Source organism: Salipiger pallidus (assembly GCF_014643635.1).
Lineage (GTDB): Bacteria > Pseudomonadota > Alphaproteobacteria > Rhodobacterales > Rhodobacteraceae > Salipiger > Salipiger pallidus.
In genome coordinates this window covers 1-111,530 of record NZ_BMJV01000007.1, presented here as the reverse complement: position 1 = coordinate 111,530, position 111,530 = coordinate 1, and the positions used below count along the sequence as shown (strand labels likewise).

The window sequence follows — 111,530 nt, the reverse complement described above, 5'->3', positions numbered from 1 at the left end:
GATCAACGCCTTCCGCAACGTGCATGGCGCCCCCGAGACCGAGCTGCTGCCCGGCGAGCCGCTGATCTGCGACGGGCTCGAGCTGCCGCTCAAGCACCGCAAGAAGCGCCTGGATCTCGAGGCACGGGGCCTCATCAAGGGCGCGCAGGTGATCTATCTCGGGCCGGGGCGCAAGCCGGGCTTTTCGCGCCTGCATGTCATGGGCGCACCAGACCCGCAGCTGTCCGCCGCCTCGATCGTCAAGATCGAGAAGCCCGACGAGGAAGAGCCCTTCATCCCCTATGCCGCCCGCATGGGGGCCACCTTCCTGCACGGGGCGGCGGTGACCATTCACAAGGCGCAGGGCTCGCAATGGCCCGACGTGCAGGTGTTCGCTCCCGATCTCTTCGTGGCCGCCCGCATGAACCGTCTCGAGGCGGGGCAGCCGCTGTGGAAGCGGCTCGCCTACGTGGCCATCACCCGCGCTTCGAACCGGCTGCACTGGGTGGTCCGCAACCGGCTGGCGCGCCCGTCGGGGCCGTTGTCCGTGGATGACCTCGTCGTGCCCGCGGTGCCGCTGGAACTCGAGGCCGAAACCGGGGATCTTCTGTGACCGAATTCAATGAGCCGACCAGCGCCTTCGGGCTGCACCTGGGGTACGACCTGACCGCCTGGGACGAGGGCTTTGCCCGCTACGAGATGCCCGTCGCCGCGTTCATCGGCAACCGGCAGGGGCTGCCCCATGGCGGGGCGATTGCATCGCTGCTGGATGCGGCCATGGGCCTGTGCGGCTGCTGGCCCGGCGAGGACGGCGGGCGCATCCATGCGCTGACACTGTCCCTCAACGTGCAGTATATCGGGCAGGCCAAGGGCGCCCGACTGATCGCCGAGGCCCGCAAGACCGGCGGCGGGCGCAGCACCTTCTTTGCCGAGGGTGCGGTGCACGACGAAACCGGGATGCTGGTGGCAAAGGGCACCGGGGTGTTCCGCTACCGCCGGAGCTGAGACGCTTCGGCTTGCCATCAACCGGGGACTGCCTCGATGTGGGCCGCACCCCAGCCGACACCGGGCAAAGCCCGCACCCCGCCCCAATCCAGGCCCGTGTCGCACCAGTTACGAGATCAAGCCTGTGCCGCCGGGCACGGAATGAGGCCCGCGCCGCGTCAGGGGGGCATGCCGAGGGCGGATGGCAGGGGAGGGGGCGCTGCCCCCGTCTCCTGCGGAGACCCCCGGCGTATTTTTCAAGAGAAGAAGATCTCAGTACCCTGCGTCGCGGTCGACCAGATGCTCGAACGGCTCGCCTGCTTCGCCCCGGCGCACGTTGCCTGCGATCACGCGGGCGGCGGTTTCGGCGCGGGTGAAAGCGGCGATGTGGGGCGTGGGGGTTACCTTGGGGTGGCTGCGGAAGGGGTGATCCTCGGGCAGCGGTTCGGTGCGGAAAACGTCCAGCGTGGCATGCGACAGTTGGCCGGAGTCCAGTGCCGCCAGCAAAGCGTCATCATCGATGAGCTGGCCGCGGCCGGGGTTCACGATGGCAGCACCCTTCGGCAGCTTCGCGATTGCCGCGGCGTCCATGAGGTTGCGCGTGGCAGGGGTGTGCGGCAGCAGAAGCACGAGGATCTCGGCGCTGCGCAGGGCGGTGTCGAGGCCGTCGGCGCCGTGCAGGCAGGTGATGCCGGGCACATCTCGCGGCGTGCGCGACCAGCCCGTCACCGGGAAGCCGAGCGCGGCGATGGCGGCGGCGCAGGCGCTGCCCAGCGTGCCGAGCCCGAGGATGGTCACCGGGCGATCCGCTGACAGCGGCGGTGCCTCCTGGCCCCAGCCCTCGAGGGGCTGGTTGATGAAGCGATCCATCCCGAGATGATGGCGCAGCACGTGGCCGGTGACATATTCCACCATGCCCTGGGTCAGCCCTTCGGTGTCGACCATACGGGCCAGCGGCACCTTGAGGGTGTCGTTGCCCGTGACGTTTTCCACCCCCGCCCAGAGGTTCAGAACCGCCTTGAGCCGGGTGAAGGGAGTAAAATCCTGCACCTCGGAGCCGGGGGCGTAGACGATGTAATCAACTTCTTCCGGAGGCAGATCGCAGGCGATGGTGGCATCGGGCAGTTCCGCGCGCAGCAGCGGCTCGTAGGTGGTCCAGCGCTGGGCACCGGCGGCGAAGAGGATATTGGTCATGAGTCTTCCGGTTGGTGGGGAAAGGTCTGTCAGCGGGGGCGGTGAACATGGGCGCTCTGCACGAGGCCGAAGGCGATCATCAGCACCAGCATGGCCGAGCCGCCGTAGCTGACCAGCGGCAGCGGCACGCCGACGACCGGGGCGAGGCCCATGACCATCGACATGTTCACCGCGAAGAACAGGAAGAAGGTCAGCCCTACGCCCAGGATCAGCAGCGATGAATAGCGGTCACGGTTCTGAAGCGCCGCGATGATGCAGAACACCAGCACCAGCACGTAGAGGACCAACAGGGACATCCCCCCGACAAAGCCGAATTCCTCGGCCAGCGTGTTGAAGATGAAGTCAGTGTGCTTTTCCGGCAGGAAGTTCAGCCGCGATTGCGTGCCTTGCATGAAGCCGCGCCCGGTCCACCCTCCCGAACCCATGGCGATCTTGGCCTGGGTGATGTGGTAGCCCGCGCCAAGCGGGTCGGTGGAGGGATCGAGGAACGTGTCGATGCGGCGGAACTGGTAATCCTTGAGCAGTTGCCAGTCGGTCCCTCGCGACAGGAACACCGAGTAGACCGCGCCGACGCCTCCAGCGGCCACCACTGCGAAATAGAGCCAGTGCACCCCGGCGAGGAACATCATCAGCGCGCCCGAGATCAGCAGCAGCAGTGCGGTGCCGAGGTCGGGCTGGATCAGCGTCAGCGCGGTGGGCGCGAGGATCAGCACGATGGGCGCCAGCACCCAGATCGGGTTCGATACCCTTTTCATGGGCAGCCAGTCGTAATAGGCGGCAAGCACCATCACGAGAGCGACCTTCATGATCTCGGACGGCTGCAGGCGGATCACCCCGAGGTCGATCCAGCGCTGCGCGCCCATGCCGACGGTGCCGAAAAGCTCAACCCCCACCAGCAGCGCAAGCGCCGCGAGGTAGATCACCACCGACAGGTTGCGCCACAGCCAGATTGGCACCAGCGCCACAAGGAACATGGCGGCAAGGCCAAGCGCATATCGCTTCATCTGCGGCTCGGCCCAGGTGCCAAGCTCGCCGCCCGCGACGGAGTACAGCATCAGGAAACCTACGCTGGCCACCGCCGTCAGCAGCAGCACCAGCGGCCAGTTGATGTAGAAGATCTTGCGCCAGCCACTGGGCGTCGTCTTGACTGCGTATTCGAGATAGCTCATGCGCGGCGCCCCTCGGCCCGGGCGCGGGCGGTGCGTTCGGCCTCGATGCGTTCCTGCAGTTGTCGCGCGCCCTCGCGTTCCGAAGCCGGGTAGGCCTCGAGCGGGGGCGTGCCATTGTAGAGCGCCTGAAGCATGATGTCCCGAGCGACGGGCGCCGCAGCGGACGAGCCGCCGCCGCCGTGCTCGATCACCACCGCCACTGCGATGCGCGGATTCACTACCGGCGCGTAGGAGATGAAGAGCGCGTGGTCGCGTTCCTCCCACGGCACGTCCGAGTTGCGAACCACGCGGTTGCGCACCTGGCTGGTGCCGGTTTTTCCAGCCATCTGCATGCCGTCCGCGACGATACGCGACCGGCGGGCGGTGCCTCGGCTGGAGTTCACCACGCTGTCCATGCCCTTGCGGACATAGCGCAGGTGCAGCGGGTCGATGTCCAGCGGCTCGCCCCCGGTGATCGGGGTGTCCTGCCCACCGATGCTGCGCACGAGGCGCGGCTCGATCTTGCGCCCCGTTGCAAGGCGTGCGGTCATGATCGCCTGCTGCAGCGGCGAGGTCAGCACGAAGCCCTGGCCGATTGAGGCGTTCACGGTATCGCCCACCAGCCACTCGGCGCCACGTTCGCGCCGCTTCCAGTCCTTGTCGGGCATCAGCCCGGAGGTCACCGCCGACATCGGCACATCCGGCGCCGAACCAAGACCCATCTTGCGACCCATGGCGGCGATGTTCTCGATCCCGACCTTCATGGCCAGCTCGTAGTAATAGACATCGCAGCTGTCGCGCAGGCTTTGTTCAAGGTTCACCCGACCATGGCCCGACCGCTTCCAGCAGTGGAACCGGCGCGAGCCCAGTTCGAGGTGGCCCGGGCAATAGGCCGTGTCGTCCGGGCCGATCACACCGGCCTCGAGCCCCGCGAGCGCGGTGATGATCTTGAAGGTCGAGCCGGGAGGATAGGCGTCCTGCACGGTCTTCGAGGCCAGCGGGCGGTGGTTGTTCTCGCGAAGTACGGAATAATCCGCGACCGAGATTCCCCGCACGAATTTGTTGGGGTCGTAGGACGGCGACGAGGCGATGGCGAGGATGTCGCCGCTCTCCACGTCCATCACCACGGCGCTGGCGCTTTCATGGCCCAGCCGCGCCTTGATGTAATCCTGCAGCTCACTGTCGAGTGTGAGTTGCAGGTCGTCCCCCGCCGTGCCTTCGCGGCGGTCGAGCTCGCGCATGACGCGGCCCACGGCGTTGACCTCGACGCGCTTGGCCCCGGCACCGCCGCGCAGCTGTTCCTCGAACTTGGTCTCGATCCCGACCTTGCCGATCTGGAAGCGCGGGATGCGCAGAACCGGTTCGGGGTCTTCGTATTTCTCGAGATCGCGTTCGGACACCGGGCCGACGTAGCCCACCACGTGGGCGAAGGTCTCGTGCTGCGGGTAGAAGCGCGACAGCCCCACCTCCGGCGTGACGCCGGGCAGGGCAGGGGCGTTGACGGCCACGCGGGAGATCTCCTCCCAGCTGACGCGGTCGGCCACCGTCACCTGCAGGAAGGGCGGCGAGGTGCGCATTTCCTCGAGCGCGCGTGCCACCGATGCCTCGTCAAGGTCCACCAGCTGCGCAAGGCGCGCCACCGTATCCTCGAGATCGCCGGCATCCTCGCGCCGCATGGTGATGCGGTAGGTGGGTTCGTTCTCGGCGATGGTCTGGCCGTTGCGGTCGAAGATCCGTCCGCGCGAGGGCGGGATGAGGTGGATGTTGATGCGGTTCTCTTCCGCCAGCAGGCGGAATTCGTCGGCCTGATCCACCTGCATGTAGCGCATGCGCAGCCCCAGAGCCCCGGCAAAGGCCAGCTGCGCGGTGCCCAGAAGCAGCCCGCGGCGGGTGATGCGGCGGGCGCTGTCGGCGGTGTCCTTGGGGGTGCGTCTCATGGGCTCGGTCCTCAGAGGCGTTTGCCGGAGTGGTCGAAATCGCCTGGCGCGAGGCGTCTCACGCCAAGCAGGTATTGCGATACGATGACCACCAGAGGATAGCAGATCACAGTCATGGCGTATCGCATCAACGACAGGAAAGACGAACCTGTCGGCACGATCAAGAGGGCAAGCGCCAGCCGGTACAGGATCGTGATCGTGGCCAGCGTGGTGGCCACCGCGATCCATTCCAGCACGAAGGTGCTTTCCCGGTCCCGCCGGTCGCGCGATTTCAGGAACTCGGTCGCGAGCAGGACCAGTGCCGACCATAGGCCCGGCGGCCGCTGGAACAGGATGTCCGCCAGCAGCATCACGGCGGCCACAAGAAGCGCTGGCACGTAGTCGGGGCGGCGCAGCACCCAGGCAAAGCACATGGCGGTCAGCAGGTCCGGACCGGCATAGAGCGGCGGCATCATGTCCAGCGGCAGCAGGTGGTAGAACATCACCAGCACAGCAAGACCGCAGAAGGCCGCGCGCATGGCCCAGACCCGGGCGGGACGACGGTCAGCCATCAGGCTGATCTGCGCTGTCTGTGTCGAGGGTGGGCAGCGCCTCGATGGCCGTATCCTCGGTGCCGGGGGGCACCTCGGGCAGCACGAGGGCGGAGGGGGCATTCACCCGCCGCGCGCCGTGGTCTCGCAGCACCCGCAGGAATTCCAGCCGTTCGTAATCGGCGGCAAGGCGCACCCGAAGGCGCCCGCCCGGATCCTCGGCCACCTGCCCGATGAGCAGCCCCGGGGGGAACACGTCGCCGTCGCCGGTGGTCACGATGCGATCGCCGGGCCGCACCTGGTCGTCATCCTCTAGGAAGTCGATGGGCGGGGCGGCGGAATTGTCGCCGGTGATGAGCGCGCGTTGCCCCGAGGGCTGGATCACCGCCGGGATGCGGCTGGTGGCATCGGTCAGCAGGATCACGCGGGAAGTGTTCGGCCCCACGCCCGACACCCGCCCCACGAGGCCGATGCCGTCCATGGTGGCCCAGCCATCGACGATGCCGTCGCGGCTGCCCACGTTGATCAGCACCGATTGCCGGAAGGGCGAGCCGCTGTCGGCCAGCACCACGCCGGTGATGTAGGTCAGCCGCGCATCGAGCCGCACGTTGTTGAGATCGCGCAGCCGGGCGTTCTCCTGCTCCAGCTGCAGGGCGGCCTCTTTCCAGGCGGTCATCTGGCGCAGCTCGCGGCGCAGCTCTTGGTTTTGCTCGTGGATGCGCTGGTAGCTCTGGAAATCGCGCAGGATGCGCACGGTGCCGGTGACCGGGGCCATGGCCCAGTCGAAGCCGGGCAGCACCCGGTCGATGACCTGCGCACGAAACCGCTCCATCCGCGGGCTGTCGATCCGCCAGAAGATGAAGAGGCCCACGAGGCACAGCACGAGAACCGCCAGAAGCAGACGCTTCAGCGGCCCCGCGTAATCGTCAGAGCTTGATCCGTTCCTGGCCATTCACCCATGTCCCGTGGGCAGACGCCGCCGTCGATCAGGAATCGTAGTCGATGGCGTGACGCAGCTGCTTTTCGTATTCCAGCGCCTTGCCGGTGCCCAGTGCAACGCAGTTGAGGCTTTCGTCCGCGATGGAGACCGCAAGCCCCGTCTGCTCGCGCAGCGCAAGGTCAAGGTCGCCCAGCAGCGCGCCGCCACCGGTCAGCATGACACCCCGGTCGACGATGTCGGCAGCGAGGTCCGGTGGGGTGGCCTCGAGCGCGGTCATCACCGCCTCGCAGATTTGCTGTACCGGTTCGGCCAGCGCCTCGGCCACTTGCGCCTGGGAGATCTCGGTCTCTTTCGGCACGCCGTTGAGCAGGTCGCGGCCACGGATCTGCATCGAGGAGCCGCGCCCGTCGTCGGGCATGCGGGCGGTGCCGATGGAGGTCTTGATGCGCTCGGCGGTGGATTCGCCCACGAGCAGGTTCTGCTGGCGGCGCAGGTAGTTGACGATGGCCTCGTCCATGCGGTCGCCCCCGACGCGGATGGACCGGGCGTAAACGATGTCGCCCAGCGACAGAACGGCAACCTCGGTGGTGCCGCCGCCGATGTCCACGACCATGTTGCCGGTGGGATCGGTGATGGGCATGCCCGCGCCAATGGCCGCCGCGATGGGTTCGGCGATAAGCCCGGCCTTACGGGCGCCCGCGCTCAGGACCGACTGGCGGATGGCGCGCTTTTCCACCGGGGTCGCGCCGTGGGGCACGCAGACGATGATCTTGGGCTTCGAGAAGGTCGAGCGCTTGTGCACCTTGCGGATGAAGTGCTTGATCATCTCCTCGGCTGTGTCGAAGTCGGCGATGACGCCTTCGCGCATGGGGCGGATGGCCTCGATGCTGCCGGGCGTCCGGCCAAGCATCAGCTTGGCGTCCTCGCCCACGGCCAGCACCTTCTTGACGCCGTCCTTGATGTGATAGGCAACGACCGAAGGCTCGGACAGGACGACCCCGCGTCCCTTGACGTAGACCAGCGTGTTCGCGGTCCCGAGGTCGATTGCCATGTCCGCCGAGAAGGCGCCCATGAGTCTGTCCAGTCCAAACATGCCGTTCCCTGTCCCAAGATATGTGTTTCGGGTCCGCGACTCTTCCCCAAGGGCGGACCGCGGCTCTTATAGGACTGCATAGGGAAGGGGGAAAGAGGCGCGCAAGCGCAATTCGGCGTGAACCCGCCGCCGACAGGGGCCTTGAGGTGATTCCGGGCAGCGGATGCGGACACGGCGCGCATATCGGTAGGGCGCTGGCAGGCCCGGTTCGCCCGGCGATTGGGCATTGTGAAAATGCGACGCATGTCGCGATCTGACGACGCGTCGTTTTCAAGATATGACTGGTCGGGCGCAAGCCGCAGTCACGCCGGCTCTGCGTTATCCAGACGGACAGAAACGCGCTCGGAGTCCCGATTCATGAAGACTGAAGTCAAAGCACTGGTTGTCGGCGGCGGTGCCGTCGGAACCTCGATTGCCTACCACCTTGCCCGCGCAGGCTGGTCCGATGTGATGCTGCTCGAACGGGACGAGCTCACCTCGGGGTCGACCTGGCATGCCGCCGGTCTGCTGCCCTACTTCAACATGTCGTATGCCACGACCCACATCCACGACTACTCGATCAAGTTCTACAAGACGCTCGAGGAGGAAACCGGCCTCGACGCGGGCTTCTTCGTGGTGGGCAACCTGCGCATGGCCCAGACCAAGGAGCGGATGGACGAATACCGTCTCTACTCCACCACCGCGCACACCTGCGACATCCCGCACGAGTTCATGACCCCCGCGCAGATCAAGGAGCGCTGGCCGCTGGTCAACGTGGACGGGCTGGAAGGCGCGCTTTACCACCCCACCGACGGCTACATCAACCCGGCGGACGTCACCATGGCGATGGCCAAGGGGGCCCGTCAGCGCGGCGTCATCATCGAGCGCAAGTGGCAGGTCGACGGCTACGAGTGGAAGGATGATCACTGGGAAGTGACCGTCACCCGCACCGCCGAGAAGGGCGGCAACCTCGTGCCCACCGAGGAAACCGTCGTCATCAAAGCCGAGCACGTCGTGACCGCCACCGGCAACCACGCACAGCGCACCGCCAAGCTCTTGGGCATCAAGACCCCGGCGATCCCGGTCGAGCACCAGTTCATCGTGACCGAACCCGACCCCGCGCTCGTGGAATGGCGCAAGACCAACGAACAGCACCCTGTGCTGCGCGATGCGGACGCCAAGTGGTACGTCCGCGAAGAGCGCGGTGGCTGGATCCTTGGCCCTTACGAGCTCAATGCTCCGGCGCGGTTCGAATACGGCGTGCCCGACAGCTTCCGTGCCGACCTCTTCCCGCTCGACCTCGAGCGGATCGAGGAAGAGTACATGTCGATGATCAACCGCATCCCGTCCTCCGAGACCGTTGGCCTCAAGGACGATTTTAACGGCCCGATCTGCTACACCCCCGACGGCAACCCGCTGGTCGGCCCGGCGCCGGGTCTGCGCAACATGTGGCTGGCTGAAGGCTTCAGCTTCGGCATCACCGCCGCGGGTGGCACTGGCTACTACCTTGCCCAGCTAATGACCGAAGGCGAGGCCGAGATCGACATGGGTTCGCTCGATCCCAAGCGCTATGGTCAGGACTGGATGACCACCGAGTACGCGGCGCGCAAGAACGAGGAAGCCTACGAGCACGTCTACATCCTGCACCATCCGGACGAAGAGCGTCCGAACTGCCGCCCCCTGCGCACCGGACCCGCCTACGAGCGCCAGAAAAAGCTTGGCGCCCAGTTCGGCGTGGTCAACGGGTTCGAGCGTCCGAACTACTATGGCCCGCTCGATGCGCCGGACAGCTTCGACCATGACGCCCGCAGCTTCCGTCGCGGCGGCTGGTGGCAATACGCCGAGGCCGAGGCCAAGGCCGTGCGCGAAACCGTCGGCCTTGTCGATGCGACTGCCTTTGCCAAGCATGTGGTCAAGGGCCCCGGCGCGACCGCGTTCCTCGATCACCTGACCTGCAACAAGCTGCCCAAGGTGGGCCGCATCAACCTGACCTACGCGCTGTCGGCAAAGGGCACCACCCGCACGGAATACACCATCGTGCGCATCGCCGAGGACGAATACTACCTCGTCTCCGCCGGTGGCCTGCATGCCTACGACCAGGATTACCTGATGAAATCCGCCGAGGATTTCGGCTTCGATCACGGGTATTTCCACATTCAGGACGTGACCACCCAATGGGGCGTCTTCGCCCTTGCCGGTCCCAACGCCCGCGCGTTGCTCAATGAGCTGGTCAAGGATGCCTCGCCGGACACCGTGCTGTCCAACAAGCGCTTCCCGTGGCTCTCCATGCGCGACATCGAACTGGGCATGTGCCCGATCCGTGCCATCCGCGTGGCCTACACCGGCGAGCTTGGCTGGGAACTGCACCACCCGATCGAGATGCAGAACTACCTGTGGGATCTGCTGATGTCGGTGGGCGAAAAGCATGGGCTGAAGCCGGTGGGCGCCCGTGCCCAGAACTGGCTGCGCATGGAAAAGAGCTACCGTGCCTACGGTCACGAACTTGGCCGCGACGCGACCCCGCTCGAGGCGGACCTGCCGCGCTTCGTTGACCTGTCGAAGGACTTCTTCGGCAAGGCCGAGATGGAAGCCACCGGCATCCGTTCCAAGTGCATCACCGTGCTTATCGACGGACCGGAAGATGCCGATCCGTGGGGCCGCGAGGCGCTGTACCTGGGCGACACCAAGGTGGGGCGTCTCACTTCGGGCGGCTATTCGGTGGCCTTCGGCAAGGCCATCGGCATGGGCTACGTCAAACCTGAGCATGCCGTGCCGGGGACCAAGCTCAAGGTGCTGATCATGGACGAGATGTGGGATGCGGAAGTGACCGAGGACAGCCCCTTCGATCCCTCCAACGCCCGGATCCGTATCGACGGCTGATTGCCGGTCGACGTGGCGAACAGGAGGGGCGTGGCCAGCGGTGGCCGCGCCCCTTTTCCATGCCGTCTACATGCCGTCCCGGGTTGGTCCCGGCGGACATCCGTCCTATCACTTGGAGCAACACGCAGTTCACCGGAAAGGACGCCGCAATGGCCCTCAACATCTACCTCTCGGGCGAGATCCACACCGACTGGCGCGAGAAAATCATCTCCGGCGCGCGCGGGCTCGACCTTTACTTCACCTCGCCGGTGACCGACCATGACGCCAGCGACGATTGCGGCGTGGCGATCCTCGGGGCCGAGGCGGACAAGTTCTGGCATGACCGCAAGGGCGCGCAGATCAACGCCATCCGCACCCGCAAGGCCATCGCCGACGCGGACGTGATCGTCGTGCGCTTCGGTGAGAAATACAAGCAGTGGAACGCCGCCTTCGATGCGGGCATGGCCGCGGCGCTGGGCAAGTCGCTCATCATCCTGCAGCCGCCGGAACACGATCACGCCCTCAAGGAAGTGGACGCCGCCGCCCTCGCGGTGACCCGCACCCCCGAAGAGGTGGTGTCGATCCTGCGCTACGTGGAAACCGGCGTGCTTCCGGGCTGACCGATCCTCCGGGCGGGGCAGGCGGGCGCATTGCCTGTTTTCAACGTCCCGCCCCCGTGCCATCACCGACGCAAGGTCAACCAAAAGTACCGGCAAAGGGCCGGGCCATTCTCCGGGGACAGACAGCATGATAAATGAATTCAAGGCGTTCATTGCCAAGGGCAACGTCATGGACATGGCCGTCGGCATCATCATCGGTGCCGCCTTCACTGCCATCGTGCAATCGCTTGTGGGCGACATCATCAACCCGATCATCGCGCTGTTCACCGGCGGTATTGATTTCTCGGGCTGGTTCTACGTGCTCGACGGGGAAACCTACGTCTCGCGCGAGGCGGCGATGGAAGCGGGTGCGCCGGTCTTTGCCGCGGGCAAGTTCGTTATGGCAGTGATCAACTTCTTCATCATCGCCTTCGTGGTTTTCATGCTGGTGAAGATGGTCAACCGCATCAAGGCCGCCGCCGAAAAGCCCGCCGAGGTGGTGCCGCAGGTGCCTGCCGGCCCCTCGGAGATCGACATCTTGATCGAGATTCGCGACGCCCTCAAAAAGTGAGGCAGGTCCAGTGAAAATGGCCTCCCCCCAGCGGGAGGCCGCCATGCGCCGGGGCGTTGTTGCGCGCCCTGCCGCACCTGATTATCAGGCCCGCAAGACGCGGAGAGGCCGATGACCCAAGCCATGAAAATCGCCGCCGGCAGCGTGGCTGTCGGAATCGTGGTCCTCGGGATCAAGACGCTGTCGTGGTGGCTGACCGGGTCGGTCGCGCTGCTGTCGGATGCGCTGGAAAGCATCGTCAACGTGGCCACCGCTCTGGCCGCCCTGCTGGCGTTGAACATCGCCCAGCAGCCCCCGGACGCGGACCACCCCTTCGGCCATCACAAGGCCGAGTATTTCAGCGCCGTGCTCGAAGGCGTGCTGATCGTGGTCGCCGCCATCCTCATCCTGCGCGAGGCATGGCATGCGTGGAACGACCCGCGCATCATCGAGGCACCTTGGCTTGGTCTTGCCATCAACATCGTGGCCAGCGTCATCAACGCGATCTGGTGCACGGTGCTCATCCGCAATGGTCGGCGGCTCAACTCCCCGGCGCTCGAAGCGGATGGCAAGCACCTGCTGACCGACGTGGTGTCATCGGTGGGCGTCACCGTGGGCGTGACGGCGGCAGTGCTTACGGGGTGGGCGTGGCTCGATCCGCTGCTGGCGGCGCTGGTCGCGGTGAACATCATCTGGTCCGGCTGGCAGGTGATGCGCCATTCCGTCGGTGGCCTCATGGACGAGGCCGCGCCCGAGGGCGAGGTTGAGCAGATCCGCTCCCTGATCTCCGCCAATGCCGACGGCGCGGTCGAGGCGCATGATTTGCGCTCGCGCCGCGCCGGGTCTGCCCTGTTCGTGGAATTCCACCTCGTGGTGCCGGGCGAGATGACTGTGGATGCCGCCCATGACATCTGCGACAGGATCGAAACCGCGCTGCATGCCGCCTTCGAGAAGAGCCGCGTGACCATCCACGTTGAGCCCGAGCACAAGGCCAAGCACGACGGCATCGTCGTGCTCTGACCCGCCGTTCCCTGATCGTCCGTTTTCTGGCCCGTTGTTCTGCGAGCCCTGACGTCCCGACATGAAACGGCCCGGCCACCTCGCGGAGTGCCGGGCCGCCTTAGTTCAGAGCGCCAGCGCCTCGGCCGGGCTGATCGCCTCAAGCCCCAGCGCCGCGCCAACGGCAGCGTTGGTCAGCCGCCCGTCATGGACGTTGAGCCCTTCGGCAAGGTGCGGATCGGCAGCGCAGGCCGCCTTCCAGCCCTTGTCCGCCAGCGCCAGCACGAAGGGCAGGGTGGCGTTCCCAAGCGCGATGGTCGAACTGCGCGGCACTGCGCCGGGCATGTTCGCCACGCAATAGTGCTGGATGCCGTCCACTTCGTAGACCGGATCATCATGGGTGGTGGGTTTCGAGGTCTCGAAACAGCCGCCCTGATCGATGGCGACATCCACGAGAACCGAGCCGGGCTTCAGGTCTGCCAGCATCTCCCGCGTCACCAGCTTGGGCGCGGCAGCCCCGGGGATCAGCACCGCGCCGATCACCATGTCCGCCTCGGCCAGCAGTTCGGCCACGGCACCTTCGGTGGAATAGCGGTTGCGGAACTGGCTTGCGAAGACGTCGTCAAGGTAGCGCAGCCGCGGCAGCGACCGGTCGAGCACGGTGACCTCCGCGCCCATTCCCGCGGCGATCCGCGCGGCGTGGGTGCCGACATTGCCGCCGCCCAGCACCACGACCTTGGCCGGGCCGACCCCGGGCACGCCGCCCAGGAGTACGCCGCGACCGCCGTTCGCCTTCTGCAGCGCCCAGGCGCCCATCTGCGGCGCAAGCCGCCCCGCAACCTCGGACATCGGCGCCAACAGCGGCAGCCCGCCCATGCGGTCGCTCACCGTCTCATAGGCGATGCAGGTCGCCCCCGAGCGCAGCAGATCCTGCGTCTGTTCGGGATCCGGGGCAAGGTGCAGGTAGGTGAACAGCAGCTGGCCGGGGCGCAGCATGGCGCGCTCGGCGGGCTGGGGTTCCTTGACCTTAACCACCATCTCGGCCTCGGCAAAGATCTCGGCTGCGGTGTCGACGATGCGCGCGCCGGCGGCGATGTAATCGGCATCCTCGAACCCGGCGCCGATCCCGGCGCCCGACTGGATGAGCACCTCGTGCCCGTGGGCCACCGCCTCGCGGGCGGCGTTGGGCGTCAGGCCCACCCGATATTCCTGCGGCTTGATCTCGGTGGGGCATCCAAGCTTCATTTTCGTCCTCTTCCATGTTGTGAGGGCAAGTTATGGAATAATCCTGCCGCGCTTCGCTTGCATTTTCTTTGCGGATTTGGTGCGGTGTTTGCGCACAATGTCGCAGAACCTTCGAAGAATGCCGCACTCCTTGAAAGAAATCTCCCCCAGTCTCGATGACACCGACCTGCGCATCCTGCGCGTGCTCCAAAAGCAGGGGCGCATGTCGAATGCCGATCTGTCGGAGCAGGTGAACCTCTCGGCCTCCGCCTGTCACCGCCGGGTTCAGCGGCTCGAGGCGGATGGCTTCATCAGGGGGTATGTGGCCCTGCTGGATGCGCGGCGCATGAACATGCCCACCACGGTCTTCGTCGAGATCACCCTCAGCACGCAAGCCGATGAGGTGCTGGATGCCTTCGAAAAGGCCGTGTCACGCATTCCGGACGTGCTGGAATGCCACCTGATGGCGGGCAGCGCGGATTACATCCTCAAGATAATTGCGCAGGACACTGAGGACTACGCCCGCATCCACCGCCAGCATCTCGCCCGCCTGCCCGGGGTGGCGCAGATGCAATCGAGTTTCGCGCTCAAGACTGTCTTCAAGACAACTGCCCTGCCGGTCTGAGCCCTGTTGCACCCCGCCGGTCCTCGGTCTATCAATTGTCAGACAATTGCGAGGGGAGGCGCCAATGTCCTGGGATCATGTCATCATCGGAGCGGGCAGCGCGGGCTGCGTGCTGGCCAAACGGCTGTCCGAGGCGGGCCGCCGGGTGCTTCTGCTCGAGGCGGGGGGGCGCGACACCTACCACTGGATCCATATCCCGATGGGGTATCTCTACTGCATCGACAACCCGCGCACGGACTGGTGCTACGGTACCGCGCCGGATGCGGGGCTGAACGGCCGGTCGCTGATCTATCCGCGCGGCAAGGTGCTGGGCGGCTGCTCGTCAATCAACGGGATGCTCTACCTGCGGGGACAGGCGGCGGATTACGACGGCTGGCAGCAGATGGGACTTGCGGGCTGGGGCTGGGATGACGTGCTGCCTTATTTCAAGCGCTCCGAGGATTTCGTCGAAGGCGCCAGCGATCATCACGGGGCAGGGGGCGAATGGCGGGTCGAGAACCAGCGTCTGCACTGGGCCGTGCTCGATGACTGGATGGAGGCCGCCGCCGAGGCGGGCATCCCCAAGGTCAGCGACTTCAACACCGGCGACAACGAAGGCGTCGGATATTTCCGCGTCAATCAGCGCAATGGCTGGCGGATGAACACCGCCAAGGCCTTCCTGCGGACCACGGACACCGACAACCTGCGCGTCGAAACCCATGCCCATGTGCTGGGCCTCATCTTCGAGGGTCGCAAGGTGGTCGGCGTGCGCTACGAACAGGGCGGCAAGCGCCACGAGGCGCGCTGCGGCGGCGACGTCATCCTGTCGGCGGGGGCGGTGAATTCGCCGCAGATCCTGCAGCTCTCGGGCATCGGCCCCGGGGCGCTGCTGCGCGAGCACGGGATCGAGGTCGCCCAAGACGCGCCCGGCGTCGGCGCCAACCTGCAGGACCATCTGCAACTGCGCTGCGCGTGGCGTCTCACCGGAGCGAAGACCCTGAACCAGATGGCCAATTCACTGATGGGCAAGCTGGCCATCGGACTCGAATACGTCGCCCGCCGCACCGGGCCGATGTCCATGGCCCCCTCGCAGCTCGGGGCCTTCGCGAAATCCCGCGAGGGCTTGGCAACCGCCGACGTGGAGTTCCATGTTCAGCCTCTCTCGCTCGACGCATTCGGCTCGCCCCTGCACAGCTATCCTGCGATCACCGCGAGCGTGTGCAACCTGCGCCCTGAAAGCCGTGGCACGGTCACCATCGCTTCAAACGATGCCACAACGCCCCCGGTCATCGCCCCGAACTACCTTTCGACCGAAGGCGACCGCCGCACCGCCATTGACAGCATCCGCCTGTCGCGCCGGGTCATGGCGCAAGGACCGATGGCCAAATACGCCCCCGAAGAGGTCAAGCCGGGTAATGCCTACCAGACCGACGAAGACCTCGCCCGCGCCGCCGGAGACGTTGGCACCACGATCTTCCACCCTGTGGGCACGGTCCGGATGGGGATGGATGAAACAGCCCCCCTCGACGCACAATGCCGAATGAAGGGTATCGCCGGCCTGCGCGTTGTAGACGCCAGCGTCATGCCCCGCATCGTCAGTGGCAACACCAACTCCCCCACCATCATGATCGCCGAAAAAGCCGCCGACATGATACTTTCGGCCTGAACACCCCCAGGACCGGGATCATCCATGCAGCAGGGCACAGGCAACCTCTCCCGGATTTCCTTTGACCTCAAATATCCCGGGGGGTGAGGCGCCCTGCGCCGAGGGGGGCAGCGCCCCCCTGTCCGCCGCCGCCCCTAGGCACAGCCTCAGTCCTGCTTCGGCGCGTCATCGTACTGGCCCGACAGGATACGCGCGGCATTGCCCTCGGGGTCGTCGTATTGCTTCGTCCGGATGGTGATGACGAAGAACAAAAGTCCCAACCCGCCAAGCACCAGTGAAATCGGGATGAGGTAGAGCAGGATATTCATGGCGTCCCTTCCGGTGGCCTATTTCAGCCGCAGCGCATTGAGCGACACGGTAATCGACGACGCCGACATGGCAAGCGCGGCGATGAGCGGCGAACAGAGGCCCGCGATGGCCAGCGGCACGGCGATGACATTGTACCATGTGGCGATGCCGAAATTCTGCCGGATGCGCCTTGTCGCCCGCTCCGCCAGCCCCAGTGCGCCGGGGATCGGCTCCAGCGACTTGCCCAGCAGCACGATGTCCGACGCCACCCGCGCCGCATCCAGCGCCGATGCCGGGGAGATAGACACATGCGCCTGTGCCAGCGCGGCGGTATCGTTCAGCCCGTCCCCCACCATCAGCACATGCGCGCCCTCGTTCGTCAGCGCCCGGATGCGGGCGGCCTTGTCCTCGGGCAGGGCCTCGGCGGTCCACTCCGGAATGCCCAGCCGCAGCGCCAGCGCCTCGACGCTGGGCGCGGTATCGCCCGAGATCAGGGTAACTCTCTTGCCCGATGCCAGCAGGCCCGACACCGCCTCTTCGGCGCCGTCCCGCAGGCTGTCCTCGAAGGTGAAGGCCCGCGCGGGCGCATCGCCGACCTGCAGCCAGCTCGAGGTCAACCCGCTCGCACCGCCCCCGGTCCAGGCCGCCCGGCCCAGCCGTACGCGCTGGTCGTCCAGCATCCCTTCGGTGCCATGCCCCGGCACCTCGGTCACGCCCGTGACCTTCGCGGGCAGGATGCCGCGCGCCCTCAGCGCCTCCGTCAGAGACACCGACAGCGGATGCGACGACCCCGCCGCCAGCGCCAGCGCCACGGCAAGCTCCCCATCCGGGAAATCGGACAGGTTCGTCACCCGGGGCGTCCCGGCGGTCAGCGTGCCGGTCTTGTCGAAGACCACCGTGTCGACCTCGGCTAGCCGCTCGAGCGCGGTTGCGTCCTTGATGAGCATCCCCTTGCGGAACAGCCGTCCCGAGGCCGCCGTGGTCACCGCCGGTACCGCCAGCCCAAGCGCACAGGGGCAGGTGATGATCAGCACCGCCGCCGCGATGTTGAGGGCGATGCGCAGATCGCCGCTCCAGACCAGCCAGCCCGCGAAGGCCAGCGCCGACAGGATATGCACCCCCGGCGCATAGAGCTTGGCCGCCCTGTCGGCGAGGGGCGTGTAGTTGGCCCGGCCCGACTCGGCCACCGCCACCAGATCCGCCATCCGCTGGAGCGAGCTGTCGCGCCCCACGGCGGTGGCTCGCACGGTCAGCGGCCCGGTAAGGTTCACCTCCCCCGCGCTCACCGCCCGTCCGGGGGCGGCATAGACCGGCAGCGTCTCGCCGGTGAGCAGCGAACGATCCAGCTCGGACTGGCCTTCGATGATCTCGCCATCCACCGGCATCCGCCCGCCGGGGCGCACATGCAGCAGATTGCCCACGCGCAGATCGGCAACGGAGACCTGCTCCTCGCCCTCTGCCGTGACGCGCCACGCGCGCGGCACCTCGAGCGCCGCCAGCTCCTCGGCGGCAGAGCGGGCGATGGACCGGGTGCGGTGGTCGAGGTAGCGCCCGGTAAGCAGGAAGAAGGTCAGTGCGATGGCCGCGTCGAAATAGGCGTGCTCACCCGACAGCGATGTCTCCCAAAGTGATGTCACCACCGCCAGCCCGATGGCCAGCGCAATGGGCACATCCATGTTGAGCCGCCCGGCTTTCAGCGCCGACCACGCGTTGCGAAAGAAGATCTGCCCGGAAAACGCGATGGCGGGCAGGGTGATCGCCGCCGACACCCAGTGGAACATGTCGCGGGTGGGGCCCTCGGCCCCGGACCAGACCGAGATCGACAGCAGCATGACATTCATCATGGCGAACCCCGCCACGGCCAGCCGCATCAGCAGATCGCGCCCCGCCCGGTCGGTGCGGGTGGCGGCCAGTGCGGTCGCGTCGAGTTCATGCGCCTCGAATCCCGCCGCCTCGACCACGGGGATGAGGTCTTGGGCACTCAGCGACGGATCGGCGTCGATGCTGACCCGCCGCAGGGTGAGGTTCACCCGCGAGGATCGTACCCCCGGCACCTTCGCCAGCGCCTCTTCGACGCCGCGGATGCAGTTCGCGCAGTGGATCGTCGGCAGGGACAGGGCCAGCCGCGCCTCGGTGGGCGCAGAGGCTGCCGCCAGCGCCTCGGCGGCGGGGGCGGCTGCGCAGGCCGGGCAGGCCGAGACGGGGGCGCGCATCGTGGCAGTCATGGCGTTAGCCTTTCACGTGCAGGTCCAGCCGCTGCTGGAACTCGGTGCCGTCATGGGCGCGGGCGGTCAGCCACACGGTCCAGTTTCCCGGCGCCAGTGGATCATCGGCGATCCACGCACGCCCGTCGAACCGGAACTCCGGCGTGCGGTCGTCGCGGGCGGTGGTGGTGCGGCCGATCTTGGCGCCAAGGCTCGCCGGCTGCACCGGGTAGCCCTTGGGGTCCGTGATGGCGAGGATCACCTCACCGTTGTCGTGGCTGGCCTCGACGGTCCAGCCAAGCGCCTCCTGCGCGGCGCGGCGATCGTCGAAGGTCTGGGAGGCGACGTAGGAGTTGGGCACCTCGAGGCCGGGGAAGGTCGAGACCGCGTTGAAGGCCAGCGTGAGGTTGACCCCGATGATGACGCCGAAGGCCGCCACGAACATCGCCAGCACATGCCAGCCGGTCAGCCTGAATTGCCGCTTGGTGGAGGTGGTCATCCGTTGTCCCTTCCGTTGAAGACGGTTTCGGTGGTGGCATCGTCGCCGGTTGTGGTGTCCTCGAGGCGCAGCTCGAACTCGGTCCGCTCGTCCTGCGCCTCGGCGCTGCCAGAGGGGGCGGTGACGTAGACGCGCTGCAGGTAGGTCTCGTTGGCGGGCACCATGGTGATCAGGCCGTCCTCACCTTCAAGGGCGATCTGCAGCGTGTCATTGCCGATGATTGACAGCGCATAGGGCCGGTCTTCGCCGTGCTTGTTGCGCAGGCGCACGTCGTAGGTATTGCGGATCGACCCGTCCGAGAGGACCACAAAGGTGGGGTTGCGCACCGGGGCGACGGTCATCTCCACGTCCGGGCGCAGCACCAGCGCCACCAGCAGGCCGACGCCCACCAGAGACCATAGCGCGGTATAGAGGATCACCCGGGGGCGGAACACGTGGCTCCAGACCGCGCGGGGGGCGTGGCCTTCGCGCTCGCGGGTCTCGTCCGACAGGGCAAGGTAGTCGATAAGGCCACGCGGCTTGCCGATCCTGTCCATCACGTCGTCGCAGGCGTCGATGCACAGGGCGCAGGTGATGCAGGCCATCTGCTGGCCGTCGCGGATGTCGATGCCCATGGGGCAGACGTTGACGCAGGCGTTGCAGTCGATGCAATCGCCCAGTTTGTCCGCCCCTTCGCCCTTGCGGTGCTTGCCGCGCGGCTCGCCCCGCCAGTCGCGGTAGCCCACGGTCAGCGTGTCCTCGTCCATCATGGCGGCCTGGATGCGCGGCCATGGGCAGGCGTAGATGCAGATCTGCTCGCGGGCGAAACCGCCGAAGACGAAGGTGGTCCCGGTGAGCACGGCGATGGTGGTATAGGCCACCGGGTGCGCCTGACCGGTCACGAGATCCACGAGCAGCGTCGGCGCATCGGTGAAGTAGAACACCCACGCCCCGCCGGTGAACAGCGCGATCAGTAGCCACGCCGCCCACTTGGTGACGCGCAGCCGGGCCTTGCGGACATCCCACTTTTTCTGCCGGTGCAGGCGCAGGCGGGCGTTGCGGTCACCCTCGATCCAGCGTTCCACAAGAATGAAGAGGTCGGTCCAGACGGTCTGCGGACAGGCGTAGCCACACCACACCCGCCCCAGCGCCGAGGTGAAGAGGAACAGACCAAGCCCCGCCATGACCAGCAAACCGGCGACGAAGTAGAACTCGTGCGGCCAGATCTCGATAAAGAAGAAAAAGAACCGCCGGTGCGCAAGATCAAGCAGCACCGCCTGATCGGGCAGCTCAGGCCCCCGATCCCAGCGCAGCCATGGCGTGATGTAATAGATGCCCAGCATCAGCCCCATCAGCCACCACTTGAGCGTGCGGAAGTTGCCCTTCACCCGGCGTGGAAAGATCGGCTCGCGCGATTCGTAGAGGGATGGGGCGGAATTGTTGGTATCGGCCACGGGAAAGGCTCCGGCTTGCGTGCTTGGCTTCGGCCCTTTTGGCCCTGTCGCCGCCTGCCGGCTTTGACCTGCATCAATTCTCACATCTGTGATGAAGCTTTCGCGGCTTCTCGTCGCAGCCAAGCGGTGATTTGGCGCAGCGGCGGCCGGGCGATGCCGGGGCGGGTGACCATCCAGTAGCCTTTCTTTCGGTCGTCCTCGAACAGCAGGCGAAGGCGTCCGGCGCGGATGTCCGCCTCGACGAAAAGCCGTGCGGTGACGATGACGCCTTGCCCCAGCCGCGCGGCCTCGACCATGAGGTTGCCGGGCAGGGCGGTAAGACCGATAGCGCGGTTCTGTTCGATGCCGTGCTCGGCGAACCAGTCGGTGGCCTCGTTGGTGCCCAGCTCCTGCAGCCATGGCAGGCTGCGCAGGTCGGCAGGGCTGACGGTCTGACGCTCGCCCACCAGCGCGGGCGCTGCGACCACCACGATGGGCGACAGGAACAGCCGTTCGGCTTCGAGCCCGTGCCAGTTGCCGTCCCCGTAGCGGATCGCCACGTCGAGCCCGCCCGGCTCGAGCCTGCGCACCTGGCTCGAGGGGTCGATCATCAGGTTGAGCTCGGGGTGGCGGGCGCGGAAATCGGGCAGGCGGGGCATCAGCCAAGTGGAGGCAAAGCCAGGCGTGGCTGAAATTTCCAAGGGTCGGTCGGCGTCGCGGCCCGTCAGCTCGTCTGCGGTGCGGGAGATGAGGCCGAAGCCATCGATCAGCGCCTCGGCCAGCCGTTCGCCATCGGCGGTGAGTGTCATGCGCCGCCCCTGCCGGTCGAGGAGGGCAAGGCCCATGTGCGCCTCGAGATTGCGCATCTGCTGGCTGATGGCGGCATGGCTGACATTGAGCGCCGCGCCCGCCTCTTCGACCGAGCGGTGCTGCGCGTAGGCGGCAAAGGCCCGAAGGGCCGAGAGGGGCGGTAGCGTAGACCAGTTCATGAAAGTCTCACTTACATGGTGTCAGGGTTCCTGACTGGCCCGAAATCGCCTTTGGCGCAATATGTGAGACAGATCAAAGAGCGAAAGGAGAACGCGATGCTTGGGATCTTTGCGAAATCTTTCATGACCGCCAGCAGGGTAGACCGCGCCCGGGATCGCTGGACGCCGCCTGCGCCGTCTCGGGAGGCGCTGCGCGAAGAGCGCCTGCGCCGGGACGAGAGGCTGCGCTCGGGGCCGTTCAGCCGGGAAGCGTGATGATGATTGCGCCGCTGTCGGTGGCCACCACCGTGTGTTCATACTGGACGACCGGCGCGCAGGGATCGCTGTAGAGCGTCCAAGGATCGTCACCGTTCTCGGCCCAGACCGCGCCGGTCGACAGGAACGGCTCGACCGTCAGGACAAGCCCCTTGGTGATGCGGCGGCGGTCGCCCTTCGTGGCCCAGGTGGCGACCTCTTCGGGATACTCGTGCAGCGAATGGCCGACCCCGTGGCTGGCGAGGTTCCGGATCAAGGTATAGCCGCGCTGCGTGGCAAACTTCTCAATCGCGTTGCCGATGCCGGCGATGGGTTTGTCGGTGGCCACTTGGTCGATCCCGACCTGCATGGCGCGCTTGCCGTCCTTGCACAGCTTTTCCAGGATCCGAGGGACATCAGCCACCCGGAAGCTGGCGCCCGTGTCGGCAAAATATCCATCCCTGGAGGCAGACACGTCGATGTTCACGAGGTCTCCGGCCTTGATGATGCGATCGCCTGGGATGCCGTGGGCGACCTCCTCGTTGACGCTGATGCAGGTGGCGCCCGGGAAAGCGTAGACGCTTTCAGGCGCCGAGACCGCGCCCTCGGCCTCGAGCAGGCGGCGACCGATGTCGTCAAGCTCGCGCGTGGTCATGCCGGGCACGATGGCTGATGCCATGGCCTGCATGGTGTTGGCGCAGATCCGGCCGATGATTCTGAGTGCTGCGAGTTCGTCTTCATGGGTGATGGTCATGCAGGCCTCCTGTCGGGGGCCTCGTAGCATGCGCCGGTGGGGAAGTCCCGGGGGGATGCCGCCGGGTTGCCCGAAGCGGGGATGCCGGACGTCTCGGCCCCCGAGATGACCTCGGTTGCGTGGCGTGCAGGTGCCCTTCGTCGGGGTCGGACCGGGGCGCGCCGAAAAGATGCACAGCGGGTTCACCTTGTCATGCCTTCGCGTCACGATAGGTTGCATCAAAGCAACCGTTGCCGGGAGATATTCGCCAGAGTGAGACTTGAATTGACCCTCCCCGCGAGCCTTCGTGGCCAGACCGTGATGCTGGATGCGCTTGAGGCCGTGGAAGGAAGCCAGCAGACCAAGGCCCTGTTGCGCCCCATCCTGGAAATCGTGACGCGCGCAGTGTCGTCCGGTATCCAGCAGGAATTCTTTGACAACTTCGAGCGCTACGCGAACGAAGAGAACCTGCCCCGGCAGGGCATCGGCGCTGTCACCGTCGCGCTCGATCTGCCGGAGAGCGATCTTGATGCCGTTCGTGGGGATCTGCTCGATGTCGCGGTCGCGGGGTCTGAACGGATATGGCAGACCGTGTCTGATGGCGAGGCCGCCGCGACCTTCGAGGTGATCTGCGACATTCTCGACGAAGGGCTGACACCGATCGATCAGCAAGCGCTGCTTGATGCCAACCTGGCGGATCTGGCGGGCTGAGCTTGTCCGCAAAAAGCGTGGTGGCTTAGGCAGGGGAACAACCGCTCGCCGGAGACTGCCTGAGACGGTCTGCGGAGGCTTGTCGGGCTGGGGGCGCCACAGGCCCCGGTCCCGAAGGGCAGGTCGCCAACGCTTCACCGACCAATCTGCACCCGCAGTAAAATCCCGCACTTGCGTGCCGCGCTATACCCGTCGGTCGCACGTGTTCCAGCGGCTCCCGGATGCGCCTTGCTATTCGGGATGAGGGCGCTTTGGTTTGCCGGTCCGATGACGTCCTGCCCTTTGGCCCAAGGGAAAGGGGCGCCTCCTTTCGGAAGCGCCCCTTCTGGAAATTCTTGCGCCGGTGCCCGTTGGAAACGCGCTAACTGCTGCGGACACCGGCGCTGGCCTCCGGGCTCGGGAACCCGAAGGTGTTCCGTTACTCGGACGCCTCGCCGCCGCCCAGCCCGTGGACATAGGTGGCCACGGCGCGGATCTCGGCCTCGGACAGGTCGGCGCCGCCCATGGGGGGCATCACGCCGAAGCGGGCATTCCAGACGCTTTCGTGGATGGCGTCATAGCTGCCACCGTAAAGCCAGATCGCGTCCGTCAGATTCGGCGCGCCCTGGAAGCGGTCGCCGGTGCCGTCCTCACCGTGGCAGGAGGAACAGTTGATGTCGAAGACCTCGGCTCCGGCATCCACCATGTCCGGCGAGGGCGGGGTCTGGCCCGAAAGGTCCATGACGAAGTTGGCCACCTGCTCGATTTCTTCATCGGCCAGCAGATCGTCCCGCCCGAAAGAGGGCATCTGGCTGAAGCGGGCGTCATCGTCCTGTTCGTTCCGGATGCCATGGGTAACGGTGTAGTGGATGTCCTCCATCGTGCCGCCCCAGAGCCAGTCGTCGTCGAGCAGGTTGGGATAGCCCTTGGCCCCCGCAGCCCCCGATCCGTGACATTGCGCGCACCAGGTGCGGAAGATCGCACCACCCGCGTTCTGGGCATAGGTGCTCAGCTGTGGATCGTCCGAGATGGCCGTCAGCTCGACCGAGGCAAGCTGTTCGTTGATCGGCGCCAGCTCTGCGGCGTGATCCTCGATGGCTTGTTCCACGTCGCCGCGGGTCGACCAGCCCAGCAGACCTGCAGAGGCGGATTTGATGCCCGGCCATGCGGGGTAGGCGATGGAATAGCCGATCCCCCAGACGATGGAGAGGTAGAACACGATCAGCCACCAGCGGGGCAGGGGCTTGTTGTATTCCTCGATCCCATCCCAGGAGTGACCGGTCGTCTCGTAGTCGAGATCGTCTCTCTTTTGCTTGTTGTCGCTCATTGTCTTCGGTCCTCAGTCCTGCTCGCTCGGGGCGGGTTTGTCCTCGTTGCGGAACAGGATGGTGGCGGCGTTGTGATGTTCCTTGCGGCTGCCCGGGCGGAAGGCCCAGACGATGACCCCAAGGAAGAACACGAACATTGCCAGCAGTCCCCAGCTGTCCGCGAAGTGGCGAAGGGCGGAATAGTGATCCATGTCCGGACTCCTCAGCGGCTTGCGTCGGGTTCGAAGGTCGAGAAATCGACCAGCGTTCCGAGCATCTGCAGGTAGGCAATCAGGGCGTCGGCCTCGGAAACCCCGGGCTGCCCGTCGAAGTTGCGGATGTTGACCTCGCCGTAGCGGTCCACGAGGTCATCGTAGCCATCGCTGTCGGGATCGGCCTGGGCGAGGAAATCGCGCTGGCCGTTCTCGATCTGCTCGTCGGTGTAGGGCACACCGACGAACTGGTGGGTGGCCATCAGGTCCTCGATATGCTCGCCCTCGACATAGGCGGTCTCGAGGAAGCCGTACTTGGGCATCACCGATTCAGGCACCACGGACTGCGGGTTGCGCAGGTGATCCACGTGCCAGTCGTCGGAATAGCGGCCACCGACGCGGGCAAGGTCCGGCCCGGTGCGCTTCGACCCCCATTGGAACGGGTGATCGTACTGCGATTCCGCCGCCAGCGAGTAGTGGCCGTAGCGTTCCACCTCGTCGCGCATGGGCCGGATCATCTGGCTGTGGCAGACATAGCAGCCCTCGCGGATGTAGACCTCGCGCCCCGCCAGCTCGAGAGGCGTGTAGGGGCGCATGCCCTCCACGTCCTCAATGGTGTTCTCGAGGTAGAACAGCGGGACGATCTGCACGAGCCCCCCGATGGTCACCACGAGGAAGGCGAAGATGGCCAGAAGCGTGACGTTCTTCTCGAGGATGGCGTGACGATCGAGGAAGGAGCGCTTCTTCGGGCGATCGCCAAGTCCGGTGGCCGATGCCGGCATCGGAGGCTTCTTGTCGTTGGTTGCCATTGCTGCGGCCCTCCTTATTCGGCCGGCGTGGCATGGGCCGTGGCGGCGGCGGCTTCGAGAGCCGGTGCGCGTTTCACGGTCATCCACAGATTGTAGCACATGATGATCCCGCCAGCGACGTAGAGCAGACCGCCAAGGGCACGCACGACGTACATGGGGAACTTGGCGCTCACGGTGTCGGCGAAGCTGTTCACCAGGAAGCCGTTGGCATCCACTTCACGCCACATCAGGCCCTCCATGATGCCGGTCACCCACATGGACGCCGCGTAGAGAACGATGCCGATGGTGGCGAGCCAGAAGTGCCAGGAGACGAGGCTCAGGGAGTAGAGGTTCTGACGGTTCCACAGTTTCGGCACGAGGAAGTAAAGCGCGCCGAAGGTGATCATGCCGTTCCAGCCAAGCGCGCCGGAGTGGACGTGACCGATGGTCCAGTCGGTGTAGTGCGACAGCGAGTTCACTGCGCGGATCGACATCATCGGGCCTTCGAAGGTGGACATGCCGTAGAAGCCGACCGAGATCACCAGCATCCGCAGGATGGGGTCGGTGCGCAGCTTGTCCCAGGCGCCCGAAAGGGTCATCAGGCCGTTGATCATGCCGCCCCAGCTGGGCATCCACAGCACGATCGAGAACACCATCCCGAGGGTCGAGGCCCAGTCGGGCAGGGCGGTGTAATGCAGGTGGTGCGGACCCGCCCAGATGTAGATGAAGATCAGCGCCCAGAAGTGGATGATCGACAGCTTGTAGGAAAACACCGGACGGTCGGCCTGTTTAGGGATGAAGTAGTACATCATTCCCAGGAAGCCCGCTGTCAGGAAGAAGCCCACGGCGTTGTGGCCGTACCACCATTGCGTCATGGCATCCTGCACGCCCGAGAACACCTGCACGGACTTGGAGCCCCAGATGCTGACCGGAATGCTGAGGTTGTTGAACACGTGCAGCAAGGCGACGGTGATGATGAAGCTGAGGTAGAACCAGTTGGCCACGTAGATGTGCGGCTCTTTGCGTTTCACGATCGTGCCGACAAAGACCGCAAGGTAGACAAGCCAGACGATGGTGAGCCACAGGTCAACGTACCATTCGGGCTCGGCGTATTCCTTGGACTGGGTGCCGCCCAGTACGTAGCCGGTGGCAGCAAGGACGATGAAGAGGTTGTAGCCCCAGAACACGAACCAAGCTGCGTTGCCGCCCCAGAGCCGCGCCGCGCTGGTGCGTTGCACGACGTAGAACGAGGTCGCGATCAGCGCGTTGCCCCCGAAGGCGAAGATCACAGCCGAGGTGTGCAGCGGGCGCAGGCGGCCGAAGTTCATGTAGCCGTGGGCCCAGTCGAAGTTCAGCGCCGGGAAGGCAAGCTGCGCCGCGATGAAAGTCCCTGCGAGGAAGCCGACCACGCCCCAGCCTGCGGTGGCGATGACGCCCGCGCGCACCGGGCCGTCCATGTAGGAGGTCTGCAGCACCTTTACGGGCACCGTCTCGTCGGTCTGGCGCAGCACCCACAGGAAGAGTCCCGACGCCACCACGAAGATGAGTATGGCGTGGACCATGTAAGCCACGTCCCGTGCGTAGTTTGCGGCGATCAGCGCGAAGACGGCGATCACGGCAAGCACGAGGAGCTTGATATAATTTATCATATTTCGTCCCTTCGTCTGACTCGCGCGATTCGTCGCGCACGAGCGCTTTTCTGACTGACCGCTTAATGATGGTTCACGGCAGTGCGATCCTTGATCTGCATCAAGGCTTTCACACCCCGACTGCCTCATGGTCATTGCAGACGCATTGCCGGGCCCTATGGGCCGGCGGCGCAGACCAACCCGAGGAGGCCATGCCATGGGCTACAAGACGATACTCACGGTCGTGACTGACGAGGCGCAGGCCCGCGGCACGATCCTTCGCGCGGCCGAGGTGGCCAAGGCCTGGGACGCGCACCTTGATGTGCTCTGTTTCGGGGTCGATCGCACCCAGACCGGCTATTACTACGCCGGCGCCGACGCGATGATCCTGCAGGAAACGATCGCCCGCGCCACCAGCGAAGCCGCCGGGCTGGCCGCTGTCTCACGCAAGATCCTGGCCGAAACCGACGTGCGCTGGGCGCTTGAGGAAGGCGTGGCGCAGCTTGCGGACGTGGGCCGTCACGTGGCCGCGCGGGCGCGCTTTACGGACATGGTGGTGCTGCCACGCCCCTATGGCCCCGAACACTGCGTTGAGCTTGAGCCTGTGACTGAAGGCGCGCTCTTCGAGGGGCAGTGCCCGGTGCTGATCGCCCCCGAAGCGGTCAATCCCCGCCCGTCGCGGGTGGTCATCGGCTGGAACGAAAGCAACGAGGCGCTGCGGTCCGTCCGCGCGGCGATGCCCCTGCTCATGGGCGCGGATTATGTCCACGTGGCGGTGATCGACCCGCCGCAGCACGGGCCAACCCGGTCCGACCCGGGCGGCGCGCTGTCGCAGTTCCTTGCCCGCCACGGGGTGAAGCCCGAGGTGGACGTGCTGACCAAGACGCTGCCCCAGGTTTCGGACGTGCTGCGCCGCCACGTGCAGGATGTGGATGCCGACATGGTGGTGATGGGGGCCTACGGGCATTCGCGCTTCCGTGAGGCGATCCTCGGGGGCGCGACGCGGAACATGTTGGAACAGGCCGAGGTGCCGGTGTTCCTCGCCCACTAGGGCAGGGCGCCGAAAGGAGAGACGGCCAGTCAGGGGCGGTGCCGATGGTGCCGCCCCTTTGTCATGTCAGCCGCTGCTGCCGATGATCGCCAGCGCCGCGCGCACCGCCGCCGGATCGATCTGCGCCAGCTCCGCATCCAGCCTGTCATGCTCGGCCCGCCACAGCGGCACCGCGCGCACCAGCAGGGCGCGCCCCTCATCGCTGAGCACAAGCCGACGGTTGCGGCCATCGTCGGGGTCTGGGGCGGCAATCACGAGGCCGCGCCGCTGCAATACCTTGAAAGCGGCGGTCAGCGTGGTGCGGTCCATGGCCAGGAAGGGCGCAAGATCCGAGATCCGTGGCGGCTCGGGCCGGTTCAGTGACATCAGGATTGAGAACTGCCCGTTTGTCAGCCCCAGTGGTTTCAGAACCGCATCAAACCGCCGCGCCAGCGCCCGGGCCGAGCGCTGCGCCTGCAGGCAGAGGCATCGGTCCCTCACCTCGAGCGTGGTCGCGAAAGAAAGGTCTGGATCGGTTTCCGGATTCATGTTGATATCAACTTATCATTCCCGCTGATACGGAACAATCCTTAGAAAGGACTCGAGATGAGCTATGTTTTCGGTTTCCTGACGCCGGTGCCCGTGGCCAACAAGCAGGCCTATATCGACAGCGCCAATGCTGCTTGGCCGCTCTTCAAGGATTACGGAGCCCTTGGCATGACCGAAGGCTGGCAGGCCGACGTGCCCGATGGCGAGGTCACCTCTTTCCCCATGGCGGTGAAGCGCGAAGAGGGCGAGGTGGTGGTGTTTTCCTCGGTGATGTGGCCGGATAAGGCGACTGCCGACACCTGCATGGCCTCAATGGAAACCGACGAGCGCTGGCAGCAAATGACCATGCCCTTCGATGGCAAGCGGATGATCTATGGCGGGTTTGAAACGGTGTTCGAGGTCTGATCTGAGGGGCAATTCACCGCCCCGACCTCGGCCTGCCTGACGACCCGAGCCTTTGGGTCACGGAATCGGCCAAGATCAAAGATCGTGGGCGGAGACAGCCGGGCGTGGCCAAGCGACCAGGTCGATCAAAAGCCATGGACGGAAAAGGCCCGGCGGTCAGAGCCGCAGCCGATCACGTCACCTGATCCTCAGGCGAACACGCCGCCATCCGCATCATCCCCAGCTTCCTCGAGAAGCCGGGTCATGTCGGGGACGGTCACATGACGCTTGCCCTCGAGCGCGATCACCCCGTCCTTGCGCAAGGCCGAGATCTGCCGGCTTACGGTTTCCAGCGTCAGCCCGAGGTAGTCGGCCATGGCCTCACGGGTCAGCGGCAGGTCGAAAACGATCTCGCTCTTGTCAGGACGGGCGTTCACCGATGCGTCGCGGCGGGCGATGATCGACAGCAGCGACGCGATCTTCTCGCGCGCGGTTTTGCGGCCCAACACCAGCATCCATTCGCGGGCGGCATCAAGCTCGTCCAGCGTCATCTCGAGCAGGCGCTGAGCGATATGCGGCGTGCGCACCATCATCTCCTCGAAGGGTGCCTTGCGGAAGCAGCACATGACAATGTCCGTGGTGGCCACCACGTCATAGGCGGCGGTGGCGCGACCCGGGCGTCCGACGAAATCCGATGGCAGCAGAAGGCCAACCATCTGGGTGCGCCCGTCTTCCATGGTCTGGGTCAGGGAGGCGATCCCCGACACCACCGAGCCGACGAAATCCATGCGGTCTCCCGACCAGATGACCGTCTGGCCGGCCTCGTACTTGCGATAATACTTGATTCCGTCGAGCTGTTCGAGCTCATCCGATTCGCACCGGGCACAGACGGCACGATGGCGAATGGGGCACTCTTCGCAATCATGGGGGGGGACGCCGGTGCGCTCGTTTAACATGACTTCACCATTTGTCGCTATGCTGCCGACAGGATCGGCCTTCCGGAAGTTCTCTTGATCTGGGTCAAGGTCGCGGTCCGATTACCTTTATAATTGTATGCGCATGAACACGCGAACACAACTCTCCCGCCTTGGTCTTTTCGATGCGAAGGTACCCAGATACACCAGCTATCCCACGGCGCCGCATTTCGGCGCGGCGGTGACTGGCGGTGATTTCGCAAGCTGGATAAGGGGTTTGCCCGAAAACGGGACGATCTCGCTCTACCTTCATGTGCCGTTTTGCCGCAAGCTCTGCTGGTTCTGTGCCTGCCGCACGCAGGGCACGGCAACCATGTCTCCAGTGGCAGCCTACGTCGAAACCCTGAAGGCCGAACTCGACATGCTGGCGACGCACCTGCCCGCCGGCACCCGGCTGTCGAGGCTGCACTGGGGCGGGGGCACCCCGACACTGCTGACGCCCGAACTGATGCAGGGCCTCATCGACAAGGTGCGGCAGGTCGCCCCCTTCGCCGAGGGCGCCGAGTTCTCGGTCGAGATCGACCCGAACGAAATCGACGAGGCGCGCCTCGATGTGCTGGCGGGGGGCGGCATGAACCGCGCTTCCATCGGCGTGCAGGATTTCGATGAACAGATCCAGGAGGCCATCGGCCGACCGCAGGGGTTCGAGATCACCCGCCGCGCGGTCGAGATGATCCGCGCCCGGGGCGTGGCGAGCCTGAACGCGGACATTCTTTACGGCCTGCCGCATCAGACCCGGGCCCGGATCACCGAGACAGTGCAGAAGCTGCTGTCCTTCGCTCCGGACCGCGTGGCGCTTTATGGGTACGCGCACGTGCCGTGGATGGCCAAGCGCCAGCAGCTGATCCCTTCGGACGCGCTGCCGACCCCGCCGGAGCGGCTCGAGCTTTTCGAAACGGCGCGCCGGCTCTTCGCCTGGGATGGCTATGCCGAGATCGGCATCGACCATTTCGCGGCCCCAGACGATGGCCTTGCCATCGCGCGCAAGACCGGGCGGCTGCGGCGTAACTTCCAAGGCTATACGGATGACGGCGCAGAGGTGCTGATCGGGCTTGGCGCGTCGTCGATCTCACGCTTCCCGCAGGGCTACGCACAGAACGCCCCCGCCACCAGCGCCTACACGGCGGCGATCCGCGAGGGCAGCTTTGCCACGACGCGCGGACATGCCTTCGCAGGGGACGACCTGCTGCGCGCCCGCATGATCGAGATGTTGATGTGCGATTTCCGCATCCACAGCGATGAGCTGGTGGCCGACTACGGTGCCGACCCGTCAGAGCTTGCGGCGTTGTACGCCCGGACCAATGCCCGCTTCGAAGGGCTGCTCGAGGTCACCGGGGAGGGGCTTTACATTCCGGCCTCGGCCCGGCCCCTGACGCGGATGATCGCGCGGGAGTTCGACGCTTACGATATGTCGAAGGCAAGGCACAGCTCGGCGGTCTGATCCGGGGCACCGGGCCTGGCGGCAGAACCATAATCCGGGGGACCCCCTGGAACGCTCCGACCCGCGAAACGGGGGGGGCCGGGCACAGCGCGGGGGCCCAAAAATCTTGGCAAGATTTTTGGCGCTGCGCCGGCCCGGAGGTCAGCCCGCCAGGTCGAATGCCGCGGCAAAGAGCTTTTGCGTGTACTCGGTCTTGGGCGCCGCAAAGATCTCGGACGCTTCGCCCATCTCGACCACGTCGCCCTGTTTCATCACGATCACCTTGTGCGACATGGCCCGCACCACCTTGAGGTCGTGACTGATGAACAGGAAGGCGAGGTCGTATTTGCGCTGAAGCTCGCGAAGAAGGTCGACGATCTGCACCTGCACCGTCATGTCCAGCGCCGAGGTCGGCTCGTCCAGAACCACCAGTTTCGGACGCAGTACCATGGCGCGCGCAATGGCGATGCGCTGGCGCTGACCGCCCGAGAATTCGTGCGGGTAGCGGTGCTTGGTAGCAGGGTCGAGCCCCACCTCGCGCATCACCTCGTCCACCGCCTGGTCCTTGGGCTTGCCGTCAGGCGATCCGTGCACCCCGAGCCCCTCCGCGATGATCTGCTCGCAGGTCATGCGCGGCGAGAGTGAACCGAACGGGTCCTGGAACACGATCTGGATCTCCGAGCGCAGCTTGCGCAGCCGCCGGGTGGACCAGCCGCGCACATCCTGCCCGCGATAGGTGATCCCGCCTTCCGAGCCGATGAGCCGCATCACCGCAAGCGCCAGCGTGGTCTTGCCTGACCCGGATTCGCCGACGATGCCCACGGTTTCGCCAGCGCGGACCGAGAAGCTGGCGTCGTTCACCGCCTTCACGTGCCCCACGGTCTTTTTCATGAAGCCCTTCTGGATCGGGAACCAGATGCGGAGCCCGTCGGCGCGAGCAATCTCCTCGGCGCCCGGCGCTACCGGATCGGGCAGACCGGTGCTTTCTGCCGACAGAAGCATTTGCGTGTAGGGATGCTGCGGGTCGGCAAAGATCTCGGACGTGCGGCCATGTTCGACGATCTCGCCGTTCTTCATCACGCAGACCTTGTCGGCGAATTTGCGCACGATGGTGAGGTCATGGGTGATGAACAGAAGGCTCATGCCTTCGGCCTCTTTCAGCTCGGCCAGCAGCTCGAGGATCTGGGCCTGGATCGTCACGTCGAGAGCGGTGGTCGGCTCGTCCGCGATGAGCAGCTCTGGCCCGTTGGCCAGCGCCATGGCGATCATGACCCGCTGGCGCTGCCCGCCGGACAGCTGGTGGGGGTAGGCCGAGAGGCGGCTTTCAGGGTCGCGGATGCCGACCTTGTGCAGCAGGTCCAGAATGCGCGCCCGCGCCGCATCGCCGGTCAGCCCCTGGTGCAGCGCGAGGCTTTCGCCCAGCTGCTTTTCCAGCGTGTGCAGCGGGTTGAGCGATGTCATCGGCTCCTGAAAGATGAAGCTGATGTCGTTGCCGCGCACCTTCCGCAGAAGCTTGTCCTGCGCGCCGATCATCTCCTGTCCCTTGTACCGAACCGACCCTTCGACCATCGCGGCATCCCCCAGTAGGGACACGGTTGACAGCGCGGTCACCGACTTGCCCGAACCGCTTTCGCCCACGAGGGCGACAGTCTCGCCCTCTTCGATGGAAAAGCTCACGCCCTTGACAGCCTGGCTGACCTGCCCGTCCTGGCGGAAGCTGACCTTGAGGCCGTTAACGTCGAGGATGGTCATGAGAACGTCTTTCTCGGGTCGAAGGCATCGCGCACGCCTTCGAAGATGAAGACCAGCAGCGACAGCATGAGGGCGAAGACGGTGAAGGCAGTGAAAGCCAGCCACGGCGCCTGAAGGTTCTGTTTCGCCTGCAGGGTTAGCTCGCCCAGCGACGGGGCCGAGGACGGTAGGCCGAAGCCGAGGAAATCGAGCCCCGCGAGGGTCGAGATCGTGCCGGTGACGATGAAGGGCAGCATGGTCAGTGTTGCCACCATGGCGTTGGGCAGCATGTGGCGGAACATGATGGTGATGTTGCCGACCCCAAGCGCCTTGGCTGCGCGCACGTATTCAAGATTGCGCGCGCGCAAGAATTCCGCCCGGACCACGCCCACGAGGGCCGTCCAGCCGAATGCAATGGTGAGGAAGACCAATAGCCAGAAACTTCGCCCCAAGATGGCGAAGAGGATAATGATGATGTAAAGCGACGGCGTCGCCGACCAGATCTCGATCACGCGCTGGAAGATGAGATCGAGCCAGCCTCCGAAATAGCCCTGAAGCGCGCCCGCGATGATGCCGATGACCGAGGCGCAGACCGTCACGATCAGCGTGAACAGGATCGACAGGCGGAAGCCATAGATCACCCGCGCCGCGACATCGCGTTTCGTGTCGTCGGTGCCCAGCCAGTTCTGGCCGTTCGGGGGAAGGGGGGCCGCGCCGGGGCGGTCCACCGGGGTCTGGTAGCTGTAGGGGATCGGCGGCCAGATCATCCAGCCTTCGGCGAAATCGCCATCTGGGGTGCCGCCCGCGTCCACGGTCTCGATCAGCCCCTCGGGGTCGTCGAAACAGGTGTCGAGCCCACCGGTGCGGATCAGGCAGCGGACCTCGGGGTCGCGATAGACGGCCTCGGTGCGGAAGTCTCCGCCAAACTCCGTCTCGGGGTAGAAGGTGAAGATCGGCATGCGGTATTCGCCGCGATAGTTCACGAGGATTGGCTTGTCGTTGGCGATGAACTCGGCGAACAGCGACAGGGTGAAGACCACCGTGAAGATGATCAGCGACCAGAAGGCACGGCCGTTCTTGCGGAAGTTCCGCCAGCGCCGCTTGTTCAGCGGCGACAGGGCAAAGCGGCCGGGTTTGGGCTGCGGCGCCACGGGGGCCGCCGGGGATGGTTCGGGGCGGACGCCCTGCGATGCAGGGGCCTGGGGATCGGGCTCGTAAGACATCTCAGCCCTCCCGTTTCTCGAAGTCGATGCGCGGATCGACAAGCACGTAGCACATGTCGGAGATGATGCCGACGACCAGACCGATCAGGCCGAAGATGAACAGCGTGCCAAAGATCACGGGGTAATCGCGGGCCACCGCCGCTTCAAAGCCAAGCCGCCCCAGCCCGTCGAGCGAGAAGATCGTCTCGATGATGAGGCTGCCGGAAAAGAACACCCCGATGAAGACCGCCGGGAAGCCCGCGATGACGATCAGCATGGCGTTGCGGAAGATGTGGCCATAAAGGACGCGGCCCTCCGTCAGGCCCTTTGCGCGGGCAGTCATGACGTAATGTTTCTTGATCTCGTCGAGGAAACTGTTCTTGGTCAGCAGCGTCAGGGTAGCGAAGGCCGAAATGGTCGAGGCGAAAACCGGCAGTGCGATGTGCCAGAAATAGTCGGCGATCTTGGCGGGCCAGCTCAGCTGCGCAAAGTTGTCCGAGGTGAGGCCCCGCAGCGGAAAGATCTGCCAGTAGGACCCGCCTGCGAACAGCACCAGCAGCAGGATCGCGAAGAGGAAGCCGGGGATGGCGTAGGCCACGATGATCGCGCCCGAGGTCCATGTATCGAAGGAGCTGCCGTCCTTGACCGCCTTGCGGATGCCCAGCGGGATCGAGATGATGTAGGCGATCAGCGTCGACCACAGGCCAAGCGAGATCGACACCGGCATCTTTTCCAGCACCAGATCGATGACTGAAATCGAACGGAAGTAGCTGTCGCCGAAATCTAGCCGCATGTAGTTCCACATCATGCTCAGGAACCGCTCAAGCGGGGGCTTGTCAAAGCCGAACTCGCGCTCGAGTTCCTCGATGAAATCGGGCGGCAGCCCGCGGGCGCCGGCGTATTCGTCCGAACCGCCACCGGCGACTTCACCGCCGCCCCCGGCGATGCCCTGGAACACGTCGCCCTGGCCCTGGACCTCGGCGATGATCTGCTCGATGGGGCCGCCGGGCACGAATTGGACGAGGGCAAAGTTGATGACCATGATCCCCAGAAGCGTGGGGATGATGAGCAGCAGTCGTCTTAGGATGTAGGCGCCCATATGGGGTTACAGCGCTCCTGCGGCGCGAAGTTCGGTCGCGCGGTCTTCGTTCCACCACCAGATTGACATCTCGCCAAGCCCGTAGGGCGGGGGCGTGTCTTCGTAGGGGCGTTCGTACACGTCGCGGTAGGCGACGCTGTGAACGCCCTTGTACCACTGCGGCACCCAGATGTGCATGGCCCGCAGCACCCGGTCGAGCGCATGCACGGCGGTCACCAGCTCATCACGGCTTTCGGCGTCGGCAATGGCGCGGATCAGCTGGTCGACGCCTTCGTTGGCAAGGCCCGCCACATTGGCAGACCCCGGGACCTCGGCAGTTTCCGAGCCGAAGACGGACCGCAGCTCGTCCCCGGGGGTCTGGCTCATGGCAAAGCGCTGGGTGACGATGTCGTACTCAAAGTTCTTCTCGCGCTCCTGCGCCTCGGCGGCGTCGACGCGGTTGGCGGTGGCCTCGATGCCAAGGCGCTTGAGGTTGTCGATGTAGGGATTGACGATGCGGTCAAAGGACGGGCTGTCGTTGAGTACCTCGATGGTCAGCCGCTGGCCGTCCTTGTAGCGGAAACCGTCATCGGCAACCTCCCAGCCTGCGTCGGTCAGAAGCCTGCCCGCTGCACGCAGGGCGCGGCGGTCTGCAAGGTCGTCGGGCGAGGATTGCGCCGGCGAGAACGCCTCTTCGGTGAAGACAGTTTCCGGGATGAACTCGCGGATCGGCTCGAGCAGCTCCAACTCGGCCTCAGAAGGCGTACCGGTGGCTTGCAGGGTGTCCGAATTTTCCCAGAAGCTGTCGGTGCGTTCGTAAAGACCGTAGAACAAGCTTTCGTTCGCCCATTCGAAGTTGAAGGCCATGCCGATGGCCTCGCGCACCCGGGCATCCTGGAACTTGTCGCGGCGCAGGTTGAAGAAGAACCCCTGCGTGCCCGCCGGGCGCCCGTCAGGCAGGGTTTCCACGACCACGTGCCCGTCTGCGATGGCCGGGAAGTTGTAGCCTGTGGCCCAAATGCGCGACTGGTATTCCTCACGGTAGGTGTAGGCGCCCGCCTTGAACGCCTCGAAGGCGGTGGTGTAGTCGGCGAAGTATTCCACCCGCAGCACGTCGAAGTTGTTCTCGCCCACGTTCACCGGGAGATCCTTGGCCCAGTAGTCATCGCGGCGCTTGTAGGCGACCGATCGGCCCGGATCCACGGACAAAAGCTCGAACGGGCCGGACCCCATGGGGGGCTCGAGCGAGCTTTCGGCGAAATCGCGGTTCTCGTAATAGGCCTTGGAAAAGATCGGCAGGCCGCCGGCGGTCATCAGCAGCTCGCGCAGGGGGCCTTCGGGATTGAAGGTGAACTTCACGGTGTGTTCGTCGATCGCCTCAGCGCTGGTGATGTCCTGAAACTGCACCCGGAAAGCGGGGCGGCCCTTGTCGCGCAGGGTCTCGAACGAGAATACGACGTCATCGGCGGTAACCGGCGTGCCATCGCGGAACATCGCCTCGGGACGCATGTGGAAGGTGATCCACTCGCGACTTTCGGGGTATTCGACGCTTTCGGCGACAAGGCCGTACATGGAGTCGGGCTCGTCGAGGTTGCCGGTCAACAGGCTGTCGTAGAAGACGGCGGACATGGCCGCCGCGTTGCCCTTGAGAATGAAGGGCGTCAGGCTGTCGAAGGTGCCGAAGGCCCAGGTCGACATCTCGCCGCCCTTGGGGGCGTCGGGATTGACGTACTCCCAATGCTCAAACCCCTCGGGGTATTTCAGCTCCCCGAAGGACGACACGCCGTGGGAGGTGATGATCTTCTCGTCATCCTGGGCATGGGCTGCGGGGGCCATTGCAATGCCCAGGGCAAGTAGCGCGGAACCGATGAAGCGGGCGGGTCGGGTGTTGGCGGCGCGCGGCGTCGTCCGGATCATGTGCTCTCCCCTTGGCGTTGCGACCGTTCTGGCAGCAATGGCGCATTATTCTATAGATTCATCTAAGCTAAGAGAGCGCGGCGGCCACATTCAAGCGGTCATTGCTAGAGTTTGCGTGATGAGCCTGCGATTTGGCCGGGTGGCGGCGAGCCAGCGCGCACCCGGGGCAGGCATATTGGTTCTGCGTGACGGGGAGATATGAAAAAGGGCCGCGGCAATGCGCGGCCCTTTCCTGTCCATGGTCTGCCCTGTGGGGCAGGGCGGTGTCAGCCGCCGAAGGTCTCAAGATAGGCGATCAGGTTCACCCGGTCCTCGGCGCCGCTGAGGCCGGAGAAGCTCATGATCGTGCCGGGCGCCGCGCTGCGCGGGCTTTCGAGGAAGGCAAAGAGGTTTTCCGGGGTCCAGACATCGCCGACCTGTTCCAGCGCGCCGGAATAGGCGAAGCCGTCGACGGAGTCGATCTCGCGACCGACGACGCCGTCGAGGTGCGGGCCGGTGGCGTTGGTGCCGTCGAGCTTGTGGCAGGCGCGGCACTTGTTGAACTGGCGCTCGCCCGCGCCGGCATCGGCGGATGCGAAGAGGGTCTCGAAATCGACTTCCTCTGCGGGCTCTTCCTCGCCCGAGGACCCGGTGTCGATGACATAGGCCGCCGCATGCTCTTCGCCGTGACCGCCACCACCGGTGCTGTAGAGGGTGTCGCCAACCCAGCCGCCAAGCAGGTAGATCAGCAGGGCGCCGCATGCGCCACCAACCGCCTTGGTGATTGTCATCGTGTCAAACATGCATGACCTCCCTCACATGTTGCGATGCCGCTGGGCGTCCCTTGCCCTTGACGACATCAATATAGGGTGCTTCCTCTACACCCCCGCGGGTGTCTAGGGTTTCCAAACCGTTCTGGCAAGGTATAGAAGCCGCGACCAGATGCGCAAAGACCTTTCGCACGGGAATGCCATCAAAAGATGAAGACAAAAGGCCGCACATGACAAATCGCATCGCATTCCAGGGCGAACTCGGCGCCTATTCCCATGAGGCCTGCCGCGACGCGCGCCCCGACATGGAGGCGCTGCCCTGCCGCACCTTCGAGGAGGTGATCGAGGCGGTGCGTACCGGGCGGGCCGAGCTGGCCATGCTGCCGGTCGAGAACACCACTTACGGGCGTGTGGCCGACATTCACCGGCTGCTGCCCGAAAGCGGTCTGAAGATCCTTGGCGAAGCCTTCGTGCGGGTGCACATCAGCCTCATGGCGCTGCCGGGCGTGACGCTCGAAGAGCTGAAAAAGGTGCGCGCGCATCTCGTGCTGCTGCCGCAGGCGGCGAGCTTCCTGTCGAAATATGGCATCAAGGGTGAGCCCTATGCCGACAGTGCCGGCGCTGCCGCCGAACTGTCCCGCACCGGGGACAGAACCTGTGGCGTGCTCGCCTCGGATCTCGCGGCCGAGATCTACGGGCTCGAGCTGCTGGCGCGGCATATCGAGGATCACGCGCACAACACCACGCGGTTCCTCGTGATGGGGAAGGATGCCGACCACGGCCGCCGCGGCGATCATGGCATGATGACCACCTTCATCTTCCAGGTGCGCAACATTCCGGCGGCGCTTTACAAGGCGATGGGTGGCTTTGCCACCAACGGCGTGAACATGACCAAGCTGGAAAGCTACATGGTCAGCGGATCGTTCACTGCAACTCAGTTCTACGCGGACATCGAGGGCCACCCGGACGATCCCGGCGTGCGCCTCGCGCTCGAGGAGCTGGAGTATTTCACCGACAAACTGGAGATCCTGGGCGTCTATCCGCGCGATTCCCGCCGGAACTGAGACGGTCCGGACCCGTGGGGGGCTGACCATGGACGATATCGACAAATCTGCTGGCGGCGCCGAGCTGCTGCGCATCCGGGCAACGCCGGGACGGCGCATCTTCGGCACCGGCACGCTTGGCCTTCTGGGACTACTGCTGCTCTGGCTCGCCGTGGTCGAGCCGCCGGCCGAGATCCTGTGGCTGCTGTTCCTCGTGATGCTGGGCGTGGCCGCGGTCTGGATGGCGCAGTTGATGTGGCGCGCCACTTCGCGTGAACTCATCCTGACCGAAACCGCCCTGAGTGACAGTTCCGGCGCGGTGCTGGCCGAGGTGGCCGATATCGACAAGGTGGACCGGTCAATGTTCGCCATGAAGCCGTCGAACGGCTTTGTGGTGCGTCTGAAAACTCCCTCCAGCCGCGCATGGCAACCGGGTCTGTGGTGGCGCTNCGCCCGTGCGCAGGGCAACGACCCACTGGCCTGAGCCGGTCTGTCCGGAACCGGCCCGTCCCGACGGATGATCCCCAAGGGCACGGGCCTGAAATAGAGCCCGCCTTCAAAATCCGGTCCTGCAACATCCTCGCCTGTAGCAGCCCGGCCATGCACCGCCGGGCGCGTGACGGTCGTTCGGTGATGTGGATTATCCCAGATCGGATCAGCCTGATCGTCCCCTACTGAAAACGGCCGCGCCATGAGGCGCGGCCGTTCGTCGTTCCGAAGCCGGGGCAGGGGGCTGCCCGGGCCACGGTATCAGCAGTCCACTGCGTTCTCGGCGTTGTTCTTGCACTGAGAGTTGCCCGGTGCATCCTGATCGCCGTTGCCCCAGCCGTTGTTCTCTTTCTGCAGATCGTAGAGGATCTGCGGAGCGTAGCGCGGTCTGGTGAAGCTGTAGGTGCGGATGACGAAGGGATCGAGACCGACGCTGAAAATCGGGTTATACTTGTCCCAGGTCTCGACCATGATGACCTGTTCCTTGTTTGCCATCACCGGCAACTTGTCCGCGTAGTCCTGCCCGTCATTCTTGCCCAGCGGCTCCACGTCGCCGCGACCGACCGACCAGAGGATGCGGTATTTTTTGCTCCGGTCATTGTATTCCACGACCGAGATCCGAAGGTTCGCCGGGTAGGTCCCATCGCGCTCATCGACCACAACGGGGTTGAGGGTCAGCAGGCCGAACATGCTGAAAGCGTTGTCCAGGTAGTCGCTGTCGAGCGGATCGGTCTCGCGCGACACCATGTCACCGATGACGTAGTTTGCCTTCTGGTTGATGCCCTGCTGGTTGAATACGTCGAAATACACCCATGAGGCCGCAAAGAGCATGAACAGCATCGGAAGCATGATCGCCACTTCGAGGGTGACGTAGCCTTCCTGGTTCTTGCCGAAGCGGCGCAGACCGGCCTTGAGTTTGTCGAAGGTCATCTCAGAACCCTCCTGAGCTGGGTTCATGTACGAATGCGGCGGTCGCGATGATCGCGGTGTAGCCCTGATCATCCGAAGGCAACGCGTTCGCCAAGTATGACGCCGGGCTGAACGCGGTGTACATGTAACAGGCACGCAGCAGCATCATTTCGTGGGCGATGCCCTGGCTGAACGCGCGCTGCGGGGTCACTTGCTGGAACGTGGTGTCGACGCAGTCGGGGCGGCTCGCGGGGTCGACCCAGTCACGCATGTCGAGCGACACCATCTCGAGGCGAAGCGTGTCCTCGCAGCCCACCAGCAACGAGGTGCCTTCGCAGATCATGGTCTTGAGCTGCTCATGGGTGTAGGCGACGTCGGTGTTGAGCCTGATCGTCCGTACCGTCTCGTCGAGCGACCGCTCAAGCTGGGTGGTGCGAATCGTCAGGGCGCCGACCTCGATGGTGGACAAGGCGATGCCGACTATCAGTGGCGTCCAGAGGGCGAAGGGAAGCACGGCGCTGCCGGTCTCGTCCCCGAGAAAGCGGCGCAGCCTGGTTTTGATACAGCCGATCATTGGGTGAGCCTCAGCTGGTTAATCGTACGGGCAATGGTTGAGAATGCGTCGGAAATCTCGATGCCGTTCACTCGGAAGAAATGGGACGGAGAGGACGCACATGCGCGCATGACATCGGCACCATGGTCTTCCACCTCAAAGCCGATGGTCCAGATCAGGATGCCCTGATCCTTGGCCGCGCTGCAGATGCTCGACAGAAGGGCGTCACCAGTCTGGGCGTTGTATTTCTCGTAGTAATAGTCGCTGGGCCGGTAATTATAGACGCGGTGATTGAGGAAGTACTGAAGGTTGTACCTGTTCCAGTGGGCATACTCGCTTTCCGAGTCGTAGGCCCAGTCACGGATGCGGTGCGAGCGGTCGTTCTTGCCGTCGGTCATGAGGACCACGGTCTTGAGCACCTCTTCGTTGTCGTAATCCAGTGGGCGCCCCTCGAAGGCGTCATCCACCGAACCGTTCCGGATCATGCCCGACGCGATGGGGCGGGTTGACGGATCAAGAAGGGCCGTGGCCCACTTCATGCCGAGAAAGATCGAGGTGCCGGCGCGCGGTTGCAGCTGGCCGATCTGCTGCTTCAGCGCTCGGGCATCCTGGCTCCAGGGGCGGATACGTTCGTAATCGTAGCGCGGACAGACCGTATCGCTGCGGTCGTTGTAGGCCGAGTAGTTGAACTGGTAATGCTGCATCTGTTCCCACTGGCGCCCGAGATCGAGCGTGGTGGTGTCGAAGACGCTGTTGGGCATCTCGATGCAGTGGGAATAGCCATGCATCCAGTCGACGTTCATGAAGCTCAGGATCTCGGGCCCTGCGTTCACGTGTTCCGAGTAGGGCACGACCGAGATCGAAACGAGATCCTCGTTGCCATCGATCAGCATGGTGTCGACGAACTCGCCCGCCGCGTTCTGCATGTTCTCGAGCTTGTCGTAGTCGTCCATAGAGCCCGAAATGTCGAGCACGAGGGAGATCTCGACCTTGTTTAACCGCTCCTCCGCCTGCGCGTGAGCCGTTGCGGCAAGGGTGTCGATGCCGATCAGTTTCAGGACGTTCGACGGCATGGTCACGGCCGCATCAGCAGTCACCACGCGGTAGTTGAGGCCTTCGTCCACATCGATGTCGGAGAGGGCGCCGCCAAGCGACATCTTGTCCATGTAGTCGAGAACCACGGTCTCGGGGTCGAGCTCGTTATCGAGGTCGGCCGCTGCAAGGACCGCGCGGTCAAGCGTGTTCTGAACCTTGGTGCGTTGCAGTTCGGTATAGATCATGTCGATGCCGATACCGCCGGAGATTGCCATGAGCATCGACAGGGCAATGGCCATGTAGGTCATACTGCCGTCGTCTTCCCGTCGGAAGCATCTCAATCGATTTACGAGGGCAGAGATCGCAGTCTCCGTTCCCCGGCAGCCTGCGCCGCCGAGGTCAAAACCTTTCTGTTTCATCCCAATACCTTCCTGCCGGGTAAAACCCGGATACCCCACATAACTCACGTTGCGATCAGGCGGTTATCTTCCGGCATGATGGCCAAAGTAGGGCGTGTTTTATGGGAATAGTGGCGATTTAGGTTTGTTAATAAGCACAAACCAAGGCCAGCCAGGCGTCTGTTTCAATTGTGCGTACAATAACGATTGCGACGGTTAAACGTACCCTAATCGACCTGCGATAAATTGGTGAAAAACAGAAACACCAAGGATTTTCGTGCGGCAATGGTTAACGCAACTACATGCATAACATGATAGTCGATTCGTGAGCAACTAGGAGGAGACGAAAATGTGTGCATCACCGATGGGGGAGCCGACCTTCCGCGAAAGCGTCGACCTTATGTTCAACCGCGCCGCCGCGCTGATGGACCTGCCCGGCGGGCTCGAGGAAAAGATCCGCGTCTGCAACGGGGTCTACAAGGTGCGCTTCGGGGTGCGCCTGCGCGGCCAGATCCAGACCTTCACCGGCTACCGTGCCGTGCATTCCGAACACATGGAACCGGTCAAGGGCGGTATCCGCTTTGCCCCGTCGGTCGACCAGGACGAGGTCGAGGCGCTGGCTGCGCTCATGACCTATAAGTGCGCCCTGGTCGAGGCGCCCTTCGGAGGCTCCAAGGGGGGGCTGTGCATCGACCCGCGCGAGTACGACGACCACGAGCTCGAGCAGATCACCCGTCGTTTTGCCTACGAACTTATCAAGCGTGACCTGATCCATCCCAGCCAGAACGTTCCCGCCCCAGACATGGGCACCTCTGAACGCGAGATGGCCTGGATCGCGGATCAGTATGCACGGATGAACACCACCGACATCAACTCCCGTGCTTGCGTCACGGGCAAGCCACTGCATTCGGGCGGCATCGCTGGCCGCGTTGAGGCGACAGGGCGGGGCATTCAGTACGCCCTGCGCGAATTCTTCCGCCATCCCGATGATGTGGCGAAGGCGAAGATGTCGGGCAAGCTCGACGGCAAGCGCGTCGTGGTGCAGGGCCTTGGCAACGTGGGCTATCATGCGGCCAAGTTTCTCTCCGAGGAGGATGGCGCGCTCGTGACCGGGATCATTGAACGGGATGGCGCGCTGTTCGATCCCGCCGGCCTCGACGTGGAGCGGGTGCGCGACTGGCTGGTCAAGCATGGCGGTCTGACCGGCTATCCCGACGCCAACAGCACCCCCGATGGCAGCTCGGTACTGGAATCCGATTGCGACATCCTGATCCCGGCAGCCTTCGAGGGCGTCATCAACCTGTCGAATGCTCACAAGATCCAGGCCAAGCTGATCATCGAGGCGGCCAACGGCCCGATCACCGCCGGCGCTGACGAGATCCTGAACGCCCGCGGCACGATCATCATCCCTGATCTCTATGCCAACGCCGGCGGGGTGACCGTCAGCTACTTTGAATGGGTCAAGAACCTCAGCCATATCCGCTTCGGCCGGATGCAGCGCCGACAGGAAGAAGCCCGACACGAGCTGGTGTTGAACGAGCTGGACCGGCTGGACACCGCGATGGGCGACACCTGGAGCCTGTCGCCGAGTTTCCGAACCAAGTACCTGCGCGGCGCTGACGAACTTGAGCTGGTACGCTCTGGGCTCGATGACACCATGCGCATCGCCTACCAGTCCATGCGCGAGATCTGGCATGGCCGCGCCGACGTGCACGACCTGCGGACCGCCGCCTTCATTGTGGCGGTGGACCGCGTAGCGAAAAGCTACAAGGCAAAAGGGCTCTGACCATGACAACGTGGCGGCCCCTGCGGGGGCTGCTATGCCCGTCGAGCTAGCCGACGCAAACGGTTTTGCCATTCCGCCGCTCGCAGTGCTGCTCGCTTGGGAAAATTGACCGAAAGGGCGGGGCAAGTTAGGTTCTGTCTGTCCGCTTGTACTTTAAGTATTTGTATATACAGAGATTTATCCTGAGTGGCAGCTGGCCATCCATCAGGCTTTGATGCGAATTGTCTCCTTGAGCCAGGTCTTTGCCACGATTCCTTCACCGCAGCGCCCCCCACCAATGATGAAAACGTTTTAGTCGCGCGTTGAAATGCGTGCCCTGACGCAGGGAGCGGTATGATGGACAGTCTAAAGCAGATCCGGGGGCGGATGGCAGGTTTTCTCCGGGCAGAGACCGGCAGCATCACCGTCGAGACGGTCATCTGGTTGCCGCTGTTTCTTGCCCTGATGTCGGCGATTGTCGACATCAGCATGGTCTTTCACCGCGAATCCACCATGCTTCGGGTGATCCAGGATGCCAACCGCGCCTATTCCGTCGGGCGCATCGCGTCATCCGACGCGGTGGAACGCTCTGTTCTCGCGGCAGTGACGTCATACGCCGAGAACGCCTCGGTCAGCACCACCATGGTCGACGGGGTGATCTCGACCCGGCTGCAGGTGCCGACCTCGGACCTGATGCCGATCTACGCATTGCCGGCCTTCAGCAACCGCTGGGTGGTGGTCGAAACCCAGCAGTTCGCGGAGTTCTGAGTCATGGCACGTCCAATCCCGAGACGCGCTCCGTGGCAGGACGACACGGGGTCGATGACCCTTATGGCGGCGTATTTCGTGGTCATCACGATGATCGTCGGCGGACTCGGGGTGGATTACCTGCAATTGACTGCGGTACGCACCAAGCTGCAGGCGGCCAGCGACAATGTGGCCCACGCGGCCCTGCTGCGCCGCATGACCGCATCACGAGAGGACGCGCTTGACGAGGCTGAGGCCATTGCGGCGCTCAACCTTCCCGCCGATGATCATGGCGAGGCCATACTGCGCGACGATATTGTCTTCGGCAGATGGGACGAGGATACGCACGTGTTCGTGGCCGATCCCGATGCGTCCGGGGCGGTGCGGGTGACCGCCCGGCGCGCGGTGGATCGCAACAACATCGTGTCGAACCTTATGCTCCACATGGCAGGCTATATGGGGTTTGAGATCGAGGTGGACACGGTCTTTCGCATCTGGGAGCCGGGTTGCTTCAAGAATGGCTTTGTTGCCCGCAACGTGGTCGACGTGCAGAGCAACAACGCCTTCGGTCCACAGTTTTGCATGCACGGCAACAGCCACGTGGAAATCAACAACGGCAACATCTTCGAGGTGGGGGCCATCGTCTCCATGCCCGACCAGAGCGACCTGGTGCTACCGAACTCGGGCTGGGAGCAGAATGACGGCATTGACGAGGCCCTGCGCGATTCTTTCTATCTGTTCAGCGTGCTTGATGAGCTGCCACGGACTCTTTCGGGCCTTCTCAGGGGGGATGCGGAGACTTTGCCGCAATATGTGGCGGGGCTTGGAATGGTGATGCTGCCCACCTCGCGACTCACGCCGGCCGACTTCGAAGCCGGGCGGCTACATGGCTACAGCTGCAACGGGTCGCGCAGCCTGAGCCTGGATGCCGGTGTCTACGAGGCGATGGTGCTGGCCACCGATTGCAGTGTCCAGTTCAAGCAGGGGGTCGTGCTGAAGGACGTTATCATCGCCACCACGAACACCGGAGCGGCCAGCTTCAAGGCGCCAAGCGGCCTGCAGTTGGGCGCCGATGACAAATGTGCGCCAGGGGGCGGCGCGGCGCTGCTGACCATGGGTGGCATGTCGGTGGCCTCGAGGCTGGAGGTCTATGGCAGCCAGATCATCGCCATGGGCGACATCGACTTTGCCGCGCAGGCGGACGGGCTCGAAGGGGTGTCGATGATCGCGGGCGGCAACATCGATACCACGTCAAATGTCGTGATGAACGGTTGCCCCGAGGAGGGCATGGACCTCGTGCTGTGGGAGCGGGCACCGCGCATGGCGCGGTGACGGGCGGCGCGAAACCGGGGGAATGGGAACGGCGGGGCGCCGCCGGTCGGGCGTGACAGGGCGGGCACTGCGCGATATGGACGATGCGACGTTGCAACAAGGAGATCCGGGTATGCGGACCAACGCACTGTTTGCCATCGCGCTGATCGCTGCCGGGCCTGTCCTGTCAGTCGGAGCCGCCCATGCACAGGACAAGTCAGAGGCCTGCGCGCAATCGGCAGCCGTGGTTTCGGCAGCGGTGGAGGGCCGCCAAGCCGGCCAGAGCAAGTCCGCCGTCCGCAATGCCCTGCGCGATGCGCTGGACCGTGAGGCCGGAGACATGCTGGCCGAGTGGATCTGGTCCCTGCCGCAGGAGCAGCTGACTCCCGCCATCGGTGAAGCTTTCGAAGCCCAGTGCCTGGCGCAGTGATCCTGCGCTGACCGCTCTCAGGCAGGTGGCGGAAGGCCGCCGAGCCTCCGGCGCACGGGGTGGTGCAGGGCCCGGTGGCGGGCCTGACACCGTGACCCGCCCGTTCACCTCATTTGCGGGAAGGTGCAGATAAGGCGCTCGCGGCTTCTGGACTCGGGTGCGCTCAGGGGCGATATTCGCGGCATGAGTCTTCCCCCCGGTTTCCTTGACGAGCTTCGCAATCGCACGAGCCTTGCACAGGTCGTGGGGCGCAAGGTCATGTGGGACAATCGCAAGTCCAACCAGGCCAAGGGCGACCTGTGGGCGCCGTGCCCGTTCCATCAGGAAAAATCCGCCTCCTTCCACGTGGATGATCGCAAGGGCTTCTACTACTGCTTCGGCTGTCAGGCGAAGGGCGATGCTATCTCCTTTGTCCGCGAAAGCGAGAACGTGGAGTTTATGGAGGCCGTCGAGATCCTTGCCCGTGAGGCTGGCATGACCATGCCCGCCCGCGATCCCGAGGCCGCAAAGAAGGCGTCGCGCCGCGATCAGCTGTCGGAGGTCACCGAACAGGCACTGCGCTGGTTCCGCATTCAGTTGCGATCGAACAATGCCGGTGACGCGCGGGCTTATCTTGATCGTCGCGGCCTCGGAGAAGACGCCCGTGACCGGTTCGAGCTGGGCTTCGCCCCCGCGGGCTGGCAGAACCTGCGCGAGCATCTGCGCGGGCAGGGGGTGCCAGAAGAGCTGATCCTGGCGGCAGGCCTCGCGCGCAAGTCCGACAAGGGCCGCGATCCCTACGACATTTTCCGCAACCGGATCATGTTTCCGATCCGTGACGCCCGTGGCCGCGCCATAGCCTTCGGCGGGCGCGCCATGGACCCGAACGACAACGCGAAATACCTCAACTCGCCGGAAACCGAGCTGTTCGACAAGGGGCGCAATCTCTACAACCTCGCGCCCGCCCGCGAGGCGGCGGGCAAGGGCGCGCCGCTGGTCATGGCCGAAGGCTACATGGACGTGATCGCCCTGTCCGAGGCCGGCTTTGGCGCTGCCGTCGCGCCGCTTGGCACTGCCGTGACCGAAAATCAGCTGCAGCTGCTGTGGCGCATTGCCGACGAGCCGATGGTGGCCCTCGACGGTGACAAGGCCGGCCTGCGTGCAGCCTACCGGGTGATCGACCTTGCGCTGCCACTGTTGCAGGCGGGCAAAAGCCTGCGCTTTGCGCTGATGCCCGAGGGCAAGGATCCGGACGATCTGCTGCGCTCGGAAGGGCCGGAAGCGGTGAGCCGGGTGCTGCGCGAGGCGCTTCCCATGGTGAAGGTGCTCTGGCGGCGGGAAACCGAGGACAAGGTCTTTGACAGCCCCGAGCGCAAGGCTGCGCTGGATGCGCGCCTGCGCGACGTGATCCGCCAGATCCGAGACCGCAGCATCCGGGGCCACTACGGCGCCGAGATCCGCGATCTGCGCTGGGAGCTGTTCCGCGCAGGCCGTCCCCAGCCCGAGGGCGGCTACGACGATTTCAGCTTCCGGGATCCGCCCCGGGAGGCCCCGGATCCCCATGCCTCCGCGCCTTATCAGGACAGCTATGCGGCCCCCGGTTTGATGCCTGATCATGGCTTCCACGAGGCGGCGCCCGCGCCCTACCAAGGGGGCTACGAGGACAGGTCTTATGATGACCGTGGCTTTGGCGGCTACGACGATGGCGGCCAGGGCGCGCGCGGCGGCAGCTTTGATGGTCCCTACAAGGGGCGACGCGGGCAACGAGGCGGTCAGAAGGGGCGTCGGCCTTGGGGCGCGCCGCCGCCACCTTCGGCCAGCGCCAAGGCGTCGCTTCTGGCGTCCCAGGGGGAAGCTGCCGAAATCCACCTGCGCGAATGCGTGGTGCTAGCCGTGCTTCTCGAAACGCCCGTACTGATCGCCGAGTTTGAGGCTCGCATCGAGAGCATGGGTTGCGACGACCGCAATCATGCTGCCCTGCGTGATGCGCTGCTGCGTCACGCCGAGGCTGGCGCAGCCATGAAGGACCGGATCGCCGAGCAGATTGGGCCGGATGCACTTGAAACCGTCCTCTCGGCGCGCCATTTGCATGTCGTACCGTGTCTGCGCCGCCCCGATACCGATCTTGCTCGTCTGACCGTGATGGACTACCTCGACCGGATCGAGGCCGCACAGGGCCGACTGCTTGAGGTCAACGAGGCCGAGGCGGATATCACTGAACTTGCCGACGAGGTGCTCACCGAGCGTCTCAAACTGGCAAACGAGACCTACGAGCGTGTCCAGCGGGGCAGTTCGGAAGACAAGACCGAATTCCACAAGGCCCCCAACGGCGTGGAGCTCGATCGAGAAGAACGGAGCGCCTTCGAGGCGCTCATGCAACAGATTCGCTTTTCCAAGCACGGGAACTAGCTGTGCAGGTAGGGAAACTTGGAGGAATACAGGGTAAGACGGGTGGCCGAATCGTTTGATTCGCCGCATGATTCGAAAAACCGAATCACCCACTCGCTCGATTGTCGGCCGTTCACGGCCGCCTCCCTCTGACGGAGCACTTCATGGCAGCCAAAGACAACGAAGACGCCAAGCCCGAGTCGCAGGAAGACGCCCACAACCTCGACATGAGCCAGGCAGCGGTCAAGAAGATGATCGCCGAGGCCCGCGAGAAGGGCTACATCACCTATGACCAGCTGAACCAGGTCCTCCCACCGGACCAGGTGTCGTCGGACCAGATCGAAGACGTGATGTCGATGCTGTCCGAGATGGGCATCCAAGTCACCGAGGAAGAAGAGGACGGCGATGAAGACCCCGCCGCCAAGGGATCGACCGAACTGGTCGATGCCTCGCGTGGTCGCGATGTGGCCGTGTCGTCCGGCGGCAGCGAAAAGCTGGATCGCACCGACGACCCGGTGCGCATGTACCTGCGCGAGATGGGCAGCGTCGAGTTGCTGTCCCGCGAGGGCGAAATCGCCATCGCCAAGCGCATCGAGGCTGGCCGCAACACGATGATTGCCGGGCTGTGTGAAAGCCCGCTGACCTTCCAGGCGATCACGATCTGGCGCGACGAACTTCTTTCCGAGGACATCCTTCTTCGTGATGTGATCGACCTCGAAACCACCTTCGGAAACACGATGGAAGAAGAGGGGCTCGTGGAGCCCGTCGTCGATCCGTCGGCCTCCACCTCGGAAAAGCCCAAGAAGGATGATCCCGAGCTTGATGCGGACGGGAACCCGATCCGCAACAACGACGACGACGAGGACGATGACGAGCAGGCGAACATGTCGCTGGCCGCCATGGAAGCGGCCCTCAAGCCGCGCGTGCTCGAGACGCTCGACCGGATCGCCGATGACTACGAAGCGCTTGCAGCCATGCAGGACGCCCGGATCAGCGCGACCCTGAACGAAGACGGCAGTTTCTCGTCCGCAGACGAGCATATGTACCAGAAGCTGCGGTCCGAGATTGTGGTGCTGGTGAACGGCCTTCACCTGCACAACAACCGTATCGAAGCGCTGATCGATCAGCTTTACGGCATCAACAAGCGCATCATGTCCATCGACAGCGCCATGGTGAAGCTGGCCGATCAGGCCCGCATCAACCGGCGCGAATTCGTCGACGAATATCGTGGTAACGAACTCGATCCCAACTGGATGGAGCGGATGGGCGAAAAGTCCGGCCGTGGTTGGCAGATGTTCATCGAGAAGTTTTCGGAGAAGGTCACGGAGCTGCGCGGTGACATGGCGCAGGTCGGTCAGTACGTGGGCCTCGACATCAGCGAATTCCGCCGTATCGTCCAGCAGGTCCAGAAGGGCGAGAAAGAAGCCCGCTCGGCCAAGAAGGAGATGGTCGAGGCGAACCTGCGCCTCGTGATCTCGATCGCCAAGAAGTACACCAACCGGGGTCTTCAGTTCCTCGACCTCATTCAGGAAGGCAACATCGGCCTGATGAAGGCGGTGGACAAGTTCGAGTATCGCCGGGGCTACAAGTTCTCGACCTACGCGACATGGTGGATTCGTCAGGCGATCACCCGGTCCATCGCGGATCAGGCGCGCACGATCCGTATTCCGGTCCACATGATCGAGACGATCAACAAGCTGGTCCGCACCGGTCGCCAGATGCTGCACGAGATCGGCCGCGAGCCGACCCCGGAAGAGCTGGCGGAAAAGCTGCAGATGCCGCTCGAGAAGGTTCGGAAGGTGATGAAGATCGCCAAGGAGCCGATCTCGCTCGAGACGCCCATCGGCGACGAGGAAGACAGTCAGCTTGGCGACTTCATCGAGGACAAGAACGCGATCCTGCCGCTGGATTCCGCCATTCAGGAGAACCTGAAGGAAACCACGACGCGCGTGCTGTCGTCGCTCACCCCGCGCGAAGAGCGGGTTCTGCGGATGCGTTTCGGCATTGGCATGAACACCGACCACACGCTCGAGGAAGTCGGTCAGCAATTCAGCGTGACCCGCGAACGGATCCGACAGATCGAGGCAAAGGCGCTTCGCAAGCTCAAGCACCCGTCTCGGTCGCGCAAGCTGCGCAGCTTCCTGGATCAGTAAGCCATGTCGTTTCTCAAGAGACTTTTTGGCGGAGGAGGGGGCAGCGCCCCCGAAGCCAAGGCTGATCCGGTCGAGTACAAGGGCTTCCGCATCACTGCATCGCCCTTGCCCGAGGATGGTCAGTACCGCATCGCGGCGCTGATCGAGGGCGAGGTCGAGGGCGAGACGAAATCTCACCAGCTTGTTCGTGCCGACGTGATCCGCGACCGCGACGAAGCGATCGAGGCGTCCTTGCGCAAGGCTCGCCAGATGATTGACGAACAGGGTGTGCGGCTTTTCTCCTGACGCCTGTTCCTGACCTGATTGCAAAGGGCCATCTTCCGGGAGGAAGGTGGCCCTTTTGCCATGGATGACGTGGCGTCTGCTGCGTCTCACGCTTCCGATATTGACCTGAGTGGAACTTTTCCCTGCCGAATTTGTTGATTCGACGAACCGCAAGGAGAAAAGACATGTTCCGCCTTACCGTCCTGACCGTCGCCGCAACCTTCGCATCCGTCGCGGCTTTTGCTGCCACCGAGGTCATGATGGCGCCGGAAGCTGATGTGATCCGCATCGAGGTTTCTCAGGATGAACTTGCAGGCTGTCAGGAGGATCTGCGCGCCCTCGAGAGCCGTGACCCCGTCGCCGACGACGGCACGCCGCTGTTCTTCGGTGGCGCTGATGACATGCCCGGCACTGTCTGCGTTCTGCGCGACGCCTGATCCCGGACGCGCTCTGGCCTTCGATGGCCGGGGCGCTTATCCATTGTCCTCACCAGCACGACGCGGCAGGGACAGACCATGCAGACAACCTTTGAGATTTCCACCACCGGTACCGGCCTTTACGAATTCACGCGCGACGTGTCGCGCTGGGTCGCCGGCACCAGCTGCGACGAAGGGTTGCTGACGCTGCTTATCCAGCACACCTCCGCGTCCCTGCTGATCCAGGAAAACGCCGATCCCGAGGTCCGCACCGATCTCGATGCGTTCTTCCACCGGCTGGTGCCCCCAACCACCGACCCTTCGATGTCCTACCTTACCCACACGTATGAAGGGCCGGACGACATGCCTGCCCATATCAAAGCGGCTGTGCTGCCCATCAGCCTGTCTATCCCGGTGAGCCGCGGGAAGATGTTGCTCGGAACATGGCAGGGCATCTACCTTTTCGAGCATCGCCGCGCCCCGCATCGTCGCAGGGTGGTAGCGCACCTCGCTTAGGGGCTGTGCAAATCCCCTATCTTGTTGTCTAAATTAAGCTCTACCCAACCACTCGCGGCTCCCCTATAGTGGCTGTGGATAAGTGGGGGACAAACCCACGACAGGCAGGAACGATCGGATAAGGGGACAGGGATGCGCTGCCCGTTTTGCGGACATATCGACACGCAAGTGAAGGATTCGCGCCCCGCGGAAGAGCATGTCTCGATCCGTCGCCGGCGTTTTTGCCCGGCATGTGGCGGGCGGTTCACCACCTACGAGCGGGTGCAGTTGCGCGATCTCGTGGTCATCAAATCGAGCGGCCGTCGCGAGGATTTCGATCGGGACAAGATGGAACGCTCGATCCGTATCGCCATGCAAAAACGCCCCATCGAGCCCGAGCGGGTTGATCAGATGATCAGCGGCATCGTGCGGCGGCTCGAAAGCATGGGCGAGACGGATATTCCCTCCAAGCAGATCGGCGAGATCGTGATGGAGACACTCGCCCGGATCGACACCGTCGCCTACGTCCGCTTCGCCAGTGTCTACAAGAACTTCCAGGCTGCGGATGATTTCGACAAGTTCGTGAGCGAACTCAGACCGGACAATTCCACCGTCCAGAAGTGAGCCTGACCATGAGCGATGATCTGCGCCACATGGCCCATGCCCTGAGGCTTGGGCGTCGGGGCATGGGGCAGTGCTGGCCCAACCCGGCGGTAGGCTGCGTCATCGTCAAGGAGGGCCGCGTCGTCGGGCGCGGCTGGACCGCTCCGGGCGGTCGCCCCCATGCCGAGCCGCAAGCGCTTGCCATGGCGGGCGAAGCAGCGCGCGGCGCCACTGCCTATGTCACGCTTGAACCCTGTGCCCACACCGGCAAGACCCCGCCCTGTACCGAAGCGCTGCGCAAGGCGGGCATCGCTCGCGTGGTCGCGCCACTGGCGGACAGTGACCCGAGGGTGTCGGGAAAGGGCTTTGCCTACCTGCGCAGCCACGGCATTGAGGTGACCACCGGCATCCTCGCCGCCGAGGCCGCTCGCGATCACGCCGGGTTCTTCCTGAAGGTCGAGAGGGGGCGCCCATGGGTGACGCTCAAGCTGGCCAACAGTTTTGACGGGCGCATCGCCACTGCAACCGGCGAAAGCCAGTGGATCACCGGGCCTGAAGCGCGGCGCGCGGTGCATGGCCTGCGTGCCGCTCACGACGCGGTGATGGTCGGGGCGGGGACCGCCCGCGCCGATGATCCGGCGCTGACGGTGCGCGGCTGGGGACAGGTCCGCCAGCCCGTGCGCGTCGTTGCCTCACGTCTCATCGATGTGCCGCTGATGAGCCGGCTGGCCAGCACCGCCCGTGACGAGCCAGTGTGGATGATCCACGGCCGCGAGGCAGCTGCCATGACCCGCAAGGCCTGGGCCAGCTGCGGCGCGCGGCTTTTGCCCTGCGACGTGTCCGGAGGCCGCCTCGATCCCGAGGCGCTCTTGTCGGTGCTGGGCGGGCAGGGTCTGACCCGGGTGTTTTGCGAGGGAGGCGGGCAGCTGGCCGCGTCTCTGCTTGCCGCCGACATGGTGGACGAACTGGTTGGCTTTACTGCCGGGCTGGCGCTTGGGGCCGAAGGGCGCCCGGGCGTCGGAGCCATGGGTGTTGACCGGTTGTCCGAGGCGCCGCGCTTCGTGCTCGAAGAAACCACGCGCGTGGGCGAGGACGTTATGCACCGCTGGATCCGCCCACGCGTTTGACCACGAGCCAGACGGGCCTGTCCTGTCTTGGGCAAATGAAAAAAGGCGGCGCCAAGCGCCGCCTTTTTATTGTTTCACATGAGTGATGTCAGTGCACCGTCACTGGTGCGAAATCGTTCTGGCGCGCGAGAACAAAAGCGAGCTCCCGATCCTTTACCAGCGCTAGGCGTTCGCCAGCGGTGTTGTGCACCGCGTAGAGCGTCTTGACGTCCCCAAGCTGGCCCTGAATGTCCTCGGGCAGCTCGTCCGCCGCAACGGAGCGAACGTAGACGATGCGTTCGTCGCCGGGTTGCTTGAACTCGTATTTGGTATCCATGGCTTACCCCTTTCTGATCTGGATCGTCTGAACCACGGTCTCGGGCCGCGAGATGGTCAGGTCGACATGCAACAGACCATTCTCGATCATAGCCTCGCCCACTTCGACACCATCGGCCAAGACGAAAGAGCGCTGGAACTGCCGCGCTGCGATGCCGCGGTGCAAAAAGATGCGTTCGCTTCCGTCGTCCCGTTGCCGTCCACGGATCACCAGTTGGCGGTCCTCGACGGTGATCGACAGGTCGTCCTCGGCGAATCCGGCCACCGCAAGGGTAATCCGGTACGAGTAATCCGACGTCTGTTCGATGTTGAACGGCGGATAGCCTTCGCTCGATTTCGCGGTGCGTTCGAGCAGGCGTTCCAGTTGCTCGAAGCCGAGCATATGGGGATATGATCCCAGTGTCAGTTTGGTCATCGACATGTCCTTGGCATTAAGCGACCGTCAGGATGAGGCCCCGTGGCGGCGACCCCTCTTGATCGAAATATGGGAGCGTGCAACGACTTGCGCAAGGGCTTTGCCAAGAGTGGTGAAGTTGCTATTCTGAATGCCCGCACGACAAGGAGTTGGCCCGCATGGATGCGCCGCAGGATATCTCGATGAAGACCGAGGACGTGCTGCGGGTGGAGCTACAAGTTCTCAAGCACGAACACCGCGATCTGGACGATGCGATCAACGCCCTGCACGAACGCGGTGTGGTCGATCAGCTGACGATGCAGCGGCTCAAGAAGAAGAAGCTCTTCCTCAAGGACAAGATCGCCCTGATCGAGGACCGCCTGACCCCCGACATCATCGCCTGATCCGCCGGCCTGGTGGCTGTGCGGATCTGCCGGCAAGGCTGGCTCTGATCGAGCAGCGTGTCTGGCCAAAGGTTTGACGTCCGGTCCTGCCCTGATCCGTCATCATGTCTCGACCATGGGCGGGCCTGTTTGCTGGCCGGTGTCCTGAACACTGGCCCGCCTCGTGATCTGCAGGCGTGTTTGCAGGGGCTTCTCGCCCGATGATCCGCCTTCGCGCGACACCGAAGGCAGAGCCTCCGGCGCGCGTGTCACGTCAGGGCCGGATCACTCGGCCCAGCTTACCCCGGTGAGGTCGGTGGCCTGGGTCGGCTGGTTGACCCACAGCCCCTGCAGCCGCGCATCCGCCACCGTGGCAAAACCCAGTTGGAAGAGGTAGGCGTTGACGTGATCTTCGGCGATCATGGTTTGTGCCTGACGTACCAGCTCGGACCGCTGTGCCGGCTCTGTGGTCCCGGAGAGGGTGGCCATCAGCGCCTGAAGCTCGGGGTTGTCATACTGGAAGTAATAGTCTGGCCGGGCGTAGATTCCGATGTCGAAGGGTTCGGTATGTGACACGATGGTCATGCCGAAATCCTTGCCCTTGAACACCTCCTCGAGCCATTGCGCCCATTCTAGGTTGGTGATCTCGGCGGTGATGCCGATCTGCGCCAGCTGCGAGGCGATGATCTCGCCGCCGCGACGGGCGTAGGAGGGCGGCGGCAGCTTCAACGTGGTGGTAAAACCCTCGGGGTAGCCCGCATCGGCCAGCAGGGTCTGCGCCTTTTCCGCATCGAAGGGCGACAGCTCTGTCAGGTCCACGTAATCGGGATGGTGCGGTGCGAAATGGGTGCCGATGGGAGTGCCCTGACCGAACATCGCCCCGTCGATGATCGCCTGCCGGTCGATGGCCATGGAGACCGCCTCGCGCACCTGCGGATCGTCGAAGGGCTCGAGCCCGTTGTTCATGGCGAGGATGGTCTCGCCTTCGGTTGACCCGCTCAGCACCTGGAAGCGCGGGTCTCCTTCGAACATCTGCAGGTTCTCAGGGGCCGGAAAGCCTGCAAAGGCGTCGATATCCTGCGCCATCATGGCGGCGAAGGCGGCGGACGGGTCCGAGATGAAACGGAAGGTGGCCTGCGGCAGCGCAGGCGCCTCGCCCCAGTAGTCATCGTTGCGCAGCAGTTCGATCCGATCGCCGGTCGCCCAGCGGTCAAAGCGGAAAGGTCCGGTGCCCACGGGGCTTTGCTGGATGCCATCGATGCTTTCGGGCGCGACAATCACCGCATCCCCCCATGCAAGGTTGAACAGGATCAGCCCATCCGGGGCGTCCAGCATCAGCTCGACAGTGAGAGGGTCCACCACGGTCACGTTGCTAATGCCGGTGTACAGCGCCTTCTGCGCGTTCTGGCTGTCATCGGCGCGGACGCGGTCAAGCGTGAACTTCACGTCCTCGGCGTCCATGGTGGTGCCGTCGTGGAAGGTGACGCCATCGCGCAGGTGGAAGGTGTAGGTCAGCCCGTCCTCTGAGATGTCCCAGCGTTCCGCCAGCCCCGGAACGATTTCGCCGGTCTCGGTAAAGCGGGTGAGCCCTTCGAACACGTTGGCATAGAGTACGCTGTCGATGGCCCCGGCGGCGGCCGAGGTCGGGTCGAGATGCGGCGGTTCGAGCTGCAGCGCGATGGTCAGGCCCGGAGGCGCGGCCAGAAGCGGCGAGGCCGACAGAAGCAGCGCGGCAAGGGCCGGGCGGAGGATGGCGCGGGACATATGGGGTCTCCCTGTTGGCGCCGTGGCGGCGCCTCGGTGGTGAACGGCAGTGACGGGCCGAGTGTGGCCAATTCGGGCCGGTATTCAAGTGCGTGAACGATGGCCGGGGTGGAACTTTGTTGCGCGGCCTGCTATCTGGCGCAGGCTTTTCGGGAGGAGATGGAACCATGAGCGCCACTGCCCGCAAGACGGCCCCGTTGCCGGATGACATCCGCGCCCGCAAGGGCGGCGCGCCTCTGGTCAGCCTGACCGCCTACACCACGCCCATGGCGCAGATGATGGACGCCCATTGCGATTTCGTCCTCGTGGGCGATTCCGTCGGCATGGTGCTGCACGGCCTGCCCTCGACGCTGGGGGTCACCATGGAGATGATGATCCTGCACGGAAAGGCGGTGAAACGCGGGCTGAGCCGCGCCATGATGGTCGTCGACATGCCCTTCGGCTCATACGAGGAAGGCCCCGAGCAGGCCTTTCGCAATGCCGCCCGCATGATGTCGGAAACCGGCGCGGGGGCGGTAAAGCTCGAGGGCGGGGTGTCCATGGCGCCCACCATCGCCTTCCTCGTGGCACGCGGCATTCCGGTGATGGCCCACATCGGCCTCACGCCGCAGTCGATCAACACCCTTGGCGGCTACAAGGTGCAGGGCCGCGGCGATGCCGCACAGGCGCTCATGGCCGATGCCCACGCTGTGGCCGGGGCCGGGGCCTTTGCGGTGGTGCTGGAAAAGGTCCCCGCCAGCCTTGCGGACAAGGTGACAGAGGCGCTGCCAGTACCCACCATCGGGATCGGCGCGTCGGCGGGCTGCGATGGCCAGATCCTCGTGGTGGACGACATGCTTGGCCTCTTCACCGCGTTCAAGCCAAAGTTCGTGAAACGCTACGCGACCCTTGGAGAGCAGGGCGAGGCTGCCATCGCCGCTTATGCCGACGATGTGCGCAACCGCCGCTTTCCGGGGCCTGAACATGTGTTCGCCGATACCACGGCTGCAAAACCCGGAGACAAGGCATGACGATGATCATCCGCAGGCTCGACGAGCTGCGCGCCCTCGTGACCGGCTGGAAACGCAGCGGGGAGGTCGTTGGCGTCGTGCCCACAATGGGCGCGCTGCACGCAGGTCACCTGAGTCTTGTGAGCGGTGCCAAGGCCGGCGCGGACCGGGTGATCGTGACGATCTTCGTCAACCCGCGCCAGTTCAACAATCCCGACGATCTGGCCAACTACCCGCGCACCGAGTTCGAGGATGCGAAGAAGCTGGAGCCCTACGGAGTCGACGTGATCTATGTGCCGGATCCTGACCAGATCTACCCCCAGGGCTTTGCCACCACGGTCACGGTGGAGGGGCTGACGGATATCCTCTGTGGGGCATTCCGGCCCGGCCATTTCGACGGTGTGACCACGGTGGTGCCCAAGCTGTTTCTGCAGACCGGGGCGGACCGGGCGTGGTTCGGCGAAAAGGATTACCAGCAGCTGCAGGTGGTGCGCCGCATGGCCCGCGATCTCGACATTCCCATCGAAGTCGTGGGCTGCGAGACGGTGCGCGAGGCGGACGGGCTTGCCCTGTCCTCGCGCAACCTGCTGCTTTCCGATGAAGCCCGCGCCGTCGCACCCACACTGTCACGGATCATGCGCGACATGGCCGGGGCGCTGGGGCAGGGCGGCAGCATGGCCGAGCTTACCCCGGGGGCCATCACGGCTCTGACGGACGCAGGGTTCGACAAGGTCGAATACCTTGAGCTGCGCGCCGCGGACGGCCTTGCGCTGCTGGATACTGCGGACCGGTCCGCTCGGCTTCTGGCGGCGGCATGGATCGGCGGTGTGCGGCTGATCGACAACATCCCGGTCTGAGGGCGCTTCAGTCCAGCGCCTCGGCCGTTGCCATCAGCATTTCGGCCGATCGGCGCAGGGCGACGGCTTCGTCCGGGGCCAGCTCGGGGTTCAGGGTCGAAAGAACGCCCTCGCGCCCCACGACGCGGGGGAGGCTGAGCGCCACATCCTGCACCCCCTCCACCTCCGGTGTGAAGGTGGACACCGACAGCACCGCCCGCTGGTCATCCCGCACCGCCTGCACGATCCGCGCGAGGCCTGCGCCGATGCCGTACCACGTGGCCCCCTTGCCCTCGATGATGCGATAGGCGGCGCGGCGCACGCCATCATCGATCCGCGCCCGCACATCCCCGGTGATCGCCGCCCCCATCTGCGCCGCGAACCGCGCCACCGGCTCGGAGCCTGCGCGGGCAGATGCCCAGGCCAGCACCTCGGAATCCCCATGCTCGCCCAGCACGTAGGCATGCACCGACTGCGCCGCGATGCCCATGTGATCCGCCAGCAGCGACCGGAACCGCGCGGTGTCGAGGATCGTGCCCGAGCCGATGACGCGCCCAACCGGCAGGCCCGACAGGCGCAGCGCCACCCCGGTCATCACGTCCACCGGGTTCGAGGCGACCAGCAGCATCGCCCCCGGCGCCGCGCCCCGCACGCCCTCGATGACCTTTGCAAAGACCTCGGCGTTGCGGGCCAGCAGGCTGAGCCGGTCCTCGCCGGGCTTTTGCGCCACCCCGGCGGCAAGGATCACCAGCGCCGCGCCGTTCAGCGCGTCATAGCCGCCAGCGCTGACACGGCAGGGGTGGGCGAAGGGCACCGCGTGGGCGATGTCCTCGGCCTGTGCGCGGGCGAAGGCTTCGGACTGGTCCACCAACACGATCTCGCTCGCCCCGCCCCTGAGCGCGAGCGCGTAGGCGGCGGCGGACCCCACCATGCCGACCCCGACGATTCCGACCTTCATTGCTGGACTCCTTCAGATTGCGTTCAGGGAACGCTTGCACGTATGGCGGCGGCAGGTGAAGGGGGCAGGCGCACCGTGACATGCGCAGGGCAGACTTGTGCCGCGCGCTCAGGCAGTGCTAGCGCACCAGAAGCGGGGCGATCTGGTCTGCCATGAGGGCCGATCCCTTGGGGGACGGGTGCATGCGGTCGGACGCAAAGAGCGTCAGGTCGTCCGGGGTGAATACTGCATCCATGTCCACCAGCGTCACACCCGCATCGGCGGCGGCCATGCGCGCGAGCCGCTCTTCAAGCATGTCGTAGGGCGCTTCGCAGCCGGTGCCGGCATAGCGTGGGGCGGTGTAGTAATCGGCCCAGATCACCCGCGCGCCGCGCCCGCGCAGGTCCGACACCAGTGCCGGGATCGCGCCGCGCGCGCCGTCCTTGGAGATCAGCCGCTCGAGGATGGGCGTATACTCCGCCGCCTCGCATTTGCCGCTGAGATCGTTCGCTCCACCGTCGAGCACGATCCATTGCGCGGAGACCCCACGCAGCTGGTTGGGAATGTTTAGCGGACCGGTCCCGCCTGCCACCTTGGCCAGCGTGAGGGACACGTCGCCGACAGGCTCGCCCAGCCGCGCCTCGAGCTGGCCCGCGAGGGACTGCCCGGAGGACCGGTTCCACGCCATAACGGAATCTCCCGCCACGACGACGCGCGCCCCATCGGGGACACCGCGTCCACAGGCAGTCAGAAGGGCGAGGCCAAGCAGCAACCAATGTTTCATGTGAAGGGAAATGATCCGAACCGCGCCGGGATCAAGTCCCGTTTTGCGCTCGTGCTCCTTGTTTGGAGTCCTGGGTGCCGACAGGACGAATAAAAACGTTATATATATGGTGGGCGGCGTGGCGAAGGCGTGCGCTCGAAGGGCAGAGGCACGGCGGACGCACCGGGGTGCGCATGATCGACCGCCGGGGCGGCTCAGGGTGAAACCTGACCGGAGCTACAGAGGGGGGCAGGCATTCGCGATGCTGCCAACCGGCGCTCTTGAGAACGCGGGTCGCCTGGAGGAGGCGGGGCTGGGTATGGCTGGTGTGGCAGGAAATCGCGCTGGTGAGGCGCGCACCAAAAGAAACGGGCCGCGCCCGGCGGCGCGGCCTTTTTTCACTCACCATGGGCGTGGGGTGGGTCTTAGACCCCCAGCATCTCCTCGAGCTCGCGCAGCGCGTCGCGGTCGGTGCCCGCCATGGGCGCCTTGCGCGAGCGGAACAGGGTGGCCTGGCTGCGCAGCACCGGCTCTTCGTCAAGCACCTTGAGGTGGTTGGCCCTCAGCGTCTCGCCGGTGGAGGTGATGTCGGCGATGGCCTCGGCGGTGAGGTTCTTGACGGTGCCCTCGGTCGCGCCCTGGCTGTCGACAAGCTGATAGTCGGACACGCCGCCCCGGCGCAGGTGTTCGCGCACAAGCCGGTGGTATTTCGTCGCGATCCGCAGGCGGAAGCCGTGCCGGTCCCGGAAGGCGGCGGCCACCGCGTCGAGATCGTCGAGCGTCGTGACGTCAACCCACGCGGCAGGCACCGCGATGATGAGGTCCGCATGGCCAAAGCCAAGCTCGGCCAGCGGCTCGACCTTCTGTTCCCACTGCACCAGCTTTTCGCGCACCAGGTCGGTGCCGGTGACGCCAAGGTGGATGCGCCCCGCCGACAGCTCGCGCGGGATTTCTCCGGCGGACAGAAGCACAAGCTCCACGCCCTCGATCCCGTCGACCGCGCCGGAATATTCCCGGTCGGACCCGGTGCGCGACAGGGCGATGCCTCGGGCGCCGAACCAGTCGAAGGTTTTTTCCATCAACCGCCCCTTGGACGGTACACCCAGCTTCAAGGTCATGCCCGGCCTCCCATCTGAAGCAGCAGCCCCGGACGTATCACCCCGCCCACTGCCGGTGCGGCGCGGCCTTGTCCCAGGCGTTCGGTCAGCGCGTCGTAGCGCCCGCCGGTGGCGATGGGGGGCAGGTCCGGGCGGCCCGGTTGCAGGAAGCCGAAGACGAAGCCGTCGTAATATTCCATCGAGGTGCGGCCATAGCTTGCCTCGAACTCCAGAGCGTCCACATCGACGCCGCGCGCCGCCATGGCATCACAGCGCGCCTCGAACCGCTCGACCGCCGGGGTAAGACCCGGCAGGTCCACGGCGATGTCGTGCAGATGCTCGAGCGCGAAGGGGCAGGTTTCGCGCACCGACAGCACCGTGTCGATCAACTCGACCTGGCTGCGGCAGAGCGGGCCTTCGGCGGCATCAGCGCGCAGGGCGTCTATGCGGGCAGCTATCTCGGCCTCAGAACGCAGGCCGATCATCGGACCGGCGTCCCTCAACGGGTCCTCGGCCTTGAGCAGCGCCTTGCGGGCGTTCGGGGGCGGGGTGCGGCCCGAGTAGCGATCGAGCAGCGCACGGAAGCGCCGGGGCCGCCAAATGTGCCGCATCAGTGCGGCACGGCGCGGCTCGGAGATTTCCAAGGTCTGCACCGCAGAGGCAAGAATGCCGATATCGCCGGTCACCGCCCGCAGCCCGTGCGGGGCAAGGACGTCGGCGAAGATGGCAAAGACCTCGGCATCGGCCTGCGCCGGAGAGCGGTCGGCGAAAAGCTCGTAGCCCACCTGGAAATATTCCGAAGCGCGGTCCGGATCGTCCTCCTGGCGGCGGAAGACCTCGCCGCAATAGGTGTAGCGGGCGGGGGCGGCGCGGGTTTCCATGTGCATCTGCACCACTGGAACCGTGAAGTCCGGGCGGAGCATAACCTCGCCGCGTGCGGGGTCATGGGTGACATAGGCGCGGGCGCGAATGTCCTCACCGTAGAGGTCCAGCAGCGTTTCCGCCGGTTGCAGGATGGCACAGTCGACGTTCTGTGCGCCTTCCTCTACGAAGCGGGCGCGCAGGCGGACTGCCTCGGCGCGCTCTTCAGCGATGCTAATCATTCCCTTGTTCCCTCAGGAACCTCATTGGAAGAACTCGGCTGCGACTGCCATTGCGACAGGATCTCCCGGACCTTTGCGATCATCTCGCTGCGCGGAACCTCGTACTGGCTGGGCCGCTCCTTCCACTCTTCGAGAGTGGCGTCCTGCGCCAGCTTGGCCCCGAGGACGAGGTCCTTGATCTGCACCACGCCGCGCTCTTTCTCGTCACCGCCTTCGATGATGGCGACCGGCGAGTTGCGCTTGTCCGCGTATTTCAGCTGGTTGCCGAAGTTCTTGGGGTTGCCAAGATAGACCTCGGCCCGGATGCCGTTGTTGCGCAGTTCAGAGACGATGGCCTGGTAGTCGGCCATGCGGGCCTTGTCCATGACGGTGACCACGACGGGGCCCTGCACGGTAGAGCCGATGCGGCCCTTCTCGCGCAGCGCGGCCAGCAGCCGGTCGACACCGATGGACACGCCGGTGGCCGGCACGGCCTGCCCAGTGAAGCGCTTCACGAGGTCGTCGTAACGCCCGCCGCCCGCGACCGAGCCGAACTGGCGCTTGCGGCCCTTCTCGTCGAGGATCTCGAAGGTCAGCTCGGCCTCGAACACGGGGCCGGTGTAGTAGCCGAGGCCACGCACCACCGATGGGTCGATCTCGATCCGGTCCGAGCCATAGCCCTGCGCGGCGAGCAGCGCGCCGATTTCCTCAAGCTCGTCCACACCCTCGGCACCGATCTGGCTGGAGCCGATGGCGGCGCGCAGGTTGGCGACGGTGGCGGCGGCATCCGCGCCCTTGGAGGTCAGGAAAGCCAAGACCGGCTCTGCCTGCGCGTCCGACAGGCCCACGCCGTCGATATAGGCGCCCGACGCATCAAGGCGGCCCTTGCCGAGCAGCTCGCGCACGCCCGCCTCTCCGACCTTGTCGAACTTGTCGATGGTGCGCAGGACGGCGGCCTGCTGGCCTTCGTCCGCCACACCCATCGCCTCGAGCACACCGTTCAGAACCTTGCGGTTATTGACCCGCACGAGGTAATCGCCGCGCGGAATGCCGACGACCTCGAGGGTGTCCGACAGCATCGCGCAGATCTCGGCATCCGCCGCGACCGATGCCGCACCCACGGTGTCCGCATCGCACTGGTAGAACTGGCGGAAGCGGCCCGGCCCGGGCTTTTCGTTGCGCCAAACCGGCCCCATGGCAAAGCGGCGGTAGGGCAGGGGCAGATCGTTGCGGTGCTGGGCATAGACCCGCGCCAGCGGCGCCGTGAGGTCATAGCGCAGGGCCATCCAACTCTCGTCTTCGTCCTGCCATGCGAAGACGCCCTCGTTGGGGCGGTCCACGTCGGGAAGGAACTTGCCGAGCGCCTCGACGGTCTCGACCGCGCTCGATTCCAGCGCCTCGAAGCCGTATCGATGGTACACCCCGGCGATGGCGCGCAGCATGTCGCTGCGCTCGGTGACTTCGGCACCGAAATAGTCGCGGAATCCCTTGGGCGTCTGCGCCTTGGGACGAGGGGCTTTCTTCTCTTTGGCCATGACTGGCTCCTGGGCTTCCCGGATTGCGCGCATCCCTTAGCCCGAGCGCCGCCCCGAGGCAACCGAGGCCCATGTATTTAGGCGGCCCGCTTGCGGGGCCAGGGTGCCATCTGCGCCCGCCGCGCAGGAACAAGGTCGGCATCAGTTGCGCGGATCCACCGGTTTCGCGCGTCGCGCAAGTCCATGCGCGGTGCCCGCCGCGAGGGGCGGCGGGCGCTTGGGTCACGAGTTGCTGAGGATGCGTTCGGCCCCGGCCTTCATTGCCTCGCGCAGGCGGCGTTCCAGCGTCTTCTGCTTGGACGGGGTGTAGAACTTCAGCCCGAACATGTCCTTGACGTAGAACGTGTCCACCACCTGTTCACCGAAGGTCGCGATCACTGCGCTCGAGATGTAGACGTTGCTTTCCGACAGGGTGCGCGTCAGGTCATAGAGCAGCCCTGGACGGTCGCGGGTGTCGACCTCGATGATGGTGTAGATCTCAGACCCTTCGTTGTCGAATGCGATCGAGGTCGGCACGGTGAAAGCCTTCTCGCGCTTTTTGATCTTGCCACGTGACAGCAGTGCCTCACGGGGTTTGACCTCGCCCAGAAGGGTCTTGCGGATCATGTCGCGCAGGCGCGGGATGCGTTCGGATTCGTAGGGCGATCCCTCACTGTCCTGGATCCAGAAGGCCGCCGTGGCAAAGCCGTCCTTCGAGGTGAAGGTGCGCGCATCGACCACGTTGGCCCCGACCAGCGACAAGGCGCCCGCCAGCCGCGCGAAGATGCCGGGGTGATCGGCAAGGGCAAAGCAGACGCGGGTGGCATCGCGGTCCTCGTCAGGGTGGATGTCGATGCGGATCTCGTCGTCGGAGATGCCCTTGAGAAGCTGCGCAAAGACCACGTGGGCGGTGACGTGCAGGCCTTGCCAGTAGGGATCGTAATGGCGGCCTGTTTCGGCGCGCAGGTCCTTGGCATCCCAGTCCGTCAGCGCCTCGCGCAGGGCCTTCTTGGCCTCGGCGCCGCGGTTCTCGCGGTTCAGCGCCTCCATCCCGTCCTCGAGCGCGCGGCGGGTCTGACGGTAGAGCGCGCGCAGCAGCGCGGCCTTCCAGTTGTTCCAGACCGCTGGCCCGACCCCGCGGATGTCACAGACGGTCAGAACGGTCAGCAGGTCGAGCCGTTCCTTGGTCTGCACCGCCTTGGCGAAATCGCGCACGGTGCGCGGGTCGGCGATGTCGCGTTTCTGCGCCATGTCAGACATCAGCAGGTGGTAGCGCACCAGCCATTCGACGGTGGCGCATTCCTGTTTCGACAGGCCCAGCCGCGCGGTCACCCGGCGCGAGATCTGCGCCCCCAGCACCGCGTGATCCTCGTCCCGGCCCTTGCCGATGTCATGCAGCAGCAGCGCGATATAGAGAACCTTGCGGTTCACGCCCTCGTTGAGGATCTCGGAGGCGACGGGAAGTTCCTCGACCAGCTCGCCATGTTCGATCTCGGACAGGTGGCGGATGCACTGGATGGTGTGCTCGTCCACGGTGTAGCTGTGATACATGTTGAACTGCATCATCGCGACGATCGGCTCGAATTCCGGAATGAAGGCGCCCAACATGTTGAGCTCGTTCATCCGCCGGAGCGAGCGTTCCGGGTTGCCGTGTTTGAGCAGCAGGTCGAGGAAGATGCGCCGGGCCTCGCGGTCGCCGCGCATCTCGTCGTCGATGAGATGAAGGTTGGCCTTGACCAGCCGCATGCCGTTGGGGTGCAGCAGGAGACCGGTGCGCAGCCCTTCCTCGAAGTAGCGCAGAAGGTTCAGCTTGTCCGCGAGGAAGGCCGCGTCGTCGGCGATGGCCAGGCGGTTGTTGACCACCTTGTAGCCGGGTTTGACATGCGGGCCGCGCTTGAACATGCGGGTGAGCAGGGGGGCGTCCTTCTGGTGCTCGGCCTCAAGCGCGCTGAGGAAGATTCGTGTCAGGTCGCCCACCGCCGTGGCGTGGCGGAAATAGTCCTGCATGAACCATTCCACCGCGCGGCGGCCGCCCTTGTCGACATAGCCCATGCGGTCCGCCACCTCGACCTGCATGTCAAAGCTCAGTTGCTCTACCGCGCGGCCGGCTGCCAGATGCAGATGGCAGCGGGCCGCCCAGAGGAATTCCTCGGCGCGCATGAACAGCGCGTATTCCTCGCGGCGGAAGACCCCGAGCCGCACCAGTTCCTCGGCGTCGTCGGTGTGGTGGATGTACTTGGTGATCCAGTAGAGCGACTGCAGATCGCGCAGCCCGCCCTTGCCTTCCTTGACGTTGGGCTCGACCACGTAGCGCAGGCCCTGCTTCTGGTGACGCGCGCCGCGCTCTTCGAGCTTGGCGGCGACGAATGCCTTCTCGGTGCCCTTGAATAGGTCTTTCCAGAGGCGCGTTTCCAGCTCGCGGGCGAGCGGTTCGTGCCCGATCAGGAACCGGGTTTCCAGCAAGGCCGTGCGGATGGTGTAATCCTCGGCCCCGAGGCGGAGGCAATCACGCACGGTGCGCGAGGCGTGACCCACCTTCAGCTTCAGATCCCACAGGATGTAGAGCATCGACTCGATGACGCTCTCTGCCCAGGGAGTGATCTTCCACGGGGTCAGAAACAGCAGGTCCACGTCCGATTGAGGCGCCATCTCGCCGCGGCCATAGCCGCCGACCGCCATCATGGTCAGGCGCTCGCCTTCCGTGGGATTGTTGAGTGGATGCAGGTGGGTGGTGGCGAGTTCGAACACCAGCCGCACGCAGCAGTCGGTCAGCCAGGCGTAGGCTTCGGTGGTGGCGAATGCGGCACGGGGGCGGGCGGAAAAGGCGGTGGCGATGACATCGCGGCCGGTCTTGCGGGCCTCGGACAGGATCTGCACCGCTGCGGCGCGCACCTGCGCTTCGGTGTCTGCATCGTGCGCGGCAGCGAAAAGCCGGTCGCGCACGGCAGGAACGTCGAAGATGTCCGATGCCGGCGCGATCAGGTCGTCCGGCATCGGGTATTGCTTCAGGTTGTCAGAATCCCGCGCCGCGGAAGCTGGAGGGGGCAGGGTCAAGGATCACCATCTGGTTGTTGCGCACCGTGGCGACCGCGAGGCCGCGCTCATTGGTGCCGTCCGATTTCAGACGGAATACACCGCCCGTGCCCTGGAAACCAGCCGATTGCGTCAGTGCGCGCCCGGTCAGTGCATCGCTGCGGCCCTGTTCCACCAGAGCGCCGATGGCGGCGATGCCGTCGAAGGCAAGCCCGGCAAGTGGGTGGGGCGAGCTGCCGTAGGCGGCGCTGTAGCGCTGCTGGAAGCTCTGCTGCATGGACTGGTTGGGCAAGGTGAACCATGCACCTTCGGCACCGGGGTAGCTGAAGAGCTCCGGCTTCACGTCCCAGCGGGTCAGGCCGATGTACTGGATCTGTGCCGGGTCGAGCCCGCTTTCGGGCAGGGTGTCGAGAATGATCGGCATGGCGGCGTTGGTGGCATCGGTTGTGATGAACACCGAATCCGCGCCAGGCGCTGCGGCGCCGAGACCACGGGCCGCTTCGGTCACGCCCTCGACGCTCAGCGGGTAGGGCTGGATGCCGGCGACTTTGATGCCATTGCTGGACGCCGCCTGCTGGATGGCGGTTCGGCCGAACTGGCCAGGAACGTCATCGGAATGCAGGATGGCGACGTTTTTCTGACCCTGCTTGCGGGCATAGCCCATCAAGCGGTCCGCGGTGTTGCGGAAGGTCGGCCCGAGCACGAAGAGATTGCCCCCGGCGATGGACGAATTGTTCGAGAAGGACAGCACATTGACGCCCTCGTCGGCGACCGCCTTGGACGCCTCGACGGCAACCTCGCCGCGCAGCGGCCCGAGGATGATGCGCGCGCCCTGATCCACGGCAAGCTGTGCCTGCTGGGCGGCCTGTGCGCCCGACCCGGCGGTGTCGTAGACCGCAAGGTCGATCGTGACGCCGTCGAGATCGCGGATGGCGAGGCGGGCGGCATTCTCAAGATCGCGGGCGATGGCACCGGCGCCGGAATCGCTCTGGGGGATGAGAAGGGCGACGCGAACCGACTGGTTCGGATCGATCTGCGGACCTCCCCTGCCTGCGGTGCCCGCCATGTCAGACACGTTTGGGATGTCACAGGCGGCGAGCAGCCCAGCAGAAGCCAGGGCAGCGGCAGAGAGCGCCTTGCGGGCGCTGGTCAAAACGGCGAACATGTCGGAGTAACTCCCTCGCTTACGGGCACGGGTTTGTCCCGTGCAAGTTTGGGAACGATCATAGTCTAGCAGGGGGGCGGGTCCAGAGATGAATCCCGGAAAAGGCAAAATCGCGCCGGGACTGCACATGGTTGCGGTCCCTATCGGAAACGCGCGGGATATCACGCTGAGGGCACTCGACGTCCTGCGCCACGCGGATGTGCTCGCGGCAGAGGACACGCGGTCCCTGCGCCGACTGCTTGAGATCCACGGCGTGCCGCTGGGGGAGAGGCCGTGCCTGTCCTACCATGAGCACAACGGCGACCGGGCACGCCCCAAGCTGCTCGAAGCGCTGCGCGAGGGGCACACCGTCGCCTATGCGTCCGAGGCCGGAACGCCGATGATCTCGGACCCGGGCTTCGACCTCGTCCGTGCGGCGCGGGAAGAGGATCTGCCGGTGACCACCGCGCCGGGCGCGGCGGCGGTGATCGCAGCCCTGACCGTCGCGGGCCTGCCGACAGACCGCTTCATGTTCGCGGGCTTTCTGCCCAATGCCGCCGGCGCGCGGCGCAAGGCCCTGTCAGAACTTGCGCAGATCCCGGCAACGCTGGCGTTCTACGAATCACCTCGCCGCATCGGTGCGATGCTGGCGGATGCGGCCGCGACGTTGGGTGGCGACCGGCACGCCGCAGTTTGCCGCGAGCTGACCAAGCGCTTCGAGGAATGCCGCAGCGGCAGCCTCGCCGAACTTGCCGAATTCTATGCCGAGGATCCCACCAAGGGAGAGATCGTCGTGCTGATCGGCCGCGGAAGTTCGGAGAAAATTAGCGAATCTGATCTAGACAGCTCTCTGGAGGCCGCGCTCGACACGATGTCGGTGCGAGATGCCGCCGATACGGTGTCCCGAATGCTGGGCGTCAAGCGGCGCGCCGCCTACCAGCGCGCCATGGAGTTGGCGAAGGAGCGGGCGCAAAACGATTAGACCGGGTACGCGGTGCGGCTCCGGAGTTGAAGCAGGAGTGACGTCATGACCGCCCACCAGCTCGCATTCGATTTTGCAGATCCGGTTGTTGTGCCGCGCCCTTCTCCGGCTCCTCGCGCGCCGATCTCCGATACACGCCGGGCACGCGCAGATCGCGGCGCGATGGGCTACCACGCCGGTCTGTCTGCAGAAGTGCAAGTCGCCCGGGATTACGAACGGCGGGGGTACCCTCTTGTCGCCCGGAGGTGGCGGGGCAAGGCCGGCGAGATCGACCTGGTGTTCTGTGATGGCGACGGTTTCGTCTTCGTCGAAGTCAAGAAAAGCCGTAGCTTCGATCGGGCGATCGAGCGGCTCTCGCGCCACCAGATCCGCCGTGTCATGAAGGCTGCCGAGGAATTTGTGGGTGATCAGCCCACGGGCTCGCTGACAGAAATGCGGTTTGACGTGGCGCTGCTCAATACCCATGGGATGATACGCGTTCTGGAAAACGCGTTTCTCTGACCGTCACCTCGGCGCGCGCGTTGCGCTGCAAGGATTGTCACTGCGGGCGTGGTGGGCCATGTATGGCCAAAGCCTAAGCGGGAAAAGCCCATGAAAATTGCCTTCCAGATGGATCCGATCGGTCCGGTCAACATCAACGCGGACAGCACCTTCCGCCTTGCAGAAGAAGCGCAGGAGCGTGGTCACGAGCTGTTCTACTACACGCCCGACAACCTGTCCTTCCAAGAGGGCAGGATCATGGCGCGCGGCCAGTCGCTGCGCGTCAAGCGCGTGCAGGGGGAGCACGCGGAACTGAGCGAGATGCGTCTTGTCGACCTTGCGGACATGGACGTGGTCTGGCTGCGGCAGGATCCTCCCTTCGACATGCACTACATCACCACGACCCACCTGCTTGGGCGGCTGTCGCCGGACACGCTTGTGGTCAACGATCCTTTCTGGGTGCGCAATTTTCCCGAAAAGCTGCTGGTGCTCGACTTTCCGCAGCTGACCCCGCCGACCACCATCGCGCGCGATCTCGCCACCATCCGCGAGTTCAAGGAACGGCACGGGGATGTTATTCTCAAGCCTCTCTACGGCAATGGCGGGGCCGGGGTGTTCCGCCTTGACCAGAATGACCGCAACCTGAGCTCGCTCCACGAGCTCTTTACCGGCTTTTCGCGTGAGCCGCTGATCGTGCAGAAATACCTGCCGGCAGTCACGGCGGGCGACAAGCGCGTGATCCTCGTGGACGGTGAGCCGGTTGGCGCAATCAACCGCGTCCCGGCCAAGGGTGAGGTCCGGTCCAACATGCATGTGGGAGGTCGCCCCGAGAAGGTTGCCCTGACCGAACGCGACCGCGAGATCTGTGCCGCCATCGGCCCGATCCTGAAGGAAAAGGGGCAGATCTTTGTGGGCATCGACGTGATCGGCGAGTGGCTCACCGAGATCAACGTGACCTCGCCCACCGGCATTCAGGAGCTCGAGCGGTTTGACGGCGTCAATATCGCCGGCAAGATCTGGCAGGCGATCGAAGCCAGGGTCGGATGAGCCGGCGGCTCGCCGCTCTCAATCTGCTGCTGCGCACGCTGGTCAAGCCACGTCTGGAACGCACTGCGGGGCCGCAAGAGGCCCTGCGGGATTTCGATCTCAGCTCGCGCTGGCTTCTGCGCCGGCCCGCTGGCATCCGGCATGCAGAGCGTCCGGGCGACTTGCACTGGATCAGTGCATGTCCCTGCCGCCCGGACCGCGTGATCCTCTATTTCCACGGTGGCGGCTACATCACCGGCAGCCCCTACAGCCATGAAGGCCTGATCGCGCGGCTCTCGCGCCTGTCGCACATCGAGGTTTGCGCTCCGGCCTACCCGCTGGCACCGGATAGCCCCTGTCCGGCGCCTTTCAATGCCGCCGTGGAGGCGTGGACCCGCTGCCGTGAGTTGGGATATTTGCCCGAGAACATCGCGCTTTCAGGCGATTCCGCCGGTGGTGGCCTTGCCCTGTCGCTTCTGGGCTGGTGCTGCGAGCAGGGCGAGCCGCCGGGATGTGCGGTGGTCTTTTCTCCATGGTGCGATCTGACTATGACGGGCCAGAGCTTACGCGACAACGCCGATACCGACCCTTATCTGCCGGTCGACCGGATGGAAGAGTTGGTGGCCCTGACCCTCGGAAAGGCTGCCCGCGACGATCCGCGCATCTCACCGCTCTACGGGCGCTTTCCGGACTGCCCTCCGGTGATGATCCACTATTCCGCCACCGAGATCCTTGCGGATGACGCCCGCCGCATGGCGGCGCGGTTGCGCGAGTTCGGCGGCGATGTTGCGCTGCGCGAGCACCCCGATGCGCCCCATGCGTGGCCGGTGTTCGACGGTTGGATCCCCGAGGCCAGGACGACGCTGCGTGAGGCAGCGCGCTTTGTTCAGGCCTCTCTCGGGGCGATCAGGCGGTAGCTCAGCGCTTCGGCAAGGTGGGGCCTTCGGATGTCGGCCGAACCGTCGAGGTCTGCGACGGTGCGCGCCACCCGCAGGATACGGTGGTAGCCCCGCGCCGACAGGCCAAACCGCTCTGCGGCTTTGAGCAGGAGCGCGCGGCATTCCGCGTCGAGCGGTGCGATTTCGTCCAGCATGCGCCCTTCGGCGTCGGCATTCGTGCGCAACTTCACAGTGCTACCGAAACGCTGAGCCTGAATCTGTCGCGCTGAACTGACGCGACGGGCGACATCGGCGGAGCTTTCGGTGGGGGCAGGCATATCCAGATCCATGAACGGAACTGGGGGCACCTCGATGCGCAGGTCGATCCGGTCCATCAAGGGCCCTGAAATGCGGCCCATGTAATCCTCGCCGCAAACCGGGGCGCGGGAGCATGCGCTGGCGGGGTCGGTAAGGTGCCCGCACTTGCAGGGGTTCGCCGCGGCAACCAGCAGGAAGCGGCAGGGATAGGTCACATGTGCATTGGCGCGTGAGACTGCGATCGACCCTGACTCGATGGGCTGTCGGAGGGTTTCGAGGACCGCCCTTGGAAACTCGGGCAGCTCATCAAGAAACAACACGCCATTATGGGCGAGGCTGACCTCGCCGGGTTTGGCGCCACGTCCGCCCCCCGTGATGGCAGCCATGGATGCGGTGTGATGAAGTCTTCGGAAGGGCCGCTGCCGCGAAATGCCGGCCCCCCGCAGCTCTCCGGCGACCGACTGGACCATGGAGGTCTCCAGGGCCTCGAGCGCCGTGAGCGGTGGCAGGATACTTGCCATGCGTTCCGCGAGCATAGATTTGCCCGATCCGTGCGCCCCTACCAGTATCATGTGGTGACGACCGGCGGCGGATATCTCCAAGGCACGTTTCGCGCGTTCCTGTCCTTTCACGTCCAGAAGGTCCGGATGGTCCGTTGTACCGATGACCTCCCCCGGAGTGGCAGGGCTGATCACCGCGTCGCCGGCGTAGTGCCGGACCACCTCGGTCAGGGTGTTGGCGGCGATGACGCGGGCGTTGCCGACCCATGCGGCCTCGGGGCCGCAGGCGCGGGGGCAGAGCAGGGTGCGATCCTCTTCCGCCGCCGTCATGGCGGCAGGCAGAGCCCCGGGCACCCGCACCAGTGTGCCGTCGAGCGCAAGTTCGCCGAGCGCCATGGTGCGTGACACGTCCTCGGTGGGCAGAATGTCCAGAGCCGCTAGCAGGGCCAGAGCGATGGGCAGGTCGAAATGCGAGCCCTCCTTGGGCAGGTCTGCTGGCGACAGGTTCACCGTGATGCGCTTGGACGGCATCGCAATGGACATGCCGGTCAGCGCCGCGCGCACCCGTTCGCGAGCCTCGGACACGGCCTTGTCCGGCAATCCGACGATGGCGAAGCCCGGTACGCCGGCGGTGATGGCGCATTGCACCTCGACCGGGCGCGCCTCCACGCCTTCGAATGCCACCGTATAGGCTGTTGTGACCAATCGACTGCTCCCGACCATGCTCGGGACAGGCTGCCCCAAGCATGGTTAGCAAAGCGTTAATTCAGGTAATTTCGAAAGCCACGGCGCAGGAATTGCAGTCAGGCGGGAACCGGCCGACGGTTTTGTCGTCTCTCGGAAATATCACGAGAGCGTGATGGCATTTGCAGGGGCTGATCGAGAAAAATCGCTCAGCTGGAGGAAACCAATTTGGAGGTCGCTGCGTTAAAGGTCGTATAAATTCGCCTGCGAGACGGGAAAGCACCAGTCCGCCGATGATTGCGCGAACGATGGAATGACGGGGAGTCACATTCAATGTCCGAGTTTTTCAACGACCAGACCCTTTCCCGCAAGGCAATGAAGGCAGAGCTGCTCGACGCCGAAACAGAACTGCGGCTGGCTTACGCGTGGCGCGACAATCGTGACGAGGCTGCGCTGCACCGGCTCATCAATGCTTATATGCGTCTAGCTATTTCGATGGCGGCAAAGTTCAAGCGCTATGGTGCCCCGATGGGCGATTTGATCCAAGAGGCTGGTCTTGGCCTGATGAAGGCCGCTGACAAGTTCGATCCGGATCGCGGCGTGCGCTTTTCCACCTACGCAGTTTGGTGGATCAAGGCGAGCATCCAGGATTACGTGATGCGCAACTGGTCCATGGTGCGCACTGGCTCGACCTCTTCTCAAAAGTCGCTGTTCTTCAACATGCGCCGGGTTCAGGCCCGGCTTGAACGCGAAGCGTCCGCAGAGGGCAAGACGCTGGAGCGCCACGTTCTGCACGCGGCCATCGCGCAGGAGATCGGTGTTCCGCTGCACGATGTGCAGATGATGGAAGGTCGCCTGTCTGGGTCCGACTTTTCGCTCAATGCCACCCAGTCCAGTGACGAAGATGGCCGCGAATGGATCGACACGCTCGAGGACGAGGGTGAGGCCGGATCGCTTCTGGTTGAGGGCAAGCTCGACAACGCTCAGCTGCGCCAGTGGCTGGTTACGGCTCTGTCGGGGCTGAACGACCGCGAACGCTTCATCGTGCGCGAGCGCAAGCTGCGGGACGAAAGCCGGACACTGGAAAGCCTCGGGCAAGAGCTTGGCCTCTCCAAGGAACGCGTGCGTCAGCTCGAGGCGGCGGCGTTTCAGAAGATGCGCAAGTCGCTTGAAACGCAGTCGCGCGAGGTGGCACACTTCCTCGCATGATGCGCATCTCTTTGCTTGTTGCCCCGCTGATCGCGCTGGGCCTGATCGCTCCCGCTGCCGTGGCCCAGACCGCGCAGGGGAGCGTTTCTCTTGAGGACCTGCCGGAAACGGACGTCGTCTTCCTTGGTGAAATCCACGACAACCCAAGCCACCACAGCCGGCAGGCCGAACTGATGGCGCAGATCGCCCCGGTGGCGGTGGTCTACGAGATGCTGACCACGGATCAGGCGGCGCAGATCCACCCCGAGGACTTGGCGCATGAGACGGCGCTGGCCGAGCTACTTGATTGGGAAAATTCCGGTTGGCCGGATTTCTCGATGTACTACCCGCTATTCGAAGCCTCAGGCGCGGCGGCGATCTTTGGCGCTGCCCTGCCACGGGAAGAAGCGCGCGCGGTGGATGGCCGCCCGGTGGATGAGGTCTTCGGGCCCAGTGCCGGCTTCTACGGTCTTGACGAGCCGCTCCCCGTGGACATGCAGCCCGAACGGCAGGAGATGCAGGCGGCGGCCCACTGCGGCGCGCTGCCGGATGACATGCTGCCGGTCATGGTCGACATCCAGCGCCTGCGTGACGGACGACTGGCCGAAACTGCGCTCGAGGCGTTTTCCATGCATGGCGGGCCAGTGGTGGTCATCACCGGAAACGGTCACGCTCGCACCGACTGGGGGGCTCCCGCACTGATCGCCATGGCTTCGCCCGAGGTGAGCGTGGCTTCGCTTGGCCAGGGCGAAGAGGGTAGCGATGGCCCGGATGGCAGCTTCGATCTGGTCGAGAAAAGCCCCGGCGTGGAGCGCGATGATCCCTGGCGGCCTTCGACGAACCCGAGGCGAATTGAGTTTTTCCGTAACGCGGGGTAGCTCTTGGCCGGAGGTCGCGCGCTGCGCGGCAGAAAGGCGGGCGGTATGCTTTCGGGAAAACGGATCCTTCTGATCATCGGGGGCGGGATTGCCGCCTACAAGTCGCTCGAACTGATCCGCCGTCTGCGCGATCTCGGGGCGGTGGTGACGCCGGTGATGACGCCCTCGGCAGAGCAATTCGTGACGCCGCTTTCGGTGGCGGCTCTGGCCGGAGAGACGGTCCATCGCGAGCTGTTCGACCTGACCTCCGAGGCCGAGATGGGGCACATTCAGCTCAGCCGCGTGGCGGATCTGGTGCTGGTAGCCCCGGCGACGGCGGATCTGATGGCGAAGATGGTGCAGGGGCTGGCAGGGGATCTTGCCTCGACGCTGCTTCTGGCCACGGACACGCCGGTGATGATCGTACCCGCAATGAACGTGCGCATGTGGCAGCATCCGGCGACGCAGCGCAATCTGGCGCAGCTGCTGGCGGATGGCGTGCAGGTGGTCGGCCCGGACGAAGGTGCCATGGCCTGCGGCGAGTTCGGCCCGGGCCGCTTTGCCGAGGTGCCGGACGTGGTAGATGCCGTTAGGTCAGCGCTGACCGGCGGCCCGCTGGCGGGTCGGCGGGTTCTTGTCACTTCCGGGCCAACGCACGAGCCCATTGACCCCGTCCGCTACATCGCCAACCGATCCTCCGGCGCGCAGGGCACGGCGATCGCCGAGGCGCTTAGGGCGCTCGGGGCGGATGTGGTGTTCGTGACCGGCCCCGCCGAGGTGGCACGTCCCGAAGGCGTCGAAGTGATCGAGGTCGTGACTGCGACCCAGATGCGGGCTGCTGTCCTCGGCGCCTTGCCGGTGGACGCGGGCGTCTTTGCCGCGGCGGTGGCGGACTGGCGTGTGGCGAGCGCGTCGGACTCGAAGATCAAGAAGCAGAACGGGCAGCTGCCGGTGCTGGAATTTGCCGAGAACCCGGACATCCTTGCCGAGGTGTCGCGCCTGCCTGAGGGCCGTCCCGGCCTCGTGGTGGGCTTTGCCGCCGAGACCGACGATGTCGTCGCCCATGCCACGGCCAAGCGTGTTCGCAAGGGGTGCGACTGGATCGTCGCCAATGACGTAAGCCCTGCCACCGGGATCATGGGCGGATCCGAGAACGCGGTCGTGCTGATTTCCGAAAACGGGTCCGAGGCCTGGCCACGGATGGGCAAGCGCGAGGTGGCGCGGCGGCTGGCGCTGCGCATCGCCGCGGCGCTTGGCGCAGGCTGAAGGGGTCGGCATTTGCGTATTTTACAACAGAAGAAGGGGCTGGCGTGGTCACGATAGAGCTGCAGTGGGACGAGGGGGCGGATATGTCCTTGGGGCTTCCGGCCTATGCCACCGCCGGGGCGGCGGGGGCGGACCTGCGTGCGAACCTGCCGGATCGGGGTCGCGTGACGCTGGTGCCGGGCGAACGGGCGCTGGTGCCCACGGGGCTGCGGCTGGCCATTCCGGAGGGCTGGGAGGTGCAGATACGTCCCCGCTCCGGGCTTGCGCTCAAACATGGTATCACCCTGCCCAACAGTCCCGGGACCATCGACAGTGACTATCGCGGCCCGCTCGGGGTGATCGTGATGAATGCCGGCGCGGAAACTTTCGTGATCTCCCATGGCGACCGGATCGCCCAGATGGTGGTGGCGCCTGTGGTGCAGGCCGATTTCGCGGTGGTCGAGACGCTGTCGGACACGGTTCGGGGCAGCGGCGGCTTTGGCTCTACAGGGAGCGCCTGATGCTGCTCGTGTTGGTGCTTGGCGGGGTGCTCTGGGGTTTTGGCCGCTGGTTCGGTGCCTCGGCGCGGGCGCGCTGGTCCATGGTTCTGGCGCTGTACCTCGCGGTGCTTGTGGTTCAGCTGGTGCTGCCGGCCGGGCATCCCCTTCGCGAGGCCACCGGGGGAGGTGTTGCGCCTTGGTTGATGCTGGGCGGGGTGGCTGCCATTGCACTGGGCTATGCTGCGCTGGTGCGGCGGCTGAAAGCGCGGGCGCAGCCCGAGGCGGCCGCCGGGACCGAGACGTCCAAGGGGGCGATGTCCGGCGCAGAACTTGAACGCTATGCCCGCCACATCGTCCTGCGCGAGCTTGGCGGGCCCGGCCAGAAGGCGCTGCGCGAGGCGTCGGTGCTGGTGATCGGGGCAGGAGGACTTGGCGCGCCGGCATTGCAGTACCTTGCCGCAGCCGGCGTCGGGATGATCGGTGTCGTCGACGATGACGTGGTCGAGAACGCCAACCTGCAGCGGCAGGTGATCCACACCGACGGGCGTATCGGCATGCCCAAGGTGTTCTCAGCCCGCGAGGCGATGATCGCTCAGAACCCGCATGTGGAGGTGCGCCCCTATCACCGGCGGCTAGATGCGCAGACCGCTATGGCGCTCTTCGCCGAATATGACGTCATCCTCGACGGCACCGATAATTTTGACACCCGCTACCTTGTGAACGATGCTGCGGTCGCTGCGGGCAAGCCGTTGATATCCGGGGCGCTCAGTCAATGGGAAGGGCAGCTTTCTGTGTTCGACCCAGCCCGAGGCGCGCCCTGCTATGCCTGTGTCTTTCCAAAGGCGCCTGCCGCCGGGCTGGCGCCGTCCTGCGCCGAGGCGGGGGTGCTTGGGCCGCTGCCGGGCGTTGTCGGGGCGATGATGGCCGTGGAGGCGGTGAAACTCATCGCCGGGGCTGGGCGACCTCTGCGGGGCGAGATGATGATCTATGACGCGCTCTGGGGAGAGACTCGTAAGATCGCGCTGAAGCGTAATCCGGGCTGCGCGGTCTGTGGCGAGGCGTGACGCGGCGCACGCGGCGCAAGCTTCTTTGCCGGGCTGCCTTGTCTCCGGTCGGGGGCGTCTCTACATGCCATCTCATGAAACGCCGGATCCCGTTCCTCAAATCGAAGCCCACCGTGGCTGTCGTGCGCCTGCAGGGCGCCATTGGTGTCGGGGGCCGCACGGCGCTCTCCGACCAGTCCCTGAGACCGCTGCTCGAGCGGGCCTTCCGCAAGGGCAAGCCCGTGGCGGTGGCGCTGGAGCTGAATTCGCCCGGCGGATCGCCGGTGCAGAGCTCGCTCATCGCGGCGCGCATCCGGCGGCTGTCCGAGGAAACCGGCGTGCCGGTGCTGGCCTTCTGCGAGGACGTGGCCGCATCGGGCGGCTACTGGATTGCCACCGCAGCGGATGAGATCTTTGTCGATCAAAGCTCTATCGTTGGCTCGATCGGGGTGATCTCGGCCGGGTTCGGGGCACATGAATTCCTGGATAGGCAGGGGTTCGAGCGGCGGGTGCATACCGCCGGAACCTCCAAGAGCATGCTCGACCCGTTCCGCCCCGAGAAAGCCGAGGACGTGGCGCGGCTTGAACGCCTTCTTGGCCAGCTGCACGAGACCTTCATCGCGCAGGTGAAGGGGCGTCGCGGGGCGAAGCTGAAGAATGATCCCGAGCTATTCACCGGCGAGGTCTGGATCGGCCAGCCGGCGATTGATGTCGGGCTGGCGGATGGCATCGGCCATCTCGTGCCCGTCCTCAAGGCCCGCTTCGGTGACAAGGTCCGCTTCCGCCGTCACGAGCAGAAACGCCGGCTTTTCCCGAAGCTTGGCATCTCCCTTGCGCAGGATGCGCTCGACGTGATCGAGCAGCGAAGCGCCTGGGCCCGGTTCGGACTCTGACGTGCTTGCCAAGATTGTCGCGATATTCCTCGTAGTGATTGGCCTGCTGGGCATCTTCGGAAAGCTCCGGATGCCGGGCAAGGCGCAACTGACCAACAAGAAATGCCCGCGCTGCGGCCGCTACCGGATCGGTCGTGGCCCCTGTGGCTGCGGCAAGGAGAATAGCTGACCATGGTGTTTGTCTACGCGGCCCTCGGCCTGGTGATCCTGCTTCTGGCAGGAGATGCGCTGGTCAAGGGGGCGGTGAACCTGTCGTTGCGTGTCGGGATTCCGGCGCTCATCGTCAGTCTCACCATCGTGGCCTTCGGCACCTCGGCGCCCGAGCTGCTGATCTCGATCCAGGCGGCGATGCGGGACGTGCCCGGCATCGCGCTCGGCAACGTCGTGGGGTCCAACACCGCCAACGTGCTGCTGGTGCTTGGCATCCCTGCGCTGATCGCGGTCATGCACACGGCCGAACACGACACCCGCAAAAGCTATTGGATCATGCTGGGCAGCACGGTGCTGTTCATAGCACTGGCGCTTCGGGGCGTGTTCGACTGGATTGCGGGCCTCGTGCTTCTGGGGGTGCTGGCTGTGATCTTGCTGGATTCCACCCGCGATGCGCTGCGTCACCGCAGCAACGGCAAGGCCGCCGCCATCGACGAGGAAGAACCCGAGGGCGCCGACCCGGACATGCCGTGGTGGAAGATCATCCTGTTCCTCGTGCTGGGCCTCGTGGGGCTGCCGCTGGGGGCAGACCTGCTGGTGGACAGCGCCACGGTCATCGCCGAGATGTTTGGCGTGCCTGACACGGTGATCGGCCTCACGCTTGTGGCGCTTGGCACATCGCTGCCCGAGCTTGCGACCACGGTGATGGCCGCCATCCGCCGGCAGGCGGACGTGGCGCTTGGCAACGTCATCGGCTCGAACATGTTCAACCTGCTGGCCATCATCGGCATCGCCGCGCTGATCAAGCCGCTGCCCGTCGACCCCGAGCTGCTGAAGTTCGACATTTGGGTGATGCTGGCCGCGTCTTTGCTGCTCATCCCCTTCGTGCTGCTCAAGCAGAACATCGGGCGGGTCTGGGGCGTGGTCTTGTCGGCGCTTTACGTGGGCTATGTTACGCTCGTTATCATCTGACGGGAGAGAGTAAATGACCGAAACGGTGAAGCGCGCGCTGGTCACCGGGGCGGGGAAGCGGCTGGGCCGTGCCATGGCGCTGGACCTTGCGGCGCTGGGGTACGACGTGGTGGTGCATTACGCCAGTTCCGCCGACGCGGCCGACGAAGTGGTGCAGCAGATCCGCGCCAAGGGCCGCAAGGCCGCCGCGGTGCAGGCGGATCTGCTGGACGAGGCACAGGCGCAGGCGCTGGTGCCAAGGGCCGCCGAGGCGCTTGGCGGACCTCTCACGGTGCTGATCAACAATGCCTCGATCTTCGAGCATGACGACATCGGCACCGCGACCCGTGACGGCTGGGACCGGCATTTCGGATCAAACCTGCGGGCGCCCTTCGTGCTGATCCAGTCGCTCGCCGCACAGGTGCCGGAGCCTGTAGCGGATGCGCGTGGAGAGCCGCTGGCGCAGGGGCTCGTGGTCAACATGATCGACCAGCGGGTGCGCAAGCTGACGCCTGAATTCATGACGTACACGCTGGCGAAATCGGCCCTGTGGACACTGACGCAGACCGCCGCAATGGCCCTTGCACCCAAGGTGCGGGTCAACGCCATCGGCCCCGGCCCGACGCTTCAGGGCGGGCGGCAGGACGGCGACGCCTTTGCCCGGCAAAGGGCGGCGACGGTGTTGTCGCGCGGGTCGAACCCCGAGGACATCACCGGCGCCCTGCGCTATTTCCTGTCGGCTCCGTCGGTCTCGGGGCAGCTTCTGTGCACGGACGGCGGCCAGCACCTTGCGTGGGAAACACCGGACGTTGTCGGGGTGGAGTGATGCATACCAGCAGAAGTTTTGCACCGGCTCCTGTTCCGTTAAGGAAAGTTTACAAAAACGTCGTGTCCTCAAGGGTTTGTGGGGTCGTTTTAAAATCTTTGCAGATATATCAATGGGTTACAAAACTGCCTACTAATTGGGCGCATTAATGAAACCGCCGTGATACAAGGGAAAATTGGAGTTGCCCGGAATTTGCCCCCGTAGTTATCCACAGGATCGGTGGAAACATCTGTTCTTGATCTCCACGGTCCGGCATTGCAGCGCCACCTTCAGAATCACACGCCCGTGAGCGATTGAGCACGAACGATCATGACCGACGCCACATCTTCCGAAACCAGCCCCGAAACGCCCGTCGACCCAGAGGGCGGCCCCCGTGGTCACGAGGTAATCCATGGCTACCTGCGGCTGCTCGATTCCAGCCCGGGGGTGTATCGCATGCTCGATGGGCAGAGCCGGGTGCTTTACGTGGGCAAGGCGCGCAATCTCAAGGCGCGGGTGTCGAGTTATGCGCGGCCCACAGGGCATTCGCGGCGCATCGCGCGGATGATCTCGGAAACCGCGTCGATGATGTTCCTGACCACGCGCACGGAAACCGAGGCGCTGCTGCTGGAACAGAACCTCATCAAGCAGCTCAAGCCCAAGTTCAACGTGCTGCTGCGGGACGACAAATCCTTCCCGAATATCCAGGTCACGACCCAGCACGACTATCCGCAGATCCGCAAACACCGCGGCGCCAAGACCGAGAAGGCGGCCTACTACGGCCCCTTCGCCAGCGCCGGCGCGGTGAACCGGACGCTGAACCAGCTGCAGAAGGTCTTTCTTCTACGTAACTGCACCGACAGCCAGTTCGAGGGACGCACGCGGCCCTGCCTGCTGTACCAGATCAAGCGCTGCAGCGCGCCTTGCGTCGGCTACATCTCCGAAGACGATTACGCCGCCAGCGTGCGCGACGCGCAACGCTTCCTGTCGGGCAAATCCACCAACGTGCAGGCAGCGCTGGCGCAGCAGATGCAGCAGGCGTCGGAGGAGATGGAATTCGAGAAGGCCGCAGCCCTGCGCGACCGCATCCGCGCGCTGACGCAGGTGCAGACCGTGCAGGGGATCAACCCGCAGGGCGTGGCCGAGGCGGACATCGTGGCGCTTCACATGGAACATGGGCAGGCCTGCGTTCAGGTCTTCTTCATCCGGGCCAACCAGAACTGGGGCAACAAGGACTATTACCCCCGCGTCGGTGACGACGTGGACGAGGCCGAGGTGCTCGAGGCATTCCTCGGGCAGTTCTACGACACCAAGGATCCCGCCCGCCTGATCCTGCTGAGCCACGAGATCGAGAACCCCGACCTCATGTCCGAGGCGCTGTCGGGCAAGATCGACCGCAAGGTCGAACTGGCGGTTCCCAAGCGCGGCGAGAAGGCCGAGCTGATCGAAGGTGCCGCCCGCAATGCCCGCGAAAGCCTTGCCCGGCGCATGTCCGAAACCGCGACGCAGGCCAAGCTGCTCAATGGCGTCGCCGAGGCGTTTGGCCTCGATGGCCCGCCGCAGCGGATCGAGGTCTACGACAACTCGCATATCATGGGCACCAACGCCGTGGGCGGGATGATCGTGGCGGGGCCGGAAGGCTTCATGAAGAACCAGTACCGCAAGTTCAACATCCGCGGTGATGAGCTGGTCCCCGGCGACGACTTCGGCATGATGAAAGAGGTGCTGGGCCGTCGCTTCACACGGCTTCTGAAAGATGATCCCGACCGGGAAAAAGGGCTCTGGCCTGACCTCCTGCTGATCGACGGCGGCGCGGGGCAGGTGTCGGCGGTGGCCGAGATCATGCGCGAATACGGTGTCGAGGACGTGCCCATGGTCGGGGTCGCCAAGGGTGTCGACCGCGACCACGGCAAGGAGGAATTCCACCGTGTCGGCACGCGGCCCTTCGCGCTGCGGCACAACGATCCGGTGCTCTACTTCATCCAGCGCCTGCGCGACGAGGCGCACCGCTTTGCCATCGGCACCCACCGCGCCAAGCGGGCGAAGAGCCAGATGGCCAACCCGCTGGACGAGGTGCCCGGCGTGGGCGCGTCCCGCAAGCGGGCGCTGCTGGCGCATTTCGGCTCTGCCAAGGCGGTCAGCCGCGCCAATCTTGCGGACCTCAAGGCGGTGGATGGGGTCTCCGAGGCGCTGGCCGAACGGATTTACGCGTTCTTTCACGAAAAGGGGTAGGGTGGGCGCATTGCGGCGCCGCGTGACAGGGCATAGCTTTCCGGCAAGACATCAGGAGGTCATCCATGACGAACCCGCTTCTTGCCGACTGGGACACGCCCTTCGGCCTCGCCCCGTTCGAGCGCATTTCCGACGACGACTTCGCCCCCGCCTTCGAGACGGCATTGGCCAGCCACCTGGCCGAGGTCGAGGCCATCGCGAACAACCCCGAGGCCCCGAGTTTCGCCAACACCATCGAGGCGATGGAGGGCGCGGGGAGAGATCTGGACAAGGTCTTGTCGGTGTTCTTCACCGTTGCGGGCTCTGACAGCAATGATGCGCGGCAGGCGCTCCAGCGTGACTTCTCGCCGAAGCTGTCGGCGCACAGCTCGAAGATTTCCGGCAACAAGGTGCTGTTCGCGCGCATCGACGCGCTCTGGCAGCAGCGCGAGCATCTGGGCCTTTCGGACGAGGAAGAGCGGGTGCTCTATCTCACCCACCGCGGTTTCGTACGCTCTGGCGCTGCGCTGACCGGGGCCGAGGCCGACCGCATGGCGGAGGTGAAATCCCGCCTGTCGGTGCTGGGGACCCAGTTCACCCAGAACCTGCTCAAGGACGAGGCAGGCTGGTTCATGCCCCTGTCCGAAGCCGACCTCGAGGGACTGCCCGAGTTCGCCGTGGACGCCGCCCGGTCGGCAGGCGAGGCACTGGGGCAGGACGGGCCGGTGGTGACGCTGTCGCGCTCTCTCATCACGCCGTTCCTTCAGTTCTCGCCCCGGCGCGACCTGCGCGAAAAGGCCTTTGCGGCATGGGGGTCGCGCGGCGCGAACGGCGGCGAGACTGACAACCGTGAGATTGCGGCCGAAGTGCTCAAGCTGCGCGAAGAGCGCGCGAAACTGCTCGGGTACGGGGATTTCGCGCAGTACAAGCTCGAGACCGAGATGGCGGGCACCCCGGACAAGGTGCGCGAGCTGCTGATGCAGGTCTGGACACCGGCCCGTGCGCAGGCGCTGCGCGACATGGACGAGATGGAAAAGATGCTGCGCGAGGATGGCATCAACGATGCCTTCCAGCCGTGGGACTGGCGCTACTACGCCGACAAGCGGCGGCGGCAACTGCACGATCTCGACGAGGCCGAGCTGAAGCCCTACCTCCAGCTCGACCGCATGATCGAGGCGGCCTTCACCTGCGCCAACCGTCTGTTTGGGCTCGAGTTCAAGCCGCTCGACCTGCCGCTTTACCATCCCGACTGCCGGGCATGGGAAGCAACCCGCAACGGCGAACACGTTGCGGTCTTCATCGGTGACTACTTCGCCCGCGCCTCCAAGCGTTCGGGCGCGTGGTGTTCAGCGATGCAGTCGCAGGCCAAGCGCCCGCGCGAAGAGCATCCCATCGTCATCAACGTCTGCAACTTCGCCAAGCCGCCCAAGGGCAAGCCGGCGCTGCTGTCCTATGACGATGCGCGCACGCTGTTCCACGAGTTCGGCCACGCGCTGCACCAGATGCTGTCGGACGTGGAGTTCGGCTCGGTCTCGGGCACGTCGGTGGCGCGCGATTTCGTCGAATTGCCCAGCCAGCTTTACGAGCATTGGCTCGAGGTGCCCTCGGTGCTCGAGGAATTCGCCACCCATGCGGAAACCGGCGAACCGATGCCCAAGGCGTTGCTAGACAAGGTGCTGGCGGCTGCGACCTTCGACATGGGCTTCCAGACGGTGGAATATGTCGCCTCGGCAATGGTGGACCTCGAGTTCCACAACGGACCGGCGCCTGCCGATCCCATGGCCCGCCAGTCCGAGATCCTTGCCGGGATGGGTATGCCGCAGGCCATCACCATGCGCCACGCGACCCCGCATTTTGCCCATGTCTTCGCGGGCGACGGCTACAGCTCTGGGTACTACAGCTACATGTGGTCCGAGGTCATGGACGCAGACGCCTTCGCCGCTTTCGAGGAAGCGGGCAGTGCGTTCGATCCGCTGATGGCCGCCAAGCTCGAGGAATTCATCTTGTCGAAGGGCGGCAGCCAGGACGCGGAAGAGCTCTACAAGGCGTTCCGGGGGCGGATGCCTGGGGTCGAGGCGCTTCTGAAAGGCCGTGGCCTCATCGCCGCCTGAGTGGCGTCCCGTGTCATATCGCCCAAGACCGAAGGCCGCCCGCCATGGGGCGGCCTTTTGCTTGCGTGGTGGGGCGATCAACAATGGGCGCGGAACAGTTTGGTGACAGTGCACCGTATCAAGCCGGAACAAGTCGCGCCTGCGGCATCCTGGCCGTGGCGGGGTTCGAGATGGGGATCGGCACGGTTCCGGGGTCCTTATCGGGCCCCCGGTGCTGACCTTGGCGCGCGGCCGGCCCCGATCACTGCCTGGAAGAAAGCGAGCCCAGTGATGGGCCGGGCGCAGAGATGACCGGCGCGCGCGGGCGCAGACATGCCACGATCTGCCTTGGCTTCCGGGCGTCAGAACTCTTCGCGAGTGAGGGTCCAGCCCTCCTGTTCCAGCAGGTGCAAAACGCCATCCTGGCCCGGTAGATGCGCTGCGCCGAAGCCTGCGAGAAGTGGGCCTTCGGTTGCCTCAGCGGCCTCGAGCATCACCGGGATCCACGCCCGGTTGCGGGCGGTCAGCAGTGCCTCGTTGGTCTCGTCCATCAGGCGCTGCGCCTCCTCCTGCTCGTATTGTCCGCTGCGTTGCATGAGGATGCTGGCGAACTGCCACATCTCGCCGGGCTCTTCATCGAAATAGGCGGCGATGGTGGTGGCCAGACCGTCCTCACCGCCATCCTTCATCTGTGCCAGCGCGGCGATAAGGATCTCGACCTGGTCCTCGAGCGGCTCGGCATTGAAGATGTCGAAGGTGGTGTCCCACGGCTCGAGCGCTAAAACCGGCACATCGGCTTCGCTGGCCATGGCCTCGATCCGGGAATCGAGGCCGTTCTGCTCGGCCATTGCTGCCTGCATGCAGGGTGGCATGGACAAGATCATCGACAGATACCAGGGACGCATCTTGGCCGCCATCGGGGCGGGTAGGCCGCGTTCTGAAACGGCGGCGGCAAGCGCTTGCCAGTCATCCTCGGTCATGAGTTCGGGTAGGGTGTCGCCATCGAGCAGGATCAGCTCAGGCTGGCTGCCCATTGCTTTCATGAGCTGGTCGCGCCCCTCCGGCGACATCTCTAGCAGGACCGCACCGGCCTCCTCGACCAGCGGGCGCAGCCGCGCCGCCGGACCATCAAGGCGCGGATCGCTCAGGTGCATGGTGCCGACGATGTCGATCACTTCGCCGTCCTTGGTGGCGCGCCAGCGGTTGCCTGTTGCGTAGGGCATGCCATCGGTCATTGCCTCCAGCTGCGTGCGCTCTGCCGCGGTCAGCGTCTGGCGCAGGTCTTGCCCGCTGCATTGCGCCGCCGCCGCGCCGGCAAGGGGCACGAGGACAAGAAGGGCGCCAAGGGTTTGCCTGAACATGCGGTGTCTCCTCCGGGGGGATTGTCCTCAAGAGCTAGGCGAGGGGATGGACAGGCGCAACGGCCCCGGCCAAACATGCGCGCCATGAAGCGAGAAAGTGAACTCTATGCGCCGGTCAAGGCGCTGCTGGTGGCGCAGGGCTACGAGGTTAAGGGTGAGGTGGGGGCTGCCGATCTTGTGGCGGTGCGCGGCACTGAGGATCCTGTCATCGTCGAGCTGAAGCTGAAGATCGCCCTGTCGTTGTTCCATCAGGCGGTGGCGCGGCTGAGCGTGACCGATGCGGTCTATATCGCGGTGCCGAGGCCCTCGGGGCGCACGGCGCGAAGGGCCCTGCGCGACACGCTGGCGCTATGCCGCCGGCTGGGGCTCGGGTTCATCACAGTGAAGGAGGGCCGGGCAGAGGTGCACTGCGATCCCGGCCCCTACGCGCCGCGCCGGAACAAGGTTAAGCGGGCAAAGCTGCTTCGTGAATTCCAGCGCCTGCGCGGTGATCCCAACGACGGCGGTGCCACCCGGCACGGCATTGTCACCGGCTACCGGCAGGACGCGCTCCGCTGTGCCGTCCACCTCGCAGAACATGGGGCCAGCCGGGGGCGGGACGTTGCCGCCTCGACCGGGGTGACTGTTGCGACGCGGCTCATGGCTGACAACCATTACGGCTGGTTCGAACGGGTGCGCACCGGCGTCTACGACATCACACAGGCGGGCCGCGAAGGGCTGGTGCACTGGGGCGGGGCACCCGACGGCTGAGCCGCGGTGCCGGGGCTAGATCTCTTCGGCGCGGGCGGCATCGCGAGCGCGGCGGGCGGCGATGCGTTCGCGGCCCAGCGTATAGAGCCCCGACGCCACGATGATGACGCAACCCAGCAGGGTCCAGCCGTCGGGCAGATCGGAGAACAGGAAGAATCCGTAGGCGGTGCTCCATAGGATCATGGAGTATTGCATCGGGGCCACCACCACCGCCTGCGCCACATCAAGCGCACGGATGATGAGGATCTCGCCCGATGCCGCGCAAAGCGCCATTAGCGGTGCCACCATCCAGATCCACGGCTGCTGTGGCATCTGCCACAGGAAGGGCAGGGGGAGCGTCAGCAGCACCGTTGAGGTGATCGACGTATAGGCCACGGTGGTCGCGATGCTGTCCTCGCCCGACAGCATCCGTGACAGCACCTGCCGGGTGGCAAAGGCCATCGCCGCCACCACCACAAGGAAGATCGCCGGATGGAAGGTGCCCATGCCCGGCCTGATCACGATGAGCATGCCGACAAAGCCCACCGCCACCGCGGCCCAGCGGCGCAGGCCCACCGGCTCGCGCAGGAAGATCGCCCCGATCGCGGTGACAAAGAACGGCGCGATGAAGGTCACCGCCGTCGCATCCGCCAGCGGCACGTAGCCGACGCACAGCACGAACAGGCAGGCCGAGGTGGTCGCCAGCGCCCCGCGCAGCATCTGCAGGGGCGCGTGGCGGGTGCGCAGAACGGTCCGGCCGCGCATCGACAGCATCGCCATTACCCCGAGAAACAGCCCCAGCTGACGGCCCCACACCACCTGCAGTACCGGCAGTTGCTCGGCCAGCAGCTTGGCCATGGCGTCGGTCGCCCCGAAGAAGAAGAACCCCAAGGTAATGAGGATGATGCCCCGCATGTTGTCGGCGGCCGGGCGGCTGGGCACATGGCTCACCGGCACGGAGGAGGCTGGATGGATCGGCATGTCACGGAGCTTTCGCGAAGGTCTGGTATACCGGATCACGAATGCCATGGAGGTGCCACCCGCTTTTGCCTCGGCCCTCGCCTTTCGCCGCTATCGGCGAATTCCTGCACGGGTGGTTGGGATCGGCGGCACAGCCATTAGGTGCAGGTCATGCATCGCACGGAGGGGAGACGAGTGATGAAATTTCCGAACGCTGCGATGTTGACACGACTCAACGGCGTGCCTAGCTATGCGCCATTAGCACTCCATCGACGTGAGTGCTAACGGCCCGCCGGTCTTCCGGCGGGGCCGTCAACAGGAACAAACTTTGAGCTTAAGTCAGGAGACTCGAAGATGGCATTCAAACCGCTTCATGACCGCGTGCTGGTCCGCCGCGTCGAAAGTGACGAAAAGACCAAGGGTGGTCTGATCATCCCCGACAGCGCTAAGGAAAAGCCCGCCGAGGGCCTCGTGGTCGCATGCGGCGAAGGCGCCCGCAAGGACAACGGCGAGCTCATCGCTCTGGCCGTCAAGGAAGGCGACAAGGTTCTCTTCGGCAAGTGGTCCGGCACTGAAGTCACCATCGACGGTGAAGAGCTGCTGATCATGAAGGAATCGGACATCCTCGGCGTGACCGAGGCCGCGTAAGCGCGTCCCCCTTTTCCTACAAACCTAATTCAGATTCAGGAGAACGCACATGGCTGCTAAAGACGTGAAGTTCGACACCGACGCCCGCTCGCGCATGCTCAAGGGCGTGAACATCCTTGCGGATGCCGTCAAGGTGACCCTCGGCCCTAAAGGCCGCAACGTCGTGCTCGACAAATCCTTCGGCGCACCGCGCATCACCAAGGACGGTGTGTCCGTGGCGAAGGAAATCGAACTGGAAGACAAGTTCGAGAACATGGGCGCCCAGATGGTGAAGGAAGTCGCTTCCCGCACCAACGACGAAGCAGGCGACGGCACCACCACCGCCACCGTGCTGGCCCAGGCCATCGTCAAGGAAGGCATGAAGTCGGTTGCAGCGGGCATGAACCCGATGGACCTCAAGCGCGGCATCGACCTCGCGACCGCCAAGGTCGTCGAAGCGATCAAGGCGGCTGCCCGCCCCGTGAACGACAGCGGCGAAGTCGCTCAGGTCGGCACCATCTCGGCGAACGGTGAGTCGGAAATCGGCCAGCAGATCGCTGACGCGATGCAGAAGGTCGGCAACGAGGGTGTCATCACCGTCGAAGAGAACAAGGGCCTCGAGACCGAGACCGATGTCGTCGAAGGCATGCAGTTCGACCGCGGCTACCTGTCGCCGTACTTCGTGACCAACGCCGACAAGATGGTTGCAGAGCTCGATGACTGCATGATCCTGCTGCACGAGAAGAAGCTCTCGTCGCTGCAGCCGCTCGTCCCGCTGCTCGAGCAGGTGATCCAGTCGCAAAAGCCGCTGCTGATCATTGCCGAAGACGTTGAAGGCGAAGCGCTGGCGACCCTCGTGGTCAACAAGCTGCGCGGCGGCCTCAAGATCGCGGCCGTCAAGGCACCGGGCTTCGGCGACCGCCGCAAGGCCATGCTGCAGGACATCGCGATCCTGACCGGCGGCCAGGTGATCTCGGAAGATCTGGGCATGAAGCTCGAGTCCGTGACCATGGACATGCTCGGCACTGCCAAGACCGTGAACATCACCAAAGACGAGACCACCATCGTCGACGGCCACGGTGAGAAAGCAGAGATCGAAGCACGCGTTTCGCAGATCCGTACGCAGATCGAAGAAACCACCTCGGACTACGACCGTGAGAAGCTGCAGGAGCGTGTTGCCAAGCTCGCAGGCGGCGTTGCAGTCATCCGCGTAGGCGGCATGACCGAAGTCGAAGTGAAAGAGCGCAAGGACCGCGTCGATGACGCCCTGAACGCGACCCGCGCGGCCGTTCAGGAAGGCATCGTTGTCGGTGGCGGCGTTGCACTGGTGCAGGGTGCCAAGGCTCTTGACGGCCTCACCGGCGCCAACAGCGACCAGAACGCAGGCATCACCATCGTCCGCAAGGCGCTGGAAGCACCGCTGCGTCAGATCGCTCAGAACGCTGGCGTTGACGGCTCCGTCGTCGCAGGCAAGATCCGCGAAAGTGAAGATCTGAAGTTCGGCTACAACGCTCAGACCGACGAATATGGCGACATGTTCAAGTTCGGCGTCATCGACCCCGCCAAGGTGGTTCGCACCGCACTCGAGGACGCAGCCTCGATCGCAGGCCTGCTGATCACCACCGAAGCGATGGTTGCCGACAAACCCCAGAAAGAGGGCGCCGGTGGCGGTGCCCCCGACATGGGCGGCATGGGCGGCATGGGCGGCATGATGTAATCATGCCGGGGCGGCGATCTGCCGCCTAAGCCAAGCCAATTGCGCAAGGGCGTCCCTCGGGGCGCCCTTGTTGCGTTTCAGGGCAGGAGCGGTCCGAAGCGGCGATATTCAAAGCAGGTGGGGGGGGCTGGTGAGGGGCCCATCACTTCCGCCGTGATCTTGGAACGTGTCCTCCGGGGATCTCGTTGTTTTTGCAACTGAACAACGAAAGGACCCGACATGAAACGCTTTGAGAACAAGACCGTGATCGTCACCGGCGCGTCTTCCGGCATCGGCGCTGCCACCGCCCGCCGCTTTGGCTGCGAGGGCGCAAACGTGGTGCTGATTTCGCGCAGTGAGGACAAGCTGAAGGCGGTCGCTGAAGGCATCGACAGCGCAAAGGTGGTTGTGGCCGACCTCAGCACCCAGGACGGCGCCCAGAAGGCCGCGACCGAGGCGCGTCAGGCCTTTGGCACCGTTGACGTGTTGGTCAACAACGCAGGCACCGCCGTTGCGGGCAGCATTGAGGACGTGGACGAGGATGGCTTCGAGACGGTCATGGAGACTGATGTGACGGGTGTTTGGCGCCTTACCAAGGCGCTTTGGCCCGATCTCAAGGCGACGCGCGGCAACGTGGTCATGACCTCATCGGTGTCCGGCATCGGTGGCGACTGGAACATGCACGCCTACAATACGGCCAAAGGCGCGATCACCAACATGACCCGCGCGCTGGCGCTGGATGCGCGTGACAGCGGTGTGCGGGTGAACGCGGTGAACCCAGCCTACACCAAATCCGAGCTCACCACCGGCATCCAGAACAACAAGGAGCTGGAGGCTAAGTTCATGGAGCGCATGCCCCTCGGTCGCCCTGCAGAGCCCGAGGACATCGGCGATGTCATCGCTTTCCTCGCCAGCGATGACGCCCGCTTCGTCAACGGGGTAAACCTGCCCGTGGATGGCGGCCTTTCCGCATCGAATGGCCAGCCGCCTCAAGCCTGAGGCCGACGAATCCTTGCGGCCCGGCCCCTGATGCGGAATCCCTGCGTGATGGATTGGCCGGACGATTCTTTCGAGGCGCCCCTATGGGGGCAGGGCCTGCGCGTGGCCGGGGTCGACGAGGTCGGCCGCGGCCCTCTCGCGGGTCCGGTCGTCGCCTGTGCGGTGGTTCTGACCGAAGGGCAGGTGCCGCTTGGGCTCAACGACTCAAAGAAGATGACCGCCCGTCGCAGGGCGGCTCTTTACGACGCCATCCACGAGCAGGCCGAGGTTTCGGTCGGGGTGGCGTCGGTCGACGAGATCGACAGCCTGAACATCCTTAAGGCGAGCTTGCTTGCCATGCGCCGGGCCGTCGAAGGCCTGCCTCAGCCGCCCGGCCATGCCCTGGTCGACGGCAAGTTTATCCCGGAGGAGTTGCGCTGCGTCGCGACGCCTATCGTGAAGGGAGACGGCCGTTCGGTAAGCATCGCGGCGGCCTCGATCGTTGCCAAAGAGTGGCGTGATCGGCTCATGCGGGATTTGGCGCAACAGCATCCGGGCTATGGCTGGGAAACGAACGCAGGTTACGGCTCCAAAAGTCACATTGAGGCGCTCCTAAATCTTGGAGTGACCCCACATCATAGGCGTTCGTTCAAGCCTGTCTACCAGATGTTGTGACAACAGCAAAGCGCAACGCGCTGATTCAAAAAACAAATTGACCGCGAATCGCCTTTGAATCATCTTTGTGGCCAACCAGACGAGTGCGAAAATGCACCAATCGGGGCAGAGGCAGAGATGAACGCGATGACAAAAACTAAGGGCACGCAAGTGCTCCCTCTCAACACGATTCTTGCCGGGGACTGCATCGAACAGATGAACAGCCTTCCCGCGGAGTCCGTTGACCTCATCTTCGCCGACCCGCCCTACAACCTGCAATTGCGCGGCGATCTGCATCGCCCCGACAACAGCCGCGTTGATGCGGTTGACGACCACTGGGACCAGTTCGCCAGTTTCCAGGTCTATGACGACTTCACCCGTGCCTGGCTAAAGGCGGCTCATCGCCTGCTGAAGCCCAATGGCGCGATCTGGGTGATTGGCTCCTACCACAACATCTTCCGCGTCGGCGCCTCGCTTCAGGATGCGGGCTACTGGATCCTGAATGATGTGGTCTGGCGCAAGTCGAACCCGATGCCCAACTTCCGCGGCAAGCGCTTCACCAATGCCCACGAGACGATGATCTGGGCCTCCAAGAGCGAGGGTGCCAAGTACACCTTCAACTACGAGGCCCTCAAAGCGCTGAACGAGGGCATCCAGATGCGCTCGGACTGGGTTCTGCCGATCTGCAACGGTGGTGAGCGGCTCAAGGACGCCAATGGCGACAAGGCGCACCCGACGCAAAAGCCCATGAGCCTGTTGCACCGCGTTCTGGTGGGATCGACCAACCCCGGCGACGTGGTGCTCGACCCGTTCTTCGGCACCGGCACCACCGGTGCCGTGGCCAAGATGCTCGGCCGCGACTGGATCGGCATTGAGCGCGAGGAAAGCTACCGCGAGGTGGCCACTCGCCGCATTGCCGACGTGCGCGCCTTCGACCGGTCTGCGCTCGAGGTGACGCGGGCCAAGCGCGCGGAGCCGCGTGTGCCCTTTGGCCAGCTGGTAGAACGCGGCATGCTCAGCCCCGGAGAGACGCTGGTGTCCCCCACGGGCAAGATCGCCCGCGTGCGCGCCGACGGCACGCTGGTCGGGGACGGCGTCAAGGGATCCATCCACCAGGTGGGCGCGCATCTAGAGGGCGCGCCGTCCTGCAACGGCTGGACCTACTGGCAGTTCCGCAAGGACGGCAAGACCGTTCCCATCGACGTGCTGCGCCAGCAGATCCGCGCCGAGATGGCCGACCGCGCCTGACGCCTCCGGCAGGGCTTTACAGACACTCAGGAACAACCAGAGACCGCCAGTGCCTGCCCATGTGAGCAGGCACAACTGGCCCCGTCTGCGCATCGGTGCGGGCGGGGCATTTTTCGTTCCACTTGCAAAGGGGGGGCGATCCGGGTCATTTGCGCACAAACGGAGGGATGCATGGAACTGCGCGCGATAGTGATGGGCCTAGCCTTTGCGATGATGTGGTCGTCGGCCTTTGCCTCGGCGCGGATCATCGTCTCGGCAGCACCGCCCCTTGGCTCTCTGGCGCTGCGGTTTCTCGTGTCGGGCCTCCTTGCGGTGGCGCTGGCGCGGCTCATGGGGCAAAGCTGGCGGCTCAGCCGGGCGCAATGGCGCGCCACCATCGTCTTCGGCCTGTGCCAGAACGCGCTGTACCTGGGGCTCAATTTCGTTGCCATGCAATGGGTCGAGGCATCGCTGGCCTCGATCATCGCCTCCGTCATGCCGCTGTTGGTGGCGCTGGCAAGTTGGCTGCTTTTCAAGGAACGTCTGCGCCCGCTGGGGTACGCCGGGCTGTTGGCGGGGATCGTGGGCGTCACGCTCATCATGGGCGCGCGGCTGCAGGGCGGGGCAGACCCGCTGGGCGTGGGACTTTGCGTTCTGGGGGTGATCTCGCTCGCGGTGGCGACGATGTCGGTGCGGGGCGCAATCACCGGGGGCAATGTCATGATGATTGTCGGCCTGCAGATGCTGGTGGGCAGCGCGTTGCTCTGGCCGGTGGCCATCGCCTTCGAGACCCCTCAGGTTGACTGGTCATGGCGTCTGGTGGCGGCGTTTTCCTATACCGTGCTGGTGCCCGGCGTGGCGGCAACCTTCCTCTGGGTGGTGCTGGTGGAACGCATCGGCGCGATCCGCGCCGCGACCTTCCACTTCCTCAACCCGTTCTTCGGGGTCGCCGTGGCCGCGGTGCTTCTGGGCGAGCCGATGGGCGTCTACGACGTGATCGGCGTGGCGATCATCACGGCGGGCATCCTCGCGGTGCAGCTGTCGCGGCTGTCGTCGCGGAAATAGGGCACACGCGAAGATATTGTTTACGGGTCTCTGATAGCTCCGTTCCCGAACACACCCGGGCGCGGTAGTTGGAGAGACCCTGTGATAAAGAAATTCCCTATCCGTATTCAGATCATGGCCCTGGGCATGGCCTTTGCCCTGCTGATCTTGGCAAGCGGCATCTTGAGCTGGAGCGTCCAGAGCAGGGTGGCGCGCGACATCCAGCTTGCCTTTGACAGGGTGGTGCAGAACGAGACCATTGCTCTTATCCGCGAAGACATGGAACAGGCGCGAGTGAACGTGATGGAATTCGCCGCGGGGGATCAGAACGCTGTCGAAAGTATGGTGGGCAACTTCAAAGAGGTGACCGATGTGATCGCGCAGGATCTGCACAAGTTCACCGATCCGCGCGTCTCCACTGCTCTGCGCGAAGATTACGCCGAGGCACTGCTTGGGGTAAGCGCCCGGATCAGCGACCTGTCTGCCCGCGCTTCCGAACTCGACTGGACGTCAGGACAGGCCCCGTCGACTATTCAGGCGACCGCGCGCGACATCTTCCAGGCAATCGGGGTAGAAATCGCCACCGTTGATGACATTCAGGAGGTCACCCGCGTCACCGCCGTTCAGACCGAGGATCGCACCAAGGAAAGCGTGAGCAACAGCATGACGATGCTGCTGCTGTCGCTGGCCGGGATCACTGCGGTTTCAATGCTGATGGTGTTCTTCTTCGGCGGCGTCATCGCGCGGCCGCTGTCCCGCTCGGCCAAGGATGTGGAGGCGATTTCTGCCGGCAACTACGATATCGAGATTTCAGGCACGGATCGGGGCGACGAAGCCGGCGTGATTGCCCGCAATCTCGAGTCCCTGCGCGAGTCGCTGCGGTCCGCCGATCTGGCGGATGCCAAGGAACGCGCAGCGAATGACCGTCGCGTCGCGCTTTTCGGAACGCTGGGCAAGGCGATGGAGCATCTGTCGGATGGCAAGTTCGAGGACCGGATCGACCCGTCCGAATGGCAGGATCTTGGCCAGAGCTACGCGGACATTTGCGGCGATTTCAACAGCCTGTGCGAGAAGATAGGCGACCTCATCCTGTCCCTTCAGGATTCCGCGAAAATGGTACAGCGCAGTTCCCAGGGGCTGTCGCAGATGTCTACTGAGATGTCGCGCCGGTCCGAGGTGCAGGCCGCCACCCTCGAAGAATCCGCTGCGGCGCTCGAGCAACTGTCGAGCAGCGTGAAGACAGCTGCAGAAAACGCGGACGCGGCTGACAAGCGGGCAGGGGATGGCCGCCGTCGTGCCGAAGAGGCGGGTGAAGTGATGGACCGCGCGCTTCAGGCAATGAGCTCCATCGCCACGTCTTCAGATCAGATCACTCAGATCATCGGTGTCATTGATGACATCGCCTTCCAGACCAACCTGCTGGCGCTCAACGCCGGTGTCGAGGCTGCGCGTGCTGGCGAGAGCGGCAAGGGCTTCTCGGTGGTTGCCTCCGAGGTCCGTTCGCTGGCGCAGCGCGCATCCGAATCCGCCCGCGAGATCAAGGCGCTGGTGTCCAACAGCTCGCAGCAGGTGAAGGATGGCGGGCAGCTGGTAGAGCAGACCGGCGATAGCCTTGCGGATATCGTCCGCTACGTCAGCGAGGTTTCCGGCATGGTTTCCGAGATCGCCTCGGCAGCACGAGAGCAGGCTGCCGGTGTGCAGGAGATCAACGTGGGTGTCGCAGAACTGGACAAGGTCACTCAGCAGAACGCGGCCATGGTTGGAGAAACGAGCACGGCCAGCCAGCAGCTCAGCCAAGAAGCGGATCGTCTGACGACCCAGCTGGCCAATTTCTCGGGCAGCGGTGTTGATGGCCGGCAGGAGGTGGACCCCATCGCTGTCCCCTTCGAGGAAATTGACGACGCGCTGCCAATGGCCGGCTCGGGTCAAGCGGCTGTTCCCATGCCGCAGAAGGTTGCGGTGAACTCAGGCGCGCAGTGGGAAGATTTCTGAAGACGGCATCAGATAGCCCGCCCAGGGCTCTCCGACTCATAGGTATCGCGGGACGAAAGCTTAGGGCAAAGGCCTCTTACTTCCTGCCAGCGTGTGGCAGGACGCAAGAGCGGTCCGTCCAATGAAAGCCGCTCGGAGGAGGGCATGACTGTTGCGACCTCGGCAGGACTGGTGCCTTCAGCCAATTTGCCCTTGGTTCTCGCCAACTTGCCCACGGTGGAGCAACAGGTGGTCAAGCAGGACGCAGGCCACCATGGCTTCGCCGACCGGCACCGCCCGGATTCCGACGCAGGGATCGTGCCGACCTTTGGTGATGATGGTGGTGTCCTCACCGGATTTGGTGATGGTGCGACGCTCGGTCAGGATCGACGAAGTCGGTTTTACCGCGAACCGCAGCACGATGTCCTGTCCGGTGGAGATGCCCCCAAGGATGCCGCCGGCGTGGTTCGATGAATACACCGGCCCATCAGGTCCCATGGCAATCTCGTCGGCATTCTCCGAACCTCGCAATGCCGCCGAAGCCATGCCTTCACCGATCTCGACCGCTTTCACCGCGTTGATCGACATGGCAGCCGCTGCCAGATCCGTATCGAGCTTGCCGTAGATCGGCGCGCCAAGCCCCGAGGGGACGCCGCGCGCAATCACCTCGATCACTGCGCCGACGCTGTCGCCGGCTTTGCGCAGTCCGTCGAGATAATCGGCCCAGCCCTCGGCCGCCTTGGCATCGGGGCACCAGAACGGATTGTTCTCGATCTCGGTCATGTCCATTGCCGAGCGGTCGATGCCGTGGGGCCCCACCTGCACCATGTAGCCAGTGATCTCGATCTGTGGGGCCAAAGTCGCAAGCGCGGCACGGGCCAAGCCGCCTGCGGCGACCCGCGCGGCGGTTTCGCGGGCCGAAGACCGCCCGCCACCGCGGTAATCACGAATGCCATATTTTTGCCAGTAAGTGATGTCCGCGTGGCCGGGCCGGAATTTCTCGGCGATATCGCCATAATCTTTCGACCGCTGGTCGGTATTCTCGATCATCAGCTGCACCGGGGTGCCTGTGGTGCGCCCTTCGAAGAGGCCTGACAGGATTCGCACCTCGTCAGGTTCGCGCCGCTGGGTGGTGAACTTGTTCTGGCCGGGTTTGCGCCGGTCAAGCCAGTGCTGGAGCGTCGCTTCGTCGATCTCGACGCCGGGAGGACAGCCGTCGACTGTCGCGCCAAGCGCCGGGCCGTGGCTTTCGCCCCAAGTGGTGACGCGGAACAAGTGGCCGAAGGTGTTCATGCTCATGGTGGCTCTCCCGGGGGCTGACGTGCGCAGACATGCGGTCCGGCGCTACCTATGGCAGCCGCGCCTTCGCCTCAAGGGATTTCACCTGCGCGCGTGGGCCACGGGTCTCCGACCTCTGTGGGGCGGGCGCCAATTGCCGTGCCCAGATGAATTGTGCGGGACGGGTGAAACGACCCGATGACACCGGTGGAGAGAAGATTACGGCGGCACTCGGGACGTACTTTTTCCTCACATGTTCCCCGATACGGCTGCGGCGGCCACTACCTTTGTATCAGATCGGCAGATGGGAATGGACCGGCCGACAGCCCAGGTCTAAGCATCAATACCGGCGATCTCGCCGTGTCTGGATGTGGGCTTGGCGTGTTCCTTCAGAAGATGGTCGAGGTCGATTGCGGCTACGATACTTGGGTCTAGCTTGGCTGTCGGCAGCCATTTCGCTCGCTGGAGAGTGACAGCCGCATAGGGACGTCGTCAGCTCCGAAATGTTAAACGGGGCGTGTGGTATCGGACATGTCACGCTGCATCGGGGGAACCTGCCGCCGTCGTCCCTGCCGACGGACAGGGCAAACAAAGTCCTTCTGCGATTCGTCTTCGGTTGACGCTCTGCTTCCATCCATACCCCGAACGCCTGTGGCACCCTCCAGAGAGATCTTGAGCGATACTTGGGGTGGCTGATAACGTCGGTATCATGGCTTAGAACCCGCGCAGGAAAGTCTGGAACGCGTGGCGGTTCCGTCGCTGGCGGGGGCCGTGATCGCGCCTGATCTGGATATTCTGTCTGCGGTGGGAGGGGCCCTGCCTGTGATGCAGTGGCCTTGACGCGAAGCAGCTTCCCGAGGCGCGAAGTGCTGGTTGCTCCCGAGGGGCGCGCCTTGTGTGCAGGTGGTCGTGAAGGCGGTGCGTCGCCTGATCGCGGCGTTCAGCGGCCACTTGGGCAACGTGGGCTCTGGTCTGTCGAGAATGTTGAACCTTGGAAAGCAGGGCGTGCTGGCTGGGTTCGTGTTTCGCAGCCGCCGTTGTCGTTTAATGCTGAAGCGGAAGTGGCGTACCTGCAGCTGGGGGCAGGCTGATGGTGATGCTGTCTCTGAGAAAGTGCCCTCGATGGGCCCGTCCGGGGGGGAGCTGGCACCCAAGATCGAGATGCAGGCGCAGTTGGCGATCGCGGAAGAGCAGCTCGGGGCCTTGATGCTTTCGGTCCGCCTTGCCTGCGAAGCAAGGCGTACGCTGTAGCCGGGGGGTGAGGGGCGTGGCGACTGGCATGGAGCCTGTGCTGGGCAGCACGCGGGCGTTGTTCGATGATAAGGCAGAGGCGCTTTCAAATGGGCCGGGGCGTGCCCATGAAGCCAAAAAGCCCCGCCGTGATGGCAGGGCTTTTCGTTTTTAAGGTGAGCGGTATCAGCTCTTGTACTTGATCGGGCGCCAGATGCGCTTGTTGGTCAGGTACAGCAGCACCGACAGCAGCGTCAGGAAGATCACGCCGACAAAGCCCGCGTGCTTGCGCGCCATCATCTTCGGCTCGGCCGTCCACATCAGGAAGGCCGCTACGTCTTGCGCTTGGTGTTCGAGCGTGGCGGGGTAGCCGCCGGCATATTCCACCGAGTCGTCCATCAGCGGCGGGGCCATCGAGATCCAGCCGCTCGGGAAGGCGGTGTTCTCGTAGAACAGTGCGCCCGCTTCGGTCTTTTCCTCGCCGGTGTAGCCGGTGAGGATCGAAGCGATGTATTCCGCGCCGCCCATGCCGTTGAACAGCTGGCTGAGGCCAGTGCCGTAGGGGCCGTGGAAGCCCGCGCGTGCCTTGGCCATCATCGACAGGTCGGGGGCCCCGACGCTGTCGTTGGCGGGGAAGTGGTCGGTCGGGATGGCCGGGCGGAAATCGTCGAGCTCTTCGTCGAAGACCTCGAAGTTCTGCTCCGCATAGGCGCGCACTTCGTCTTCCGAGAAGGAGGGACCGCCGTCGTCGCTGAGCGTGCGCAGGGGCACGTATCTCAGGCCGTGACAGGCCGAGCAGACCTCGGTGTAGACCTGCAGGCCGCGCTGCAGCTGGTCCTGGTCGAAGGTGCCGAACGGCCCTTCAAAGGAGAAGCTGTAGTCTTCGACGTGGCCGCCCTCACCGGCAGCAAAAGCGCTGCCGGCAAGCCCGAGGGCAATCGCGGTCGAAAGGGCAAGTTTCTTGAACATCTTCATTGTCCTCTCTCTCACTCGGCCGGGTTCACGACGGTCTTTGTGCCGCCGGTCTTGGCCTTGTGCGCCTCGAAATCTTCTTCGATGGTCGCGGGACGCGGCAGCGGCTTTTCAAAGACACCGAGCAGCGGCAGGATCACGAAGAAGTAGCCGAACCAGTAGGCCGCGCCGATCAGCGAGAAGCTGGCATAGGGCTCTTCGGCGGGCATGGCGCCCAGCCACATCAGTGCGATGAAGTCGATCACCAGCAGCCAGAACCACCACTTGAACTGCGGGCGATAGCGGCCCGAGCGCACCGACGAGGTGTCGAGCCACGGCGCGAGGGCCATGGCGATGATGGCGCCGAACATGGCAAGCACACCGAAGAACTTGGCATCGACGATGCCGCCGGTGATGAAGCTTGCGATCTGCACGACCCAGACTTCCGACGTGAAGGCACGCAGGATCGCGTAGAATGGCAGGAAGTACCATTCGGGTACGATGTGCGCCGGCGTCGCCAGCGGGTTCGCCTCGATGTAGTTGTCCGGGTGGCCGAGGTAGTTGGGCATGAAGCCGACGATGGCCCAGAACACCGCGAGGATCACCGCGAGGGCGAACACGTCCTTGATGACGTAATAGGGCCAGAACGGCACCGTGTCCTTCTCGGCCTCGGCCTTCGAGGCGCGGCGCACTTCAACACCCGTGGGGTTGTTGTTGCCGGTCGAGTGGAAGGCCCAGATGTGCACTGCCACGAGCGCCGCGATGACGAAGGGCAGCAGGTAGTGCAGCGAGAAGAAGCGGTTCAGCGTCGCGTTGTCCACCGCCGGTCCACCCAGAAGCCAGGTCTGGATCGGCTCGCCGATGAAGGGGATGGCGCCGAAGAGGCCGGTGATCACGGTCGCGCCCCAGAAGGACATCTGACCCCAGGGAAGCACATAGCCCATGAAGGCGGTGCCCATCATGCACAGGTAGATCAGCATGCCGATGATCCACGTCACCTCGCGCGGGGACTTGTAGGACCCGTAGTAGAGGCCGCGGAAGATGTGCATGTACACGGCGACAAAGAACAGCGACGCGCCGTTCATATGCAGGTAGCGTAGCATGAAGCCGCCGTTCACGTCGCGCATGATGTGCTCGATCGAGGCAAAGGCCATGTCCACGTGCGGCGTGTAGTGCATGACCAGCACGATGCCGGTGATGATCTGCAGCGCCAGGCAGAAAGTAAGGATGATGCCCCAGATCCACATCCAGTTCAGGTTCTTGGGCGTGGGGATCATGATGGTGTCGACCAGCAGCCCGACGATCGGCAGCCGCTTGTGCAGCCAGCGCTCGGGGCCGGTCTTGGGTTCGTAATGGTCGTGCGGAATACCCGACATCTTTGCGTGCCTCCCTTAGCCCAGCAGAATGGTGGATTCGTCGACGAATTCCGCAACGGGAACCGGCAGGTTCTGCGGAGCCGGACCTTGCCGGATGCGTCCGGCGGTATCGTAGTGCGAGCCGTGGCAGGGGCAGAACCAGCCACCTACGCCGCCGGCGGTATATTCACCCGCGTTGCCCAGCGGCACGCAGCCAAGGTGGGTGCACACACCCATCATCACCAGCCATTCGCCGGTGTCGTCCAGCGCGCGGTTGGCGTCTGTCGCGTCGGCACCGTCTGCAATGTTGGGGTTGCGCGCGATCGGGTCGACGAGCTGGCTCATCTCGACACCGCGCGCGTCCTCGATCTCGGCCTCTGTGCGGCGGCGGATGAACACCGGCTTGCCGAGGTACTGCACCGTCAGCTGAGTGCCCAGTTCCACGCCGGACACGTCGACTCGGATGGTGCTGAGTGCACGCACGTCCGCCGACGGGTTCATCTGGTTGACGAGCGGCCAGACGGCGGCACCAGTCGCGACGACGCCTGCACCTGCGGTTGCATAATAGAGGAAGTCCCTCCGAGTGCCTTCGTGATCTTCTGCTTGTGTCACGGGGTAATCTCCATTCCTCACAGCCGTTTGCAGGCCATGTTCCCTAAGGTCGCCGTCTCCCGAAACGGTGTTCCCGCTCGCGTTTCTAGCGATCTGTCATGTGTCCGTAAAGCAATCATGAACTTGTGATTGCAAGAAGTGCGCATGTGTCGCAATTGCATGCGAGAAGGGGGGGGCGCATAAAGCGGTATCACGCATTTCCCATTGGCCGGAAGACACCTCATGAAAACCTTGATTCTTGCTGCATCGGTCTCGATTTCCGCGCTTGCCGCCTCGCAGGCGGTCGCGCAGGACATGGAGCTCTCCGTCTACACTGGCTGGCAGACCGCCCCGCACAGCCGCGCCTCGGGTGACTACCCCGGTGGTGGCAGCTACGACGCGCTGATCGGCTGGGACGGCAAGAGCTTCGAGATGCCGCCCTACTACGGTATCCGTGGCACTTGGTGGCAGTCCGAAACGCTGGGCTACGCGCTCGAATTCACCCACGCCAAGGTCTACGCACCGGACGACGAGCAGGCGGATATCGGCTTTGACCGGATGGAGTTCACCGACGGGCTCAACCTGCTGACCGTCAACGTAATGAAGCGCTGGCCCGAAAAGTGGAGCACCGCAACGCCCTATGTCGGCGCGGGCCTTGGCATCGCGGTGCCGCACGTGGATGTGGAGACCACCGCTGGCGACAAGACCTTCGGCTACCAGTACACTGGCCCGGCGGCGCGCCTGATCGCCGGCGTGAGCTACCCGGTGAGCGAGCGCTTCTCGGTCTTCGGCGAATACCAGTTCACCTACTCGTCCAACGAGGCGGATCTCGACGGTGGCGGCTCGCTCAACACCGACATCAAGACCAATGCCCTGAACTTCGGCGTGTCGATGAACTTCTGATCCACTGTGGATCTGGCCGTGATCACATCACGGCTGTCGGGGGCGTCCTTCCGGGCGCCCCTTCTGCTTGGGGCAGCGCGGTTCCATCAGGCTGGCTCATGGGTGCTATTCCGGTAGGGGCATTCACCCTAAGCCAGCGGGACCTGCTGGGCGGTGGTGCCGCGCTGATGACGGCGGGCTTCGCGCCAGTCGCGGCAGCTTAGGAGAGCGGCAAGGCCACGTCTCCGGGGGGCATCCAGATCACACCGAACCGGTCCCGCGACCCCCTCAGCGGATCCCCGGCAACCTCACCGGCCACGCCGTGACCGACATGTCCGACCCGGCAAGCAAGGAAACCCAAGCCTCGGGCGGCGCGCGGTGCGTGTCACACCCCACCGGGTGGACCTGTCTATCTTCGTGACCGACGGCAAGGGCTGGAGCCAGGCCGACGGCGAGGAAAAGGAAGAGATCACCCTTGGCGACGTCATCTGCAGTCCCGCGTAGCTCAACCAGTGGCACGGCGCGAACGACACCATCGGCAGCTCGCATATCGCGATTTCCTACGTGCAGGACGGCGATAGCGACACCTGGGGCGATCTGGTCCCCGCCGAGAAATTCGCAGGTGGGTCCAGCCCTGTTGCCGGCGAACGCCCTTCCCTCGGCTCAGGCGACAGGGCGCTGACGAAAAAGGCCGCCCGGATGGTCTCCGGACGGCCTTTGCATTCCGGTATGGCGGGCCTCAGCCGTCCTTGCGCCCCGAGAGCGGCAGCTTGCGGCGGGGCAGCATGATAATGACCGCCGCGATATAGGCCAGGCAGAGCAGCGCAAGGGTGATCCACGCGTAGCTTACCGCCGCCGCGAGGGCGAAGGCCACCGCCACGAGGAAGAACTTGGCGTTCTTGCGCGGGATGCGGGTGGTCTTGAACGACCAGGTGGGGATGCGGCTGATCATCGACAGCCCCACGAGCACCATCCACACCACGATCACGAGGTCTGGCAGGAACGGTCCGGTGGCGAAGGCGAAGCTGAGGACCATGGGCAGCATCACCAGCATTGCCCCGGCGGGCGACGGCACGCCGGTGAAATAGGCGTTGTCGTGTTCCTTGTCCTCGGACTTGCGCTGTACGTTGAACCGCGCGAGGCGCACCACCGCGCAGACCGCGAAGATCAGCACCGCGAGCCAGCCGAAGGAGCGGCTGTCCTCGAGCGCCCATGTGTAGAGCAGGAAGCCCGGCGCCACCCCGAAGTTGAGGAAATCCGCGAGACTGTCGAGCTCGGCCCCCATGCCGCTTTCGGACTTGAGCGCGCGCGCCAGCCGTCCGTCCATGCCATCGAGCACGGCGGCAAGCAGGATAAGTTGCACGGCGATCTCGTAGCTGCCCTGAAGCCCGTAGCGGATCGCTGTGAGGCCTGCGCAGATCGCCACCACGGTCAGCATGTTGGGCAGAAGCTGGATGAGGGTCAGCTTTTCGTTCGCCTTGGGCTGGGCGGGTTTGGGATCGGGGGTGGCCGTTTCGTGAGCGCCTGTCGCGGGGCTGCCGGCGCCCGCTGCGGCGTCCCGATCGGTGCCCGGGGTCTCGGGATCAGCTGCCATCGGTGACCTCCGCAACGCCGAGGTCGGCAAGCACGGTTTCACCGGCGACCATGGTCTGGCCGATTTCGACCAGCGGGGCGACGCCCTCGGGCAGGTAGACATCGAGCCGCGAGCCAAAGCGGATCAGGCCGAAGCGTTCGCCGCGGGCAAGCCAGTCGCCGTCCTTTTTCCACCACATGATGCGCCGCGCCACGAGGCCGGCGATCTGCACCACGGCGATCTCGCGCCCATCCTCGAGCCGGATGCGCAGGGCGTTGCGCTCATTGTCCTCGGAGGCCTTGTCGAGCGAGGCGTTGAGAAACTTGCCCGGGCGGTAAGCGATGTTCAGCACCTCGCCCGCGACCGGAGAGCGGTTCACGTGGCAGTTGAACACCGACATGAATACCGACACCCGCGTCAGCGGCTGCGGCCCCATCCCAAGTTCGGCCGGAGGCACGGCGGGCTCGATCAGCGACACCATGCCGTCGGCGGGGCTGATAACGAGGCCGGGACGGGTGGGGGTGACCCGGTCGGGATCGCGGAAGAAGTAATAGCACCAGACCGTGAGGCCTACGCCGATCCAGCCCAGCGGTTCCCAGATCAGGAACAGGACAAGGGTGATGGCCGCGAAGATCGCGACGAACTTGCGCCCCTCGGGGTGCATCGGCTTGATGAAAGTGTCGCGCATCCGCATCTGTGGCGTCCTCTCGGGTTAGATCGTTGTTTGGGGCGGGGTAGGGCAGGCGGGCCTGCCATGGCAAGCCCGGGAAAGGTGTCAGGGCGCGGTGGCGGTCATCGACTCGCGCTGCGCGAAGGTCTTGAACCAAGTGGCAAGCCCATCGCGGCCCCGGCGCCACTGGCGGTCGTCATGGCGGAAGTCGAGGTAGGCCAGACCGCAGGCGATGCCGATGTGGCTCATGTCGAGGGGGCCATGCAGGTGACTCAGCCAGCGGGCGTTCACCGTGTCGAGGATGCGGTCGACCTTGGTCCACTGCGCCTCGATCCAGTCTTCGAACACCATGTGCTCGGGGCGCAAGCGGCGCTCGTAGGTCATGAGCACGGCAGCCTCGAGCAGGGCGTCGGCGGACGCCTCGAGGGTCAGCACGTCCCACAGGCGGCTGTCGGGATAAAGACCGGCCTGCGCGCGGTGGTCGAGATAGCGGCAGATCACCCGGCTGTCATAGATAGCAGGGCCGTCAGGCCGCACGAGCGTGGGGATCTTGCCTGCCGGGTTGGCGGCGGCCACGGTGGCATCGGGCGCAAGGGCGGAGTTCTTGACCTCCACCAGCTCCACGTCCTGAAGCTGGCCGGTTTCGTGCAGCGTGACCATGACCTTGCGGAAGAAGGGGGACGCGCCGGATTTCAGCAGTTTCATGGGTGGCAGCCTTTCTGGTCATGCATATCCTGTCGCGCGGGCCGTCGGGGGCGGGCGCGAAATGTTGGACACAGGTATGCCCGCAGACCCTTGCCTGCAAATCTTTTCGAAAAGATTTGCGCCTCACCCGCAGGGAGGAGGGGCTCCGTCAGCCGGCCTTGGGGTGGGTGGCCTCGTAAACCTTCATAAGGTGCACCTCGTCCACCGAGGTATAGGCCTGCGTCGTCGAAAGCGAGGCATGTCCCAGCAGCTCCTGGATGGATCGCAGGTCGCCGCCCGCCGACAACAGGTGCGTGGCAAAGCTGTGACGCATGGCGTGGGGCGTTGCCGTGGCGGGCAGGCCAAGCTGCATGCGCGCCTGTTCGGTCACTTTCTGAATCAGCCGTGGATTCAGCGCCCCGCCACGCTTGCCCCGGAACAGCGGGCTGTCCGGCTCGGCGGGCCAAGGGCAGAGGTCGAGGTATGCGCCAACCGCCTGGCGCGCCACGGGCAGCACCGGCACGATACGTTCCTTGTCGCCCTTGCCGACGATGCGCAGGCTTTCACCCATGGGCCAGTCGCGCCCCGTGAGGCCCAGCGCCTCGGAAATCCGCAGGCCGCAGCCATAAAGCAGCGTCACCACCGCCGCATCCCGCGCGCCGATCCAGCCGTCCCGCGCCTGCAGGCTGACCGTGTCGATCATCGCCCTCGCCGCATCTTCGGCTAGCGGTCGGGGGAGCTTTTTCTGGAATTTCGGCGCTCGGGCCAGCAGCACCGCCGTGGGTTCGAACCCTTCGCGTTCCGCCAGCCAGCGGTAGAAGCTTTTCACCGCCGACAGCTTGCGCGCCATCGACCGAGGCGCGGCGCCGCCTCCCCGGAGGTGGGCCATGAAAGCCCGCATGTCTGGAGTGGTCACCCGCGCCAGCGGGCTCAGGCCCTGCGGTTCGGCGTGATGCGCGGTCAGGAAGGCGATGAATTCCACCACGTCCGTGCGGTAGGCGGTCAGCGTGTTCTCGGCCATGCCCCGAAGGGCACGAGAGCCGGTCAGCCAGCTCTCCAGAGCGTCGCGCGCCGCCGGAGAGATCTCGAGGCTCATTGCAGCCAGCGCCGCATGGCGCGTTCGAACACCCCCGCGAAGAAGGCCAGCAGGTCGGTGCCTTGCTGCGGCGTGAACATGTGCGGGTCCTCGGATCCGAGGATCAGCAGGCCGGGCAGGCGGCCGGGACCGAAATCAAGCTTGAGGCAGGCCTCGGAGCGCATCGACTGGGCCTTGTCACCGAAAAGCTCGGGCGCGCCCTCGGACAGCTGGCGCAAGGTGACCGCGCGCAGGGGCGCTCCGCGTCCGTCCGAGAGGTAGTCTTCGATAAAGCCCGGCTCTGCCACCGACAGCACGTCCCCGAGACGGCGGATCGCCGGGTCGTTGTCGTTCTGGGACGACTCGAGCACCAGCCGCACGCAATTGACCCGCAGGATCTGCGCAACCTCTCCGGCAAGATCGTGCAGGAAGGGCTCGAACGCCACCGGGTCGAGCATGCGCAGTACCGCGCGATGGATCTGATTGGTGCCGGCAAGGTTCTCGTAGGCGGCGGCGATGACGCTGCGGTGGGTGTCCTCGAGCCGGTCGAGCCGTGCCTCGAGCCGTTCCATGGCGATGCCGCGCAGGTCCACGATGTTGCCGCCCATGGCGCGCTCGTTGGCCGCGATGAGCGCCTGCATCAGGTCGCGGTCGTCCAGGATCATGTCCGGGCGCAGGATGATCTCTTCGCGAAGGGTCTCGTCGATCGTCGGGGAAATGCTGCTGCTCATGCCATGCTCTTTTTGTGCCTTGGCTTAAGCGTAGCAGAGGGGTTTCGCGAGTGCGCCCCATTTTTCACGCCGTTCGCGTGGTTTCGCCACCCTGTTGCGCAACTGCCGGAGCCGTCCACGAGGGGGGATTGCGGCCCTGCCGATGCGGCGGCGCAGCGTGGGAGACGCTTTGGCAGGGCGCGCCGCCATGCCAGACTTGGTGCGGGGAATAGGAGAATCAGCATGCCGACCATCACCAGTCCGAGCACCTGCCAGACCGTGCTCACCACCTTCGAGACCACCCCCGGCACCTGCCAGGATCTGCTCGAGGCGCTGAGTGACGCCTACGAGATGTTCATCTCGAAACAGCCCGGCTTCCTCGGGGCGGGGCTGCATGTGAACGACGCGCAGACGCGCATCGCCAACTATTCGCAGTGGACCCGCCGCGAGGATTTTCAGGCCATGTTGCGCAGCGACGAGATGCGCCAGCGCAACCGGCACATCCACGAGCTCTGCAAAAGCTTCGAGCCGGTGATGTACGATGTGGCAGGCGTGTATCCCCGCAACGGGTGAGGCGGGCACGACGGGCCGGGCGGTCTGACCACCGGATTGGACGGTCATTGCCGGACAGATCGTCGTTGCTCGGGCTTGCGGAGACACCTCCGGTTTGCCGGGCTCGGCTGCGCCGGTCTTGGCCGCCGCGCCCCGACGCCGATGTTCAGGACATGTCAGATCACGGGAGGGCCGGCAGGCCGCCGGCCCGGTGTGGTCAGGCCGCGCGGTAGGCTGCCATTGCGCCTTTGCCGCTGCGCGCGGCGACACGTCCTTCACTGACCTCGAGCCGGTAGCCGGAGCCGCGCACCGTCTCGATGCCGAGCACGTCCGACACCGGCGACAGGTGGTTGCGCAGGTTGCACATGTAAACGTCGAAGACCCGCGGGGCCGGTTCGTTCTCGAATCCATAGACGTGGTTCAGAAGCTCTTCGCGCGAGGCAAGCGCACCTGCCCTCAGTGCAAGGAACTCGATTATCTCGTAGAGCTTCGGCGACAGTGAAAGGGTCACGTCCCCGAGGTGCACCCGCCGCGCTTCGAGGTCGAGCCGCAGCGGACCGCAGTGCAGTACCGGCTGGGGCACATGGTAGGTCCGGCGGGCCACGGCGCCGATGCGGGCGATGATCTCGGGCAGGGGGGCGGCCTCGTCGATGACCGTGTCGGCGCCAGACATCAGCCACTTGGCGATCTGCTGCGGCGTCGCCTTGCGGGCGAGAACGCAGATCGGCTTGTTCGGGGCCAGATCGCGCAGCCGCGACAGCGACGTAGAGCGTCCGATGAACGCGGCATCCACGATCAGGCCGTCATGGGCGCCGATCTTGTGGTAATCTTCCACGTCCTCGGTCCCTTCGCAGCGGGTGACAAGGGTGCCGGTATCGGCGATGGCCTTGGACAGGCTCACCAGCTTCCAGCTGGTTTCGGCAATCAGGTAACGCATGGCTCGCTCCTCGCTCGTTGGTCTTCGTGTGGATGGACCGGCGGCGCGAGTGCGTCCGCAGTGCCCGAATTCCTTTTCCGTCTGCCGACACCGAGCAGGGCCGAGTCGGCCATGCGGTGCCCTAATGGGGCAGGTTTGTAAGGGGTCGCGCTTTCTGCGGCGTAAAAACGGTTTAATGGCAGATTGTGGCCTAAAGGTGCCCGAAGCTAGGCTGGGCCCGGGTGATATGGATCAAAGTCTTATCCTTTGGGGTAGGTTTATACCGTGACCGAGACGCAAAGGAGGCGGACCATGTATCGCAACATTCTCGTTCCCGTCGCATTCGACAACGAAGACAAGGCGAAAGCCGCCATCGCGGTGGCGCAAGGGCTGGCCGCACAGGATGCCGCCATCACCCTGCTGCATGTGGTGGAGCAGATCCCTGGCTACGTCATGGCTTATGTCCCGCCCGACCATGTCGCCGAGCAACGCAAGACCATGCAGGCGGACCTCGATGCGCTTGCCGCCGGGGTGCCGGGCGCGCGGGCCGTGCTGGTCGATGGGCATTCCGGGCGTACCATCCTCGACTACGCCGAGGCCAAGGGCAGCGACCTGATCGTCATCGCCTCGCATCGCCCGGGCATGGCTGACATGCTGATTGGGTCCACCGCCGCGCAGGTGGTGCGCCACGCAACCTGCGCGGTGCACGTCCTGCGCTGATAAGCCGGCAGGGGGTTACTGGACCGAGCGTTCGCGCTTGCGCCGGAACACCTCCTGCCGCGGCAGCCAGGGGTACTCGTGGTCATCGACCGTGGCGCCCCAGTAGAGCTCCCCGCCCCAGCGCCACGGGTCGAGCACGATGCCGTCGTACATGTCGTCGCCGGGGGCGCTGACGATGACGGTGCTGTGCTCGATCCGCCAGGCGTTTTCCGAATTTGCAATGGCGCGGTGCAGGTCGAGCGTGTCGAACCCCTCCATGCGCAGCCGCGCCTCGAGATCGTCCGCCCACTGGTAGCATAGGCCGCGCGGCTTGGTGCCGTTGTTGACCTTGATGTTGTGAATGTAGGGCGGATCCTCGATCTCGTATTCCACTGCCAGCTGCAGCGGATACTCGTATGCGATCTGCGCGGCACGCAGAGCCTCGGCCTCGTCCACCTCCGGGCCAAGGGCGCGGATCGCCGCGGCCAGTTCGGCCACGTCCGCACCGGTTGGACGGGGCAGGTCCTCGGGGCGCGGCGTCGCGCAGGCGGCGAGCAGAAGGGCGGAGGCAAGAAGGGCGGCGGTCTTCGGGAGCGGCGTCTTCGGGATCGGCTGGGGTTGCAAGGTCGGTCCGTCTCTGTCGGGAAGGTGATGTGGCGCAGATGATGACGTCCGCGCGTCCAAGGGCAAGAGCGCGGTGAACACGTCTGCCCCTGCGTTGCATGGTTGCTGCAATTGCGCGCGGAGCCTTGCTGCGCTATGCCTCTCGGGTCGCCGTATTTCCCCCCGGGAGGGTCCATGTTTCGCCTCGCTTCTGCCGCCCTGCTTGCCCTCGCGCTCGGGGCCTGTGCCAATGGCCAGTCCGATCTCGACAAGCCGGCAGAGCCGATCGGTGATTTCAAGCTGGGCCACGCGATCGTCGTCGCCCCCAACATCGTAAAGGGCCCGGTGTCGCGCGAAGCGTCGACCGAGGACTGGATCGCCTCGGTGGACGGCGCTCTCGAAGAGCGGTTCCGCCGCCATGAGGGCGAGAAGTTTTACCACCTCGGTGTCAGCATCGAAGGCTACGTGCTTGCGCAGCCCGGCGTGCCGCTGATCTTCAGCCCCAAGTCGGCGCTGATCGTCAACGTCACCGCCTGGGATGACACGACGCAATCCAAGCTCAACCCCGAGCCTGAGCAGATCACCGCCATGGAAAGCTTCTCGGCGGAGACGGCGGTGGGGTCGGGCCTGACCCAGTCCAGCGAAGAGCAGATGCGCAACCTGTCGGCCAATGTCGCCCTGCAGATCGAGAAATGGATGCGCCGCCAGCAGCGCAAGGAGGGCTGGTTCGGTGGCCCGGACGCCGGCAGACCGGTGGCCGCGGACGCCGATGATTCGGCTGAAGCCCCTTCTGACGAGGACGTGAACGACACCTGAATGTCGATTCCTGTGTTTGGTGACCCCGCGAAGTGCATCAGGCGCTTGATTTTCCCGTTGCAAGTCAATAAACGGCCCGCGATGCGAAACCGGGTCACTTTCGGCCCCTCAAAAGGCGAGGCGTCTTTAGAAGATGGCAAAGGAAAAGTTCGAGCGGTCCAAACCGCACTGCAACATCGGCACGATCGGCCACGTGGACCACGGCAAGACCACGCTGACCGCCGCGATCACCAAGTAC

109 protein-coding genes (1 of these 109 running past the window's edge) are annotated in these 111,530 nt (G+C 64.9%); 58 read left to right on the top strand and 51 right to left on the bottom strand.

What is annotated here, in order from left to right:
* A protein-coding gene (locus tag IEX41_RS16605) for an ATP-dependent DNA helicase (protein ID WP_188791397.1) crosses the window boundary here: on the top strand, nt 1-592 show its end. 944 nt of this gene lie to the left of the window's left edge; only the last 592 of its 1,536 coding nucleotides appear in the window; the start codon falls outside the window, past its left edge; it ends in the stop codon at nt 590-592.
* A complete protein-coding gene (locus tag IEX41_RS16600) occupies nt 589-984 on the top strand; it encodes a PaaI family thioesterase (protein WP_188791396.1) in 396 nt (131 codons plus the stop codon). The genes IEX41_RS16605 and IEX41_RS16600 overlap by 4 nt, the downstream gene beginning before the upstream one ends.
* Before the next feature lie 252 nt (nt 985-1,236).
* On the opposite strand, the gene IEX41_RS16595 is transcribed toward IEX41_RS16600, so the two are convergent.
* From IEX41_RS16595 to IEX41_RS16570, 6 genes are read right to left on the bottom strand one after another with little or no spacing between them, the layout of a single operon-like run.
* Entirely contained in the window at nt 1,237-2,157 is a 921-nt protein-coding gene (locus IEX41_RS16595) for a 2-hydroxyacid dehydrogenase (RefSeq protein ID WP_188791395.1), read from the bottom strand.
* Between the two features lie 29 nt (nt 2,158-2,186).
* Nucleotides 2,187-3,326 (bottom strand): rod shape-determining protein RodA, encoded by a 1,140-nt coding sequence (gene rodA / locus IEX41_RS16590; protein ID WP_188791394.1) that lies wholly within the window; start codon nt 3,324-3,326, stop codon nt 2,187-2,189.
* Nucleotides 3,323-5,242: a penicillin-binding protein 2 gene (gene mrdA, locus IEX41_RS16585; protein WP_188791393.1), complete on the bottom strand. Its 1,920-nt coding sequence runs from the start codon at nt 5,240-5,242 to the stop codon at nt 3,323-3,325. The genes rodA and mrdA overlap by 4 nt, the downstream gene beginning before the upstream one ends.
* 11 nt (nt 5,243-5,253) lie before the next feature.
* Nucleotides 5,254-5,793 carry a rod shape-determining protein MreD gene (locus IEX41_RS16580; protein ID WP_188791392.1) on the bottom strand — a complete coding sequence of 180 codons (540 nt, stop codon included), beginning with the start codon at nt 5,791-5,793 and terminating at the stop codon, nt 5,254-5,256.
* Complete coding sequence (gene mreC / locus IEX41_RS16575; protein ID WP_188791391.1) at nt 5,786-6,724, bottom strand: rod shape-determining protein MreC; 939 nt, start codon at nt 6,722-6,724, stop codon at nt 5,786-5,788. Before mreC ends, IEX41_RS16580 begins: the two co-directional genes overlap by 8 nt.
* A gap of 34 nt (nt 6,725-6,758) precedes the next feature.
* A complete protein-coding gene (locus IEX41_RS16570) occupies nt 6,759-7,805 on the bottom strand; it encodes a rod shape-determining protein (protein WP_188791390.1) in 1,047 nt (348 codons plus the stop codon).
* A gap of 357 nt (nt 7,806-8,162) precedes the next feature.
* On the opposite strand from IEX41_RS16570, the gene IEX41_RS16565 reads away from it, so the two are divergent.
* The 4 genes from IEX41_RS16565 to IEX41_RS16550 all read left to right on the top strand — a co-directional run bounded on the left by IEX41_RS16565 (nt 8,163) and on the right by IEX41_RS16550 (nt 12,812).
* Nucleotides 8,163-10,664: a GcvT family protein gene (locus IEX41_RS16565; RefSeq protein WP_188791389.1), complete on the top strand. Its 2,502-nt coding sequence runs from the start codon at nt 8,163-8,165 to the stop codon at nt 10,662-10,664.
* Between the two features lie 149 nt (nt 10,665-10,813).
* Complete coding sequence (locus IEX41_RS16560; protein ID WP_188791388.1) at nt 10,814-11,263, top strand: YtoQ family protein; 450 nt, start codon at nt 10,814-10,816, stop codon at nt 11,261-11,263.
* A gap of 127 nt (nt 11,264-11,390) precedes the next feature.
* Nucleotides 11,391-11,813 carry a large conductance mechanosensitive channel protein MscL gene (gene mscL / locus IEX41_RS16555; protein WP_188791387.1) on the top strand — a complete coding sequence of 141 codons (423 nt, stop codon included), beginning with the start codon at nt 11,391-11,393 and terminating at the stop codon, nt 11,811-11,813.
* 111 nt (nt 11,814-11,924) lie between these two features.
* A complete protein-coding gene (locus tag IEX41_RS16550; protein WP_188791386.1) occupies nt 11,925-12,812 on the top strand; it encodes a cation diffusion facilitator family transporter in 888 nt (295 codons plus the stop codon).
* A gap of 105 nt (nt 12,813-12,917) precedes the next feature.
* Here IEX41_RS16550 and ald read toward each other — a convergent pair whose 3' ends face one another.
* On the bottom strand, nt 12,918-14,036 hold the full coding sequence (gene ald / locus IEX41_RS16545; RefSeq protein ID WP_188791385.1) for an alanine dehydrogenase: 1,119 nt from the start codon (nt 14,034-14,036) through the stop codon (nt 12,918-12,920).
* Between the two features lie 118 nt (nt 14,037-14,154).
* Between ald and IEX41_RS16540 the strand changes: the two genes are divergently transcribed.
* Both IEX41_RS16540 and IEX41_RS16535 read left to right on the top strand, forming a co-directional pair.
* Nucleotides 14,155-14,640, top strand: coding sequence for an Lrp/AsnC family transcriptional regulator (locus IEX41_RS16540; RefSeq protein ID WP_188791384.1), 486 nt, complete (start codon nt 14,155-14,157; stop codon nt 14,638-14,640).
* A gap of 64 nt (nt 14,641-14,704) precedes the next feature.
* A complete protein-coding gene (locus IEX41_RS16535) occupies nt 14,705-16,285 on the top strand; it encodes a GMC family oxidoreductase (protein ID WP_188791383.1) in 1,581 nt (526 codons plus the stop codon).
* 146 nt (nt 16,286-16,431) lie between these two features.
* On the opposite strand, the gene ccoS is transcribed toward IEX41_RS16535, so the two are convergent.
* The 5 genes from ccoS to IEX41_RS16510 form a co-directional block, all read right to left on the bottom strand.
* A complete protein-coding gene (ccoS, locus tag IEX41_RS16530; RefSeq protein WP_188791382.1) occupies nt 16,432-16,593 on the bottom strand; it encodes a cbb3-type cytochrome oxidase assembly protein CcoS in 162 nt (53 codons plus the stop codon).
* 18 nt (nt 16,594-16,611) lie between these two features.
* Nucleotides 16,612-18,798, bottom strand: a complete 2,187-nt coding sequence (locus IEX41_RS16525) for a heavy metal translocating P-type ATPase (RefSeq protein WP_188791381.1) — start codon at nt 18,796-18,798, stop codon at nt 16,612-16,614.
* 4 nt (nt 18,799-18,802) lie between these two features.
* Nucleotides 18,803-19,276 (bottom strand): FixH family protein, encoded by a 474-nt coding sequence (locus IEX41_RS16520; RefSeq protein WP_188791380.1) that lies wholly within the window; start codon nt 19,274-19,276, stop codon nt 18,803-18,805.
* Nucleotides 19,273-20,709 carry a cytochrome c oxidase accessory protein CcoG gene (ccoG, locus tag IEX41_RS16515; protein WP_188791379.1) on the bottom strand — a complete coding sequence of 479 codons (1,437 nt, stop codon included), beginning with the start codon at nt 20,707-20,709 and terminating at the stop codon, nt 19,273-19,275. Before ccoG ends, IEX41_RS16520 begins: the two co-directional genes overlap by 4 nt.
* An 80-nt stretch (nt 20,710-20,789) precedes the next feature.
* Nucleotides 20,790-21,677 (bottom strand): LysR family transcriptional regulator, encoded by an 888-nt coding sequence (locus IEX41_RS16510; protein ID WP_188791378.1) that lies wholly within the window; start codon nt 21,675-21,677, stop codon nt 20,790-20,792.
* Between the two features lie 96 nt (nt 21,678-21,773).
* On the opposite strand from IEX41_RS16510, the gene IEX41_RS16505 reads away from it, so the two are divergent.
* Nucleotides 21,774-21,932, top strand: coding sequence for a hypothetical protein (locus IEX41_RS16505; RefSeq protein ID WP_188791377.1), 159 nt, complete (start codon nt 21,774-21,776; stop codon nt 21,930-21,932).
* Here IEX41_RS16505 and map read toward each other — a convergent pair.
* A complete protein-coding gene (map, locus tag IEX41_RS16500; protein WP_188791376.1) occupies nt 21,916-22,665 on the bottom strand; it encodes a type I methionyl aminopeptidase in 750 nt (249 codons plus the stop codon). The genes IEX41_RS16505 and map overlap by 17 nt on opposite strands.
* A 252-nt stretch (nt 22,666-22,917) precedes the next feature.
* Here map and IEX41_RS16495 point away from each other — a divergent pair, with 252 nt between their 5' ends.
* Nucleotides 22,918-23,355, top strand: a complete 438-nt coding sequence (locus IEX41_RS16495; RefSeq protein WP_188791375.1) for a hypothetical protein — start codon at nt 22,918-22,920, stop codon at nt 23,353-23,355.
* Between the two features lie 418 nt (nt 23,356-23,773).
* Here IEX41_RS16495 and ccoP read toward each other — a convergent pair whose 3' ends face one another.
* The 4 genes from ccoP to ccoN are packed head-to-tail and all read right to left on the bottom strand — an operon-like array spanning nt 23,774 to nt 27,290.
* Complete coding sequence (ccoP, locus tag IEX41_RS16490; protein WP_188791374.1) at nt 23,774-24,661, bottom strand: cytochrome-c oxidase, cbb3-type subunit III; 888 nt, start codon at nt 24,659-24,661, stop codon at nt 23,774-23,776.
* A 12-nt stretch (nt 24,662-24,673) separates the two neighbouring features.
* On the bottom strand, nt 24,674-24,853 hold the full coding sequence (locus IEX41_RS16485) for a cbb3-type cytochrome c oxidase subunit 3 (protein ID WP_188791373.1): 180 nt from the start codon (nt 24,851-24,853) through the stop codon (nt 24,674-24,676).
* Between the two features lie 11 nt (nt 24,854-24,864).
* Nucleotides 24,865-25,635, bottom strand: a complete 771-nt coding sequence (gene ccoO / locus IEX41_RS16480) for a cytochrome-c oxidase, cbb3-type subunit II (RefSeq protein WP_229673317.1) — start codon at nt 25,633-25,635, stop codon at nt 24,865-24,867.
* A gap of 41 nt (nt 25,636-25,676) precedes the next feature.
* Nucleotides 25,677-27,290, bottom strand: a complete 1,614-nt coding sequence (gene ccoN / locus IEX41_RS16475) for a cytochrome-c oxidase, cbb3-type subunit I (RefSeq protein WP_188791371.1) — start codon at nt 27,288-27,290, stop codon at nt 25,677-25,679.
* Nucleotides 27,291-27,486: 196 nt separating this feature from the next.
* Here ccoN and IEX41_RS16470 point away from each other — a divergent pair, with 196 nt between their 5' ends.
* Complete coding sequence (locus IEX41_RS16470) at nt 27,487-28,320, top strand: universal stress protein (RefSeq protein WP_188791370.1); 834 nt, start codon at nt 27,487-27,489, stop codon at nt 28,318-28,320.
* A 66-nt stretch (nt 28,321-28,386) separates the two neighbouring features.
* On the opposite strand, the gene IEX41_RS16465 is transcribed toward IEX41_RS16470, so the two are convergent.
* On the bottom strand, nt 28,387-28,848 hold the full coding sequence (locus IEX41_RS16465; RefSeq protein ID WP_188791369.1) for a MarR family winged helix-turn-helix transcriptional regulator: 462 nt from the start codon (nt 28,846-28,848) through the stop codon (nt 28,387-28,389).
* 57 nt (nt 28,849-28,905) lie between these two features.
* Here IEX41_RS16465 and IEX41_RS16460 point away from each other — a divergent pair, with 57 nt between their 5' ends.
* A complete protein-coding gene (locus IEX41_RS16460) occupies nt 28,906-29,253 on the top strand; it encodes a DUF1428 domain-containing protein (RefSeq protein WP_188791368.1) in 348 nt (115 codons plus the stop codon).
* A gap of 188 nt (nt 29,254-29,441) precedes the next feature.
* Here IEX41_RS16460 and fnrL read toward each other — a convergent pair whose 3' ends face one another.
* Nucleotides 29,442-30,188: a transcriptional regulator FnrL gene (gene fnrL, locus IEX41_RS16455; protein WP_188791367.1), complete on the bottom strand. Its 747-nt coding sequence runs from the start codon at nt 30,186-30,188 to the stop codon at nt 29,442-29,444.
* Nucleotides 30,189-30,291: 103 nt separating this feature from the next.
* Here fnrL and hemN point away from each other — a divergent pair, with 103 nt between their 5' ends.
* Complete coding sequence (gene hemN, locus IEX41_RS16450) at nt 30,292-31,647, top strand: oxygen-independent coproporphyrinogen III oxidase (RefSeq protein WP_188791366.1); 1,356 nt, start codon at nt 30,292-30,294, stop codon at nt 31,645-31,647.
* A gap of 141 nt (nt 31,648-31,788) precedes the next feature.
* On the opposite strand, the gene IEX41_RS16445 is transcribed toward hemN, so the two are convergent.
* The 5 genes from IEX41_RS16445 to IEX41_RS16425 form a co-directional block, all read right to left on the bottom strand.
* The gene (locus IEX41_RS16445; protein WP_188791365.1) at nt 31,789-33,378 is read right to left on the bottom strand and encodes an ABC transporter ATP-binding protein; all 1,590 of its coding nucleotides are present in this window, start codon (nt 33,376-33,378) and stop codon (nt 31,789-31,791) included.
* Nucleotides 33,375-34,580: an ABC transporter permease gene (locus IEX41_RS16440; RefSeq protein WP_188791364.1), complete on the bottom strand. Its 1,206-nt coding sequence runs from the start codon at nt 34,578-34,580 to the stop codon at nt 33,375-33,377. The genes IEX41_RS16445 and IEX41_RS16440 overlap by 4 nt, the downstream gene beginning before the upstream one ends.
* A gap of 1 nt (nt 34,581) precedes the next feature.
* Nucleotides 34,582-35,658, bottom strand: coding sequence for a microcin C ABC transporter permease YejB (locus tag IEX41_RS16435; protein WP_188791363.1), 1,077 nt, complete (start codon nt 35,656-35,658; stop codon nt 34,582-34,584).
* A 6-nt stretch (nt 35,659-35,664) separates the two neighbouring features.
* The gene (locus tag IEX41_RS16430) at nt 35,665-37,554 is read right to left on the bottom strand and encodes an extracellular solute-binding protein (RefSeq protein ID WP_188791362.1); all 1,890 of its coding nucleotides are present in this window, start codon (nt 37,552-37,554) and stop codon (nt 35,665-35,667) included.
* A gap of 266 nt (nt 37,555-37,820) precedes the next feature.
* Nucleotides 37,821-38,336, bottom strand: a complete 516-nt coding sequence (locus IEX41_RS16425) for a c-type cytochrome (RefSeq protein WP_188791361.1) — start codon at nt 38,334-38,336, stop codon at nt 37,821-37,823.
* A gap of 197 nt (nt 38,337-38,533) precedes the next feature.
* Here IEX41_RS16425 and IEX41_RS16420 point away from each other — a divergent pair, with 197 nt between their 5' ends.
* Complete coding sequence (locus IEX41_RS16420) at nt 38,534-39,367, top strand: prephenate dehydratase (protein ID WP_188791360.1); 834 nt, start codon at nt 38,534-38,536, stop codon at nt 39,365-39,367.
* A 729-nt stretch (nt 39,368-40,096) separates the two neighbouring features.
* On the opposite strand, the gene IEX41_RS16410 is transcribed toward IEX41_RS16420, so the two are convergent.
* Genes IEX41_RS16410 through IEX41_RS16400 form a run of 3 tightly spaced genes read right to left on the bottom strand, consistent with a single transcriptional unit; the run spans nt 40,097 to nt 42,640 of the window.
* A complete protein-coding gene (locus IEX41_RS16410) occupies nt 40,097-40,765 on the bottom strand; it encodes a TadE/TadG family type IV pilus assembly protein (RefSeq protein ID WP_188791358.1) in 669 nt (222 codons plus the stop codon).
* Nucleotide 40,766: 1 nt separating this feature from the next.
* Complete coding sequence (locus IEX41_RS16405) at nt 40,767-41,318, bottom strand: TadE/TadG family type IV pilus assembly protein (protein ID WP_188791357.1); 552 nt, start codon at nt 41,316-41,318, stop codon at nt 40,767-40,769.
* Nucleotides 41,315-42,640, bottom strand: a complete 1,326-nt coding sequence (locus IEX41_RS16400; protein WP_229673301.1) for a Tad domain-containing protein — start codon at nt 42,638-42,640, stop codon at nt 41,315-41,317. The genes IEX41_RS16405 and IEX41_RS16400 overlap by 4 nt, the downstream gene beginning before the upstream one ends.
* A 439-nt stretch (nt 42,641-43,079) precedes the next feature.
* Between IEX41_RS16400 and IEX41_RS16395 the strand changes: the two genes are divergently transcribed.
* From IEX41_RS16395 to ribD, 11 genes are all read left to right on the top strand, one after another.
* A complete protein-coding gene (locus IEX41_RS16395; protein ID WP_188791355.1) occupies nt 43,080-44,516 on the top strand; it encodes a Glu/Leu/Phe/Val family dehydrogenase in 1,437 nt (478 codons plus the stop codon).
* 336 nt (nt 44,517-44,852) lie between these two features.
* Nucleotides 44,853-45,263, top strand: a complete 411-nt coding sequence (locus IEX41_RS16390) for a TadE/TadG family type IV pilus assembly protein (RefSeq protein WP_188791354.1) — start codon at nt 44,853-44,855, stop codon at nt 45,261-45,263.
* A gap of 3 nt (nt 45,264-45,266) precedes the next feature.
* Nucleotides 45,267-46,574, top strand: a complete 1,308-nt coding sequence (locus IEX41_RS16385) for a pilus assembly protein TadG-related protein (RefSeq protein WP_188791353.1) — start codon at nt 45,267-45,269, stop codon at nt 46,572-46,574.
* Nucleotides 46,575-46,686: 112 nt separating this feature from the next.
* On the top strand, nt 46,687-46,983 hold the full coding sequence (locus tag IEX41_RS16380) for a hypothetical protein (protein WP_188791352.1): 297 nt from the start codon (nt 46,687-46,689) through the stop codon (nt 46,981-46,983).
* A 183-nt stretch (nt 46,984-47,166) separates the two neighbouring features.
* Nucleotides 47,167-49,371 (top strand): DNA primase, encoded by a 2,205-nt coding sequence (gene dnaG / locus IEX41_RS16375; protein WP_188791351.1) that lies wholly within the window; start codon nt 47,167-47,169, stop codon nt 49,369-49,371.
* 143 nt (nt 49,372-49,514) lie between these two features.
* Nucleotides 49,515-51,503, top strand: coding sequence for an RNA polymerase sigma factor RpoD (rpoD, locus tag IEX41_RS16370; RefSeq protein ID WP_188791350.1), 1,989 nt, complete (start codon nt 49,515-49,517; stop codon nt 51,501-51,503).
* 3 nt (nt 51,504-51,506) lie between these two features.
* A complete protein-coding gene (locus IEX41_RS16365) occupies nt 51,507-51,788 on the top strand; it encodes an HlyU family transcriptional regulator (protein WP_188791349.1) in 282 nt (93 codons plus the stop codon).
* A gap of 164 nt (nt 51,789-51,952) precedes the next feature.
* Nucleotides 51,953-52,204, top strand: coding sequence for a hypothetical protein (locus IEX41_RS16360; protein ID WP_188791348.1), 252 nt, complete (start codon nt 51,953-51,955; stop codon nt 52,202-52,204).
* A gap of 78 nt (nt 52,205-52,282) precedes the next feature.
* A complete protein-coding gene (locus IEX41_RS16355; protein WP_188791347.1) occupies nt 52,283-52,699 on the top strand; it encodes a secondary thiamine-phosphate synthase enzyme YjbQ in 417 nt (138 codons plus the stop codon).
* 132 nt (nt 52,700-52,831) lie between these two features.
* Nucleotides 52,832-53,302 carry a transcriptional regulator NrdR gene (nrdR, locus tag IEX41_RS16350; protein ID WP_188791346.1) on the top strand — a complete coding sequence of 157 codons (471 nt, stop codon included), beginning with the start codon at nt 52,832-52,834 and terminating at the stop codon, nt 53,300-53,302.
* A gap of 8 nt (nt 53,303-53,310) precedes the next feature.
* Entirely contained in the window at nt 53,311-54,408 is a 1,098-nt protein-coding gene (gene ribD, locus IEX41_RS16345; RefSeq protein WP_188791345.1) for a bifunctional diaminohydroxyphosphoribosylaminopyrimidine deaminase/5-amino-6-(5-phosphoribosylamino)uracil reductase RibD, read from the top strand.
* Between the two features lie 88 nt (nt 54,409-54,496).
* Here ribD and IEX41_RS16340 read toward each other — a convergent pair whose 3' ends face one another.
* Nucleotides 54,497-54,724 (bottom strand): DUF1150 family protein, encoded by a 228-nt coding sequence (locus IEX41_RS16340; RefSeq protein WP_188791344.1) that lies wholly within the window; start codon nt 54,722-54,724, stop codon nt 54,497-54,499.
* A gap of 3 nt (nt 54,725-54,727) precedes the next feature.
* Complete coding sequence (locus IEX41_RS16335; protein WP_188791343.1) at nt 54,728-55,138, bottom strand: Hsp20 family protein; 411 nt, start codon at nt 55,136-55,138, stop codon at nt 54,728-54,730.
* A 158-nt stretch (nt 55,139-55,296) separates the two neighbouring features.
* Here IEX41_RS16335 and IEX41_RS16330 point away from each other — a divergent pair, with 158 nt between their 5' ends.
* Complete coding sequence (locus IEX41_RS16330; protein WP_188791342.1) at nt 55,297-55,521, top strand: YdcH family protein; 225 nt, start codon at nt 55,297-55,299, stop codon at nt 55,519-55,521.
* Nucleotides 55,522-55,785: 264 nt separating this feature from the next.
* Here IEX41_RS16330 and IEX41_RS16325 read toward each other — a convergent pair whose 3' ends face one another.
* On the bottom strand, nt 55,786-57,264 hold the full coding sequence (locus IEX41_RS16325) for an ABC transporter substrate-binding protein (RefSeq protein WP_188791341.1): 1,479 nt from the start codon (nt 57,262-57,264) through the stop codon (nt 55,786-55,788).
* 167 nt (nt 57,265-57,431) lie between these two features.
* Here IEX41_RS16325 and panB point away from each other — a divergent pair, with 167 nt between their 5' ends.
* Both panB and panC read left to right on the top strand, forming a co-directional pair.
* On the top strand, nt 57,432-58,274 hold the full coding sequence (panB, locus tag IEX41_RS16320) for a 3-methyl-2-oxobutanoate hydroxymethyltransferase (RefSeq protein WP_188791340.1): 843 nt from the start codon (nt 57,432-57,434) through the stop codon (nt 58,272-58,274).
* Nucleotides 58,271-59,110 (top strand): pantoate--beta-alanine ligase, encoded by an 840-nt coding sequence (gene panC / locus IEX41_RS16315; protein ID WP_188791339.1) that lies wholly within the window; start codon nt 58,271-58,273, stop codon nt 59,108-59,110. Before panB ends, panC begins: the two co-directional genes overlap by 4 nt.
* 7 nt (nt 59,111-59,117) lie before the next feature.
* On the opposite strand, the gene IEX41_RS16310 is transcribed toward panC, so the two are convergent.
* The 7 genes from IEX41_RS16310 to IEX41_RS16280 form a co-directional block, all read right to left on the bottom strand.
* Nucleotides 59,118-60,047 carry an L-lactate dehydrogenase gene (locus IEX41_RS16310; protein ID WP_188791338.1) on the bottom strand — a complete coding sequence of 310 codons (930 nt, stop codon included), beginning with the start codon at nt 60,045-60,047 and terminating at the stop codon, nt 59,118-59,120.
* A 118-nt stretch (nt 60,048-60,165) separates the two neighbouring features.
* Nucleotides 60,166-60,810, bottom strand: coding sequence for an SGNH/GDSL hydrolase family protein (locus IEX41_RS16305; RefSeq protein WP_188791337.1), 645 nt, complete (start codon nt 60,808-60,810; stop codon nt 60,166-60,168).
* Nucleotides 60,811-61,214: 404 nt separating this feature from the next.
* Complete coding sequence (gene hisG, locus IEX41_RS16300; protein WP_188791336.1) at nt 61,215-61,907, bottom strand: ATP phosphoribosyltransferase; 693 nt, start codon at nt 61,905-61,907, stop codon at nt 61,215-61,217.
* On the bottom strand, nt 61,904-62,989 hold the full coding sequence (locus tag IEX41_RS16295; protein WP_188791335.1) for an ATP phosphoribosyltransferase regulatory subunit: 1,086 nt from the start codon (nt 62,987-62,989) through the stop codon (nt 61,904-61,906). The genes hisG and IEX41_RS16295 overlap by 4 nt, the downstream gene beginning before the upstream one ends.
* Nucleotides 62,986-64,503 carry a histidine--tRNA ligase gene (gene hisS, locus IEX41_RS16290; protein WP_188791334.1) on the bottom strand — a complete coding sequence of 506 codons (1,518 nt, stop codon included), beginning with the start codon at nt 64,501-64,503 and terminating at the stop codon, nt 62,986-62,988. The genes IEX41_RS16295 and hisS overlap by 4 nt, the downstream gene beginning before the upstream one ends.
* A 222-nt stretch (nt 64,504-64,725) precedes the next feature.
* On the bottom strand, nt 64,726-67,476 hold the full coding sequence (locus IEX41_RS16285; RefSeq protein ID WP_188791333.1) for a [protein-PII] uridylyltransferase: 2,751 nt from the start codon (nt 67,474-67,476) through the stop codon (nt 64,726-64,728).
* A 19-nt stretch (nt 67,477-67,495) separates the two neighbouring features.
* On the bottom strand, nt 67,496-68,680 hold the full coding sequence (locus IEX41_RS16280; protein ID WP_188791332.1) for a penicillin-binding protein activator: 1,185 nt from the start codon (nt 68,678-68,680) through the stop codon (nt 67,496-67,498).
* Between the two features lie 88 nt (nt 68,681-68,768).
* Between IEX41_RS16280 and rsmI the strand changes: the two genes are divergently transcribed.
* The 4 genes from rsmI to IEX41_RS16260 all read left to right on the top strand — a co-directional run bounded on the left by rsmI (nt 68,769) and on the right by IEX41_RS16260 (nt 72,064).
* Nucleotides 68,769-69,641, top strand: a complete 873-nt coding sequence (rsmI, locus tag IEX41_RS16275) for a 16S rRNA (cytidine(1402)-2'-O)-methyltransferase (RefSeq protein ID WP_188791331.1) — start codon at nt 68,769-68,771, stop codon at nt 69,639-69,641.
* 45 nt (nt 69,642-69,686) lie between these two features.
* Nucleotides 69,687-70,142 (top strand): YraN family protein, encoded by a 456-nt coding sequence (locus IEX41_RS16270; protein ID WP_188791330.1) that lies wholly within the window; start codon nt 69,687-69,689, stop codon nt 70,140-70,142.
* Between the two features lie 90 nt (nt 70,143-70,232).
* Entirely contained in the window at nt 70,233-71,168 is a 936-nt protein-coding gene (gshB, locus tag IEX41_RS16265; protein WP_188791329.1) for a glutathione synthase, read from the top strand.
* Nucleotides 71,165-72,064, top strand: coding sequence for an alpha/beta hydrolase fold domain-containing protein (locus IEX41_RS16260; protein ID WP_188791328.1), 900 nt, complete (start codon nt 71,165-71,167; stop codon nt 72,062-72,064). The genes gshB and IEX41_RS16260 overlap by 4 nt, the downstream gene beginning before the upstream one ends.
* Here IEX41_RS16260 and IEX41_RS16255 read toward each other — a convergent pair.
* Nucleotides 72,034-73,548: a YifB family Mg chelatase-like AAA ATPase gene (locus tag IEX41_RS16255; RefSeq protein ID WP_188791327.1), complete on the bottom strand. Its 1,515-nt coding sequence runs from the start codon at nt 73,546-73,548 to the stop codon at nt 72,034-72,036. The genes IEX41_RS16260 and IEX41_RS16255 overlap by 31 nt on opposite strands.
* A 312-nt stretch (nt 73,549-73,860) precedes the next feature.
* Between IEX41_RS16255 and IEX41_RS16250 the strand changes: the two genes are divergently transcribed.
* The 11 genes from IEX41_RS16250 to IEX41_RS16200 all read left to right on the top strand — a co-directional run bounded on the left by IEX41_RS16250 (nt 73,861) and on the right by IEX41_RS16200 (nt 85,481).
* Nucleotides 73,861-74,736 carry an RNA polymerase factor sigma-32 gene (locus IEX41_RS16250; protein ID WP_188791326.1) on the top strand — a complete coding sequence of 292 codons (876 nt, stop codon included), beginning with the start codon at nt 73,861-73,863 and terminating at the stop codon, nt 74,734-74,736.
* Nucleotides 74,733-75,593 carry a ChaN family lipoprotein gene (locus IEX41_RS16245; protein ID WP_188791325.1) on the top strand — a complete coding sequence of 287 codons (861 nt, stop codon included), beginning with the start codon at nt 74,733-74,735 and terminating at the stop codon, nt 75,591-75,593. The genes IEX41_RS16250 and IEX41_RS16245 overlap by 4 nt, the downstream gene beginning before the upstream one ends.
* 45 nt (nt 75,594-75,638) lie before the next feature.
* A complete protein-coding gene (gene coaBC / locus IEX41_RS16240; RefSeq protein WP_188791324.1) occupies nt 75,639-76,838 on the top strand; it encodes a bifunctional phosphopantothenoylcysteine decarboxylase/phosphopantothenate--cysteine ligase CoaBC in 1,200 nt (399 codons plus the stop codon).
* 83 nt (nt 76,839-76,921) lie between these two features.
* Nucleotides 76,922-77,338, top strand: coding sequence for a dUTP diphosphatase (gene dut, locus IEX41_RS16235; protein ID WP_188791524.1), 417 nt, complete (start codon nt 76,922-76,924; stop codon nt 77,336-77,338).
* Nucleotides 77,338-78,381, top strand: coding sequence for a HesA/MoeB/ThiF family protein (locus IEX41_RS16230; protein WP_188791323.1), 1,044 nt, complete (start codon nt 77,338-77,340; stop codon nt 78,379-78,381). Before dut ends, IEX41_RS16230 begins: the two co-directional genes overlap by 1 nt.
* A 74-nt stretch (nt 78,382-78,455) precedes the next feature.
* Nucleotides 78,456-79,253, top strand: a complete 798-nt coding sequence (locus tag IEX41_RS16225; protein WP_188791322.1) for a S49 family peptidase — start codon at nt 78,456-78,458, stop codon at nt 79,251-79,253.
* 1 nt (nt 79,254) lies between these two features.
* Nucleotides 79,255-79,422: a hypothetical protein gene (locus IEX41_RS16220; protein WP_188791321.1), complete on the top strand. Its 168-nt coding sequence runs from the start codon at nt 79,255-79,257 to the stop codon at nt 79,420-79,422.
* A gap of 2 nt (nt 79,423-79,424) precedes the next feature.
* Nucleotides 79,425-80,375, top strand: coding sequence for a calcium/sodium antiporter (locus IEX41_RS16215; protein WP_188791320.1), 951 nt, complete (start codon nt 79,425-79,427; stop codon nt 80,373-80,375).
* Nucleotides 80,376-80,388: 13 nt separating this feature from the next.
* The gene (locus IEX41_RS16210; protein ID WP_188791319.1) at nt 80,389-81,180 is read left to right on the top strand and encodes an SDR family oxidoreductase; all 792 of its coding nucleotides are present in this window, start codon (nt 80,389-80,391) and stop codon (nt 81,178-81,180) included.
* Nucleotides 81,181-81,489: 309 nt separating this feature from the next.
* On the top strand, nt 81,490-83,391 hold the full coding sequence (gene uvrC, locus IEX41_RS16205; RefSeq protein ID WP_188791318.1) for an excinuclease ABC subunit UvrC: 1,902 nt from the start codon (nt 81,490-81,492) through the stop codon (nt 83,389-83,391).
* A gap of 65 nt (nt 83,392-83,456) precedes the next feature.
* Nucleotides 83,457-85,481, top strand: coding sequence for a M3 family metallopeptidase (locus tag IEX41_RS16200; RefSeq protein ID WP_188791317.1), 2,025 nt, complete (start codon nt 83,457-83,459; stop codon nt 85,479-85,481).
* 341 nt (nt 85,482-85,822) lie between these two features.
* Here the strand turns inward: IEX41_RS16200 and IEX41_RS16195 are convergent, their stop codons facing one another.
* Nucleotides 85,823-86,821, bottom strand: a complete 999-nt coding sequence (locus IEX41_RS16195; RefSeq protein WP_188791316.1) for a TraB/GumN family protein — start codon at nt 86,819-86,821, stop codon at nt 85,823-85,825.
* A gap of 84 nt (nt 86,822-86,905) precedes the next feature.
* Between IEX41_RS16195 and IEX41_RS16190 the strand changes: the two genes are divergently transcribed.
* Nucleotides 86,906-87,571, top strand: coding sequence for a DUF2161 domain-containing phosphodiesterase (locus IEX41_RS16190; protein WP_188791315.1), 666 nt, complete (start codon nt 86,906-86,908; stop codon nt 87,569-87,571).
* A gap of 15 nt (nt 87,572-87,586) precedes the next feature.
* Here the strand turns inward: IEX41_RS16190 and IEX41_RS16185 are convergent, their stop codons facing one another.
* The gene (locus tag IEX41_RS16185) at nt 87,587-88,531 is read right to left on the bottom strand and encodes a DMT family transporter (RefSeq protein ID WP_188791314.1); all 945 of its coding nucleotides are present in this window, start codon (nt 88,529-88,531) and stop codon (nt 87,587-87,589) included.
* 333 nt (nt 88,532-88,864) lie between these two features.
* On the opposite strand from IEX41_RS16185, the gene groES reads away from it, so the two are divergent.
* From groES to IEX41_RS16150, 7 genes are all read left to right on the top strand, one after another.
* Nucleotides 88,865-89,158, top strand: a complete 294-nt coding sequence (gene groES / locus IEX41_RS16180) for a co-chaperone GroES (RefSeq protein WP_188791313.1) — start codon at nt 88,865-88,867, stop codon at nt 89,156-89,158.
* 49 nt (nt 89,159-89,207) lie between these two features.
* Nucleotides 89,208-90,854 carry a chaperonin GroEL gene (groL, locus tag IEX41_RS16175; protein ID WP_188791312.1) on the top strand — a complete coding sequence of 549 codons (1,647 nt, stop codon included), beginning with the start codon at nt 89,208-89,210 and terminating at the stop codon, nt 90,852-90,854.
* Between the two features lie 219 nt (nt 90,855-91,073).
* Entirely contained in the window at nt 91,074-91,832 is a 759-nt protein-coding gene (gene budC, locus IEX41_RS16170; RefSeq protein WP_188791311.1) for a meso-2,3-butanediol dehydrogenase, read from the top strand.
* A gap of 48 nt (nt 91,833-91,880) precedes the next feature.
* On the top strand, nt 91,881-92,486 hold the full coding sequence (gene rnhB, locus IEX41_RS16165; RefSeq protein ID WP_188791310.1) for a ribonuclease HII: 606 nt from the start codon (nt 91,881-91,883) through the stop codon (nt 92,484-92,486).
* A 117-nt stretch (nt 92,487-92,603) separates the two neighbouring features.
* The gene (locus IEX41_RS16160; RefSeq protein WP_188791309.1) at nt 92,604-93,713 is read left to right on the top strand and encodes a site-specific DNA-methyltransferase; all 1,110 of its coding nucleotides are present in this window, start codon (nt 92,604-92,606) and stop codon (nt 93,711-93,713) included.
* A gap of 171 nt (nt 93,714-93,884) precedes the next feature.
* Complete coding sequence (locus IEX41_RS16155; protein WP_188791308.1) at nt 93,885-94,757, top strand: DMT family transporter; 873 nt, start codon at nt 93,885-93,887, stop codon at nt 94,755-94,757.
* An 81-nt stretch (nt 94,758-94,838) separates the two neighbouring features.
* Nucleotides 94,839-96,728, top strand: coding sequence for a methyl-accepting chemotaxis protein (locus IEX41_RS16150; RefSeq protein WP_229673297.1), 1,890 nt, complete (start codon nt 94,839-94,841; stop codon nt 96,726-96,728).
* A gap of 177 nt (nt 96,729-96,905) precedes the next feature.
* Here the strand turns inward: IEX41_RS16150 and aroC are convergent, their stop codons facing one another.
* Nucleotides 96,906-98,006: a chorismate synthase gene (gene aroC / locus IEX41_RS16145; RefSeq protein WP_188791307.1), complete on the bottom strand. Its 1,101-nt coding sequence runs from the start codon at nt 98,004-98,006 to the stop codon at nt 96,906-96,908.
* 876 nt (nt 98,007-98,882) lie between these two features.
* Between aroC and IEX41_RS16140 the strand changes: the two genes are divergently transcribed.
* The gene (locus tag IEX41_RS16140) at nt 98,883-99,236 is read left to right on the top strand and encodes a hypothetical protein (RefSeq protein WP_188791306.1); all 354 of its coding nucleotides are present in this window, start codon (nt 98,883-98,885) and stop codon (nt 99,234-99,236) included.
* A 165-nt stretch (nt 99,237-99,401) separates the two neighbouring features.
* Here IEX41_RS16140 and IEX41_RS16135 read toward each other — a convergent pair whose 3' ends face one another.
* From IEX41_RS16135 to petA, 3 genes are read right to left on the bottom strand one after another with little or no spacing between them, the layout of a single operon-like run.
* Nucleotides 99,402-100,184 (bottom strand): cytochrome c1, encoded by a 783-nt coding sequence (locus IEX41_RS16135; protein ID WP_188791305.1) that lies wholly within the window; start codon nt 100,182-100,184, stop codon nt 99,402-99,404.
* A 17-nt stretch (nt 100,185-100,201) separates the two neighbouring features.
* Nucleotides 100,202-101,542, bottom strand: coding sequence for a cytochrome b (gene petB / locus IEX41_RS16130; protein ID WP_188791304.1), 1,341 nt, complete (start codon nt 101,540-101,542; stop codon nt 100,202-100,204).
* 15 nt (nt 101,543-101,557) lie between these two features.
* Nucleotides 101,558-102,133 (bottom strand): ubiquinol-cytochrome c reductase iron-sulfur subunit, encoded by a 576-nt coding sequence (gene petA / locus IEX41_RS16125; RefSeq protein ID WP_188791303.1) that lies wholly within the window; start codon nt 102,131-102,133, stop codon nt 101,558-101,560.
* Nucleotides 102,134-102,355: 222 nt separating this feature from the next.
* On the opposite strand from petA, the gene IEX41_RS16120 reads away from it, so the two are divergent.
* Both IEX41_RS16120 and IEX41_RS21740 read left to right on the top strand, forming a co-directional pair.
* The gene (locus IEX41_RS16120; protein WP_188791302.1) at nt 102,356-103,015 is read left to right on the top strand and encodes an outer membrane protein; all 660 of its coding nucleotides are present in this window, start codon (nt 102,356-102,358) and stop codon (nt 103,013-103,015) included.
* 357 nt (nt 103,016-103,372) lie between these two features.
* On the top strand, nt 103,373-103,498 hold the full coding sequence (locus tag IEX41_RS21740; RefSeq protein ID WP_277874187.1) for a cupin domain-containing protein: 126 nt from the start codon (nt 103,373-103,375) through the stop codon (nt 103,496-103,498).
* Nucleotides 103,499-103,733: 235 nt separating this feature from the next.
* On the opposite strand, the gene pssA is transcribed toward IEX41_RS21740, so the two are convergent.
* From pssA to IEX41_RS16095, 5 genes are all read right to left on the bottom strand, one after another.
* Nucleotides 103,734-104,432, bottom strand: coding sequence for a CDP-diacylglycerol--serine O-phosphatidyltransferase (pssA, locus tag IEX41_RS16115; protein WP_229673315.1), 699 nt, complete (start codon nt 104,430-104,432; stop codon nt 103,734-103,736).
* Between the two features lie 145 nt (nt 104,433-104,577).
* Nucleotides 104,578-105,261: a phosphatidylserine decarboxylase gene (locus IEX41_RS16110; protein ID WP_188791300.1), complete on the bottom strand. Its 684-nt coding sequence runs from the start codon at nt 105,259-105,261 to the stop codon at nt 104,578-104,580.
* Nucleotides 105,262-105,342: 81 nt separating this feature from the next.
* Nucleotides 105,343-105,942: a glutathione S-transferase gene (locus IEX41_RS16105; protein ID WP_188791299.1), complete on the bottom strand. Its 600-nt coding sequence runs from the start codon at nt 105,940-105,942 to the stop codon at nt 105,343-105,345.
* Between the two features lie 148 nt (nt 105,943-106,090).
* Nucleotides 106,091-107,017, bottom strand: a complete 927-nt coding sequence (locus IEX41_RS16100) for a tyrosine recombinase XerC (protein ID WP_188791298.1) — start codon at nt 107,015-107,017, stop codon at nt 106,091-106,093.
* The gene (locus tag IEX41_RS16095; RefSeq protein ID WP_188791297.1) at nt 107,014-107,727 is read right to left on the bottom strand and encodes a DUF484 family protein; all 714 of its coding nucleotides are present in this window, start codon (nt 107,725-107,727) and stop codon (nt 107,014-107,016) included. The genes IEX41_RS16100 and IEX41_RS16095 overlap by 4 nt, the downstream gene beginning before the upstream one ends.
* A gap of 222 nt (nt 107,728-107,949) precedes the next feature.
* Here IEX41_RS16095 and IEX41_RS16090 point away from each other — a divergent pair, with 222 nt between their 5' ends.
* Nucleotides 107,950-108,279 carry an antibiotic biosynthesis monooxygenase family protein gene (locus tag IEX41_RS16090; RefSeq protein ID WP_188791296.1) on the top strand — a complete coding sequence of 110 codons (330 nt, stop codon included), beginning with the start codon at nt 107,950-107,952 and terminating at the stop codon, nt 108,277-108,279.
* Between the two features lie 196 nt (nt 108,280-108,475).
* On the opposite strand, the gene IEX41_RS16085 is transcribed toward IEX41_RS16090, so the two are convergent.
* Nucleotides 108,476-109,195 (bottom strand): response regulator transcription factor, encoded by a 720-nt coding sequence (locus IEX41_RS16085; protein WP_188791295.1) that lies wholly within the window; start codon nt 109,193-109,195, stop codon nt 108,476-108,478.
* 291 nt (nt 109,196-109,486) lie between these two features.
* Here IEX41_RS16085 and IEX41_RS16080 point away from each other — a divergent pair, with 291 nt between their 5' ends.
* The gene (locus IEX41_RS16080) at nt 109,487-109,894 is read left to right on the top strand and encodes a universal stress protein (protein WP_188791294.1); all 408 of its coding nucleotides are present in this window, start codon (nt 109,487-109,489) and stop codon (nt 109,892-109,894) included.
* 15 nt (nt 109,895-109,909) lie between these two features.
* On the opposite strand, the gene IEX41_RS16075 is transcribed toward IEX41_RS16080, so the two are convergent.
* Entirely contained in the window at nt 109,910-110,497 is a 588-nt protein-coding gene (locus IEX41_RS16075) for a hypothetical protein (RefSeq protein WP_229673290.1), read from the bottom strand.
* A gap of 174 nt (nt 110,498-110,671) precedes the next feature.
* Here IEX41_RS16075 and IEX41_RS16070 point away from each other — a divergent pair, with 174 nt between their 5' ends.
* Together IEX41_RS16070 and IEX41_RS16065 are read left to right on the top strand one after the other, a co-directional pair.
* Nucleotides 110,672-111,292, top strand: a complete 621-nt coding sequence (locus tag IEX41_RS16070) for a hypothetical protein (protein WP_188791293.1) — start codon at nt 110,672-110,674, stop codon at nt 111,290-111,292.
* Nucleotides 111,293-111,425: 133 nt separating this feature from the next.
* Nucleotides 111,426-111,530: GTP-binding protein (locus tag IEX41_RS16065; protein WP_229673040.1), on the top strand; the 105-nt coding region annotated here is incomplete at its 3' end.

What these genes read in the sequence shown, in the direction of transcription:
- IEX41_RS16595 (WP_188791395.1), bottom strand. Translation starts at nt 2,157, where the DNA reads ATGACCAATATCCTCTTCGCCGCCGGTGCCCAGCGCTGGACCACCTAC.
- rodA (WP_188791394.1), bottom strand. Translation starts at nt 3,326, where the DNA reads ATGAGCTATCTCGAATACGCAGTCAAGACGACGCCCAGTGGCTGGCGC.
- mrdA (WP_188791393.1), bottom strand. Translation starts at nt 5,242, where the DNA reads ATGAGACGCACCCCCAAGGACACCGCCGACAGCGCCCGCCGCATCACC.
- IEX41_RS16580 (WP_188791392.1), bottom strand. Translation starts at nt 5,793, where the DNA reads ATGGCTGACCGTCGTCCCGCCCGGGTCTGGGCCATGCGCGCGGCCTTC.
- mreC (WP_188791391.1), bottom strand. Translation starts at nt 6,724, where the DNA reads ATGGCCAGGAACGGATCAAGCTCTGACGATTACGCGGGGCCGCTGAAG.
- IEX41_RS16570 (WP_188791390.1), bottom strand. Translation starts at nt 7,805, where the DNA reads ATGTTTGGACTGGACAGACTCATGGGCGCCTTCTCGGCGGACATGGCA.
- IEX41_RS16565 (WP_188791389.1), top strand. Translation starts at nt 8,163, where the DNA reads ATGAAGACTGAAGTCAAAGCACTGGTTGTCGGCGGCGGTGCCGTCGGA.
- IEX41_RS16560 (WP_188791388.1), top strand. Translation starts at nt 10,814, where the DNA reads ATGGCCCTCAACATCTACCTCTCGGGCGAGATCCACACCGACTGGCGC.
- mscL (WP_188791387.1), top strand. Translation starts at nt 11,391, where the DNA reads ATGATAAATGAATTCAAGGCGTTCATTGCCAAGGGCAACGTCATGGAC.
- IEX41_RS16550 (WP_188791386.1), top strand. Translation starts at nt 11,925, where the DNA reads ATGACCCAAGCCATGAAAATCGCCGCCGGCAGCGTGGCTGTCGGAATC.
- ald (WP_188791385.1), bottom strand. Translation starts at nt 14,036, where the DNA reads ATGAAGCTTGGATGCCCCACCGAGATCAAGCCGCAGGAATATCGGGTG.
- IEX41_RS16540 (WP_188791384.1), top strand. Translation starts at nt 14,155, where the DNA reads ATGCCGCACTCCTTGAAAGAAATCTCCCCCAGTCTCGATGACACCGAC.
- IEX41_RS16535 (WP_188791383.1), top strand. Translation starts at nt 14,705, where the DNA reads ATGTCCTGGGATCATGTCATCATCGGAGCGGGCAGCGCGGGCTGCGTG.
- ccoS (WP_188791382.1), bottom strand. Translation starts at nt 16,593, where the DNA reads ATGAATATCCTGCTCTACCTCATCCCGATTTCACTGGTGCTTGGCGGG.
- IEX41_RS16525 (WP_188791381.1), bottom strand. Translation starts at nt 18,798, where the DNA reads ATGACTGCCACGATGCGCGCCCCCGTCTCGGCCTGCCCGGCCTGCGCA.
- IEX41_RS16520 (WP_188791380.1), bottom strand. Translation starts at nt 19,276, where the DNA reads ATGACCACCTCCACCAAGCGGCAATTCAGGCTGACCGGCTGGCATGTG.
- IEX41_RS16510 (WP_188791378.1), bottom strand. Translation starts at nt 21,677, where the DNA reads ATGAACTGGTCTACGCTACCGCCCCTCTCGGCCCTTCGGGCCTTTGCC.
- IEX41_RS16505 (WP_188791377.1), top strand. Translation starts at nt 21,774, where the DNA reads ATGCTTGGGATCTTTGCGAAATCTTTCATGACCGCCAGCAGGGTAGAC.
- map (WP_188791376.1), bottom strand. Translation starts at nt 22,665, where the DNA reads ATGACCATCACCCATGAAGACGAACTCGCAGCACTCAGAATCATCGGC.
- ccoP (WP_188791374.1), bottom strand. Translation starts at nt 24,661, where the DNA reads ATGAGCGACAACAAGCAAAAGAGAGACGATCTCGACTACGAGACGACC.
- IEX41_RS16485 (WP_188791373.1), bottom strand. Translation starts at nt 24,853, where the DNA reads ATGGATCACTATTCCGCCCTTCGCCACTTCGCGGACAGCTGGGGACTG.
- ccoO (WP_229673317.1), bottom strand. Translation starts at nt 25,635, where the DNA reads ATGCCGGCATCGGCCACCGGACTTGGCGATCGCCCGAAGAAGCGCTCC.
- ccoN (WP_188791371.1), bottom strand. Translation starts at nt 27,290, where the DNA reads ATGATAAATTATATCAAGCTCCTCGTGCTTGCCGTGATCGCCGTCTTC.
- IEX41_RS16470 (WP_188791370.1), top strand. Translation starts at nt 27,487, where the DNA reads ATGGGCTACAAGACGATACTCACGGTCGTGACTGACGAGGCGCAGGCC.
- IEX41_RS16465 (WP_188791369.1), bottom strand. Translation starts at nt 28,848, where the DNA reads ATGAATCCGGAAACCGATCCAGACCTTTCTTTCGCGACCACGCTCGAG.
- IEX41_RS16460 (WP_188791368.1), top strand. Translation starts at nt 28,906, where the DNA reads ATGAGCTATGTTTTCGGTTTCCTGACGCCGGTGCCCGTGGCCAACAAG.
- fnrL (WP_188791367.1), bottom strand. Translation starts at nt 30,188, where the DNA reads ATGTTAAACGAGCGCACCGGCGTCCCCCCCCATGATTGCGAAGAGTGC.
- hemN (WP_188791366.1), top strand. Translation starts at nt 30,292, where the DNA reads ATGAACACGCGAACACAACTCTCCCGCCTTGGTCTTTTCGATGCGAAG.
- IEX41_RS16445 (WP_188791365.1), bottom strand. Translation starts at nt 33,378, where the DNA reads ATGACCATCCTCGACGTTAACGGCCTCAAGGTCAGCTTCCGCCAGGAC.
- IEX41_RS16440 (WP_188791364.1), bottom strand. Translation starts at nt 34,580, where the DNA reads ATGTCTTACGAGCCCGATCCCCAGGCCCCTGCATCGCAGGGCGTCCGC.
- IEX41_RS16435 (WP_188791363.1), bottom strand. Translation starts at nt 35,658, where the DNA reads ATGGGCGCCTACATCCTAAGACGACTGCTGCTCATCATCCCCACGCTT.
- IEX41_RS16430 (WP_188791362.1), bottom strand. Translation starts at nt 37,554, where the DNA reads ATGATCCGGACGACGCCGCGCGCCGCCAACACCCGACCCGCCCGCTTC.
- IEX41_RS16425 (WP_188791361.1), bottom strand. Translation starts at nt 38,336, where the DNA reads ATGTTTGACACGATGACAATCACCAAGGCGGTTGGTGGCGCATGCGGC.
- IEX41_RS16420 (WP_188791360.1), top strand. Translation starts at nt 38,534, where the DNA reads ATGACAAATCGCATCGCATTCCAGGGCGAACTCGGCGCCTATTCCCAT.
- IEX41_RS16410 (WP_188791358.1), bottom strand. Translation starts at nt 40,765, where the DNA reads ATGACCTTCGACAAACTCAAGGCCGGTCTGCGCCGCTTCGGCAAGAAC.
- IEX41_RS16405 (WP_188791357.1), bottom strand. Translation starts at nt 41,318, where the DNA reads ATGATCGGCTGTATCAAAACCAGGCTGCGCCGCTTTCTCGGGGACGAG.
- IEX41_RS16400 (WP_229673301.1), bottom strand. Translation starts at nt 42,640, where the DNA reads ATGACCTACATGGCCATTGCCCTGTCGATGCTCATGGCAATCTCCGGC.
- IEX41_RS16395 (WP_188791355.1), top strand. Translation starts at nt 43,080, where the DNA reads ATGTGTGCATCACCGATGGGGGAGCCGACCTTCCGCGAAAGCGTCGAC.
- IEX41_RS16390 (WP_188791354.1), top strand. Translation starts at nt 44,853, where the DNA reads ATGGACAGTCTAAAGCAGATCCGGGGGCGGATGGCAGGTTTTCTCCGG.
- IEX41_RS16385 (WP_188791353.1), top strand. Translation starts at nt 45,267, where the DNA reads ATGGCACGTCCAATCCCGAGACGCGCTCCGTGGCAGGACGACACGGGG.
- IEX41_RS16380 (WP_188791352.1), top strand. Translation starts at nt 46,687, where the DNA reads ATGCGGACCAACGCACTGTTTGCCATCGCGCTGATCGCTGCCGGGCCT.
- dnaG (WP_188791351.1), top strand. Translation starts at nt 47,167, where the DNA reads ATGAGTCTTCCCCCCGGTTTCCTTGACGAGCTTCGCAATCGCACGAGC.
- rpoD (WP_188791350.1), top strand. Translation starts at nt 49,515, where the DNA reads ATGGCAGCCAAAGACAACGAAGACGCCAAGCCCGAGTCGCAGGAAGAC.
- IEX41_RS16365 (WP_188791349.1), top strand. Translation starts at nt 51,507, where the DNA reads ATGTCGTTTCTCAAGAGACTTTTTGGCGGAGGAGGGGGCAGCGCCCCC.
- IEX41_RS16360 (WP_188791348.1), top strand. Translation starts at nt 51,953, where the DNA reads ATGTTCCGCCTTACCGTCCTGACCGTCGCCGCAACCTTCGCATCCGTC.
- IEX41_RS16355 (WP_188791347.1), top strand. Translation starts at nt 52,283, where the DNA reads ATGCAGACAACCTTTGAGATTTCCACCACCGGTACCGGCCTTTACGAA.
- nrdR (WP_188791346.1), top strand. Translation starts at nt 52,832, where the DNA reads ATGCGCTGCCCGTTTTGCGGACATATCGACACGCAAGTGAAGGATTCG.
- ribD (WP_188791345.1), top strand. Translation starts at nt 53,311, where the DNA reads ATGAGCGATGATCTGCGCCACATGGCCCATGCCCTGAGGCTTGGGCGT.
- IEX41_RS16340 (WP_188791344.1), bottom strand. Translation starts at nt 54,724, where the DNA reads ATGGATACCAAATACGAGTTCAAGCAACCCGGCGACGAACGCATCGTC.
- IEX41_RS16335 (WP_188791343.1), bottom strand. Translation starts at nt 55,138, where the DNA reads ATGACCAAACTGACACTGGGATCATATCCCCATATGCTCGGCTTCGAG.
- IEX41_RS16330 (WP_188791342.1), top strand. Translation starts at nt 55,297, where the DNA reads ATGGATGCGCCGCAGGATATCTCGATGAAGACCGAGGACGTGCTGCGG.
- IEX41_RS16325 (WP_188791341.1), bottom strand. Translation starts at nt 57,264, where the DNA reads ATGTCCCGCGCCATCCTCCGCCCGGCCCTTGCCGCGCTGCTTCTGTCG.
- panB (WP_188791340.1), top strand. Translation starts at nt 57,432, where the DNA reads ATGAGCGCCACTGCCCGCAAGACGGCCCCGTTGCCGGATGACATCCGC.
- panC (WP_188791339.1), top strand. Translation starts at nt 58,271, where the DNA reads ATGACGATGATCATCCGCAGGCTCGACGAGCTGCGCGCCCTCGTGACC.
- IEX41_RS16310 (WP_188791338.1), bottom strand. Translation starts at nt 60,047, where the DNA reads ATGAAGGTCGGAATCGTCGGGGTCGGCATGGTGGGGTCCGCCGCCGCC.
- IEX41_RS16305 (WP_188791337.1), bottom strand. Translation starts at nt 60,810, where the DNA reads ATGAAACATTGGTTGCTGCTTGGCCTCGCCCTTCTGACTGCCTGTGGA.
- hisG (WP_188791336.1), bottom strand. Translation starts at nt 61,907, where the DNA reads ATGACCTTGAAGCTGGGTGTACCGTCCAAGGGGCGGTTGATGGAAAAA.
- IEX41_RS16295 (WP_188791335.1), bottom strand. Translation starts at nt 62,989, where the DNA reads ATGATTAGCATCGCTGAAGAGCGCGCCGAGGCAGTCCGCCTGCGCGCC.
- hisS (WP_188791334.1), bottom strand. Translation starts at nt 64,503, where the DNA reads ATGGCCAAAGAGAAGAAAGCCCCTCGTCCCAAGGCGCAGACGCCCAAG.
- IEX41_RS16285 (WP_188791333.1), bottom strand. Translation starts at nt 67,476, where the DNA reads ATGCCGGACGACCTGATCGCGCCGGCATCGGACATCTTCGACGTTCCT.
- IEX41_RS16280 (WP_188791332.1), bottom strand. Translation starts at nt 68,680, where the DNA reads ATGTTCGCCGTTTTGACCAGCGCCCGCAAGGCGCTCTCTGCCGCTGCC.
- rsmI (WP_188791331.1), top strand. Translation starts at nt 68,769, where the DNA reads ATGAATCCCGGAAAAGGCAAAATCGCGCCGGGACTGCACATGGTTGCG.
- IEX41_RS16270 (WP_188791330.1), top strand. Translation starts at nt 69,687, where the DNA reads ATGACCGCCCACCAGCTCGCATTCGATTTTGCAGATCCGGTTGTTGTG.
- gshB (WP_188791329.1), top strand. Translation starts at nt 70,233, where the DNA reads ATGAAAATTGCCTTCCAGATGGATCCGATCGGTCCGGTCAACATCAAC.
- IEX41_RS16260 (WP_188791328.1), top strand. Translation starts at nt 71,165, where the DNA reads ATGAGCCGGCGGCTCGCCGCTCTCAATCTGCTGCTGCGCACGCTGGTC.
- IEX41_RS16250 (WP_188791326.1), top strand. Translation starts at nt 73,861, where the DNA reads ATGTCCGAGTTTTTCAACGACCAGACCCTTTCCCGCAAGGCAATGAAG.
- IEX41_RS16245 (WP_188791325.1), top strand. Translation starts at nt 74,733, where the DNA reads ATGATGCGCATCTCTTTGCTTGTTGCCCCGCTGATCGCGCTGGGCCTG.
- coaBC (WP_188791324.1), top strand. Translation starts at nt 75,639, where the DNA reads ATGCTTTCGGGAAAACGGATCCTTCTGATCATCGGGGGCGGGATTGCC.
- dut (WP_188791524.1), top strand. Translation starts at nt 76,922, where the DNA reads ATGTCCTTGGGGCTTCCGGCCTATGCCACCGCCGGGGCGGCGGGGGCG.
- IEX41_RS16230 (WP_188791323.1), top strand. Translation starts at nt 77,338, where the DNA reads ATGCTGCTCGTGTTGGTGCTTGGCGGGGTGCTCTGGGGTTTTGGCCGC.
- IEX41_RS16225 (WP_188791322.1), top strand. Translation starts at nt 78,456, where the DNA reads ATGAAACGCCGGATCCCGTTCCTCAAATCGAAGCCCACCGTGGCTGTC.
- IEX41_RS16215 (WP_188791320.1), top strand. Translation starts at nt 79,425, where the DNA reads ATGGTGTTTGTCTACGCGGCCCTCGGCCTGGTGATCCTGCTTCTGGCA.
- IEX41_RS16210 (WP_188791319.1), top strand. Translation starts at nt 80,389, where the DNA reads ATGACCGAAACGGTGAAGCGCGCGCTGGTCACCGGGGCGGGGAAGCGG.
- uvrC (WP_188791318.1), top strand. Translation starts at nt 81,490, where the DNA reads ATGACCGACGCCACATCTTCCGAAACCAGCCCCGAAACGCCCGTCGAC.
- IEX41_RS16200 (WP_188791317.1), top strand. Translation starts at nt 83,457, where the DNA reads ATGACGAACCCGCTTCTTGCCGACTGGGACACGCCCTTCGGCCTCGCC.
- IEX41_RS16195 (WP_188791316.1), bottom strand. Translation starts at nt 86,821, where the DNA reads ATGTTCAGGCAAACCCTTGGCGCCCTTCTTGTCCTCGTGCCCCTTGCC.
- IEX41_RS16190 (WP_188791315.1), top strand. Translation starts at nt 86,906, where the DNA reads ATGAAGCGAGAAAGTGAACTCTATGCGCCGGTCAAGGCGCTGCTGGTG.
- IEX41_RS16185 (WP_188791314.1), bottom strand. Translation starts at nt 88,531, where the DNA reads ATGCCGATCCATCCAGCCTCCTCCGTGCCGGTGAGCCATGTGCCCAGC.
- groES (WP_188791313.1), top strand. Translation starts at nt 88,865, where the DNA reads ATGGCATTCAAACCGCTTCATGACCGCGTGCTGGTCCGCCGCGTCGAA.
- groL (WP_188791312.1), top strand. Translation starts at nt 89,208, where the DNA reads ATGGCTGCTAAAGACGTGAAGTTCGACACCGACGCCCGCTCGCGCATG.
- budC (WP_188791311.1), top strand. Translation starts at nt 91,074, where the DNA reads ATGAAACGCTTTGAGAACAAGACCGTGATCGTCACCGGCGCGTCTTCC.
- rnhB (WP_188791310.1), top strand. Translation starts at nt 91,881, where the DNA reads ATGGATTGGCCGGACGATTCTTTCGAGGCGCCCCTATGGGGGCAGGGC.
- IEX41_RS16160 (WP_188791309.1), top strand. Translation starts at nt 92,604, where the DNA reads ATGAACGCGATGACAAAAACTAAGGGCACGCAAGTGCTCCCTCTCAAC.
- IEX41_RS16155 (WP_188791308.1), top strand. Translation starts at nt 93,885, where the DNA reads ATGGAACTGCGCGCGATAGTGATGGGCCTAGCCTTTGCGATGATGTGG.
- aroC (WP_188791307.1), bottom strand. Translation starts at nt 98,006, where the DNA reads ATGAGCATGAACACCTTCGGCCACTTGTTCCGCGTCACCACTTGGGGC.
- IEX41_RS16135 (WP_188791305.1), bottom strand. Translation starts at nt 100,184, where the DNA reads ATGTTCAAGAAACTTGCCCTTTCGACCGCGATTGCCCTCGGGCTTGCC.
- petB (WP_188791304.1), bottom strand. Translation starts at nt 101,542, where the DNA reads ATGTCGGGTATTCCGCACGACCATTACGAACCCAAGACCGGCCCCGAG.
- IEX41_RS16120 (WP_188791302.1), top strand. Translation starts at nt 102,356, where the DNA reads ATGAAAACCTTGATTCTTGCTGCATCGGTCTCGATTTCCGCGCTTGCC.
- pssA (WP_229673315.1), bottom strand. Translation starts at nt 104,432, where the DNA reads ATGCTGACCGTGGTGGCGATCTGCGCAGGCCTCACAGCGATCCGCTAC.
- IEX41_RS16110 (WP_188791300.1), bottom strand. Translation starts at nt 105,261, where the DNA reads ATGCGGATGCGCGACACTTTCATCAAGCCGATGCACCCCGAGGGGCGC.
- IEX41_RS16105 (WP_188791299.1), bottom strand. Translation starts at nt 105,942, where the DNA reads ATGAAACTGCTGAAATCCGGCGCGTCCCCCTTCTTCCGCAAGGTCATG.
- IEX41_RS16100 (WP_188791298.1), bottom strand. Translation starts at nt 107,017, where the DNA reads ATGAGCCTCGAGATCTCTCCGGCGGCGCGCGACGCTCTGGAGAGCTGG.
- IEX41_RS16095 (WP_188791297.1), bottom strand. Translation starts at nt 107,727, where the DNA reads ATGAGCAGCAGCATTTCCCCGACGATCGACGAGACCCTTCGCGAAGAG.
- IEX41_RS16090 (WP_188791296.1), top strand. Translation starts at nt 107,950, where the DNA reads ATGCCGACCATCACCAGTCCGAGCACCTGCCAGACCGTGCTCACCACC.
- IEX41_RS16085 (WP_188791295.1), bottom strand. Translation starts at nt 109,195, where the DNA reads ATGCGTTACCTGATTGCCGAAACCAGCTGGAAGCTGGTGAGCCTGTCC.
- IEX41_RS16080 (WP_188791294.1), top strand. Translation starts at nt 109,487, where the DNA reads ATGTATCGCAACATTCTCGTTCCCGTCGCATTCGACAACGAAGACAAG.
- IEX41_RS16070 (WP_188791293.1), top strand. Translation starts at nt 110,672, where the DNA reads ATGTTTCGCCTCGCTTCTGCCGCCCTGCTTGCCCTCGCGCTCGGGGCC.